The sequence below is a fragment of the Actinomycetota bacterium genome (genome assembly GCA_014360645.1).
Taxonomy (GTDB): domain Bacteria; phylum Actinomycetota; class Geothermincolia; order Geothermincolales; family RBG-13-55-18; genus Solincola_B.
Window position 1 is genome coordinate 1 of sequence record JACIXD010000009.1, and the last position, 115343, is coordinate 115343.

A 115343-nucleotide genomic window follows, 5' to 3' on the forward strand; every position below is an offset into this window, starting at 1 on the left:
ACCGCCTGCCCCTGGTGCGTGCGCGCCTTCCGGGACGCCGCGCAGGAATGCGGCGCCGACCTGCCCGTCTACGACCTCATCGACCTGGTGGCCCTGTCCGCAGGGATCAAGGTGCCGGCGGGGACTTGAGGAGGGATGGGAGATGAGCGAGACCGGGACCCTTACCTTCAAGACCATAAGCGAGGAGGCCTACCGCGCCCTCGAGGAGGCGGTGGGGCCGGAGAACGTCTCCCGGGAGCCCGGGGTGCTGGACGGCTACGCCTGGCAGCCCACCATCAACGACGACCCCGCCAAATGGGTGAAGCGCCCCGTGGCGGTGGTGCTTCCCGCCTCCACCGAGGAGGTGCAGGCGGTGGTGCGGGCCTGCAACCGGCACGGCCTCAGGTTCAAGGCCTTCTCCACCGGCTGGGGCGTCTATTCCGGCCCCACCTACGACAACGTGGTGCAGGTGGACCTGCGCCGCATGAACCGCATCCTGGAGATCGACGAGAAGAACATGTACGCCGTGGTGGAGCCCTACGTGTGCGGCGCCCAGCTCCAGGCCGAGGCCATGAAACTGGGCCTCAACGCCCATATCATCGGGGCGGGGCCCGCCTGCTCCCCCCTGGCCAGCGCCACCTCGGGATGGGGCGTGGGCTGGGACGGGGTCTACATGAGCTACGGCCACCGCAACCTGCTGGGCGCGGAGTGGGTGCTCCCCGACGGCGAGGTGCTGCACGTGGGGTCCATAGACTCCGGCCTGGGATGGTTCAATCCCGACGGCCCCGGTCCCTCTCTGCGGGGGATCATGCGCGGCTCCGCGGGCGCCCTTTCCGGTCTGGGTATCTTTACCAAGTGCGCCCTCAAGCTCTACAACTGGCCGGGGCCGCCGCAGATGAAGAGCGAGGGCGTCCTGCTCGACAACCAGACGGAACCGCCGGAGATCCTCAGGTTCCATCTCTGTTTCTTCCCCGACCGCGCCAGCCTGGACGACGCGGTCTATGCCATGGGCGAGGAAGAGCTCCCCTACCTCTTCACCCGCACCGCCGTCGCCGCCTATATCAACACCTTCGCCCCCCACCTCCTGCAGCGCATCGCGAAGACCGTTTCCCTGCGGGCGCTCATCGGCCGGACCCTGAAATGGAACTGCACCGTGGTGCTGGTGGGGGACTCGGAGGACGAGATCGCCTACAGGGACAGGGTGCTCAAGGAGATCGTCGCGAAGAACGGGGGGCTCTGCATGGAGGCCACGCAGGCCAGGGTCATCGGGCCCATGATGATCATGAACTTCCTACGGGTGAGCGCCATCCCCATGGTCTTCCGCGCCGGCGGCCTCTTCAGCACCGCCCTGGCCAGGAACGAGGCGTGGAAGACCCAGATGGACTGGGCGGAGACGGGAGAGGCCATCAAGCAGAAGTGGATCGACCGGGGCTGCATCCTGGACGACCTCGCGGACAACCCCTTCATGGCCCTCTACGAGAACAACTGCTGGGGACATTGTGAGGAGATCTTCCAGTACAACGCGCGGGACCCCAAGCACCTGGCGGCGCTGGAGCCCATGTTCGTGGAGTTCTCCGTGGCCGCCATGGAGATGTTCATGGAGCCCCTCTCCGTCACCGACGCCCGCCTGCGCGAGATCATCAGCCCCATGATGGGACACTACAACGCCTGGCAGAAAAAGATATCCCATACCCTCGACGCCAACCGCGCCGCGGATACCGGCATGTACTGCGACGAGGTGGATTTCGACCTGAGCAAGGTGGACCCGGAGGTTAGGGAAAGGCTGGAGCGCCTGGTCAGGGAGCTCACCTGGAAGGAGGACGGACCGCCCGGGAAGGCTTGACCGGGGCAGAACCGGAACCACGCCCGCACAGGGGGAGGCCCCGGCGTGCCACGCGCCGGGGCGAGCGTAAGCAGCGCGCACAATGAGAGGTGCACGTCTGGCTGGAAAGGGGTGGATGGAAGATGGAGAAATGGGACGTTGTGGTGGTGGGCGGAGGCCCGGGGGGCTCATACGCCGCCAAGACCGCGGCCGAGGCGGGCCTGAAGACCGTCTTCTTCGAACGCGGGCGCAGGCCGGGAGACAAGAACTCCTCCGGCTGCGGGCTGGGTCAGAGATGGTGGCGTGACTACCCCGAGCTCATGGAGGAGCTACAGAAACTCCCCTCGGTGCGCAAGGTGGAGATGGTGGTGATCAACCTCATCGACGAGCACGACCGCCTGCGTTACCGCTGCGGAACCACCGGGTCCGACCTCTGCGCCAACCGCTGGCCCCACGGCATGGACGGCATCAGCATCTACCGCAGGGACCTGGACCCCTTCCTCGCCGACCTGGCGGTGAAAGCGGGGGCAGAGCTGCGCACTTCCACCCTCGTCTCCGACGTGATCTTGGAGAACGGCCAGGTGCGCGGGGTGAAGACGGAGAGGGGGGAGCCCATACTGGCGGACGTGGTCATCGCCGCCGACGGGGCCATGTCCACCATGGCCAAGAAGGCGGGGATGCGCAAGCGCTGGGGCGGAGGCTGCACCCTGGTCCCCCAGCTCGACTTCGGCTGCAACGAGGACAAGATGGACGACATCATCGGCAACGCCGAGTGGTGCTGGTTCGGGCCCCTCTACGGCACCTACCAGGTGAACTTCCGGGACGGCTTCCATATCGGGGCGGGACAGTGGCTGCGCGACGACTGGGACGAGAAACCCCTGGAGATGATGAAAAAGGTGGTGAAGATACCCGGCTTCCAGGCCATGTGCCGCGCCATCGAGGCTAAGCCCCGGGAGTACCAGGCACACATGCTGCCCTGGCTGAAGAAGCCGCCCAAGACCTACATCGGGGGCATGATGCTTGTGGGAGACGCCGCCGGGTTCCCCTGCCCCCTGGAGGCGGAGGGCATCTGGCACGCCATCACCTCGGGAAAGATAGCCGCGGAGACCGCCGCCTGGGCCATCTCCAGTGGAGACGCCTCGGAAAAGGCCCTCGCCGAGTACGAGCGGCGCTGGAAGGCCTCCGACCTGGGCAAGGAGCACGAGTTCGGGCCCGAGTTCGTGGAGCTCTGGAACTCCTCCATCTTCGACCCCAAGCTCATGGCAAGGCAGATCCAGCTTCTACTGGAGTTCTCCATGCTCCACCCCTTCTCCATCGTCTTCGACTGGGGCGACGCCCATATGGACTGCTTCAACCACCACTTGGAACACCTCCTCGACCTGGCGCCGGAGTTCAGCGAGTTCGGAAAGACCTACATCGCGCCCCTCGCTCGGGGCATCTGGCCCAAGAACGTCAAGCGCATCCTCCTCTCGATAAAGCCCAGGATACCCGCCCTGCGCCGTCTCTCGGACGAGAACTTCTTCAAGGTGGTGGCCAGGCTGTCCAGGGGGCTGGCTCCCTACCTGGACCCCAGTATCCGGCAGGACGCGCCGGTTCCCAGGGAGGTCTTCGAAAAGGGGGTGAGGAGATGAGCCTCGAGGACATCGACTTCTTCGAGCTGGTCAAGCGGGTCGATACCGACAAGATGGGCGACTTCATCAAATACGACCGCGAGAAATGCAACGGGTGCGGGCTCTGCGCCATGGTGTGTTCCTTCGGCCTCTGGGCCGTGAAGCAGAACAAAGCCAAACTGGCCGTGCGCTACCAGGAGCTCTGCCTGGAATGCGGCGCCTGCGCCGAGATCTGCGAGCCGGGGGCCATCGATTTCTCCTACCCCGCCGGCGGCACCGGCGTGGTCATCGAGTACGGCTAGGCCGCAGGCCTGCACGACGGCAAGCGGCGGGGAGATGGCGGCATCTCGCCGGGTTGGAGCCGTGCTGTGACAGGCGTCGCGCGAGGACACGGGCGAGAGGGCAGGATGGGCGAAACGCGGAGTAAGATCGACGTCCACCGCCATGTGGTTTTCCCCCATTACGTGGCGGCCCTGAAAAAGATGGGGATCGAGAGCACGGGCGGAAGGCCCTTGCCCTCCTGGGACCCAGAGAGCGAGCTGGCGCTCATGGACAGGTACGGGATCGCCACCTCCCTGCTCTCCGTTTCCGCTCCCGGCGTCTTCTTCGGGGATGAGGGACATGCAAGGGACCTCGCCCGCGTCTGCAACGAGTCCCTCGCGCAACTGGTGAAGAAGGAGCCGCGCCGTTTCGGCGCCTTCGCCGTCCTCCCTCTTCCCGACGTCGAGGCATCCCTGGAGGAGCTTGCCCACTCCCTGGACATCCTGGGGCTGGACGGCGTATCCCTGCTCAGCAGCGTGGACGGGCGCTATATGGGGGACCCCGCATATGACGACCTTTTTGACGAGCTCGATCGCAGGGGCGCGGTGGTCTTCATGCACCCCCATGCCCCGGACGAGTGCGCGGCGCCCGGGGTGCGCCTTCCCGCATCCCTGTTGGAGTTCGTCTTCGAGACCACGCGGGCGGTGGCCTCGCTGCTCTTCAGCGGCACCCTGGAGCGATGCCCGCGGCTGCGCATCATCCTACCCCACGCCGGCGGCACGGTCCCCTACATCGCCTTGAGGCTCTGCCTAGGTCAGTTCTGGCCCGGACTGCAGGAGAACGTGCCGCGGGGAGTCCTTCACTACCTGCAACGTCTCTACTACGACACCGCCCTCTCGGCGGCGCCCTTCGCGCTGCGTTCCCTGCAGGAACTCGTGGACGTCTCGCACATCCTCTTCGGGAGCGATTACCCCTTCGCCCCCGAGCTCGCCACCGCGGCCACCATAAGTGGCCTTGAGACATACGACGGCTTCGACGCGGAGGCGCTCGAGGCGGTCTTCCGCCGCAACGCCGGGACCCTCTTCCCGCGCCTGCGGTGATGACGATACCGCCTCGCTATCACGGCCACGATGGAGGCGGGGGGGAACGTGCCATGGGGCGGCGCGGGCCGGGCCATCCCCCGTCGCGGGGGCGGGGGCTTGTTCCCGATACGCGGCCGGAAGGAGAACCGGACATGCACGGCAACTGGGGCAGACTGCTGGCGGTCGATCTCGACACGGGCGAGACCGCGGACTGGAGCGTGGACGAGAAGCTGTACCGGGATTTCTTGGGCGGATCCGGACTCGCCGCGCGCCTGTTCTTCGCCCTAGGCGGGCACGCGGCCGATCCCCTCTCCCCCGACAACCCCCTCTTTTTCATGACCGGACCCCTGTCCGGCGCCGGCCTGCCGGGCGGCTCCCGCCTGGCGGTATGCGCGCGCTCCCCCCTCACGGGGCTGTGGGGGGAATCCAGCATGGGAGGGCGCATCGCGCCGCAGCTGAAAGGCACGGGATACGACGGTATCGTATTCCGGGGCGCCTCCCGGCGACCGGTCTATCTCTTGCTGACCCATGAGGGGGCCGAGCTGCGCGACGCCTCCCGCCTCTGGGGCCTGGACACCTTCGAGACCGAGGCGGCCCTGAAGGAAGAGCTGGGAGACGGGAGGGTGGCGGTGGCGAGCATCGGCCCGGCGGGCGAGAACCTGGTCAGGTTCGCCGGCCTGGTCCACGACCGGGGTAGCCTGGCGGCCCGCTGCGGGCTGGGCGCGGTGATGGGCTCCAAGAAGCTCAAGGCCGTTGCTCTGCGGGGGAAGCTGAAGTGCCGCCCCGCCGACGGGGACGCCTGCAGAGAAGTGCGCCACCGGGCTCTCGCCAGCATCGCGAGGAGCCTCTTCGCCGAGGGCCTCCGCCTCTTCGGGACCGCGGGTGGGGTGGACCTCTCCACCGCCATCTGCGACCTCCCGGTCAAGAACTGGCGCAAGGCGCAGTGGAAGGAGGGGATGGAGAGGCTCTCCGGGGTAAGGATCGCCGACACCATCCTCAGCGCCAGGCATTCCTGCCACGCCTGCCCCATCGCCTGCAAGCGCCGGGTGGAGATCCGGGAGGGAGAATATGCCATGCGGGAAGTTCCGGGGCCTGAATACGAGGGCGTGGGATCCCTGGGCTTCCTGCTCGGTGTGAGCGACCTTCACGCCGTGGCCAAGGCCAACGCCCTCTGCAACTCCTACGGCATGGATGTCATCTCCACCGGGGGCACGCTGGCCTACGCCATAGAGGCCTTCCGAGCCGGGCTCATAGACGAGGGCGTCACGGGGGGGATATCTCTGAACTGGAACCGTCCGGAACAGCTCATCTCGCTCATCCACGCCACCGCCCGCCGCGAGGGGTTCGGTGACCGGCTTGCGGAGGGCTGCCGCGCCCTGAGCGAGAGGTACGGTGGACGCGAATACGCCATCCACGTCAAGGGCATGGAATGCCCCATGCATGACCCCCGCGCCCTGTGGTCCATGGCCTTGAGCTACGCCACTAGCATCCGGGGAGGCTGTCACAACCGGGACACCAACCTCGGCCTGGAGATGGGCATGGACGACCTGGAGGAGATCGGCTATCCCCGCACCGAGCCCTAACGCCGGGAGGGCAAGGCGATGATGACCATCCATTCCCAGGCCATCGCCTCCATATGCGACGCGGCGATACTGTGCGTCTTCGCCTGGAAGGGAGCGGGGTCATCCCTGGCCATGATCAGGGACATGATCAACGCCGTAACCGGGTACGGACTGGAGATAGAGGACCTCCTGGAGACGGGGAACCGCATCTGGTACATGAAGAGGTCTCTCTGCAACCTGTGCGGGGCGACTCGGGCGGACGACCGGGTACCACGCCGCATCATAGAGCCCCACCTGGAGGGCAGCAACTCCGGCTACCTGGGAGCCCTCAACCCCCTGATCAGGGCGAACAACCGGCTCCTGGGCATGGTCAGGAGCAAGAAGCTGCTGGAGTACATCAAGCTCTTCAACGCCCGGGTCTTGCTGCCGAACACCTACAGGACCGTGAGCGTGGCCGGCAGGCTTCTGCCCCCGCGACTGCGCCGCGGGCGCGGGGAGGAAGGGGGACATCCATCCACGGCGGGTGTTGACCTCGATTACATGCTCGAGGAGTTCTACCGCCTCCGGGGACTGGACGAGCGCGGGTTCCCGGGAGCCGGGGTGCTCGAAGCCCTGGGGCTGGAGGAGGTCGCGCGCGCCCTGCACCGCGGGGGGGAGCGCCTCTGACCGGGGCGCAGTCCGAAAGGGATCTCTTCTTTGCGCCACGGGCCTGGCGTCTTTACGCTAAGCCTTTGACCTGCCCGACATCTGCCCCAGAGATAAGGAACGGCGGGGACGCGCATCCCAGCCACTTGCGCGCCGTTTTCACGGACGATCCTCCACCAACCGAGCTTCGCATGGTAAACTTTGGAAGCTATCATCATACCGCCCCTCCCTTCCGCCATGGCACCGCGGGGAGAGCCGGCGGGAGAGGGTCCGTTACCCCAGCACGAGGAGTCACGTCGCAGCCCTATCCCGACACGACAAGCCCTGCCTACGATACCCCGATGAAGTGACACGCGGCGTCTCCGATGCTAATATACAAGCTGTACCTCTGGTCCCAAGTTCAAGGTATACGGGGGTGGGATCGCTGTTGCGGGATACATACAAGACGTGGTTGGGCTTTCCTATCTTTTGCCTGCCGGACATGGGAGAAACTTTGGGAGAACGGAGCGAAGGATGTCCTTGATGATTCCCGTTTCATGTTCCAACAGGCCGGGTTGCGCCGGTCGCGCTTCCAGGTTCGCCGCCGCCGCCGCGCTGCTGTCGCTGGCGCTGGTCACGGCGCAGTTTCCCGCCCGGGCTGAAAACGCCGGGGCCGCGGGGGCAGGATCTCCATCCACCGCTCTGGCGCCGCTACCGCCGGAGGCGTCCTACGGGGAGGCCCAGACCTGGTACCTGGCCGAGGGATACACCGGGGGCGAGTTCGATACCTGGGTGCTGGTGCAGAACCCGGGCGTCGAGGCCGCCCACGTCACCTTCGACTTCCAGCTCCCGCCGGGTTCGTCGGCGCCCTCCTTCTCCTTCGACCTTCCCGGACGCTCCCGCCAGTCCTTCCATCTGGACGGCTTCGAAGGCCTTTCGGACACCGACGTCTCCACCCGGGTGACCAGCAGCGTGCCGGTGATGGTGGAGAGGGCCATGTACTTCAGCTACAACGGCAAGACGGGCGGGCACGACTCCATCGGCGTGAAGTATCCTTCCAATATATGGTATTTCGCTGAGGGTTATACCGGGGGCGAGTTCGACACCTGGGTGCTGGTGCAGAACCCGGGCGACGCCAACGCCCACGTCACCCTGGAGTTCCAGCTCCCGCCGGGGTCCTCGGCTCCCCCCTTCGAGTTCGACCTCCCCGCGGGCACCCGGCGCTCCATCCACCTGGACGAGCTGCCGGGGCTCTCCGAGACCGACGTCTCCACCAAGGTGGTGGCCAACATCCCGGTGGTGGCGGAGCGCGCCGTTTACTTCGACTACTTCGGCAAGACGGGCGGGCACGACTCCATAGGGGTGGTCAGCCCGTCCGAGCGCTGGTTCCTGGCCGAAGGCTATACCGGGGGCGACTTCGACACCTGGGTGCTGGTGCAGAACCCGGGCGACGCCTCCGCCCATGTGAGGTTCGACTTCCAGCTCCCACCGGGTTCGTCGGCTCCTCCCTTCGAGTTCGACCTCCCCGCACGTTCCCGCCAGTCCTTCCACCTCGACGACTTCGACGGGCTTTCCGCGACCGACGTCTCCACCATGGTCACCTCCAACCTGCCCGTGGTCGCCGAGCGCGCCATGTATTTCAACTACTTCGGCAAGACTGACGGCCACGACTCCGTCGGCGTCGATTTCCCCTCCGACACCTGGTATCTGGCCGAGGGATACACCGGGGGAGACTTCGACACCTGGGTGCTGGTGCAGAACCCGGGCGAGAAGACCAAGCACGTCATCCTGGACTTCCAGCTGCCGCCAGGTTCCTCCGCGCCCTCCATCGAGTTCGACCTCCCCGGCGGCACCCGGCAGTCAATCCACCTGGACGACCTGCCGGGGCTCTCCGACACCGACGTCTCCACCAAGGTCAGCGCGGACGGGCTGGTGGTGGCGGAGCGGGCCATGTATTTCAACTACGGCGGCAAGGACGGCGGGCACTGCTCCGCGGGGGCCCTCTACGAGCCCCCCATCATCCCAGACACAACCAAGGTCCTGGGCGACGCCGAGCTGGGCCGTCTCGCCGGCGCCGCCAAGAGCGGCGACGGCAAGGAGCTGGTGCTGACCTTCAGCGCCAACGTGGGTGCGCTGCAGGGAATCGAGCCGGGGGACGTCATCGTCGGCGGCATCACCGCCAACACCCCCTACGGCATCCTTCAGAAGGTGACCAAGGTGAATCGTGCCGGCGGCCAGGTGATACTCAACACCGTCTCGGCCTCCTTGGAGGAGGCGGTGTGGAGAGGACACCTCTACCAGCCCCTCGACCTGAGCGCGGCGCGCCTGGTGTCCACCAGGATCCTGGCCGAGGGGGTAGAGTTCGTGCCCGGCGGCGCGGGAGAAGGGGGCGATTTCCGTGACGCCGCCCACATGGAGCTCCCCTTCACCTACAACTTCAACAACGTGAAGCTGGGAACGGATCCCGACTACCTCCTCCTCAACGGCAAGGTGGGGCTGACCTTCAAGGCCGATTTCAACGTGGACATAGACGTGGGCTGGCCGTCCCTGGACGAACTCCTCGGCGGCGGCGTCCTGCCCGACGTGGAACTGAAGAGCGCGGACTTCGGCGTCACCGTCGAGGAGACGGCGGACATCCGGGGCTCCGCTTCCGTGACCAAGAACATCTCGTACGAGAAGGACATCGTGGAGCACGAGTTTACCCCCATCAACGTCCAGATAGGGCCCGTGCCGGTGATACTGGTGCCCTACGTCAACGTGCACGTGGGAGTGGACGGCACGGTCTCGGCGGGGATCTCCTTCGGCGCGATGCAGAAGGGGAGTGTCTATGCAGGGGTCGCCTACGACGGCTCGAAGTGGACGCCCAAGACGGGCAAGGACTTCAGCTTCGAATGGACCCCGCCCAGCGGGAACATCAATGCCGACGTCAAGGTCTACGCCGGGCCGCAGTTCGGCATCAAGCTCTACGGCATATGCGGACCCTACCTCAACCTAGAGCCCTTCGTGCGCCTGGTCATCAACACCGCCACCCCGCCCCTGTGGAAGGTCTTTGTGGGCATCGAGGTGGACATCGGGGTGAAGGCGGGGATCGATCTCGAGTTCGAGGCCGATCTGGGCTGGTTGGGCACCTACGAGTGGAAGTGGTCCCTCGAGCTCTTCGACGTGAAATGGGACGGAGCTCTCTCCTGGGAGATGCTGCTGGCCAACGCGGTGAAGATAGACTCGTTGTCGCCGGGCACGGGAGAAGCGGGAACGGAGGTGACCATCAAGGGCTCGGGGTTCGGAGACACGCGCGAGAACGACTCCTACGTGAAGTTCGGCTCCGTGGCGGCCACCGAGTACACCTCCTGGAATGCCGGCGAGATAAGATGTAGGGTGCCTGCCGGGGTATCAGGGACGGTGCAGGTCAAGGTGACCCATATCTTCCACCGGTGGGGTCCGGTCACCATCCAGGTGACCTCCAACGGCAAGGCCTTCACCGTCGGCGGCGGGGGCGGTGGAACGGGCCCCGGAACCTGGGATGCACAGTCATCGGGGACAACGGAGTATCTGAACGGGGTGGATGCACTGGACGCCAGCCACGTGTGGGCGGTGGGCTCCAACGGTACCATCCGCTTCTTTAACGGCTCGTCCTGGGGCGGGCAGAGCAGCGGCACCACCCAGCCCCTCTACGACGTCTCCGCCGCAGCCGCCAACCGCGTGTGGGCAGTGGGATACCAGGGCACCATACGTTACTTCAACGGCTCGTCGTGGTCGGGGCAGTCGAGCGGCACCTCCAACAACCTCAACAGCGTCTACGCCGCGGACGCCAGCCACGTCTGGGCGGTGGGCGCCAACGGTACCATCCGCTTCTTTAACGGCTCGTCCTGGGGCGGGCAGTCCAGCGGCACCTCGGAGGACCTGTACAGCGTCGAGGGGCTGGACGCCAGCCACGTGTGGGCGGTGGGCGCCAACGGCACCATGCTCTTCTACAACGGCAGCGGCTGGAGCAAGGTATCCGGGGCGCCCGACGATGACCTGGGCGATATCTGGGTCAAGGACGCGAGCAACATCTGGGTCCTGGGCGTCAACCTGTATTATTACAACGGCTCGGGCTGGGAGACGCATCATTCCGGCTGGACCGAAGGCCTCGTCAGCGTGGCCGGCCTGGCCCCCAACCGCGTGTGGACGGGAAGATGGTACGGAGTCATCCACTTCTGGAACGGCTCCGACTGGGTGGTCCAGGACGTGGCAGGCTCCAATGTGGACATCATGGACATCGACATCCTAGACCCCACCCACATGTGGGCGGTGGGCAAGGGCACCATCCTCTTCAACGACGGCACATGACGTGACGGAGGTCGTAGCTTCGATCTTCGATGCGAGTTTACTTGAGGAGGTCATAAGTTACCGGGATCGAAGATCTATACGACCCAATAAGTTACCGACCCTATAAGTTACCGGGATCGAAGATCGAAGATACGACCCCATTGTTTGGAAGGAGGTTTCCTCGTGAAGGTCAATAAACGCCCTTTACTCTTTGTGCTGGTCCTGGCCGCGGCTCTCTTGATCCCCCCCTTATCCTCCATCGGCCCCGCCCTGGCCCAGGGAGGCTGGAGCCTGGAGGCGACGGGGGGCTTGGGGAGCCCGGCGAACGTGGGCGCCGCTTCCTCGGCCGTCTACAACTCCAAGCTTTACGTGGGAACGGAGAACTCCGCCACGGGGTTGCAGATATTCAGTTACGATGGCGAGAACTGGACGCAGGAGGTGGGGGGAGGTCCGGGTCATGCGGCCGGCGGCTTCGGTGACCCCAACAACCTGAGCGCCGCCTCCATGATCGTCTACCGCGGGCAGCTCTACGTGGGGACGTTCAACGGCACCACCGGCTGCGAGATCTGGCGCCACGACGGCACCGCCTGGGAAGCGGTGGTAGGGGGCGGAGCGGCCGTTCCTTCCGGGTTCGGCAGCCCGGGTAACTTGAGCGCCAGCGCCATGGCCACCTACGGCCTCGACCTCTACGTGGGCACCTATTCCTGGGGCGGCTGCGAGGTGTGGGCCTTCGACGGCGCGAACTGGACCCAGACGGTGGGCGCCTCTCCCACCGCGCTCATAGGCCCGGGCTTCGGGACGGCGTGCGTGGTGATCGAATCCATGCAGGTCTTCGGAACCGGCCTCTATGCGGGCACCGGCAGCCCCGGCGGCTGCGAGGTGTGGGCCTTCGACGGTGCCGGGTGGACACCTCAGGTGAGCGCGGATCCTTCCGCTCCCCTGGGAGCGGGCTTCGGGGACGCCAACAACGCCGACGTCATGGACATGGCCGTCTACGAAGGCTCGCTCTACGCGGGGACGAGCAACTGGAACACCGGCTGCGAGGTGTGGGCCTTCGACGGCGCGAACTGGTCCCAGGCGGTGGGCGACCAACCCGGCCCGCACCCGCGATCCGGCTTCGGGTATGCCGGCAGCTTCATGGCCACGCAACTCGAGGTCTATGATTCCCGGTTGTATGTCGGGATACATAACGGCAGCGGATGCATGGTGGCCTATTACGACGGCTTCATCTGGATGCTCGAGGTGGGAGGAGGGGCGCCGGGCACCTACACGGCGAGAGGATTCGGAGATCCCAACAATATCTATATAGGGTGCGCCTCCATCTTCAACAACCGCCTCTTCCTCGGGACCTCCAACAACTCCACCGGCTGCGACCTCTTCGCCCTCAAGTCCTCCACCACCTGGTACCTGGCCGAGGGGGCGACGGCGGGGGGCTTCGAGACCTGGGTGCTGGTGCAGAACCCCAACGCGGTGGCGACCAATGTGACCCTTACCTTCCAGACGGAGAGTGGACCGGTGGCGGGGCCCACGGATGTCGTACCGGCCAACTCCCGCAGATCCTACCTCCTGAACAACTACGTCACCAGCTTCGACGTCTCCACCAAGGTTGCCGCGCACGTGGACGTAATCTGCGAACGCGCGGTGTACTGGACCCCGCCCGGGTCCTCCGTGCGCCGGGTGGGCCACGACTCCATAGGGGTGGTCAACCCCGCCTCCACCTGGTACCTGCCCGAGGGCGTCACCAGAGGAGGCTGGGAGACCTGGGTGCTCATCCAGAACCCCAACCCCAACCCGGTAAACGTGGACGTGGTCTTCCAGACCGGCACCGGCGAGGTGCAGGGGCCCCAGCAGACCCTTGCCGCCAACTCCCGTAAATCCTACAAGGTGGACGACTGGGTGGACACCTATGACGTCTCCACCCAGGTGACCTCGTACATGGGCGATGTGGTCTGCGAGCGCGCCGTCTATTACACCCCCGAGGGATACGCCACCCGGGAGGTGGGCCACGACTCCATCGGGGTGGTCAGCCCCTCCACCACCTGGTACCTGTCCGAGGGGGCCACGGCGGGGGGCTTCGAGACCTGGGTGCTGGTGCAGAACCCCAACCTCGACTTCGTGAACATCGACATGAAGTTCCAGACCGGCACGGGCCAGGTGCAGGGGCCGGTGGAATCCATCCCCGCCCGCTCCCGCAAGTCCTACAGGGTGGACGACTGGGTGGACACCTTCGACGTCTCCACCATGGTGACCTCGACGGGCGGGGCGGTGGTCTGCGAGCGGGCCATGTACGAATCCCCCGCCTCCCGCGGCGTCCGCCTGGTGGGCCACGACTCCATCGGGGCCACCGTGGGCGGCCGGGAATGGTACCTCCCCGAGGGGGCCACGGCCAGCGGCTTCGAGACCTGGGTGCTGGTGCAGAACCCCAACCCCCACCCCGTGGACATCGCCATCACCTTCCAGACCGGTTCGGGCGAGATGCCCGGCCCGGCGGAGACCATCCCCGCGCGTTCCCGCCGTTCCTACGAGGTGAGCAGGTGGGCGGTCACCAACGACGTCTCCACCAAGGTCACCTCCACCGCGGGTGGCTACATCATCTGCGAGCGGGCGGTGTATTGGCGGCCGTTCCCGGGAGCCGTCCGTTACCTGGGCACCGACTCCATCGGCTACGATCCTTGACGGGGTCGCAGCTTCGATCTTCGATGCCGGTTTACTTAAGCGTGCCATGAGTTACCGGGATCGAAGATCCAAGACCCCTCAAAGCTGATCCAGGTCATGGTCGATCTGCTTTCCGTCCCGGGAATATTTAGCTTGGCGAGAAGATGGGAATAATATGAGAAAACCCGTTTCCAAGAGGAGGTAAAGCATGAGCACCATGGACAACCTGAAGGAGGCCTTCGCCGGGGAGTCGCAGGCCAACCGCAAGTACCTGGCCTTCGCCGCCAAGGCGGACGAGGAGGGCTACGGCCAGGTGGCCCGGCTCTTCCGTGCCGCCGCCGACGCCGAGACGGTGCACGCCCACGCCCACCTGCGGGTGATGGGGGGCATCGGGTCCACGGCGGACAACCTCAAGCAGGCCATCGAGGGGGAGACGGCCGAGTTCAAGGCCATGTACCCGAAGATGATGGAGGAGGCCAAGGCGGAGGGGAACGACCCCGCCTACATCTCCTTCGCCAACGCCAACGCGGTGGAGGAGATCCACGCCGGCCTGTACCAGAAGGCCCTGGACAACCTGGGGAGCAACGAGGAGACCGTCTACTACGTCTGCCAGGTGTGCGGCAACACCGTGGAGGGCGAGGCCCCCGAGAAGTGCCCCATCTGCGGCGCCCCCAGGAAGATGTTCAAGCTCATCGACTGATCGACAGGGTTTACGAACGAAAGAGGCCCGGCTCGGCCGGGCCTCTTTTTTGCACGCTATCGCGAGCGGTACCGGAAACCGGGCGGCCAGAGGACGAAGAGCAAGGCCCAGGGCAGAAAGTCGGGGTCATAGGTGGAGAGGATGGCCCGGGTCACCGGCCTGAGCAGCGTGTGGGGCGCGTATTCCCTTATCTTGCGGAAGGCGAACTGCGGCCAGTAGAGCGGTGCCAGCCGCCTGAACTCGCGCAGGGCGGCGTCGCGGTCGGTGACCGCCAGGGCCGCGATCTTTCCCGATACCAGGGCGCCGTTGACCCCGAAGAGGAGCACCGGGCTGACCAGTCCCGCCAGGGTCCCGGCCAGGATCTTGTCCCCCTGCAGGAGGCAGCGGTTGCGCCAGCTCCCCAGGGGCCAGGCGGCCCAGGCGGCGACGCCGTCGTTCCAGCCCGCGAACTCGATGCCGTCGCCCACGGCCAGCTTGGATTTGAACTCCTCTTTCTCGCCGTCGGTCAGGGGTCGCTGCACGCTGAAGACCAGGGCCCCGGCGGCCTCGCCGCGCTGGAAGTAATATCCAAATTCCCGGGTGAAGGAGTCGAGGTAGATGATCACCGAGGGGCGGGACGGGTCTCCCCTTCCCGTGGCCATGTGGCAGAAAAAGGGACGGCAGGGCAGATCCATGGCCTCGAAGGCCTCCCGGTCCAGGCCGGTGGCGACGATGGATCCCGGCGGCAGCTCCTTTATCTCCCGCTTGGAGAGCCTGCTGCCCAGGAGGACCTCCACCCCTTCCGCGAGGGCCTGGCGGTAGAGCACGTTCTCCAGGGAACGCTCTCCCCTGCCCCGCTCCACCGTGAAGCCCTCCACCCCGCGCGGCAGCCCGAACTCGTACTTCTTGCCGTAGGCCCAGGCGCGGGTGAGGGTCCAGGGCTCCAGGGCCTCCTCCACCTCCACCCCCAGCTCCGCCTGCAGCGCGGGGACGTCCATGATGGTGGAGTCGGCGTAGGAGAGGTCGCCCCCCATGTATTCCCGGCCCTCGTGGATGCGCACCTCGCATCCCCGCCGGGCCAGGTTGATCCCCGCCACCAGGCCGGCCAGCCCGGCTCCCACGATCTCGACGCGCTTGCTCATCCGACCCTCCTTTGCCTTCGCGACCCCTACTGACAGTATACTGTTGATGCTCCCCATGCACTCGCACCCTTCGGGGAAGGGCTACCGCGGCGCTCGCACCCGGAGACCCAAGGCTCCGGCGCCAGCACATACGCTTGTACCTTTGGGGGAATCAGCACTGATGATGCTGTACAATCGGAGCGGAAGGGGAGGCCATGCGCGATTCGAGGATAGCGCGGCTGCTGCGCGAGCACGAGGAGCTGCGGGCGAGCGGGATCAACCTGGTGGTGTCGGAGAACCGCCTCTCCGCGCGCGTCCGCGCCGCCCTGGCCAGCGACCTCGCCGGGAGGTACCAGGACCGGGGATACGGGGGCTCTTCCTGCGCCCGCGCCGTGGTGGAGGAGACCGAGCGGCTGGCCCGCGAGGTCTTCCGGGCCTCCTGCGCCCTGGTCGGTTCCGTCTCCGGCAACCTCTGCGTCCTCGCCTGCCTCTCCGCTTTCACCGCCCCCGGCGATACCGTGGCCATGCTCCCCTTCCCCGCCGGCGGCTACCCCTTCGGCCTGGAGAAGTTCCACCGCCGCCGCGTCGCCATCCCTGCCGACGCGCGCAGCCTGGAGATAGACGTGGAGGCCGCGGTCCGGGCGGTGGTCCGCGGGGGCGCCGGGCTCGTCTTCCTCGGCGGCTCCATCATCCCCTTTCCCCACCCCGTGAGGGAAGTGCGCGCCGGCCTGGAGGAGGCCGGGCACGAGTGCCTGCTGGTCTACGACGGCTCCCACGTCCTCGGCCTCATCGCCTGCGGCGAGTTCCAGGATCCCTTGCGGGAGGGCGCGGACATCCTCATCGGCAGTACCCACAAGACCCTCTTCGGTCCCCAGGGAGGGCTGGCGCTCACCGATTCTCCCGAGACGGCGGCGCGACTGCGCGGGATGCTGGAGCTGGACCTGGAGGAGGGCATCGGCCTGGTGGACAATCCCCACCTCAACCGCATCGCCGCCCTCGGCCTGGCCCTGGAGGAGGTGCTGGAAGATATTACCTACGGAGCCAGGGTGGTGGATAACGCCCGCGCCCTGGCCGCCGCCCTGGACAGGCTGGGGATGCCGGTGCGCTTCCGCGAGCGCGGCTACACCGCCTCGCACCAGGTGCTGCTGGACCTGGAGCCGCCCGCGGCGGAGAGGCTCTGTCGCGACCTCGAGGTGGCGGGCATCTTCATCGACGCCTGGGGGAGGTTGGGCGCGGCCGAGGTCACCCGCCGCGGCATGGGGCCGGACGAGATGGAGGCCGTCGCCGGGCTCATCGCGGAGGTCCATGCGGGGAGGCCGGCGCCCGGCCTGAGCGGCAGGGTCGCGGAGCTGGCGCGGTCCTTCCCCCCGGTTTAGAATTGACCGCGGGCGAACAAGGACAGCGGTCGTAGGGCCGGATAGGAGGGCTGCGCGCCATGGGTTACCGACGGATGTCTCCGACGAAAAGGGTTTTTCTCTGCCTGCTGGTGACGCTCTTCGCCTGCGCGGCCTTCGCCCCCGGCGCCCCCGCGGACTGGGGCGGCGGTCATGCCGGGACCGCCCTGCAGGAGACCTCCACGCGCTGGTTCTTCGCCGAGGGCACCACCCGCCGAGGCTTCGACGAGTGGGTCTGTGTCCTCAACCCAGGAGACTTCCCCTGCGAACTCACCTTCCGCTTTCTCCTCCCCGGGGGAGAGGCGGAGCCTTTCAAGACCTCCCTGGAGCCCCGCAGCCGCTTCACCCTCAACGTCAACGAAGCGGCGGGACCCGACCTGGACGTCTCGGTGCTCCTGGAGGCGGGCGCCCCCGCGGCCGCGGAGCGCGCCATGTATTTCCGCTACGGCGCCGGAGGCTGGGCGGGAGGACACTGCGAGCACGGGGTAACCTCCCCCTCGACGGAATGGCTTTTCGCCGAGGGGACCTCGCGCGCCGGCTTCGATACCTGGATCTGCATATCCAACCCGCAGCACGAGGCCGTCAGGGTGGGGGTGGATTACCTCCTCGGGGTGGGCCAGGGAGAAAACCTCGCCGACTCCTTCACCCTTCCCCCGCGCAGCCGCTTCACCCTGCGCGTAAACGACGTCGTGCCCCCGGGATGCGACGTCTCCCTGCGGGTCGCGGCGGAGGCGCCGGTGGTGGCGGAGCGGCCGGTGTACTTCGACTACCGCGGCGGTCGGGACGGCGGGCACGACGCCCTGGGCTCGACGTGCCCTTCCAGAAAATGGTATTTTGCCGAGGGGACCACCCGCTCCGGTTTCGAGGAGTGGCTCTGCCTGCTCAACCCCGGCACGGAGGATGCCGCGGCCGAGGTCTCCTTCATGTCCGGCGGCGGCGAGCTGCGTCGCGTGGAGGTATGGGTGCCGGCGCAGCGCCGCCAGACGCTTTACGTAAACGATGCGGTGGGCCCGGAGGTGGACGTCTCGTGCCAGGTCGATTCATCTCACCCCCTGGTGGCGGAGCGCGCCATGTATTTCTCATACCAGGGGCGCCTGCGCGGCGGCCACATCTGCGCTGGCTCGACGGAGCCGTCCACGACCGCCCTGCTTGCGGAGGGCACCACCCGCACGGGGTTCGACGAATACCTTTGCGTGCTCAACCCCAACCACGCACGGGCGGAGTTGAAGGTCTCTCTCATGGACGCCTCCGGTCAGACCACCCGTCTCGCCCATGCCGTGGAAGCTCGCAGCCGCCTTACCCTCAACCTGCAAGACCTCGCCGGACCGGACAGGGACATCTCTATAGAGCTCTTCTCCAGCCTGCCGCTGGTGGCGGAGCGCGCCATGTACTTCTCATACCGCAGCGCGGCCCGGGTGACCATCGCGGCGGCGGGCGACGTCAACCTGGACCTGGACCAGCTACGCCAGGGATACGGTTACTCCTACCCCTGGACGGAGGTGGCGGGGCTGTTGCAGTCAGCGGACCTAGCCTTCTGTAACCTGGAGTGCGCCGTCTCCCACCGCGGCAGCCCGGTGCCGGGCAAGGGGTTCACCTTCCGTGGCAGCCCGGACGCCCTTCCCGCCATGCGCGAGGCGGGCATAGACGTGGTCTCCCACGCCAACAACCACGCCCGGGACTGGGGCACCGAGGCCTTCCTCGATTCTCTGCATTTCCTCGACGCCAGCGGCATAGCCCGCTGCGGCTCGGGGGCCGACTATCAGGCGGCCCACGCGCCCGCCTACCTGACCGCCGGCGGGCTGCGCGTGGCTTTCCTGGCCTACAGCGACATCAACTGGCCGGGATGGCCGGCGGGGGCGGGATATCCCGGCGTGGCCGATGCGGCGGACGCCGCCGGCATGGCCCGGGACATCGCGGCCGCGAGGGAGAGGGCGGACGTGGTGGCGGTCTCCTTCCACTGGGGCATCGAGCGCGAGTACACGCCCAACGCGCGCCAGCGCCAGCTGGCCCGCTTCGCCGTGGACTGCGGCGCCGACCTGGTGCTGGGGCACCACCCCCACGTGGCGCAGGGGTTCGAGGTCTACCGGGGGAGACTCATCTGCTATTCCCTGGGCAACTTCGTCTTCAACCCGGGCAGCCAGGAATGCAACTACACCATGCTCCCGGTCATCGCCATGGACAGCGGGGGCTTCGTTGAAGCGACCATCTACCCCGTGCTCATCTCCAGCGGCCGGCCCCAGGTGATGACGGGGACGGCGGCCACGGTCTGGCTGCAGCAGATCGCCGCCCTCGCCGCCGCCTGCGGCACCCCCGTCACCGTGCACGGCGACACCGCCACCATCCCCTGATGGGGTCAGCCCCGGACATGGGACATCTCGCGATCGGTTCTATCGGCCACAAAGGCATCTTGCCCAAGCAGAAACTAGAATCGTCGCTCACAACCGCTCTATCCTGGCAATTGGATCGGCACCGGACACGGGACGATCCTCCATGGATATTCTCTGAGGCGAGCCGCGAACCCGACCGGGAAAAGATCTTCGATTCCGTCGAGAATTCATATGGCATTCCCGGTTTCAGCCAAAGACCGGGCTATCCCGCCAGCCCGTAACCCCACAAGACCTACTCGCAGTCATCCTTGGAGGCAGTCCGCATTGCAGATCCGTGTCTTAACCCGCAATTCGAAGCAGGAAGATGTCCCATGTCCGGGGCTGATCCCACTAGAAGCGGCCGTGCTTGCCCTGGCCCTGTGTGAAGCGTCCCGCTCCCTGCACCGCCTCCCCGCTCTCCAGGGTCTTCATGCCCAGGCAGTATTCCAGCTCCAAGCCCTCCTCGAAGGGCCGCCCCATGCCGCGGTACAGCGCCTCGCGGTCGTTGCGCATGCATGTCTGCGGGAACTCCGCGAGCTGAGCCGCCAGTTCCTCCGCGGCTTCCCTCGCCTTTCCCTTTTCCACCAAGCGGTTGACCAGGCCTATCTCAAGAGCCTCCCGCGCCGATACAGGGCGGCCGGTGAGGATGAGATCGAGGGCTCGGCTCATCCCGATGAGGCGGGGCAGACGCTGTGTGCCGCCATCGATGAGGGGCACCCCGAAGCGGCGCTCGAAGATGCCCAGGACGGCATCCTCCTCCGCCACCCTGAGGTCGCACCAGACGGCCAGCTCCAGACCGCCCGCCACGCAGTACCCGGAGATGGCGGCGATCACCGGCTTGGAGAGGAGCATGCGGGTGGGGCCGAGGGGGCCGTCCTCGGACATGTCCTCGTGCAGCCGCAGCGCCTCCTGCAGCGGGTTCGACGCTAGAGCCTTCAGGTCTGCTCCGGCGCAGAAGGTGCCGTGGGCTCCCCAGAGCACCGCCACGCAGGCCTCAGCGTCCGCCTCGAAGGCGCGGAAGGCGTCGGCGAGCTGGCGCGAGGTCTCGTAATCGATGGCGTTCCTGACCTCGGGCCGGTTGATGATCACCGTGTAGACCTTGCCGGTCCTCTCTACCTCTACCTGCATTGCCCCTCCTCCGTTCAATGGTCCCAGCCCGTCATCCATAAACAACTCCGTTATACCACCGTATGCGGCAGCAGGGCCCCTGCGCAGAAGAGCATGCATATCAACGATACCTTCGCGAACAGCGAGAAGATAGTGTCGGGGCGCTTTTCGTAATGCCCTCCTACCTCTACCGTGGCCTCGTGCATATAGATCTCGTCCGGGGCAACGCCGAAGATATCCAGCTTGCTCACGAGGTCTATGCTGCCATCGCTGGCATGATGATATGCCGCCCATATCAGTTCGCTGCAGTACCAACTGTCCCCATCCAACTGCTTGGAGAGCCAGTTGATATCATAGGGCTGGCCGACCTTTTCGCGCGCGAATTCAACCGCCCTTCTCTTCGTGGCCTTATCGGCACCCTGTACGCGCACATAACATACCCATGTCATCTCCGGGAACATCCATGATTCAAGCCGCCTTTCGACCACGCCGGTTTCGGGATTGCCGGCCACGATGATTGTCTCATCCCCTGCATACATGGCCGCGTGCGTCCAGCTCATAAAGGGATTGAGGGAGGGGACGGGGCTCAACCTGCACCTTCCGAGGAGGATGTCGCCGGCCTCGAGCACTTCCGCGTCTCCGGGCGTCCCGGGCTCAGGGATCGCGAGGTTCCGACTTTCTCCCTCGGTCTGAGCCTCTGGGTTTCGCAGCCCGATGGCGGATAAACCATCGGTCCCGACATCCACTCCGTCACGCGGGATATACGAGAAACGCGGAGGTGCAAACGCCTCCATCATGAGCCATACGAAAGCGGAGGCGATGAGCATGCCGAGAAAATAATGCTTAAGCAGACTGAGCGCCCTTCCCTGGTTCTCCACGATTCCACCAACCTGGGAAACGGTCCATACGGTTCATCACCCGCCGACAGCTTCCTGGATTTCCGCTCATGATCTGGCGCGCCTACGTCTTCGGCCCCTCTCCCTTCGTTTCCCAGTGTACCCATATCAACGCCGTCCTGAACATCGCACCCCACCCTGCCGCTCACGAACCCCGACTCCGGCAACGACCCTCCCGTCTGAGCCTGCGGCTGATCGAGATTCAGGACATGTGAATTACCGCCGCCGTATGCACGCTCGCTCCAGTCTCGATGGCGCAAGGCCACGTCCTGCAATACCGCCGCGGGACCATGGTTTACAAACCCGGCCTTGCGCTAGAAGCATGAAGATATGTGCTGGGTACCTTGCGGATAGCGACGCAGACGGAGCTATGCCCGGGAAAGGGCCGTCAGAAAGGCCATGCGGACATCCTCCGTCTCGAAAGGAAAGCGCACCTGCCACAGAAGTGAATGGGGTTCGGACCAAACGGTTACGCGGCCTCCCCCGGCCCGAGTACAGGGGTTTAGTTGCTGACCCTGGCGCTGCCCCCACAGGGGACGGGGGCGGCCAGGCCGCCCCCGTTTCGAGCTCGCTCGCGCGAGCGGGTGCTCCGTGTGTCTTCAGGCGCTCGCCGGCGCCAGCTCCCGCAGGGCCTCGATCTCCCTTTTAACCAGCTCCTCCACGGGCACGTCGTTGAGATCCTCGACCCTCATCACCTTCTTGCAGAGCGCTGGGCCGAAGCCGATCTTGCTCAGGTTGATCCCCATCAGCGCCGCCCAGGCGGCCATGCCCTTGACCCACCCCAAGCGTCGCACCAACACCGTGGCCAGTATCGCTCCGCCTAGGGCGCCCCCGAAGACGGCGGCGTTGACGGCCCCGAACTCCTTGAGCGCCTCCGGCAGGCGGTCCAGCAGCTCCTTCTCTTCCACACCCTTCTCCAGGTCCTCGCCCTTGAGCACCCAGTCGATGATCCAGTAATACATGAGGGGAAGGAACATGGTCCCGTAGGCGAGCAGGATCATGGCCACGTCGGAAAAAGCCCACGGCACCACGTTCTTCCAGCTCCAGTTCTCGAAGGACTCGCGGTTCTTGGAGAAGAAGCGCTGGTAGCCCTTGTTGTCCCAGCCGTTGGCGAGGATGAAGAAGAAACCCAGATAGGAGAGGAAGGTGTGCATGGCTGCCTGGTAATACTTGCCTTTCATGAGCGAACGCCAGGTTAGGTAGAAGCCGAGGATACCCTGGGTGACGTTGGTGGTGGTGAAGACCCCCACCAGCCACTGCGGTATGGTCTCGTACTTCCCCACCTGCATGGTCTCCCAGCTCGGGTTGGACCACAGCAGCACCGATCCCGAGGGCACGAAGAGCAGAGAGAGGAAAAGCAGGTTCTTGAGGAAGTACTGGTTGTTGAAGGCGTCCTCGTTCTCCTTGAACCACGCCTTCACCGCCTTCTGCAGGCCCTTGAGGTTCTGGAGGTCCATCTTACCGGGCTTGAAGCCGCTCTCCTTGAGCTGCTTTACCAGCTCCTGGAAAGCACGGCCGTTGCTCTCGCTCAGGCCGGCCGGGATCGCCTCCATCTCGCTCCCGGCTTCCTCCGCCACCAGCAGACCGCTCTCCGCCTTCCACCCGAGCTTCCACCTCCGGGCCTCGTTCTCGGCCCTCAGCCTGCGCAGCTGCCGGAACGCCGCCAGCGCGAAGCTGGAGCCGATACCGTAGGACCAGAACACGTCCACCTGGACCATCCCGACTCACCTCCCGTCACCGACACGGCATCTTCACCGTCGCCACTCCCGGCCGCCCGCGGCGGCCGTCCCTTTCCTTTAACCCTCCCGCGCATGCAAGGTGGGAGGGGTGCAAGCCTCTTTGCCCCCGTGCCTCCCTTCCTGAACTCCGCCAGCCGCGCACCAAGTCCCTCGCCTGGCCGGCGCTCCCCTATCTCGCGCCGTCTCCCTCTCCGGACAATCCCCCCAGCAACAGGGAGATGATGGTCTCCTTCCAGATCTCGAGGGCGCGGTCGGGGTCATCGGAGAGCACCACCCTCTTGCAGGCCTCGAAGAGGGCGGCGTTCACGGCCAGGGCGGTCTCCTTCACGTGCATCCCCTCGCGCAGGTAGCCCTTCTCGACGCCGTTCTTCAGGTACAGCTCCGTGTAGCTCCCGAAGAGGTCGAAGACCTCCCGTATCCTCTTCCTCAGCTCGGGATCGCTTATCCCGAAGGCCTCGTAGAAGAGGATGCGCGAGAACTCGGGGCGTGCCTTGAAGAGCCCGAAGAGCCGGTCGCCGATCTCCTCCAGCTGCCGCCTGTACTCCTCTCGGTCCCGGGGCTGGAAGGGATCGACGTCCTGAACGAGCTCCGCGGCCATGGAGATTATCTCCTCTAACACCCGGTTGAAGATGTCCAGCTTGTTCTTGAAATAGCGGTAGAAAGTCCCGTGTCCTATGTTGAGTTCCGCCGCGATGTCCTCGATCTTGGCGCCGTGATACCCCTTCCGCGAGAAGACCTTGATCGCCGCCCCGAGGATCTCGTCTCGCCGCCGTTCCGCAAGCGTCTGTTCCATCCCGCGCCCTAAGGATCTTGAGTAAACACAACCCGGTCGCATCCCAGAATGCTGAATGACGCGTCATTCCGTTTATACCCGATGGTAACCTCTTCCCAGTCCCCTGTCAATCCTCGTGCCAGGCCGGCGTTTCGCGCTTCATAAAGCAAGATGACAACCATTGGAGGGGCAAATACTAACCGGGCGAGGGATGCCTCGCACATATTTGTTGCCCACAATCTGCTTACTATGTTCCCCGGGCGAGCTCGGGGACGACCCGGGCATGTCCCGGGGCGAGAGCGGACGTCGGACAAGGCTGGGCTGCCGACACCGAACGGGCGCTTGTGTTCGACATTTCCGGTCGCCGGGTAGAACGCGGTCACCGAGCGACCAGATGAACACGACGCCCGAGCGGAGTTCCTGTCCCCGGCCAGGGCCGCGGCACGTACGGTCGGCGCGGTCAGCTCGTCGGCGGCGTGGGTTATCGGGAGGGCTGTGTCACGACGTCGCGGGGTTCGGGAGAGAGCCCGGTGTTCCCACGTCGCAAACTTCACAAGATAAAGAAAGGTCAGGTCAAGGGAGCTCAAGGAGGAGTGCGGGGTTGAGAACGAGGATGAGGCGCATAGGGGTGCTAACGGGAGGCGGTGACTGCCCGGGCCTGAACGCGGTGATACGCGCCGTTACCAAGGCCGCCATCCATCATTACGGACTGGAGGTTGTGGGGATCAGAGACGGCTTCGGGGGGCTCATCAACGGCAACGCCTGCCGGCTGGACGAAGGAGGGGTCTCCGGCATCCTGCACCGGGGAGGCACCATCCTGGGTACCACCAACCGCGATAATCCCTTCCACTACCTGCTGCGCGAGAACGGCGATGAGCGTTACGTGGACCTCTCATATGTGGTCCTGGAGAACATCGACATGCTCGGCCTCGACGCCCTGGTGGTCATCGGCGGCGACGGCAGTATGCGCATCGCTAAGGAGCTCTACAACCGCGGCGCCCCCATCGTGGGCATCCCCAAGACCATCGACAACGACCTCATGGCCACGGATATAACCTTCGGTTTCGACACCGCCCTGCACACCGCCACCGAGGCCATCGACAAGCTGCACACCACGGCGGAGTCTCACCACCGCGCCATGATCGTGGAGGTGATGGGCCGCAATTCGGGATGGATAGCTCTGGAAGCGGGCATCGCCGGGGGCGGGGACGTCATCCTCATCCCGGAGATACCCTTCACCATCGACGGTATATGCGCCAAGCTGTTGCAGCGGCACGACGCGGGCAAGAGCTTCAGCATCATCGTGGTTGCGGAGGGAGCTCCCCACCCGCAGCTGGGGGTGATCGAGAAGAGCTGCGGCAACGGGCGCAAGGTGCTGGGCGGGATCGGCGACCTGGTGGGCGTGGAGATAGAGAGCTATACCGGCATCGAGACGCGGGTTACCGTCCTTGGTCACCTCCAGCGGGGAGGTGCTCCATCTCCCTTCGACCGCATCCTCGCGACCCGTTTCGGGGTTAAGGCGGTGGAGATGGCGGTGAACGGCGAATTCGGGAAGATGGCCTGCCTGCGCACCCCGGAGATCAAAGCCGTGCCCCTGGAGGAGGCGGTGGCCGAGCAGCGCAAGGTCCCTCCCGACGGCGAGCTGGTGCGTTACGCGCGCTCGGTCGGCACCTCCTTCGGAGACTGACCAACAATGGGGTCAGCCCCGGACATGAGACATTTCCCGGATTTCCCCTGAGGTTCGCTAAGGGTTCGGCCTGAAACAACTCCGGAAAGTTGACGGTGCGGCTTCGGTTCTCGAAACGGGAACCCTAGAGTTTAGACATCGAAGATCGACGGCAGGCTCCCTCTGGTAGAGGACTGAAGGTAAAAGCGTACCGCCAGGTACCCCTTTTGGTGGCTTGAGAGATGGGTCTGGCATCTTGCGCGCCGCGAAGGTGTCCCATGTCCGGGGCTGACCCCATATTATTAAAATAAGTGGCGGGAGAAGAAGTCAGCCTGCATGCACGAGACCTTGTCGAACCACTCTCCCGTGTACACGTCGAAGTGCCCCACCGGCAGGTGCACGAGGGTGACCTCCCGCATGCGCGACGCCGCCCTCTCCACTGCCCGCGGGTTGATGAGGCTGTCTTTTTCTCCCAGGATGACCAGGGCGGGGCAGGTAACCCTGCGCGTCCGCCTGACAGGGCGGTAGAGGAGCAGTTCCAGCACCGCGCGCGCCGGGCATTCGTTCCTCCATGCCGTGCCCTCGGGCACGATGGACATGTAACCGGGCTCGGACTCGGGGGTGTTCATGATCCCGAAGGTGCCTGGATCGGAGACGATGGGCACGCGGTAGGGCTCCCGGAAGGTGAGCGCCCGCCCCAGGTCCCTGAGCCCGGCCACCGTGGCCTGCCAGGCGTGCCTGAACCCCGTGTACAGGGCGGATGAGACCCCGTCCACGAAGGGCACCTGGGCCGAGATCGCCGCCACCCCCTCGTCGCGGGAAGCGGTGACTATGACGTGCCCGCCGCTGTACGAGGAACCCCAGAGACCCACGCGCGACCCGTCCACCTCCTCGAGGGACCTCACGTAGGAGAGCGCCGCCCTCCAGTCCCTCAGATGCCGCCAGGGATTTACCAGGTTGCGGGGTCTTCCCTCGCTGGCGCCGAAGTTGCGGTAGTCGAAAAGGAAGACGGCCAAACCGCGCCGCGCGAACACCTCCGCATACGCAGGGAGACCGAAATCGCGCTGCGCACCGAAACCGTGCGCCATCACCACCACCGGAGGCCTCGCCGCCCCTTCCGGTCGGTACAGCCATCCCGCGCACTTTTTCATGCGGGAGCGGAACTCGTGGTCCTCGCGAGTAAAACCTTCTCCCCTCATGACCTTCCTCGCCATCTCCATACCCCCTCGGTTCAAGACTGAAAAGCCGCTAATTCGCCGTGTGTCCCCTATTATAGCCCCTGGCCCGGATGGCCTAGCCAGATGTTTTACTCGCTTTTCCAAAGGTCGGCCGTGGCGGCTGTTTCCCGTCCAGACCCGCATCTCCGGCCATGAAGAAGCCACTCCAACATGAGGTCGGGTCGAGGGTCAGCCGTTCATGGCGCGCGGACGCGACACCACCGAGGATGAAAATCGCCCTTCGCCACCATGACGCTATACATGGTGCATTGAAAGCTATTTTCAGAGCAGAAGCCACTCCAACATGAGGTCGGGTCGAGGGTCAGCCGTTCATGTCGCGCGGACGCGACACCACCGAGGATGAAAATCGCCCTTCGGCACCATGACGCTATACATGGTGTATTGGAAGCTATTTTCAGGGCAGTCCCCGGTATGCCCGGATATCGCGCCCTCCCGGTGGGGACACACCCGTTCAGCCGCGTCCTCGCCCGCCTTCGGGACTGCCGGCGACCTCCGGCGGCATGTGGCAAGACCTCGGATCCATGGCGAAACCCGCGTACGAGATCGGTACGGGCAGAAAGCTCTCGACCCTAATACCTGTCCTCCGTTTCTGGTAAAATGATCCCGGATTCCCGATCTTATGGGGGGTCCCCGGCACAGAGGCGCGGCGGCGACGGGAGGGACCGTGAGGCTGTTTTCCGACCGCTACCTGCGGCAGCTGATGGAGGCGTATATAGGGGAGCCGGAAGGCCTCCCGCCCGTCGATCCGGAAGCCCAGTGCGCCTTCATCGAGGAGTACTTCGAGGCGGGAGCCCCCGAGTTCAGGGCGGTGTTCCTCGCCTGCAGCGCGGCCTTGCGCGCCCTCGCCCTCCTCCTCAAAGGTCGGCCCTTCTCCCGCCTGACGCCTCCCGAGAGAGAGCAACTGCTGAACCGCCTCATGTCTTCGCGCAACCCCCTGCTGCGGGGCACGGCGGTGCTGCCGGGCCTCCCGCTGCTCATGTCCTATTACCGGCGTCCCGAGGTGGCGGTGCCCCTGGGATTCGACGCCCGGGCACTGAAGGAGGAATCCGCCCTTCGGGTGGTGAGGCGGGACCGCAACCTCCCGCCGAAGGAGGAGAGATGACGCTGCCGGGGGTGATGGCGGAAGGCGCGCATCGGCCCCGGGCGGAGCGTTCCGGACCGCCGGTCGCAGCGACGCCTTTCTTGTCATACTCACGGACCCCCGCTAATGGAGGGAGCAGGCGATGATCCTCACCCCCACGGACGTCAAGGGCGACGTCACCCGCTCCGTGGACGTGGCCGTGATCGGCTCGGGAGCGGGCGGCGGCCCCGTGGCCAAGGAGCTGGCGGAGGCGGGCTACGGTGTGGTGGTCCTGGAAGAGGGAGGATACTTCACCCGCGAGGATTTCAACCTCGACCCCGCCGATTCCTACATGAAGATGTACCGCGATGCGGGACAGACGGTGACCCTGGGCCTTCCCTTCATCCTGCTCCCTATGGGTAAGACGGTGGGGGGAACCACCACCGTCAACTCCGGCACCGCCCTGCGCATGCACCGCCCGGTGCTCAAGAAGTGGCACCTCACCCACGGGCTCACGGACATCGGCGAGGAGGAGCTCAACCTCATCTACGCCCACCTGGAGGAGTACCTCTTCGTGAAGCGCGCCGATCCCGAGGTGGCAGGAAAGGTGGCCACCACCTTCCTCTCCGGGGCGGAGAAGCTGGGCCTGTCTTGCGGGTGGCTGCCCCGCAACGCCAAGGAATGCGAGGGCTTCGGGGCTTGCGCCTTCGGCTGCCCATCGGGCTCCAAACAGAGCGTGGACGTGTCCTTCATCCCCGATGCCGTGAGGGCGGGGGTAGACGTCTACACCCGCTGCCGCGCCGAGGAGCTGAGGGTGAGCGGGGGGCGGGTGACCGGGGTACGGGGCGTCTTCCTCGATCCCGCCACCGGGCGCCCCAACGGCAGGCGCATCGACCTCGAGGCGCGGGTCACGGTGCTGGCCGCGGGCGCGGTATTCACGCCCTATTTCCTGCTCCGACAGGGCCTGGCGAACTCCAGCGGGCAGGTGGGAAGGAACCTCCAGATACACCCTGCCACCCAGACCATCGCCCTCTTCGACCAGCCCTTGGGCCCGCCCAAGGGCATCCCGCAGTGCTGTTTCGTGGACGAGTTCAAGGGCGAGGGCATCATGCTGGAGGGAGGGACGGTGCCGCCTGAGGTCCACGCCCTGGCCCTGCCCTTCGCCGGGCGCCGCAATGCCGCCCTCATGACCTCTTACCCGAACATGGGGATCTTCGGGGGCATGGTCTCCGAGAGCGACTCCCACGGCCGAGTGCTGGACCTGCGGCGACCCGGATACCGACCCGCCATCCTCTACAACCTCCGGGGTCGGGACGTGGCCAAGGCCAGGGCGGCTACGGTGCTCATGGCGGAGATATGGTTCGCCGCTGGCGCCCGAAAGGTGTACACGCCCTTCGCCGGGCATTACGAGCTCACGGGCCCGCGTGACCTCAGGCGCCTGGAGCGCTCGCGCGTGCGCGCCGGGGACATCCTGGGCATGAGCGCCTACCATCCCCTGGGCACCTGCCGCATGGGCAGCGACCCGGAATGGTCGGTGGTCAGGCACACCTGCGAGAGCTGGGACCTGGAAAACCTGTACATATGCGACGGGAGCGTCCTCCCCTCCTCTCCGGGGGTGAACCCGCAGCTGACCATCATGGCCATGGCCTTGCGGTGCGCCGGTTTCATCGACGAGCGCCTTTCACCATGACGGGATGCAAATGGTGACCGGGGATCAGGGGGATGGCCGTCTCCGTCCCACGACGGGTCAGCCAGCACAGAGGAGGTCCTAACATGGCCATGGCCTGGGAGGAAGCGGAGGCTCGGAGGGTCGGGGAAGCTTTCGACCGCCTGGTGGGGAAGGCGCCGCGACGCAACATCCGTGACCTAAACCACCTGGATGAAAAAACCAGAGAGCGCGTCTACGCCCTGCTCATCCCCGGTCGCCTGTTCGAGATGTTTGCCATCGACCCTCAAACCTTCACCAACCGCCTGGGAGAGAGGGTGGTGAGCGTGAACGCTCCGCAGGGCGCCACCTTCGCGGTCATCGAGGTCAGGGAGCACCCCCATGACCAGGATGCCATCTTCTTCCTGGAGATCGAGGACACCGCCTTCTTCAAGATCGACATCAACTTCCTGGTCATCAACGACCCCCGCTCCCCGCGCTTCGACACCGACGTGGACACCGCGGGGCGTCGCACCAAGTTCGCCACCGTCAGGCGCAACATCCCGGAGGAGATAAGGGCCATGGAGGCGGGGTTGGCGCCGGGCCAGGTGCGGCGCGGCCTGCGCCTCTTCCGCCACTTCGCGCCCCTGGCCCTCGGGTTCATCGAAGCCATGGGGCAGGACATGGTCATCGCAGAGCCCCTGGCCTATAACAACGCCATCATCTTCGAGAGCTACGGCTTCAACTACATCCGTGGACGCCGCAAGATGGAGGAGATAAACGCCGGCTTCCAGCCCGGAGGGGAGCTCTTCGAGAGACTGGACGGCAGCACCCCCTTCCGGCGTCCGGGGATGGAGAAAACGGTGCGCGGGCGCGCCTGGGCCATTCACGACGGCATCCTGGGCGAACCCTGGCGGGGTATCGAGATGTACCGCACCATGCAGCCCGCCGGCATCTGCACCTTTCCCGGCTGGCGCTACTGACCTTCCGGAAACCAAGGTCAGTCCGTGGTGCTCCCCTCCAAGATCTTCTCCGGCACTATCCTCAGCCTCACCTCGACATCCCCGATGCTGTCGCGCATCTCCGCCAGGAGTCTCTTGAAAGGCGGTGGTTCCCCCTCACCTAAGAGCACCAGGCTGATATTTTTCCCGTCCACGTCCACCGAGTAGATCTCGAAGTCGGTTCCCTCGAGCCATTTCTCCACTCGATCACGCGACCGCTGCTGCAGGATCTGCTCCATGACCACGCGGTAGCTTGCAAACCCGAGCGCGACGATGAGGACCACCGAAGCGACGCATATCACCACCACCCCCAAACGCCTCGCCCTCTTTCCCTCGTGGGAAAGCGCGGACCCTCCGTACCCCATGACAGCGAAAAGGGCGAGGGCCGCTACCACGATGGCCAGGAGATTTGTGAGGAACAGGACAAAGGCCCCAAGGGCCATGGTGAAGGCCCTCGCGGAAAGGCAGATCCCCACCACCGCAAGGGGAGGCACCAGGGAAACCGCGATAGCGACTCCCGGAAGCGCGTCGGACACGTCCTCGCGCGAGGTAGCAAAGGCCCCGGCCGCGCCCGATGCGAGGGCAATTATGAGATCGATGAGGGTGGGGGAGGTGCGCGATAATATCTGGGAATTCCTGGTGACCTCCACTGCCTGCAGGAACCCCTATCCTCGACATCTTCTACCCCCTGACCTTTCGTAAACCGCCTCCGGATCAGGGGGCGGTCTGACCGCTGACGTGATCGGCGCTCCTTGAACAAGACCGTGGTCGCGAGTATCTCTCAGCTTCTCCTATCATCCGGCTCCCCGTCAACGCACCTTCCAGGAGCGCCATGCCCTCGATCGGATGTTGACAGTATAGGTCGGTTGATGACGGCCGGCAACCGCGCATGCTGATTGAGCATATCATGAACGTCCGCACCCCATCCTCGCATTCATCGTTCCACCCGACCGGGAACCCCATCGGTATGAAATGGCATGTGCGCAGGTCGAGCCCCTGGCAGTTTATAAGGGCAACTCCACTCGTCCGGTATCACCTTCGGACCCTGCGCCGTATTCCCCTCCCGGAAGGCTTGTTGCTCTCACTCGTTCAGCTGGACATTACCCTCCACGAGGCGCTCTGCTCCGGACAGCGGGAACAGGAGAAAACAGATGGGAGCTCCTCCTCCGCGACCCGGTCGAGCCCTTGATGAACTCACGGCAGTTGTGGCTCTCAGCGACCAGAACAGTAAAAGACAGGCAGGCCTCGAGCCCGGACGTCAAACCCGGATGCCATCGGTCCCATCCAGGAGAGCAGCGGGCACCGGCGCAATGCATGCCAGGAGAAAGGTCTCACGGGGGCACTTGATTCAAGTACTTTTTGGGAAGCGGTAACCCCTGACCCCCTCGGTTATGATCCCCCTTAGGTTGGCGTCGGTGAGGTCCACGTCGGTCATGTTGGCCCCGGTGAAATCGGAGTTCTCGAGATTGGTCCCCAGCATCATCACCGCCTCCATGTCGCAGCCGCTGAAGTCCACCCCCACCGCCAGGGCCTTGTTGAGCACCGCTCCCGCCATCTTCGCGCCCCTGAGCCTCGCCTCCGAGAGATGGCATCCCCGCATGTCCGCGCCCTCCAGCACCGCTTCCTCGAGGTTGGCCCCGTGCAGGTAGGCGCCCACCATGAAGGCCTTGCGCAGTATGGCTCCGGAGAGGTCGGCCCCCCCGAGGTTGGTGCGCATGAAATGCACGTAGGTGAGATCCAGGCCGCGCAGGTCCGCCCCGTAGAGATCGGGCATCTCGTAGATGTTGTCGCGCCGCCAGGCGTTCCAGGCCTTGACTCCCTCTCTCAGGATCTTCAGATGCTCCTCGTTGGCCATGAATCGTCCCTCCCTGCTCTACTGTTTCCCGCCGTATTATCGCACCGTAAGGTCCTGCGGTGAAGCGCCAGGGCAAGGGTACAGACCGGAGTGGGGAAATGGACACCGACGCGGTGCCGCGGAGGCAGCGCGGAAGGGAGACCGGACGACGCCCGCGGCAAGATCCCGTACACACCGGTCTACCGAGGTTTCCCGGCACGGCGTAAAGGCCCTCCCACCCTCCCCCACACAGTCGCCGCGGGAGGGCAACGGCTCGGTGGTCCTCATGCACTTCGGTAAGGCCGCGGGTGCGGATCTCGTTACCCGTTTCTTTTCCGTCCCCTTTGCCTCGAGGAGAGAGCTTCATGGAGCGCAAGATCCAGACCTCGGAGTATGAGCTCCGGTGCTTCCGTGAGGGGTACACCGCAGAGGAGCTCAAGCGGGATGCTCTATGAGTGGAACCGGCCGTAAAATCACCTGAGGCCCCGCGGGCACACGGGCAACTCAACCCTAAGGCAACCCCAAGGAGTCCATGGTCCGCCGGATGGAGAAAAGCGAGGACAGGGCTTCATATCAGCCATGTAGCGAATCGGCACGGGCCCTTGCCTCTCAGCGCGCTTTGGGTTAACTTTAGTGAAAGTGAACGCATGAAGGGACGTTCGGAAAGGCTGGCTCGGCATATCAGGCTCGGCACCCATGCTGTCTCGCGGTCCCCGTGACCGTACCCGTGAGGACTCCGCCCTCCGGGGCCACCGCGGGATGCCGGTGCCCGACGCCTCTGCGCCGGTGCGATGCGTCCGAGAGCAAAGGGGGGAAGATGAGCGAGGACCTGGAGAGGATAAAGGAGGCGCGCAAGGCCTGGGAGGAGGGGCCGCTGGCCAAGACCCTTAAGAAGTTCCCCTACCTCAACGCGGAGAGCGCCCGCTTCTATGGGCCCGACGACCTTGAGGGCTTCGACTTCCTGGAGAAGGTGGGCTTCCCCGGCACCTACCCCTACACCGCCGGGACCTTTCCCGTCGAGCCCATGGCCGGGCTGGCGAGGCTGGCCTCCATGGCCGGCAAGGGGGAGATACCCGGGGCTGGCGGCCAGACCCGCGCCGCCATCTACTCCGGCTACGGCACTCCCGAGGACACCCGCGACTATTACAGGGGCCTGCTGGAGCAGGGGGGAAGAGGCGGCCCCAACCTCGCCTTCGACCTCCCCACGCAGTGCGGGTACGACTCCGACGACCCCCTGGCGGAGGGCGAGGTGGGCAAGGTGGGGGTGTGCGTGGACACCCTGGCGGATCTCGAGATCATCTACGAGCCCTACCGCGGGGACCTCGACCTCGACAACATCGCCTCCAACTTCACCATCAACGCCCCCGCCAACATCATCATCGCCATGTACGCCGCCTTGGCGGAGAAGCGCGGCATCCCCCTGGAAAAGCTGCGCGCCACGCCTCAGAACGACATCCTCAAGGAATACATCGCCCGCGGCACCTACATCTTCCCGCCCAAACACGCCCTGCGCATGTTCCGCGACAGCCTGGTGTTCCTCACCCGCAACATGCCCAACGTCAATATCACCTCCATAGGCGGATATCACATCCGGGAGGCGGGGGCCACCCGCGAGCAGGACCTGGCCTTCAGCATGGCCAACGCCATCGCCTATCTGCAGGTAGGCGTGGACGCAGGCTTGCACGTGGACGAGTTCGCCCCCCGCTTCACCTTCAATGCCTTCGGCGGGAGCATGGAGCTGCTCAAGGAGGTGGCCTTCCAGCGCGCGGCGCGCCGTATGTACGCGCGCATCCTCAAGGAGAGGTTCGGGGCCAGGGACCCCCGCAGCATGCGCATACGCCAGGCCATCGGCGCGCACATCGGGCCCTCTTCCACCACCCTGCAGCGCCCCCTCAACAACCTCACCCGCGCAGTCATCGGCGCGGTGGCCAGCGTGCTCTCCGGCGGCCGTCCCCTCCCCTTCCCGCCCTACGACGAGCCCCTGGGGCTGGGCTGGAGCATGGAGGCCCTGCAGCTGGCCCAGGACGCGGGAAGGATCATCGCCTGTGAGGCGCGGCTGCTGGAATACACCGACCCCTTCGCCGGCTCCTACTGCATGGAGTCTCTCACCGACGACATCGAGAACGCCGCCTGGGAGGAACTGGAAAAGATCGAGAAGATGGGCGGGGCGGTGGCGGCCATCGAGAACGGCTACATGCAGCGCGAGGTCTCGCGCAGCGCCTACGAGCGCCAGCGTGCCGTGGAGAGAGGAGAGCGCCTGGTGGTGGGGGTGAACTGCTTCACGGGAGAGCACGAGCTGGAGGTCACCACCAACCGCCTGGTGGCCAACCCCTACGACCCCGAGAAGCGAGAGTGGGCTGAGGAGAAGCAGAAGGCGCGCCTGGCGGAGATCAAGCGGCAGCGCGACGGCCGCGAGGTGGCCCGCCTGTTGAAGGAGCTGGAGTCTCTCGCACGAAAGGAAGAGGAGAACCTCCTGCCCCACCTGGTGGAATGCGTAAAGGCATACGTCACCGAGGGGGAGATCTGCGGGGTGCTGCGCCAGGTCTTCGGGGAATACAAGGCGGTCTCTCCCTTCTGATAGGGAGCGGGGAGGTAGCGCGAGGGGTGAATGCCATGGCCGGTAGCCTCCGCGCCGGCGGGCGCCGGGAGCAGGAGGAGGGCTGCGTGTTCCGCTACCGCCTCTCGGAGGCGCCGCGGCGCGAGCCGCTGCACGCCGACCGCCTGGCGGAATTGATCCGGCAGCAGCTCTGCAACCTCCTGGACATCGCCGTGCCGCAGAAAAACGGGGAGGACGTCGCCGTGGACTCCTTCCGCTTCTTGGCGGAGAGCAAGCCGCGTGCGCTGTTTCCTCGGGAAGCGGCGGAGAATACCCGCCACGCGCGTGACGCTGCGGAGGAAGAGCCCGGGTCAGGTGCGTCACGCCGCGAGGTCCCGCGAGACGGTTCCCCGGAAACGGCATCCATCGTGGAGAAGTGCGAAGGCGGCGTCCGGGAAAAGACTGCCTTCGTGGAGGGGCGTGAAGGCGCCTCCCGAGGCGAGGACTCGCCAAACGGGCGCGGCGGGCGAGAGGCGCCGGGAAGACCCGCCTACCGCAGCCTCGCTAACGCCGCCCTCTACGAGCCACGCGTGGAGTTCATCGCCAGGCAGCTCGCCAGCCTTCTCTCCGTGGTGGAGCTGGAGTGGGAGGGAAAGACGGCGAAGGTGGACGGCTTCCGCCTCCGCGACCTCGACGACTGGACGGGACCGCACGCCTCGGCGACGGCCGACCTCTTCCAGCATGCCGCCACGCGCTGTCAGTTCGACTGCGTGTTCTGCTACAACCGGGGCGGGCCCCCTTCTCTCGCGTCGGACGCAGCTGACGCAGAGGAGGAGTGGCGGGAGCTCTCGGACAGGCTCGCGCGTTACGAGCCCCGGTCGGGCACGGGCCTCTTCCCCACCTTCGGAGGTCCCCGCGAGGTGCTGGCCCACCCCCACGCCCTGCGGCTGCTGCGGGAGGTCCGCGAGCGCACCGACGAACCTATCCGGCTCTCTACCAACGGTGGGGCCCTGGACCGCAGGTGCATCGCCGCCCTGGCGGAGTTGCGCCCGCTCTTCCTGGACCTCTCGCTCCACAGCTCCTCCCCTTCCCGCCGCGCCATGCTCATGAGGGACCCCCATCCCGAGAAGGCGGTGGCGGCGCTTCCCGCGCTGTCGGAAGCGGGGATACCTTACGCGGTCACCATCGTGGCGTGGCCCCTCCCTTCCCTGGAGGAGATGCTGAGTGACCTGCGCGCCACGGTGCTCTACGCCGCGGCTTCGGGGGCGCGCATGGTGCAGGTCAACCTGCCGGGTTTCTCGCGCTTCTTCTCGCCCACCCCGCCCTTCGACACCGCGAAGGTGTGGCCGGAGATCGTGCGTGAGGTGGGGAAGTTGCGCGAACTTTCTGACTGCCCGGTCTTCCTCAGCCCCGCCATGTACGAGGAAAACCTTACCAGGCGGGACAAGAACCGCGCCGAGGTCGTCGGGGTGGTGCGCGGCTCTCCCGCCGCGCGCGCGGGGCTGGCGGCGGGAGACCTGTTGACTGCGGTGAACGGCACGGGGGCGAGGAACAGGCCCCAGGCCAGGGACCTCCTCGCCCTGGTTCAGGCCGCGGACGCCGGGGAGTTCACGCTCACGGTGCGGCGCGGCGGCGGGGACATCGAGCTCACCGGCGACACCCGCGACTTCTCCTACCCCTACGACCCCCAGACGGCCGCGCACCTGGGGGCGGTGTTCATGGGATCAGGGTTCAGGGCGAGCCATCTGGACGAGGTCCAGGCGGCCGTCCACGCGCGGGGGGCGCGGCGGCCGCTGCTGCTCACCTCGGCGCTGGTGAGGCCGACCCTGGAGCAGCTCCTCCGGGAGCGTCCCCTCTCGCTCCCCGGCGGATGCAAGCTCGCCCTGGGGGTGCCGGAGAACCGTTATTTCGGAGGCAACATCATCCTGGGCGACCTCCTGGTGGTGGACGATTTCGTGGCCTTCATCCGGGAGTACGCGGCGCGCGGCGGGGAGGGGCCGGACCTGGTCCTCATCCCCTCCTCTCCCTTCCGGCTCGGCGGCTGGGGGAGGGACCTCACCGGGAGGCCTTACCTCGATATCGAGAGGAGGACGGGGATAGCGGTGGAGCTCTTGCGCTGCGAGACGATATGGGAATGAGCGGCATGCGGACGCGGCTCCCACGTTCCCGCGGCGGTCGCGTCGCAGGTGAGCCGACCGCTTTCCTGTGGACGGATATGGAAACGAGTCCCGCACGACCGCCACTTCCCGAGGGGCGAGACGGGACAGCGGCCTAGGAGGGAGGATCTTCATGGAGAGCAAGGAAAAGGCAAAGGTAAGGGTGCTCATCGCCAAGCCGGGGCTGGACGGCCACGACCAGGGGGCCAAGGTCATCGCCTACGGCCTCAAGGACGCGGGTTTCGAGGTCATCTACACGGGGCTCCGCCGCACCCCCGAGGACATCGCCAACGCCGCCCTGGACGAGGACGTGGACGTCATCGGCCTCTCCATCCTCTCCGGAGCGCACCTGAGCATCGTCAGGAGACTCATGTCCCTGCTGGAGGAGAAGGGGATCGGGGACAAGCTGGTGTTGGTGGGAGGGATCATCCCTCAGGAAGACATACCCAGGCTCAAGGAGATGGGGGTCGCGGAGGTCTTCGTCTCCGGTACCTATATCTCTCAGGTAGCCGACTTCATCCGGGATAAGCTTGGTCTGGCTGCCGAAGCCGCCGGTTAGGCTCGCCCTCGGCCGCGGGTGGCGGCAAGCGGTGACATGCCCGGCGGCATATCGCGGCCTTTTCCCTCCCGCGTCGCCGGAGGCAGCGCGGCCTTCGCTCCCCTTCAGTCCCCGTAGGCGCGCACCAGCTCGTTGATGTCCTCCAGGCTCTCCAGCCCCTTGAGCATCTCCAGGGTCCTGGCGGCCACCCCGGGGCCGATGATGCTCCCCACGCATTCCAGATACTTGTCGTGTATCTGCGCCTCGCTCATGGGGTTCCCCGGCTCGCCCAGCGGCTTCTCCGCCTTCCCCACCGCCGTGCGCCCTCCCCGGAAGTGCACCGCCACCTCGGCGGCGAAGGGGCTGGTGATATCGCCTTCCAGGTCCTGCCAGTCAAAGCGGGAGATGGTCCGCACCACCGGCGCGGAGGTCACCACCTCGTCCCTGAACTGCCCGACCCCCACCTTGCCCTCCAGGAGGGCGGCGGTGACGCAGAACTCGAGGCTGAACTTGCCCTCCAGGCCGGACTTGGGCTCGTGGTAGGTGAGCACCGAGCGCAGCCACCCCGGTACCCTGCATTCCACCTTCTCGATCTCTTCCGCCTCGATGCCCCCCGTATCCAACGCTTCCTGACGGGCCATCAGGGCTGCGTCTATGGCGCCCTGGGGACCGCGGCAGCAGGGATAGGGCTTGTAGGAAAGCCCCGGCTCCAGGAGCTCGTAGGGCTCGCCGAGGGTGTCGAGCAGCTCCTGCGCCCTGTCGGGGTCGTCGGAGAAGGCGCGCGCGAACCCGTTCTCCCCGTAGAGCGCGTCGGGGTTGGCGGTGAAGCCCCGGCTCGCGAGCTGCGCGGCGATGATGCCGTTCATGGCCGCCATCCCGGCATGCAGGGGCTTGGTCATGGTCCCGAAGTTGGCACGGATGCCGTTGGACAGCGAGCAGGAGATACCCAGGGCATGGGTGGTCTGCTCCTCGTCCAGCCCCATGAGCCGGGCGCAGGAAGCCGCAGCTCCCAGGGCTCCCATGGTGCTGGTGCGGTGCCATCCCAGCATGTAGGAATTGCCGCCGAGCGCCGCCCCCACCTTGGCCGCCACCTCCAGCCCCGCCACGTAGGCGGTGATGCAGTCCCTTCCCGGAGACGAGAGCAGCTCGCCGAGGGCGACGATGGCCGGCACCAAGGCCACGGAGGGATGCCCCATCATGCGGAAGCTCACGTCGTCATAGTCCAGGGCATGAGCTGCGGTGCCGTTGGCGAGCGCAGCCCAGGGCGCGGCGGTGCGCCTGAAGCCGTGGAAGACGGTGGCCTGCTCCTTGCCTCCCAGTGACTCCACCCACTCGGCGGTGATGCGGGAGCAGTCGTCCTCCAGTCCCGCCACCGTCACCCCCAGGCAGTCTATGATGGGAATCTTGGCCGCCTCCACCACCTGCGGTGAAAAGCCCTCGTAACGCAGGCCGCATACGAATTTCGCCACCTCCGCGAGCTCGTTCATCTTTCCCCCTCCTCATTCACTCATTCCCCCGTGGCCGTGCCGCACGGCGCGGAGCACCCGCGATCGCGAGTACAGGCGGAGACGGCGGGCTGGGGGATGGTGCGGGTATGCTCCTGCCGCCGTCCACGGCGCCGCCGCGTTCTCGTCCTCGCCGCCGTTCATGCCCGCCGGAGGCGCCGTCTTCAGAGATCGCCCGAAGCTAAGCCCCCCATGCCGACACCGGGCCGTTCCCCGCGCTCCCCGGGAAAACGCGCAACACGGCGGCGCCATGCGTCCGGCGTGGTGCGATAGGACTCCCCTGGATCTCCCGCTTCTCCGCCGCCGCCCGCCCCCGGGCCGCGGCGGCCTCGACAGCCGTTCCCGAACAAGCAAGATACTAGCAGAGCCGGAAGGGGGTGTAAAGGCTGGCCTTGCGCGCAGATATCCAGTATTGATGCGGTATTTCACAGGTATTGCCCCGAGCGCACATAATTTATATCTTTAAGATTGGTGTACGTCTTTACTTTACACTTGGTGAACGATATTGCATAATGCATCGCAAGGGCTTCGTGATGGTGACGGAAAGCGGCCGACCGCAAGGTCCGGTCCGCGATGCGAGAGAAGGGAAAAAGCGGCGCGACACGCCCAGGTCCACCGCTCCTTCCGGAAGAGCGCGCGTCCGGGCTGCGGAAGGAGGGGGGAGCGAGCGGCGGGGGGCACGGTCTGCCGGGAGCCGGTAACCGGGTCCCGGGTCTCGAAGGTTCCGGCGGCAAACAGGGGAGCAACCGGCCCCGGGCATGGCTAAGGGCCGCTGCGAGGCGGCGTCAACGGCCACCGGAATCCCCTGGCTTCCCATCCGGCGGAACTCCCGGTGAGCGGGAGGACGGGAAAGGTTCCCGACAAAGGCGGGCCGGCCGCGGGCACAGGAGCAGCCCCGGCCAGGGGCCCTCGTCCCGCTCCGGGGTGACGGGATGTGCCACCCCGATCCCCCGACACCATCAACAGCCAGATCATGGAAGGCGAATACGGCGACGGCCGGTTCCCGAGGCGCGAGGAGCGGGAAATGAGTCCCGGCCCTCTCGCGTCCCGGCAGCCGGCCCCGAAAAAAGGGGGTGTATCGAGATGAACGTCGGCAACTGGGCGACGAAACGGGCGCTGTTCCCCCTCACCGGGGACAAGACGGCCTTCATCTACGGGGAGCGCAGCCTCACCTACAAAGAGTTCAACCGCCGGGTAAACCAGGTGGCCGACGGCCTGCTGGCGGCGGGGCTGAAGCGGCAGGAGCGGGTGGCGGGGATGTTCTTCAACTGCCCCGAGTTCATGGAGATCTACTTCGCGTGCGCCAAGCTGGGGCTCATCTTCATCCCCCTCAACTTCCGCCTCACCCCTGCCGAGCTCAAGGACATCTTCGAGGACACCGATACCCGCGCCCTCTTCTTCCACTCCGAGTTCACGGGGACCATGGGTGAGCTGCTCGATCTCTACAAGAGCCCCATGCCGGTGGTGGCCGCGGTGGGCGACGCGGTGCCCGACTTCGCCCAGCCATACGAGGAATGGCTGCAGGGCCGCAGCGAGGACGAGCCCTTCGTCCCCGAGCCTCCCGACATGGAGGACCCGCAGCTCATCATGTACACCTCAGGCACCACCGGGAGGGCCAAGGGAGCCGTGTTGCCCCATCGCAAGACCTTCTGGAACACCTTCAACGACGCCCTGGAGCTCCTCTTCGACCTGAGCGCCGTCTCCTTGGTGTCCATCCCCCTCTTCCACTCCGGGGGGCTCAACATCATCACCATGCCCACTTTCTACACCGGCGGCACCATCATCCTGCAGAAGTTCTGGAATCCCGAGGAGGCGCTGCGCATCATCTCCGAGCACCGGGTCACCCATTTCGGCGCCGTGCCCACCATGCTGCAGATGATGCTGGAAGTGCCCGACTTCGACCGCTACGACCTCCGCTCCCTCAAGGGAGTGGGCATCGGCGGCGCGCCGGCGTCCAGGGAACTTCTGGACCGCATCGTGGAGAAGATGAAAGTGCCCCTCCTCATCCAGGTATTCGGGTGCACCGAGACCTCCATCGTGCTCTCCTGTTCCAACATGGAGAAGGTGGGCAGCGCGGGCATCCCCATGTTCCACTCCGAGGTCAAGGTGCTCAAGGAGGACGGGAGCGAGGTGATGCCGGGCTCGGGCGAGGTGGGGGAGATCTGCTCCCGGGGCCCGTACGTCATGCTGGGATACTGGAACATGCCCGAGGAGACGGCGGAGGCCATGAAGGACGGCTGGTTCCACTACGGCGACCTGGCCACGGTGGACGAGGACGGCTACATCTACGTGGTGGACCGCAAGAAGGACATGATCATCAGCGGCGGCGAGAACATCTACCCCGCCGAGGTGGAGAAGGTGCTCATGGAGCACCCCAAGATAAAGGACGTGGCGGTCATCGGCATGGCGGACGAGAAGTGGGGCGAGGTGGGCCACGCCCTGGTCCTGCCGGAGAACCCCGAGGACCCCGTGACCCTGCAGGAGATAGAGTCCTTCTGCGAGGGAAAGCTGGCGCGCTACAAGATCCCCAAGAAGGTCACCCTGGTGGAGGCCATACCTAGGACGCTCACGGGGAAGATACTCAAGAAGGAGCTGCGCAAGCTGTACGCGGTTTGAGCCCGGCCTATCCTCGCCCGCCAGCGGCGCGGACCAGCGGACCGTGCGGGAGGCCGCGGGAGCCTGAGCGTCCGCCCGGCAGGACATGGCAGGGCATGGAAAAAAGGGACAGGAGTAGTTTTAGAATATCTAACGGGCGCTGCCGGCTCGACGGAGGCCGAGCGACCATCGGGACGGCCGTTGACGCCGCGTGCCCGGCGGAGAGACGATGAAGGGGTCATGTACGGGCGGTCGGCTTGACGGATCGAAGGTTCACGGGCAAGGAGGGCGGCATGAACGAGGAAGCGGAGCTCCTGGTCGAGCGGAAGGGAGAGCTGGCGGTGCTCACCATCAACCGCCCTCAACGCCGCAACGCCCTCTCCTCCACCCTGCTGGTCTCGCTGGCCGGCGCGCTGGAGGAACTCGCGGGCGAGGGAGAGGTGCGCTGTGCCATCCTGCGGGGCGCGGGCGACAGGGCTTTCTCCGCGGGCATGGACCTCTCGGCCTTGCCGGAGGGCATCCCGGAGGACGTGCAGCGACAGATCGAGAGCAAGGGGCCGCTGCAGTTCGGCCTCGACGCCATCGAGGACTGCCCCTTCCCGGTCATCGCCATGATCCGGGGATACTGCGTGGGCGCGGGATGCGAGACGAGCATGGCCTGCGACCTGCGGGTGGGGGCGGAGGGATGCCGCATGGGCATGCCCCCCGCGAAACTGGGCATCGTCTATCCTCCCGAGGGCCTGCACCGGTTCATCCGCAACCTCGGCATGCCCGTCACCAGGCGGGTCTTCTTCACCGCCCGGCTCTTCGAGGGACCGGAGGCCCTGGCCATGGGGATGCTGGACTACCTGGTGCCGGAGGAAGAGCTGGAGGGTTTCACGGAGGGGCTGGCGCGGGAGATCGCCGCCAACGCCCCCCTCTCGGTGTCCGGACACAAGCGGGTGCTGCGCATCATGGACAGGCGGGCCGTCCTCTCCGAGGAGGAGAGAAACGAGGTCAACGCGATCATGGGCCGCGCCCTGGCGAGCGAGGACGCGCGCGAGGGGCTCGCCGCCTTCCGCGAGAAGCGCGACCCCGTTTTCAGGGGTAAGTAGCGGGAAGCGGTGGTCCCCGCGCCGGGAAAGAAGGCGCCCGCCTCCGTGAACGTTTGCCTTCCATGTATACGAAATCTTTTTCAAAACCCCTTGCATTTTGCGTTCACCTTTTCTAAAATAAGATTCAACATATCCGGCAATCATACAGGCATTACATAGCAATACAAAGACCAGGTTACTATGTAGATAGTGAAAAAAGTAAAGTCTGGAAGGCAGATAAGCACCAACACCTGAAGAACGAACGCGATCCGCAAGCCTCGCATCCTCCTCGCAGCCGGGCTCGTACCAGGGAAGACCGCAAGGACCGCGACACACTCCCGGAAGGACCAGACTTTTCACATATCTGCCGTGCCGGCAGGGCATCCCTGCCCGCATGCCACCGCAAGGTACGGGGCGGCGGGCGGTAAAGAAGCCGGGCGCGGCGGCCGGATCGAGTGCCGGCAAACATGGGTGGTGAGAAGAGGTGACCGTTCGTAGCCGGGATCGCGCGGAGCTTCCGCCGGCCGGAGGGAAGAGAGTAAAGGGGGTTGGTCGCGAGGGGGATGTCGTTCAGATGCTTCTGGTCACCGAGTCGTGGTGTAACTGGAGACAAGATCCCGGAGACTGCGGAACAAGTACGAGAAGGGGGTAGGTGATGTCAGCGGTAGAGACGAGGACCATCGAGGAGATCGAGAAGAGCGGGCAATGGTGGTGGTGGGCCGAGCACAAGCGTTCCAAGAGGCTCGACTACCTGCGCAAGGCGGTGTGGAAGAAGGGGGCCAAGGGCTCGGGCTACAACCCCGGGGTGAAGGTGGACCTGGAGAGGGCCGTTCTCTTCACCGAGGCCTTCAAGGCCAACGAGGCGGACAGCCTGCGCATGCGCTACGCCAAGGCCCTGGCCAACGTATTCGACAACATTACCATCTTCATCCAGGACAACGCCCAGATCATGGGTTACCTGGGGTCACGCCCTCACACCATAGTGTGGCACCCGGAGATCCTCTTCCTGCTCAACGAGGACCTCTACAACGACCGCACGGTGATCCCGGAGCCTGAGGCCGAGAACCTGGCCCTTATCCGGGAGCTATGCGACTACTGGAATCCCATCTGCACCGGGGCCAAGGTCTTCAACCTGGTGCCGCCGGAGGAGATCGTCAAGCTCCTCACCGGGGTCATCGGCTGGGGGCTCCCCATCTCCCGCATCGGGTACGCCACCAAGCAGTGGGACTACATGTTCAGGCTCGGACTGGAGGGCATCCTGGCCGAGATCGACGCCAGGATAGCCGAGGCCGAGGAGCACATATACAAAAAGGTGCCCGACCCGGACGAGCTCCCCTACTACGAGAAGCTGGACGTCTGGAAGTCCATGAAGGTGGTGCTGGAGGCGGTGATCCGCTGGGCACGCCGCTACAGCCGCCTGGCGAGGATCGTCGCCGAGAACTTCGAGACCGACCCCAAGCGCAAGGAGGAGCTGCTGCGCATAGCCGAGGTGTGCGAGAAGGTGCCCGCGCGCCCGCCAGAGCACCTGCACGAGTCGCTGCAGTTCGACCATTTCATCCAGATCGCCTGCCGCTACGAGGCCTGCGAGGGCGCCTGGCCAGCCCGACCCGACTACTGGCACGGCCCCTTCTACGAGAAGGACGTGAACCAGGATAAGATCCTCACCCGCGAGGAGGCCTTGGACCTCACGGGCGAATTCCTCATCCGCTGTTACGAGGTGGGGTGGTTCTGGCTCATGCTGGCGCGCGACACCCTGCAGGGGATCACCGGCACCTGGGTATGGACCATCGGGGGCGTGAACGAGGACGGCACCGACGCCTGCAACGACATGACTGACTGCCTGCTGGAGGCGGCCCGTCTGGTAAGGGTTGCCAACCCCACCTTCGCCTTCCGCTACCACCCCAACGTCAGGATGTCCACCCTGCGGCAGGTCTTCGAGTGCATCCGCCAGGGACTGGGTTATCCGTCCATGCGCAACGACCCCGTGCTCATCACCAACGCCATGCACTGGCACAAGCACCCGCTGCGGGAGGCGCGCCGCTGGGTGCACCAGGCCTGCATGTCGCCCTGCCCGGACACCAAGCTGGGTTGCCAGCCCTTCCGCATGGCCAACGCCACCATCATCGCCGCCAAAGCCGTCGAGTACGCGCTCTTCGACGGCTATGACAACACCCTCCAGATGCAGTTCGGCCCCCATACCGGGGACGCCTCCAAGTTCGAGTCCTTCGAGGAGCTCTATCAGGCCTGGTACACCCAGATCAAGTGGATGATGGACACCTTGGTAAAACTTACCAACGGCGGCCGTTACATGGCGCAGTACCTCGACCCCAGGCCGCTGCTCTCCGGGCTCTACGAGCGCTGCGTGGAGCTGGGCGTGGACTCCTCGCACCCCAGCGAGCGCGGCAACTCCTGGATCACCTTCTTCGCCTGGATGGAGACCGGAGACAGCCTGGCTGCGGTCAAGAAGCTGGTCTTCGACGAGAAGAAATACACCATGGCCCAGCTCGTCGAGGCCCTGCGCGCCAACTGGGAGGGCTACGAGGAGATGCGCATGGACTTCGTGCGCGCGCCCAAGTGGGGTAACGACGACGACTACGTGGACCAGATCCACGTGCGCTGCCACCAGGACGTGGCCAAACACTCTTGGGAGATCAAGGATCCCACCGGCAACCCCTGGCCTCCCCTGCCGGAGAACATCGCCGCCTACGTGACCAACGCCACCAAGGTGTGGGCGCTGCCCAACGGGCGCCGGCTGGGGGACACCCTCTACGACGGCGGCTGCTCTCCAGGGGCGGGACTGGACAAGAAGGGGCCCACGGCGGTGCTGCGCTCGGTGGCCAAGATCGACCACATCGGGGACGTGCGCGCCACCCTGCTCAACCAGAGGCTGTCGCCCCAGCAGCTCGCGGGCGAGAAGGGGTTCCAGATCTGGTACTCCTACATCAAGACCTGGGCGGAGCTGGGCATCGACCACGTGCAGTTCAACATGGTGGACAACGAGACCCTCAAGGCGGCCCAGAAGGAGCCGGAGAAGTACCCCGAGCTCATCGTGCGCATAGCCGGTTACAGCGCCCACTTCGTGGACCTGAACAAGAAGACCCAGGATACCATCATCGCCCGCAGCGTGCAGGAGCTGGGCACCTGATGGCGCGGGGGCGGTTCCGTTCCGGCCCGGCGAGCTCGAGAAGGGGGTAGAGCGATGACCGATTGGGAACAGATGCGCCAGCAGTGGATCCAGGGCGCCATAACCAAGGGGCGCAGGGAGATGCCGGAGAAGGCCTGTGCCATGTGCAGGAACTTCCGGCAGAACTCGGCCTCCGCGGCGGGGGACGGCTTTTGCACGGCCATAAAGGACGGGGAGAAGAACAAGGTGGTCTTCGACAACACCGACGCGGCGGGATGTCCCCACTTCGCCGAGATCGAACGCATACGTACAGACACCAGCGAGTTCATGTGGGACCCCGAGTTCCGGCCCCAGAGGCAACTGCGAGAGAAATAAGGCGGCGCGGGAGGATCGAGGGCGCAGATGATCACCTGCGGATACTGCGGATGCCGGGGATGCCTGGGGGAGTTCGCCTACGTGGCCCAGGCCGGCGGCACTGGTCCCGCCACCCTGAGGCGATGCCCCTCCTGCGGCGAACTGGTAATCGTGGAGGGGGTGGAGGCGCGGCATCCGCCTCCATCCCCCACCGGCCTGCGCGCCGCGGCGGCGCGATCCGGAACCCGCTCGGAGAAGAACGGCAAGGAGGTATGAGGAATGGTCAAATGCGAGAACTGCGGCTACGAAGGCGTCAAGTCCGAGTTCCGCTACCTTTACAACACCACCCTGGACGCCGAGACCGCCTACCGGGAGTGCCCGAAATGCTACGGGTGGGTGGTGGTCAACGAACTCCAGGAGGAACGGGCCGAGAAGTCCCTGGAGAACGCCCAGGCCTGAAGGTGAGAAGCACGGTGCGACGCATCCGGCTTGACGGCGGTCGGCAGGTGGATCGCAGCAGCTTGATGGGGGTGCTTTTCCCGCCGAGGGTCGCGGGCATGCCCCGGGTGTGCGGGTCCGAGCGCCCCGCCCGCGGTCTGCATCCCGCCGCGCCGGGAGGCGGAAAGGGGAGGTACGGAGATGGGAGCTGAGGGTATAGGACCTGAAGCCTTGGTCACCAACATCCAGCGCTATTCCATCAACGACGGTCCGGGCATCCGCACCACCGTCTTCCTCAAGGGTTGCCGTCTGAACTGCGCCTGGTGCCATAACCCGGAGTGCATCAACTTCGGCCCCGAGATCTACTGGAAGCAGTCGCTGTGCACGCAGTGCGGGAGGTGCTTCTCCGTCTGCGAGAGAGGAGCTGTGCAGCCTCCCATCTACCTGGAAGCCGAGGGCGAGAACGCTCACTATCACAAGATCGACCACTCGCGCTGCGACCTCTGCATGGCCTGCGTCGAGGCCTGCATCTACGGCGCCCTTACCAGGGTCGGGGAGCCAAGGAGCGTGGAGGAGGTCCTGGAAGAGGTGGAGAGGGACATGCCCTTTTACCTCAATTCCGGGGGTGGGATGACGGTGACCGGCGGCGAGCCCACCGCCTTCCCGGAATTCACCCTGGCGCTGCTGAAGGGGGCCAAGGAGCGTGGCATACACACTTGCCTCGACACCAGCGGGTTCTGCGAATGGGAGGTGCTGGACGCGCTGCGTCCGTACGTGGACATCTTCCTCTACGACATCAAGTGCCTGAGCAGCAAGCAGCACCTCCTGCGCACGGGGGTGAGCAACTCCCCCATCCTCGCTAACCTCACTCGGCTGGCGGAGGCGGGCGAGAGCATCATCGTGCGCATCCCGGTCATACCGGGATTCAACGATTCCGTGGAACACATGGAGAAGGTGGCGGAGTTCCTGGCGGGGCTGGGGCCGTCCCTGATCCGAGTGGACCTGCTCCCCTTCCACAACTGGTGCCAGGACAAGTACCGCTGGCTGGGCCGCGAATGGCCTTATCGGGACGTCGAGAGCCTCGCCGTGAGCGAGGTGGACGACCTCTTGGACGTCATGGAAGAAAAAGGCATTGTCGTCACCATCGGAGGATGAGCCCCCTGCGGGCCGGTAAGGAGGTAATAGGATGAGCTGTGGAGACTGCAAGTGGTTCTTCCCCCTGGAGGAAGATCCCAGCCGCGGGGACTGCGTGCAGCGCGAGTCGGACGGCAAGAGCGAATACTACACCGCCAAACCGCACAGCGCCGACGACGCCGCGTGCGAGAAATACGAGGCCAGGTAGCGCCGGGCAGCCGGGCAAATCGGTCCCGTGAGACGGGTATGAACGGCTGCCCGAAAGAAGGGGCGGCCCCCGCCGCGAGAACCCTCCCGCACGGCGGGGGCCCTTCCCGCCCCCGCGCGAGCTCGGGACCGCGACCGGAGCGGGCATCCGGGGGGTTACGGCGCGGAGGTAAGGGCGGCGGGAGGACGCCGGAGAAGAGGTGAGAAGCGAGCTGTTTTGTCCCATGTCCGGGGCTGACCCCAAACGGAGGTGGTGTGGATGGTGATCGTGTGCGACCGCTGCGGCTACGAGGGGGAGGGTGAGGAGTTCCGCCTCATCGGGAACGTGATGTGCTGCGGCCCCCTCATCTTCCGCGAGTGCCCCGGCTGCGGCAACCCCGTCATCTGCGACCGCCAGGAGATGCGCGAGGAGGTGGAGAACGCGGCGCGCGACATCTCGCGCAGGATAGAGGCGGCGATACACTGCGGGGACACGGCGCAGGCGCGGGAGCTGCTGAAGGACCTCTCCTTCCTCAACCAGTGCCTCAACCTCGACGCCATCAACGATTACGTGCGGGAGAAGAAGCGCGAGGTCAACCGCCTGGAGAGGGCCGCGTCCTCCCTCTGAAGGCGGCCAGGCCGCGGTGCACTCAGCCTCCGGCCACGTCCCCGGAGGCCACGCGCAGCAGCTCGCCCCCGGCCTCCAGCAGGAGGTTGCCCTCCTCGTCCACCCCGCGCAGGAGGCCGCGTACCTCCTCCTCCCTCCTCCCCGAGCTCCCCGCCAGGGCGTAGGGCGGGTTCACCGTCACCTCGCGCCCCAGGAAGGCCAGGTGCGCGCGGTATTCCTCCATACAGGCATCCCATGCCGCACCCCACCGGTCCCGCAGGCCGCTCAGCGCGGCGCGCAGCAGCTCCATGCGGTCCCAAGTCCTCCCCTCCTCGATGAGCAGGGAGGTGGGGGGTAAGCGGGCTTCGATATCCAGTTCGCCGGGGAGATAGCCCACGTTCAGGCCGAGGCCCACGATGACCAGCTCCCCCGTCTCCCGGGCGAAGGATTCCGAGAGCACGCCCCCCACCTTCCTCTCGCCGTAGACGAGGTCATTGGGCCACTTGAGGTCGGGCCCCCTTCCCCCGAGCTCTACCACGGCGGCGCGCACGGCTAGGGCGACCCTCACTGAGGCGCGGAAGCCGCTCGATTCCCTCAAGGCCACGCTGAACATGAGGCTCTTGCCGGGGAGGTCGAGCCACTGGCGGCCCATCCTTCCCCGTCCCCCCGTCTGGTGACGCGCGACCACCACCAGCCCCTCGGGAACGCCCCCCTCCAGCAGCCTTCTCGCCTCCAGGTTGGTGGAGTCCAGGGTGTCGTATTCCCTTATCTCCCAGGAGGGCAGCTCTCTCTCCCGCTCACCGAAGCCCGACCTCAACGCACCACCCCTTCCGCCGTCCGCTCACGGGGCCTGAACGCCGCACGCGTCCCAAAACCGCGGGCCGATTCCCTCCTCCCGCTCCGGACCCGCTCTTCCCTCGACCCCGCCGCCTCCACGGCACCTCCGTAAAATAGTTCACTCTTACTAAAGTTTTATCGTCATTTCCGCCTTGACACCGGGGCCCTTTTCCATTACAAATATAGCAAACTCCAGTAGGGGGAAAGGCCGATGACAACAAGGATGAGCATGCGCATATCGGGAAAAGCCGTCCCGGAAACGGGGGCCATGGCGGTCGCCGCGCTGCTCTTCGCGGCCCTCACGGGGATCGGAGCCATCATCAGGATCCCTCTTTCCCCCGTGCCGGTGACCATGCAGGTCCTTTTCGTGCTCCTCTCCGGTCTCGTCCTGGGACCGGTATGGGGACCGGTCTCCCAGGCCATGTACCTGACCATGGGAGCCTGCGGCGCCCCCTTCTTCGCCGCTCCCCCGCATGCCGGGCCGGCGGTCCTCTTCGGGCCCACCGCAGGATACCTATGGGGTTTCCTCCTCGCCTCGGCGGCCGCGGGATGGATAGCCGGCCGGGATGGTCAGGCGGACGGACGGGACATGCGGCGCGCTCTTATCCTGGCCCTCGCCTGCGCCGCCGGGATCGCGGCCGTCTACCTGGCGGGAACCTCCTGGCTGGGGGCATGGCTGGGAGCGAGCGGCAAGAGCCCTCTGCTTGCCTACCGCCTAGGGGTCAGGCCGTTCATTCTCATCGATATAATGAAAGCGGTGACGGCGGCCGCCCTGGCGTGGACCTTTCCGCGCCGCTGGTTCGGCCTGGAGTAACCGAACGCGCGCGCACCGCCCGCTCGATCATTGCCGGAACCAAGGCCATATGAGGCATCGGGCTCAAGAGACCCCGCAGGCAGGGACAAAGGGGTGAAGATGGAAGAGAGAAAACACCGGGTCGGGATCACCGACACCACCTTGAGGGACGCGCACCAGTCCCTGTGGGCCACGCGCATGCGCCTCACCGATATCCTTCCCATCGCCGAGCGCATCGACGAGGTGGGGTACTATTCCGTGGAGGTGTGGGGAGGGGCCACCTTCGACGTTTGCATGCGCTACCTCAACGAGGACCCCTGGGACCGCCTCTACCGCATCCGGGAGAAGTTCAAGCGCACCAAGATACAGATGCTCCTGCGCGGGCAGAACATCGTGGCCTACCGCAACTTCGCCGACGACGTGCTGGAGGAGTTCATCAAGCACGCGGTGGCGGGAGGGATGGACATCATCCGCATCTTCGACGCCCTCAACGACACCCGCAACATGCAGAAGGCCATCGAGTTCACCAAGCGCGAGGGAGCCCACGCCCAGGGGACCATCTGTTACACCATCAGCCCCGTGCACGACATCGAGCACTTCGTGCAGACGGCCAAAGAACTGGTGGAGATGGGCTCCGACTCCATCTGCATCAAAGACATGTCGGGGATCCTCGCCCCCTACGTGGCCTTCGAGCTGGTGAGCAGGCTCAAGGAAGCGGTGGAGGTCCCCATCCAGCTCCACTCCCATGCCTCCACGGGCATGGCCTCGCTCTCCTACATCAAAGCCATCGAGGCGGGAGCGGACGTGGTGGACTGCGCCGCCGCCCCTCTCTCCCTCTACACCAGCCAGCCGGCGGTGGAGTCCATGATCGCCTCGTTGAAGGGCACTCCCTACGAGCCGGACCTGGACTTCGAGGCCATCCGCGACGTATCGGAATATTTCGAGGTGGTGTCCAAGAACCGCAAGCTCATGGGTGTGGAGCAGCCGCTCATCGACGTCACCGTCATCTCCCACCAGATCCCCGGGGGCATGGCCACCAACCTCATCGCCCAGCTCGAGCAGCAGAACGCCCTCGACCGCCTGGAGGAGGTGCTGGAGGAGATCCCCGTGGTGAGGAAGGACATGGGCTATCCCCCCCTGGTCACACCTACCAGCCAGCTGGTGGGAACCCAGGCGGTCTTCAACGTGCTGCTGGGAGAGCGCTACAAGATCATCCCGCGCGAGATCGAGAACTACGTCAAGGGTTATTACGGACGCCCCGCCGGGCCCATCGGCGAGGAGCTCAAGCGCAAGGCCCTCAAAGGCGAGGAGCCCATCACCTGCCGCCCCGCAGACCTCCTGGAGCCGGAGCTGCCCAAGGCCAAGCGGGAGCTGGACCCGGAGCTGGTGGAGAAGGAGGAGGATTACATCTCCTACGCCATCTTCCCGGACGTGGCCCTGAAGTTCTTCCAGTGGAGGAAGAACCCGGTGATCGAGGAAGAGGCGCCGCAGAAGGCCATGGAGCGGCGAGAGCGCATGTTCCTGGACGGCACCTCCCTGGAGGACCTCGCCGACCGCCTGGCGACGGTGGTTAGCGAGGGGGTGAGCCAGGCGCTGCAGAACCTCTCCGTGACCGTAAGCCTGGGAGGGAGCCCCGTCCACGCGGAGACGGCCGGCGCGGCCGCCCCCGCCGCCCGCCGCGCGGCCACCGCCGTGGAGCGCGAGGAGCTGGGCCTGGTGATGGTGCGCTCCCCCATGGTGGGCACCTTCTACTCCACCCCCTCGCCGGGCGCCGACCCCTACGTCAGGGAGGGCGACGAGGTGGAGGAAGGTCAGACCCTTTGCCTCATAGAGGTGATGAAGCTCTTCAACGAGATCCCCTCTCCCGTCGCGGGACGGGTGAAGCGCATCCTGGCCGAGCACGGCGCGGGGGTGGAATACGACCAGGTGATCATGGAGATCGAACCCCTGGGAGGATAGGCCTTGTTCAAGCGGGTACTCATCGCGAACCGGGGCGAGATCGCCCTACGCGTGCTGCGGGCTTGCCGCCTGCTGGGGCTGGAGACCGTGGGAATATATTCCAAGGCGGACGCGGACGCCCTGCACCTGCGTTACGTGGACCAGAAGGTATGCGTGGGTCCTGCCGCCAGCGGGGAATCCTACCTCAACATCAGGAACATCATCGGGGCCGCGGAGATCAGCGGAGCGGACGCCGTGCATCCGGGCTACGGGTTCCTGGCGGAGAACGAGGAGTTCGCCCGCGCCTGCGAGGAAAACGACATCAAGCTCATCGGTCCCGACCCCGAGGCCATGTCCCTCATGGGGAACAAGGCGCGCGCGCGAGAGGCCATGCAGAAGGCGGGGGTCCCGGTGCTGCCCGGGGTGTCCTCCTCCGACCTCGACGAGTCCGCGGCCCTCAAGGTGGCGGATGAGCTCGGGTTCCCGGTGCTCATCAAGGCCTCCCTGGGAGGCGGGGGCAAGGGCATGCGCGTCGTCCACGACCGCCAGGAGCTGGTCCGCGCCCTCCCCCTGGTCAAGGCCGAGGCGCGGCACGCCTTCGGCTCCGAGGAGATCTACCTGGAGAAGTTCCTGCGCAGGGCGCGGCACGTGGAGATACAGGTGCTGGGGGACGAGCACGGCAACGTCATCCACCTGGGCGAGAGGGAGTGTTCCATCCAGAGACGCAACCAGAAGCTGTTGGAGGAGGCGCCCTCCCCGGCGGTGTCGCCCGAGCTGCGCGCCAGGATGGGGGAGGCGGCGGTGCGGGGCTCGGCCGCCATCGGCTACAACTCCGCCGGCACCTTCGAGATGCTCCTGGACGAGGAGGGCGACTTCTATTTCATGGAGTTCAACGCCCGCGTCCAGGTAGAGCACCCCGTGACGGAGATGGTCACCGGCATCGACATCGTAGTGGAGCAGATCAGGAACGCCATGGGCGAGCCCATGTCCCTGCGCCAGGAGGACGTGGAGCTGCGGGGCCACGCCATCGAGTGCCGCATCAACGCCGAGGACCACCACCGTGACTTCCTGCCCACTCCCGGCTACATCGAGAGGTGGACGGTGCCCGGGGGACCCCACGTGCGCGTGGACACCCACTGCTACCAGGGCTACCACGTATCCCCAAACTACGATTCCCTCCTCGCCAAGCTCATCGTGCACGGGCGTGACCGCGCCGAGGCCCTGCGCCTCATGGAGCAGGCCCTGCGCGAGTTCGAGGTCGAGGGCGTATCCACCCTCATCCCCTTCCACCTGCGCCTGCTGGCGAACCCCGATTTCATCGCCGGCAGGTACCACACCCGCTGGGTGGAACAGGACATGTTCTGATGTTGCCTCCCATTCCCCGCTTGATATAGCCTTGACTACGGACCAAGCGAGTGCCCGCGCGGGGAAAGGAGCGAGCCAGGTGGATTCCAGCAGCAGGGCAGATTACCTGCTAATCGCGGGCGCGGCGGTACTATGGGGATCGGTGGGGGTGTTCCTGCGCTGGGTGGATCTTCCAGGCAGGGAGTATTTCGTGGTCTTCATGCGCTCCGTCATCAGCCTCTGCTTCCTCACCGCGGTGATCCTGGCGAGCGGGAAGCGGGAGCAGCTCCATCCCGGCAGGCATCCCCTCCTCCTCCTCGCCAGCGGCGCCCTCCTCACCTTCCACTGGGTGATCTTCCTGAAGGCGCTGAACAACCTGTCCATCGGCGACGCGGAGTTCATCACCTACCTGGCCCCCGTGTTCGTGGCCATCCTGGCCCCCCTGCTGTTGAGGGAAAGGCTGGAGGCCACCACCGTGCTGGCCCTGGCCCTCGCCGTGGGGGGGATGTTCCTCGTCGCCCTCACGGGCCAGGAGGAAGGCGCCGCCCTCAGCGGCCCCGGCATCGCCTACGCCCTCACCGCGGCGGCGAGCTACGCCTTCCTCCTCATCATCCTGAAGAAGCTGCGCCGGGACACCCCCTCTCTCACCATCACCTTCTACCAAACGGGGGTGAACGCCCTGCTCCTCCTGCCCTTCTGCGCCTTCCGGGATTTCCAGGTCACCGCGGGCGGCTGGGTCTCCCTCATGGTGCTGGGGACGGTGCACACGGCGTTCGCCGGGCTGGTCTACGTGCACGCGGTCAAGAGGGTGAAGGCACAGCACGTGGGGATCATCGCCTATCTCGAGCCTCTGAGCGCGGTGCTCTTCGGGCTCGCCTTCCTGGGTGAACGGCCGGGGTGGCAGGACCTGGCGGGGGGCGCGCTGATCATCGCCGCCGGCGCACTGGTCATGCACCGCGCCTGGTCCGGTAACGGCCCCGCCCCCGAGGGCCCTCAGGCATAGATGGCCAGGTTCAGGTCTCCGTCCGGGAGCGCCTCCCACTGGTGCCGGGATGACTCGAGCCCCGCGAGCAGCTCGTAAAGGCCCTTGGCCATGCCCACCAGCATGTAGGGCATGCACGCGTTGCGGATGGAAAGCTCCAGCTTCCCCCTGCCGCCCTCCACGCGCGCCACATAACCCAGGCCGCGCAGGGCGGTGAGGGCGGGAAGGGAGGGCGCGATGCGCGACACCGCCTCCCTGTCCACCCGGGACTTCACGTAGCGCCGCTGGGCCTCGATGGACGTCTCGAAGACCCGCGGCCCGAACTCCTCCTCCAGGTCCCCGAAAACGGCGTCGATGGCCTGCGAGCCCAGGACGGCCACCCGGCGCGAGGTATCGGCGGCGATGATCGTCCCCTTCCGGAGATCCCAGCGGTAGCGCGCCACGTCCTCGGGTACCCCGCATTCCGGACAGCGCTCGTAGGCGAGGTCGCCGGGCTTGAAGTCATACCTCCTGCGCCGCAGCTTGCCGCTCAGCTCGAGCTCGTGGGCTCCGGGCCGTACCTCCACCAGGTATTCGTCCTCGCCCGTCTCCCTGCTCTCCACGCGCATGTCCATGCCCTCGAAGGCCTCCACCGTGCCCAGCACGTCGGCCATCCACAGGGGGAGCGAGTAGGGGTGGCGCACCACGAAGCTGCGCCAGGGGTACTCGTAACCCCTCTCCCAGCCCTCGCCGAGGACGATGTCTCCGTAACCGAAGACCTTCCCCATGTTGACCACCCTCTGGCTCAACTCCCTGCGCAGCCTGTGCAGGGCTTTCGCCATCACCTTCGTGAACGGCGAACCGCCGCGAATGGGGTCGGCGTCGCCTATGAGGAGGGTGTTCCTCACCTCGAAAGGGAAGCTCCTCTCGATGAAGCGCCTGGTCTCCCTCCTGCGGCTCTCGATGACCATGGGCTCCACGGGCTTCCCGAGCATCTCCCGCATGCCCGCGAAGATGTTGTCGATGACGTTGGATTCGAAGAAGACCATGCGGTTGCGGGGGGAGTCCGCAAGGGTGATCACGCCGTTGTCTCCCCAGCGCAGTTCGCGCCCGATCAGCGTGGGCACCCCGCACCGCGCACAGAGCTCGATCTCCTCCACGCTCTCCTCCCTATCCCTTGCCTCAAACTCCCCTCATGGTTCCCCCGGCCTGCGGAGCCCGGGGTGAGGAGCGGCGGCGTCAATCCACCCTCACCTCGATGGAGAGGTCGCCGTCGTCGGCGAAATGGTATTCATATCTCGAGCTCTCCCTGTTGAGGGCCAGCTCGTAGATGGCCTGGGCCATGCCCACCATGAGCAGCGGCAGGCAGGCGTTCTCGATGGTGAGGGAGAGATGCTTTTCGTCCGCCTCGAAGCGGGTGACGTTTCCCATGCCCCGGAGCGCCGAGAGGCGGTTGAAGGTGGTCCTGCCCCTCCTCCAGTCACGCCGGCGCGCTCTTTCCTTCACGAACCTCCTCTCCGCCTCGATCACCGCGGCGGGGACCTCCTCCCCCAGCTCGGCCTGCAGGTCTTCCAGCACCACCTCCAGGGCCGAAGGCCCGTAGATGGCCATCCTCCACCCGTAATCGGGGTCGTTGATGATGCCCTGCTCGGGTTTCCACTCGTAGCGCGCCAGCTCGGCCGGCAGGCCGCATCCCTCGCAGCGCTCAAAGACGATCTCCCCAGGCTTGAAGGAATAGCGCCTTCGCTTCAACCTCTCCTTCAGCTCCAGGGGATGCCCGGCGGGATAGGTCACGAAGAGATAGGTGTCTTCGTCGAGCCGCTCGTAGCGCACCCACTGGTCTATCCCTTCGACGGCCTCGTTGGATCCCAGGGCGTCCGCGGCCCAGAAGGGTACGGAATAGGGATTGCGCACCACGTTCGACCGCCAGGGGAAGGGATCTCCCATCTCCCAGGTGTCTCCGGGCCGGGAGTCCCCGTAGCCGTATATCCTGCCGATCTCTATGATCTCCCGGGTGATCGTCCTGGTGATCTCTCGCAGGACCTTCTCGCCGGCGGGGTCTCTTCCGGTTATCCCCTCCTTGTAGGCGTCCCGGGCGCTCGCGATCATCTCCCTCACCTCCGGGGGCAGGGAGCGCTGGATGTACTTCTTCACCTCGCGCCTGCGGCTCTCGATGACGATGTGCTCGATGGGCAGCCCGATGAGCTCCTCGATGCCGCGGAAGAGGTTGTCTATGACCCGCGACTCGTACAGGATCATGCGGTTGGCGGGAGACCTCTTGAGGGTGATGACCCCGTTGTTCCCCCATTCCAGCTCCCGGGAGATCATGAGGGGCACTCCGCACCGCGCACAACGCTCCACGTCCGCCATGGCTACCTCCATCGATCGCGATCTCTGCACTTGATATTTTCGCCTTGCGGCGCGGCGGACTTGAGCGCGGGGAAGGATCGGGCCCCGGGACCCTTGTCCCACCCCGTGCCGGCGTGGCCCCGAGATGAGCGCCGCGGAAAGCGCAGGTACGCGGTCCTGGAAGATGGGGTTGGAAGGAGAAAGATATAGTGCGATATCCAGAATCTCCGTGCGGCGAGATCTCCCCGGGGAGATGGTGGTTTGCGGTCATCTGGGCGGACCGACGCCCGCCGCGCGGTGGGAAGAAGGAGGGGTCAGGCCTCAGGCCGGCGGCGTGAGTTCGCCGGAGTCGCCTGCCGCCGCGAGGAGAGGAGGAAGCGCTTTTCCGGACCCGGAGAGAGGGTTCGCTTGGGCACTCCTTTCTGCCTGCGCCGCGGGCAGCGCGGAAGGCCCTCCGCTCCCAAGCCTATGCTATCCGAACCGCGATGGAGAGGTCGCCGTCGTCCGCGAGCTCCCACTCGCAGGTGGAGCTCTCCACGCGGTAGGCCATCTCCACCAGGGCCTGAACCGTCCCCACCATGGGGAGGTGCAGACACGCGTTCTGGACCAGCATCTCCAGGCCGTGCCGGTCTCCCTCGAAGCGCGCGAGGTACCCCAGGCCGCGCACGGCGATCATCTGCTGGAAGGTGAGACCGTCGAGGTTCCAGTTCTCCGTGTTCCAGGCGGAACGGATATAGCGCCGCGTGGCCTCGATCACCGTCTCGGGTATGGCCTCCCCCAACTCGTACTCCAGGTCGTCGAAAACCGCGTCGGCGGAAAAGGGGCCGAAGATGGCCGTCCTCCTCCCCGTATCGGGGTCGGTGATGGTGCCGGCCTCGACGTCCCACCTCTGCCTGGCCACCGCCAGGGGGATTCCGCACTGCGGGCAGCGCTTATAATCCACATCGCCCGGCTTGAAGTCATAGCGCCTGCGCTTAAGGCGTTCCCTCAGCTCCAGCGCGTGTTCTCCCGGAAAGACCTCCGTGCGGTAGGTGTCCTCGCCCGTCTTCTCGTACCTCACCTGCATCTCGATGCCCTCGAAGGCCTCCACCGATCCCAGGTTGTCCGCGGCGAGGAAGAGGATGGAGTAGGGGTTCCGCACCTTCTGCACCCGCCAGGGGAAATCCGCCCCCTCCTCCCAGAGCTCGCTCATCATCTGCTCGCCGTAACCGTAGTTCTTCGCGATGTCCATGATGTTCCGGGTGATGACCCTCATGGTGGCCAGGAGGGTCTCCCGCTCCTCGGGGGTCATGCGCGCCATGCGCTCCTCCAAGCCCGAATCCGATCCGTCGATGATCCCGCGCACCTCCGGGGGAAAGGCCCTCTCGATGTAGCGCCGGGTCTCGCGGCTCCTGCTCTCTATGACCATGCGCTCGACGGGCACGCCGATGAGCTCCTCGATGCCCCTGATGACGCGGTCGATGGTCTCGGACTCGAAAAAGACCATGCGGTTGCGGGGGGAGTCCGCAAGGGTGATCACGCCGTTGTCTCCCCAGCGCAGTTCGCGCCCGATCAGCGTGGGCACCCCGCACCGCGCACAGAGCTCGATCTCCTCCACGCTCTCCTCCCTATCCCTTGCCTCAAACTCCCCTCATGGTTCCCCCGGCCTGCGGAGCCCGGGGTGAGGAGCGGCGGCGTCAATCCACCCTCACCTCGATGGAGAGGTCGCCGTCGTCGGCGAAATGGTATTCATATCTCGAGCTCTCCCTGTTGAGGGCCAGCTCGTAGATGGCCTGGGCCATGCCCACCATGAGCAGCGGCAGGCAGGCGTTCTCGATGGTGAGGGAGAGATGCTTTTCGTCCGCCTCGAAGCGGGTGACGTTTCCCATGCCCCGGAGCGCCGAGAGGCGGTTGAAGGTGGTCCTGCCCCTCCTCCAGTCACGCCGGCGCGCTCTTTCCTTCACGAACCTCCTCTCCGCCTCGATCACCGCGGCGGGGACCTCCTCCCCCAGCTCGGCCTGCAGGTCTTCCAGCACCACCTCCAGGGCCGAAGGCCCGTAGATGGCCATCCTCCACCCGTAATCGGGGTCGTTGATGATGCCCTGCTCGGGTTTCCACTCGTAGCGCGCCAGCTCGGCCGGCAGGCCGCATCCCTCGCAGCGCTCAAAGACGATCTCCCCAGGCTTGAAGGAATAGCGCCTTCGCTTCAACCTCTCCTTCAGCTCCAGGGGATGCCCGGCGGGATAGGTCACGAAGAGATAGGTGTCTTCGTCGAGCCGCTCGTAGCGCACCCACTGGTCTATCCCTTCGACGGCCTCGTTGGATCCCAGGGCGTCCGCGGCCCAGAAGGGTACGGAATAGGGATTGCGCACCACGTTCGACCGCCAGGGGAAGGGATCTCCCATCTCCCAGGTGTCTCCGGGCCGGGAGTCCCCGTAGCCGTATATCCTGCCGATCTCTATGATCTCCCGGGTGATCGTCCTGGTGATCTCTCGCAGGACCTTCTCGCCGGCGGGGTCTCTTCCGGTTATCCCCTCCTTGTAGGCGTCCCGGGCGCTCGCGATCATCTCCCTCACCTCCGGGGGCAGGGAGCGCTGGATGTACTTCTTCACCTCGCGCCTGCGGCTCTCGATGACGATGTGCTCGATGGGCAGCCCGATGAGCTCCTCGATGCCGCGGAAGAGGTTGTCTATGACCCGCGACTCGTACAGGATCATGCGGTTGGCGGGAGACCTCTTGAGGGTGATGACCCCGTTGTTCCCCCATTCCAGCTCCCGGGAGATCATGAGGGGCACTCCGCACCGCGCACAACGCTCCACGTCCGCCATGGCTACCTCCATCGATCGCGATCTCTGCACTTGATATTTTCGCCTTGCGGCGCGGCGGACTTGAGCGCGGGGAAGGATCGGGCCCCGGGACCCTTGTCCCACCCCGTGCCGGCGTGGCCCCGAGATGAGCGCCGCGGAAAGCGCAGGTACGCGGTCCTGGAAGATGGGGTTGGAAGGAGAAAGATATAGTGCGATATCCAGAATCTCCGTGCGGCGAGATCTCCCCGGGGAGATGGTGGTTTGCGGTCATCTGGGCGGACCGACGCCCGCCGCGCGGTGGGAAGAAGGAGGGGTCAGGCCTCAGGCCGGCGGCGTGAGTTCGCCGGAGTCGCCTGCCGCCGCGAGGAGAGGAGGAAGCGCTTTTCCGGACCCGGAGAGAGGGTTCGCTTGGGCACTCCTTTCTGCCTGCGCCGCGGGCAGCGCGGAAGGCCCTCCGCTCCCAAGCCTATGCTATCCGAACCGCGATGGAGAGGTCGCCGTCGTCCGCGAGCTCCCACTCGCAGGTGGAGCTCTCCACGCGGTAGGCCATCTCCACCAGGGCCTGAACCGTCCCCACCATGGGGAGGTGCAGACACGCGTTCTGGACCAGCATCTCCAGGCCGTGCCGGTCTCCCTCGAAGCGCGCGAGGTACCCCAGGCCGCGCACGGCGATCATCTGCTGGAAGGTGAGACCGTCGAGGTTCCAGTTCTCCGTGTTCCAGGCGGAACGGATATAGCGCCGCGTGGCCTCGATCACCGTCTCGGGTATGGCCTCCCCCAACTCGTACTCCAGGTCGTCGAAAACCGCGTCGGCGGAAAAGGGGCCGAAGATGGCCGTCCTCCTCCCCGTATCGGGGTCGGTGATGGTGCCGGCCTCGACGTCCCACCTCTGCCTGGCCACCGCCAGGGGGATTCCGCACTGCGGGCAGCGCTTATAATCCACATCGCCCGGCTTGAAGTCATAGCGCCTGCGCTTAAGGCGTTCCCTCAGCTCCAGCGCGTGTTCTCCCGGAAAGACCTCCGTGCGGTAGGTGTCCTCGCCCGTCTTCTCGTACCTCACCTGCATCTCGATGCCCTCGAAGGCCTCCACCGATCCCAGGTTGTCCGCGGCGAGGAAGAGGATGGAGTAGGGGTTCCGCACCTTCTGCACCCGCCAGGGGAAATCCGCCCCCTCCTCCCAGAGCTCGCTCATCATCTGCTCGCCGTAACCGTAGTTCTTCGCGATGTCCATGATGTTCCGGGTGATGACCCTCATGGTGGCCAGGAGGGTCTCCCGCTCCTCGGGGGTCATGCGCGCCATGCGCTCCTCCAAGCCCGAATCCGATCCGTCGATGATCCCGCGCACCTCCGGGGGAAAGGCCCTCTCGATGTAGCGCCGGGTCTCGCGGCTCCTGCTCTCTATGACCATGCGCTCGACGGGCACGCCAATGAGCTCCTCGATGCCCCTGATGACGCGGTCGATGGTCTCGGACTCGAAAAAGACCATGCGGTTGCGGGGAGAAGCGGCAAGGGAGATGACGCCGTTGCTCTCCCAGTTGAGTTCCCTGCTCACCATGAGGGGAACCACGCATTCGGCACAGGTCTCTATCATGCGCCATCCCTCCTCCGGTCGCCTCTTTGTCCCGGTCGGAAGGCAGGCCTCGACATCCTCTCCACTCCTATTATTCTTATTCTCGGAAAGGACGAGGCCGTCCTTCAGCGACACCCGGACCCGTGCCTGGCTCCGCGCGGAAACAATCGGCGTCCTCCCCCGCCTCCGCGCGCAGTGACGCCGGCGCTGCGGGGGCGCCCGCCCGGCCGTTTCCTTGTGGTAGAATAGCCCCCAGGAGGGGTTTGGCAGGGAGGGCGAGGCATCCGATGGCGTCCCCGGAAAACAGGTCAAGAACGCTGCGGCTTCGTCCATCTTCCTCTTCCTGCCATGACAGGGCGCGTTGCGGGGAGATGCCTCCTGCCGAAAGGGAAGACCCGGCGCGAGGTGGGGGGTACGGTAAAGTCGCCGAGACCTACCGTTCTCCCCTCCTTTCCGATAGCTCGGTGACACACGGCACCCGGGCCGGATGGGTCAGCGGGCGGGGACCATCCCGCCACGACAGGGGGGAGGGAAGATGAGCGACGAACGCCTGAGCGAGACGGGCAGCAGGCTGCTGCGCGAGGTCCCGGTCCTGATGAGCCTGCGCAGGCACGATCCACGAGGGGTGGACGAGATCCTGCGTATCGTGGAGAGCTGCGCGGAGTTCAACCGCCTGCACGCGGAGCCCGTGGCGCTGGAGCTCGACTCCCGCATGGAAAAAGACCCCGAATACTTCGACTGGGACCTAGCCCGCGCCGCATGCCGGTACCGTCTCTTCAGCCTGGTCATTCCCGCCGTTATGGGAGGCCTGGCGGGAAGGTACATGCTCACCGCGGGCTCATTGGCCTTCGAGGAGTTGTGCTCGACCTGCGCCGGGATCGGGAACATGATCGCCGCCTCCAGCCTGGGCGCCTCCCCCATGCTCACCCCCGGCGGCATGCCGCACTGGGACACGGTGCTGCACGAGATGCTGGAGGGGGAGAAGAGGGGCGAGCCGGTGCTCATGGCCTACGCCATTACCGAGCCCTCTGCCGGGACCGACGTGGAGGAGCCGCGTTTTCTCGCCCGGGCGAGGATCGGCATGGAGGCGAGGAAGGTCCGGGGCGGTTACCTGCTCAACGGCCGCAAGTGCTTCATCTCCGGGGGGAAGGAGGCGAAGTACCTCACCGTGTGCGCGGCCACGGACCGCGAGCGTCCCCTCGAGACCTGGACTGTCTTCCTGGTTCACCGGGACATGGAGGGTTTCTCGGTGCCCAGGGTGGAGCCCAAGATGGGCCAGCGCGCCTGTCACGCCGCGGAGATACTCTTCGAGGACGTCTTCGTCCCGGACACCCACGTCATGGGCTACGAGGGCGACGGTATGTCCACCGGCATCCTCACCATCATGGCCGCCTCCCGCGGACCGGTGGGCGCGGTGGGGACGGGCATAGCGCGCGGCGTCTGCCGGCACTTCCTCGCCTGGGCCAGGGAGCGGAGGAACGGCTCCAGGCCCCTTGACGAACAGCACATCCGCATGGCCGCGGCCGACATGGTGGCGGCGGTCCAGGAATCCCGGGGGCTGGTGCTCAACCACAGCCTGACCGGTGACGCCGTCTTCGGCAGGCTCCTGGTCAACCCGCTGATGAAGGCCATCTTCGCGCTCCCCAGGGAGGTGCGGATTTCCAGGCCTTACCAGGCCTACCTCCATTCCCGCCACGGCAAGGCCACGGCCGCGCGCCTGCTGCGCATGCTGGTGAGCGAGGACGAGATGACCAGGCTCCTCGCCCTGGCCTCGCTGGCGAAGTTCGCCTGCACCGACAACGCGGTGGCGGTGGCCTCGAGAGCCCTGGAACTCATGGGGGCGGACGGGAGCGAGGAGAGACGCTGGGTGGAGAAGTGCTACCGCGACGCCAAGGTTACCCAGATCTACGAGGGCACCAACCAGTTGAACCGGCTCACCTATCACGACATCGAGATCGGCGGCGACCTCAGGGTGGAGCTGCCGCGACCGCGGTGAGGGAGGTGACGTGATGAGGACCTGGGGTTCAGGTCGCCCGGGCACCGCCTCCGCCCTCCGCATCGCGAGCGCCGGAAAGCGACCCTTCCGCCGCTGGACAGCAGATGGGGTGCCGGCCAGAGCATGGGACGGATCGCCGGCAACGGCCCACGGGGCGCGCGGCCCCTCTTCCCTAGCGCCGGAGCCGGTATGCATGGAGACGCGCGGGTATTCGCCCCGCGCCCGCAAGGCGGAGGGCGAGAGGAGCACCGTGAGCCCGTACGCATGCTCGGGATCGCGCGGGCTTTCCAGCCGCCCACGGCGTCCGGACAAGGAGGTGTGAAATGTCGGTGCTCTTTACCCCCGGCAGGATAGGAGAGGTGGAGATCAGGAACCGCTTTGTGCACGCCGCCACCTACGAGAGCATGGCGGAAGAGGACGGCAGGGTGTCCGAGATGCTGCTGCGCCGCTACGCGCGCCTGGCCCGCGAGGAACTGGGGTTGATCATCCCCGGCATCATGATCGTGCATCCCCTGGGCGACGTGCCGGGTCGCGCCATCGGCATCCACGACGACGCCATGGTTCCCGGCCTGAAAAAGCTGGTCGACACGGTCCACGACGGGGGGGCGAAGATCTTTTTCCAGCTCCTGCACGCAGGCGCTCAGACCAACCGCCAGGCCATCGGGCGCCCTCCCCTGGCCCCGTCGCGCACCGGCATCAACCCCATGTACCTCAACCGCGCCAGGGCCATGAGCGAGGACGAGATACGAGAGGCGGTAAGGGCCTTCGGCGCAGCGGCGCGGCGGGCATCGGAGGCCGGGGCGGACGGAGTGCACGTCGCCGCCTCCGGAGGGTATCTGCTCAACGAGTTCCTCTCCCCCTACTTCAACCGCCGCCGCGACGAGTGGGGGGGCACGGACGAAAAGCGCTTCCGGCTCGTGCGTGAGGTGCTCCTGGAGGTAAGGAGGAACCTCATGCCGGGGATGGCCATGACCGTCAAACTCACCGCCAACGACTACACTCCTGGCGAGGGGATGACCGCTCCCCTGGCGGCCAGGTACGCGGCCTGGATGGCGGAACTGGGGATGGACGCATTGGAGATAGCCTCGGGCTGCACCACCTATTCGGGTTGGCATATCTGGCGCGGAGGGGTGCCGGTGAGGGAACTGGTGCGCGACCTGCCCGCCTGGCAGAAACCCGCAGCCTGGGTGGCCTTCCGGCGCATGGTGGGCAAGTTCGATTTCGAGGAGGGCTACAACCTGCGGGACGCGGAGGTGATCAGGGCGGCCATCGGCGACGTCCCTTTCATACTGGTGGGCGGGCTGCGTCGCCTGGCGCACATGGAAGAGGTGGTGGAGAGCGGTAAGGCGGACTTCGTGGCCCTCAGCCGACCATTGGTGAGGGAGCCTTCGCTGGTGAGGAAGTTCAGGGAGGGCTCCGCCGACGCCTCCTCCTGCATTTCATGCAACAGGTGCTTTGCGGAGATCGTGCACCGCAGGCCGCTGCGCTGCCGCGCCTGACCGTGGTCGGGAGCCGGGATGAGGAGACGAGGATCGGGAGACGGCGGATGACGGAGGACGGGGGCCCGGCACGTGAACGGGCATGTAGAAGCCCGGTCACACCGTGTGAACGGTCACGGGACGGCCGGATCGTACGGCTCATCCTTAGCGCGGGTCGGCGTTGCTCGCCCGCCGCGGACAAGATCGCGCATCACGAGAAAGGGAGGTCGATTTCATGAGCTGCAAAGGTGATACATCCCTGGGCCTGTCCCTGCGCTGGGACGGAGGCGACGAGAGAAGGCTGCGCAAGAGCGCCTCGCCCCGCATAGACAGCGACCGCTGCATCAACTGCGGCGCCTGCCTCAACGCCTGCCCCACCGGCGCCATACGCGAGGCGCAGCGGCAGATATGCCGCCTGTGCCCGGACTGCGCCGAGGGAGGGATCATGTTCCCCCGCGACATGGAGGCCTTGACCGGCAGGTCCTGCAGCCTCGCCTGTCCCCTCGGGCACTTCCCGGAGGGATACCTCAACCTCCTCGCCCGGGGAGACTGGAAGGGAGCCTGGGGCCTAATCACCGCCGTCAACCCCCTTCCGGGGGTTCTGGGGAGGATCTGCGCGCGTCCCTGCGAGGAGGAATGCAAGCGCGGCATGCTCATCGACAGGCCCATGCCCATCCGCGCCGCCAAGCGCGCCGTGGCCGACTGGGCCTGGGAGAACGGCCTCGCGGAGGGCAGGAGATATCGCCGCAACCTGGACATACGCGTCGCCGTGGCGGGCGGCGGCCCAGCCGGCGTCACCGCCGCGGCAGACCTGGCATCCCTCGGATACCGCGTCACCATCTTCGAGCGCGCGCCCCGCCTGGGGGGTATGGTGCGCCTCGCCGTTCCTCCCTTCCGCCTCCCGGATGAGATCTGGGAACGCGAGTTCTCCCTCGCCGTGGGCGAGGGCATCGAGGTGCGTTACGGGACCGCGGTGGGGATCTCGCCCTCCTTGGAGGACCTGGAGAGAGAGGGCTTCAGGGCGGTGATCCTAGCCCTGGGGGCGCCGCGCGGCGTCAAGCTGCCCATCCCTGGCAGTAATTACCAGGGCGTGCACGACGCCCTCTCCTTCATGGCCGCCGTCAAGCAGGGACGCCCGCAGGAGGTGGGAGAGAACACCGTGGTCATCGGCGGAGGAAGCGTGGCCACCGACGCGGCCCGCACCGCCCTGCGCAAGGGCGCCCGCACGGTGCGCCTGGTATGCATCGAGCAGGAATGCGATATGCCCGCCCTCTCCTGGGAGATAGAGGAGGCGCGCCGCGAGGGGGTGGAGATCGTCGCCGGTTTCGCCCCCGTGCGCATCACCTCTTCCTGGATGCGGGCGGAGGAGGTGGAGCTGGCGAGGGTGTGCGGGATACGCTGCGACGCGCGCGGAAGACCGCTCCCTGAACTGGAGGAGGGGGTGGAGATGAAGCTCCGGGCCGATTGCGTGATCTTCGCCGTGGGCCAGGCGACGGACGCGACGCTGCTCTCGCGCATGGGCCTGGACCTGGATGAGGGCGGCGGACTGCGCGTGGAGCCGTCCACCGGGGCCACCTCCAGGCCTGGCGTCTTCGCGGCCGGCGACCTGGTGGGGGGTAGGGGCTCGGTGGTGGAGGCCATGGCCTCAGGCCGCCGCGCAGCGCGCGCGGTGAACGCCTGCCTGCAGGGCATCGTCACGGACACCTCGGAACGCGGCGTGGTGGGAGCTCCTTTGGAGGAAAAGGTCTTCCCGGTGCGCCTGGAGAAACTGGAGCCGCTGCGGCTTCCCCATCTGGACCCGGCGGCGGCGCTGGCCTCCTTCGCCGAGGTGGAGCTTCCTCCCGACGCCGGGGCGCTGGAGAGGGACGCGCGCCGCTGCATGCGTTGCGGCTACGTGGAGGTGGATCACGACCTGTGCATCGGCTGCGGCACCTGCCGCGCCTCCTGCCCGGCTGGAGACGTCATAACCATGAGCTCGCCGGTGACGGGAGGTGATCGCTGATGGAGCGCAGGGAATGGGAGGTCATCGTGGTGGGGGCCGGCCCCGGCGGGAGCACCGCTGCGGCCAGGCTGGCCCAGGCCGGGGTCGAGGTACTGATGGTGGACAAGGAGCGTTTCCCGCGCGAGAAGCCCTGCAGCGACATCTACGGCCCCTTCGGGGCGAGGACCTACGAGGAGCTGGGCGTCTACGAGCAGCTGCTGGAGGCCGGCTACCGTTATCCCGAGGTAGTGCTTTCCAGCCCGGACTATACCGCCATCAGCGGGCCCAACCAGAAGGGCCTGACCTGCCCGCGCCGCATCGGGGACAACATCCTCAAGGAGAACGCTGCGCGCCTGGGCGCCGAGGTGTGGGAGGAATGCTGGGTGCACGACCTGGTGGTGGAGGACGGCCAGGTGCGAGGGGTCAGGGCCAAGTACCAGGGAGAGTTCACCGAGCTGCGCTGCAACATAGTGATCGGCGCCGACGGCTCCCATTCCTGGGTGGCCAAGCGCCTGGGGCTCTTCCGCGACGACTACGACCAGGTGTACCTGGCGGGGCGCGCCTATTTCGCGGGGTGCAACCCGCCTCTGCGCGTGGTGGAGGTGCACTACGACCCGGAGTTCACCCCGGGATTCGTCTGCCTCTCGCCCCATCCCCATTACGGCGACGTGGTGAACATGGGCGTCGGCATCCAGATGTCCAAGTATGTGGACTCACCGCTGAACGCGGAGGAGATGGTGCGGAAGTTCGTGGCCGAGAGCCCTCACGGCGAGAAGATGCGCGGCGCCAGGCAGGTCTCGCCCTGGATGGGATGGCGCGTGCCCAGCGCGGGGCAGATCGGCGTGAACCACGCCGCCGGCGCCCTGCTGGTGGGAGACGCGGGGAGCTTCGTGGAGCCCTTCATCCTGGAGGGCGTGGCCTCGGCGGTGCGCTCCGCGAACTACGCCGCCAAGACCGCCCTGGAGGCCCTGGAGGACGGCGACTTCTCGGAGGCCTCGCTGGCCCGCTACGCGGAGAAGTGGGAGGCGAAGATGCTCCCCCAGCTCCAGGCGCTGCAGGGCATGGCGGTAACCGCGGCGGACCCCGAGGCCTTCAACCGCGCCTTCCATGGACTCAAGGACAACCCCGAGGCGATAAGCAAGGTCTTCGGGCTCTAGCCCCCGGGGCCGCGGGCGCAGGCCTCCGTGGGCGATCACCACCGGAAGGCGGTGCCCCATGCCCGACGAGCGGAGCGCCTCACCCAGGAAGGAAGTCCTATAAGGACGCTCCCGTTGCCGCTGAGAGGGGGTGTGCTCGACGGCGGGAGATTGCTTCGGTGGCTTGCCCATCACGTGTCGCCCTGCAGCGGGTCGAGGGCATGGATGTCATCTCCCGTCACCAAAGCCTTCCTCGCTAGGCCTGCCCCGGACGCGCTCCCCGCGGGGCCATAGCCTTTTTCGCGGTTGAGGCCACCCCGGTTGCTTGCAGGAGATGTGACGGCAGGCCTATCCTCCCTCGAACTCGGGCCGACGCTTTTCCAAAAACGCGGTGACGGCTTCCCGGAAGTCCCTCCCCGTCTGGGCCAGCAGCACCTGGTCGCCGTCCATGTGCATCACCGCCTCGTCCAGGGCCCCCACCAGGGCGTTCACGCTGCGCTTGATCATCTGCAAGGCCACGGGAGGGCGCGAGGCGTAGAGCTCCGCCCGTTCCATCGCCCTCGCCATCAGCCCGTCCGGCGACGCGACCTCGTCGAGAAAGCCCCAGTCGAGCAGGGTCGAAGCACCCAGCCTCTCCCCCGTCATCAGCCACCTCTTCGCCCTGGAGGGTCCCACCAGGTGCACGCAGAGAGGAAGGCTTACCCAGCTCAGGGGGATGGCCAGGCCGCTCTCGGGATAGCCGACCTCGCAGTCCTCCGCCCCGATGCGGAAGTCGAGCGCGGAGGCCAGGCAGGCCCCCCCGCCCAGCGCCATCCCGTTTACGGCCGCCAGGGTCACCTGGTCCATATCCCGCAGGGCGCGTATCATGCGGGGCCCCAACTCGAACCTTCTCCGCCTCTCCAGCAGGGGAAGGGAGAAGGAGGCCGCCTGGGCGGGGTCCTTGAGGTCCGCCCCCACGCTGAAATGCTTTCCGGAGCCGGTGAACACCACCACCCGCGTCTCCATGTCCTCTCGGAAAGCGAGGGCGGCATGCTCGATCTCGCGCATCAGCGTCGTGCTCAGCGCGTTCCCTCGCTCCGGACGGTCGAGGGTGACCACCGCGACCCGCCCCTCCCTGCGGATCTCGAGGTTCTCGTAGCGCATGTGGGATACCTCCTCGCAACTCTCGCAATGCAGCCGCCGCCGGGCTTGATCGCAGCCGTTACGCCGGCTCAGGATCGCCACAACGATTATATGCGTTCTTTATGTGTTCTTCCGCTGCCATATATGCTCCCCTTTCGGGTATATTTATGGCGTCGGGCTTCGGAGGGGCGTTCACGCCGCATCCCCGGGTCGCATGTGGAGCGTGCCCTTCGGGATGCCTGGAACGCCGTGGGATTGGAGGACAGTCGCCCCCGGTGACGGCGATTCTCCTCCCGCCCATCCGTCGCTTGCGGGGCCTCGGGCCGGAACGCGGCAGCAGGAGGCCGTCTCCCTGAATACGGCGTTGTCGCCCAGAGAACAGGCTGGGAGGTAAGATGGACTGGGATGAACTGGGTACCGAGGCGGTATCCGCCCTCTGCGAATACCTGCGCATAGACACCACCAACCCCCCGGGCAACGAATCCCGCGGGGCGGAATTCCTCGCCGGCATCCTGCGCGAGGAAGGCCTGGAGTACAGTCTGCTGGAGACCGCCCCCGGCAGGTCGTCGCTGCTGGCGCGCCTGCGGGGGACGAGAGAGGAAAGTCCCCTGCTGTTCCTCAACCACATCGACGTGGTCCCCGCCGATCCCGAGAGCTGGTCATTCCATCCCTTCTCCGGGGAGATCGCCGACGGCTTCGTGTGGGGCCGCGGGGCCTTGGACATGAAGGGCATGGGGATCATGGAGCTTTTCGCCTTCATCGCCGCCGCGCGCGAAAACCTGCCCCTGAAAAGGGATCTGGTCTTCCTCGCCGTCGCCGACGAGGAGGCCGGCGGCTATTCCGGCGCCCGGGCGCTTCTGGAGGCCTACCCGGAGGAGCTCGCGGCCGGCGTGGTCATAAACGAGGGAGGATACGCCACCATGGACCTGGTGCCGGGAAGACCTTTCTTCCTGGTGGCCAGCGCGGAGAAGTACGGCTTCTGGCTTCATCTTCTGCGCCGCGGGGTGGGCGGGCACGGCTCCATGCCCACCGGCCGGGGCGCCTTGGAGCGCATGGTCCCCGCCCTGGCGCGCCTGCTGGAGGACAGGCGCCCCCTGCGCGTGAACCCCACCATGCTGGCCTTCTTCGAGCGCCTCGCGGAGCACTGGGAGATCCTGGCACCCTTCCGGGAAGACGGCGACCCCGCCACCCTTGCCCGCCTCATCGAGGAGAACAACCTCACGGCGCTGCCCGCCCTCAACGCGGTGCTGCGCGACACCGTGAGCCTGAACATGCTCAACGCGGGAGTGAAGATAAACGTCATCCCCGACCGGGCGGAGGCCTTTCTCGACTGCAGGCTGCTGCCGGAGACGGAGGGAGAGGAGTTCCTCTCCCATATAAGGGAAGCCCTCGCCGACCCCGAGATGGAGGTGGACGTGTTCATGGACATGGAAAGGGCGCCGGCGTCGCCCCACTCCGGCCTCTTCTTCGACGCCATCGCGGAGGCAGTGGCGCGCAACTACCCCGACGCGGCGGTCAGCCCCTTTATGCTCTCCGGCCTCTCCGATTCGCGCTTCTTCCGCGCCCGGGGCGTTCCCTGCTACGGCATCATCCCCGCGCGCGTGGGACTCGCGGACCTGGCGCGCATCCACGGCGTCGACGAGCGAATCGCAGTCCAGGACGTCAGGGAGGGGGTGAGGTTCCTCTTCGACCTGGCCGCCTCCCTTTGCACACAGGGGTGAGATGGAACGGCATCCATGCGGACGTCCCGCAAAAGAGCTCCTCTTCGCGCTACCCGTGAACGTAACCTATCTCGGTGCGCTTAAGCCCGTGCTTTCTCGCGTAGGCTCGGGCGAGCCCTGTAACTCGGCGGCATCTCCGACCAGGACCTCTCCCCGCAGGAGGGCGTCGAGCACGAGGCCGCGCCCTATCTTGCAGCGCACCTCATCCGGGGTCAAGCTGATCATGTCCACGAAAGCGGGTTTCCCCCGCCGGAGCAACTCCTATCTCTCCCAGAAGTCCCGGGGAAGACTTTCGGATACGACCTTCAGATCTTGATCGCTCCACCTCGTCGGGTTACCCGCGACCATGGACCCGAAAAAGATCACCGTAGGCGATTTGGTCGCGGACAGGATGCGGTTCAGGTATTCCTCAATATCTCGCGGCAGGCTTTTACCGGCTTTCGCGCACGATCTATGGCTCCTCCGCCTTGTTCGAGGTGTGGAACTCATACTGCTTTCCATAGGGAACGCCGTTGGGATATCTGGCAGGCATTTAATGACGGTCCAGCTCCAAGGCCGCCTCCATCAGCTCCCCCATTATGACGCGCCGGAACCCGTTAGTTTTCTATCGCATCATCCTATGGATCATATTTTCAGGGACACGGAGCAGAGCGGTCGGCTTCATGACGCCTCCCTCATGCGGGAGGCCCATAGCTTTAGCGCGGCGCCCGGCATGTTTTGATGGGAAGGTAATTCGGCATCCTCGAAACCTCTCGCGGCAACAGGTACGGCCTTGCGCATTCGGTCCGCTTATGCCTTGCGAGGATACGGTGATCGCGATGACGCACTCATCGGCGACGGACGCTACCGCCGTCGCCCCGCTGGTGCGAAAAGAGCGCCTGGTCGTTTTGAGCTCGACCGCCTTCGCCCCGCTCTTATCCACCTTTTGTTCGGGTCCGAAGCCCGCTTGCCTTCCATCCGCCGCCGGACGAGGGCCGGAACGAAAAAGCGGACCCGCCGGGCGCAGGGGATGGGGGGTGCCGATCCCGGCGAATCGCGCTTTTTCACTGTCTGTTCGAGGCGCCGTCTTACTGGTCGCGGCCTTGCGTCCCGGTTTCTCGCCCCGGGATGCCTCCCGGATGGCTACCCGGAGATCATCCCCGCCACGAACAACACCACTCCGCTCAGGAAGGGAAAGAACAACACCGCCGTGGGGGCGGCATTACGCCACCCGAAGACAAGCGCCATTACCGTGAGCGCCATCAGGGCGAAGCCACCCGCATAGTAAGCCCACGCGGGAGAGCGCAGTCCGGGCACCCTCTGGAAAAGGAAACGGGCAGCCACGAGCATGCCGGAGAAAGCCGCGATGGCCGCGCAGATCGCAAGCATGGCCAGTCCGTACGCGGTCTGATAACCCAACCAGCCGTTGAAGAGATGCACAAAACAGACGATGACCGCGGCGACGCTCGAGACCAGCGTAAGGTAATCCCCCGCGGGTTCCGACTCGACATAGCGCACTATCTCGGGGGTGATCACCCTTTTTCAGCTCATCCACCCTTGACCATCAGTCTCTCCAACATCCTTCATACCCCCTTGTATCGCTTCCGATTCCTGTCCTGGCTCCGGCGATCCGGACGGCAGCATTTTCGATCCATGCCGCTCTCGACCGCTATACGCACGAGAACTCCCCCTGCAGCCTCCCGTACCTCTTCTCGAACTCGTCGATGAACCTCCTCGCTTCCTTCAAGCTCTCCGCCCACACGGAGAGCTCTTTCCACCCCTTCTTGGTGAGGTGGTACACCTTCCGCGCCGGGCCTCTGCCCTCCGGCTTCGCGTACTTGAACCCCACCAGCTTCCTCGCCTCCATCTGTAGGAGTTCCCGGTAGATGACCGGCAAGGGAAAGCGTTTACCCACCGCTCCCAGCTCCACCAGCTTGCCCAGGATCGCGTATCCGTGCATGGGCTCCTCGCCCAACAGGAGCAGGATGCTGGGGGTAAGGAAACGCCTGGGTATGGGATTCTGGCCGTCCGGCAGTGGAGCGCCGCCGCGAGGCTCTTCGTCGCTGCACCTGGTCTTGCCCATCTTCCCGCTCCTTTCGGAAAGGTCCCGCTCTTAGTGTAACGTTATAATAATATAAACATTATGTCAATATTAATTTTATGGATAATATTAATTATTTGTGACCGATCAGGGGAGAGCGGGGATCGGGAGCCTAGGACTGAACCCCGGATTTACCGCTCCGGGAGAACCGGGGTCAGCCCTCGAACCCTGGTCTCCCCGCCCCGTTCCGGGGGAAAACGCGGGGCTGGAGAGGCCGCCCCTTACCGCATGGAGGCCGGTTCAAGATCAAAAACCGGCCTCGTCACTGCAGGGCGACCATCTCGTGCAGCGTGGTGCCGGCCTCCTCGAAATGGCGTCCCTCGTGCTGCACGCGCAGGGTGAAGTCGGACTCGAAGCGGAACCAGCCCGGGCGCATGAAGCGGTTGATGAGCTTTCGCACCGCCGCGTTGAGGATGAGGGGGTGGCCCATCTCCCGCAACAGGTCGTTGCAGTCGATGATCCTCTTCACCTCCAGGCGCAGGTACACCTGGCCGGGGATCTCCAGCTCCAGCCAGGCCGGGTAGGTGCGGTTGGCCTTGGGGTCGAAGACCGCCTCCCCCTCCCTGAGGGTCATCTCGCCCGAGCTCACGATGACCCTGTCCCGGTAGGCCAGCATGAGGGGCTTGGAGGCCACGTTGCCGAAGCGTTTCCGGGTGCGCACGTAGGCGTAGAGGAGGGTGAAGTCTTCGGTGTAGAGGCGCCCCCAGTACCACCAAGAGATGATGCGCCGCGCGTCGGCGGTGATCACGTTGTGGTCGTGGTAGCCGATGCCCTTCGCCTCCAGGGTCCGGCCCTCGAACCTCACCTTGCCCTCCACCCGCGCGCGGGGTATGGGGACCACCCAGCCGAAGTAGCCGAGGTCGCCGTAGCGAGTGCGGCCCCGGCCGGGCTTCCATCCCGGCACCTCGCTCTTGAAGACGAGGTCCAGCTCCATGCCCTCCTCGGAGATGTAGAGGTAGTGCGTGGGGAGGTCCCCCTCCTCCGGCCACTCCACCCAGCAGTGGTTCCTCCCCACCCAGGCGTCGCACCTGTCCTCCGCCGCGCGCAGCTCGGAGGCGGGGAACTTCTTCACCACCGAGAGCTTCTCCCCCGAGGGCTTGTAGACGTGGATCTCGATTCCCGGTTTTCGCGTCATCAACTCGGAGGCCTGGATGAACCCCACCACCACGTGCCCGTCGTCGAGGCGGGCATCGAAGTACCACCACTCGCCGTAGAACCTGCTCCGCGCCGCCTCGCGGTTGACGCCGTTCTCCCGGGCGGTGAGGGGGACGATCTCCCCGTCCTTCTCCCCCGGGCCCAGCCACTCGTCGATAACCGGCTCGATCCTCATGGCACCCACCATCCTCTCCCCCGTTAACCTGACACCACGTCAGCATTATAGCACTCCAAGCCGGGATGAAGGCGGCGCCGGTGAGGGCGAATCGGAGTCCATTCCCGACGTGCGGGTCAGGGGAGCCTTACGGGGAGAGGGTTAAGCCTTTCGAGGGGAAGTGCGAAGGGTAGTTCATGTCGGGTGCGCCGTGCGCGACCGCCTCGCAGCCGCCCGCGTACGCGAGGTCCGGCGCCGGCCGGCGCGGCCGGGCACGGGTGGACCGGCGACGGGAATGCGCATCAACGCGGTTGAAGACCAGGAGGCGGGGGCTTTACCGAGGTCGCCGTTGACGTAAGAGGGGCATGTATTCGCGCGTGCTTCCCGAGGGCCTGATGAGAGACCGGCCGCCCCTTACCGCCCCTGCCCGAACACCCCCCGGGATCTCTCGGGCGCCCGGTCGAGCGCCGGGGATCAGGCGGGTTTCACCGCCCTCACCCTTACGCTGCGCACCGCCTCCAGCAGGCGATCGAGTTCCTGCCGCGGCAGGTCCAGCCCGGCCATTACCGCCTGGGCGGTGGGATCGTTGGCCATGCAGTCGATGGGGAAGACGGATTCCTCCGCCACCTCGACCTCCTCGAAGCCGGCTTCCCTGATCATCCCCAGGTATTCCTCTCTCCGCGCCGCTCCGGAGATGCACCCCACGTAGGCGGCGGCCGATTCCCTCACCGCCGGCGGCAGCTCTCCGTCGAGGACGATATCGGAGACCATGAGGCGGCCGCCCGGCCTGAGGACGCGGAAGGCCTCCTGGAAGACCCTGGGTTTGTCGGGAGAGAGGTTGATCACGCAGTTGGAGATGATCACGTCCACGCTGGCGTCGGCCACGGGCAGGTTCTCGATCTCACCCAGCCGGAACTCCACGTTGGCGTAACCGCCCCGGCGCGCGTTCTCCCGCGCCCTCTCGAGCATCTCCGGAGTCATGTCCACGCCGATGACCCTGCCGCCCTCGCCCACCCTGCCTGCGGCCAGGAAGCAGTCCAGGCCCGCGCCGGAGCCCAGGTCGAGCACCGTCTCCCCCTCCCGGAGCGAGGCCAGGGCGACGGGGTTGCCGCACCCCAGGCCGAGGTCCGCGCCCTCGGGAACGGAGCGCAGCTCCTCCCTGCCGTACCCTATCCGCTCGCTGATGTCCTCCGCGGCGCCCGACCCGCAGCACCCCGTCTGCGCCGGTCCGCAGCATCCTTCCTGCACCGGGGCGCAGCAGGCATCCCCGCCCCTGGAGATGGCGCCGTATCCCTCGCGCACCAGCTTCCTCAACTCCTTATCCTCCATGGATCTTCCTCCTCCTTACAGCCGTCTCTCCTCCCGCGGACTCAACACCGGTCCGGCGGGGGCTCCTCCCCTTCTCGCCCCCGCCCCCCACTCTTCCCCGTGGCCGTCACCCTACAGCACCTCCGCCATCAGCGGGCCCAGCCTCTCTTTGACCATGTCCACCAGCTCGTCCGCCCTGATGAGGCTCATGCAGCAGACCTCCCCGCCCCTGCTCCAGCTCACCAGCACCAGCTTGTCCCCGGGCCTGATCCCCGCGCGCTCCCTGAACTCCTTGGGCAGCACCATCTGGCCGCGCTCGTCCACGCTTATCAGGGACTCGACCCTGCATAAGCTCTCCTTCCCGCCGCCGGCACAGCATTCAGAGCTTCTCGCCCTCGCCGCCATCCCTTCACCTCCCGGGTCAGAATTAACTGATATATCTGGTATATCTGATTATATTGAAATAATAGCCAGGTCCTCCAGCAAACGCAAGGGCGGCGGCGGATCATGGCCTTCGTCCCGTTCCGCCTGAAAGTGCGTGAGCGGGCTCTTCGGTATCAACGGCGGTGGGGGCTTCCCGCGGGAAAGGGGCGTCGTCCCGCCATGCCGACGGCTTCCCGGCCGTCCGTTCCCCACCGTCACTTCCTACTTTTTCCGGGGGGCGGAATACCAGAGAGGGCCTCCCGCCACCCACTCCTCCACGCCGGCCTTCCTGATCTTGCGCAGGTTCTTGAGGTGGGCGTCCCCGTGCACCGGCACCAGGAAGTCCAGCTTGGAGCACTCCGCGAACCCGGCACACTCCCAGCAGCCCCGGTATGCCTTCTTCACCGCGCACTGGGCGATGTGGCAGAACTGCGAGCGGGAGCCCGTCTTGCATCCTTTGCAGCGCAGCTTGACCAGGGAACCCAGGAAATCGTAGGCGCACCTGTACGCGTCCGCGTCCATGAAGGGAATGACCTCGGCCACCTTTTCGAACCTCGCCTTGCGCAATTCCCTGCGCAGGTCGCGCGCCAGGTCGGGGATGGTCCCGGTACGGAACGCGCATTCCTCGCAATAGAGACCGCAGTAGGCGGCCATCTGCTCATGCCTTTCGGCCATGGTTCCTCTACTCTCGCGCTTTCTCGCGCCTCCGTCGTACAACCACCGCGTCTGGCCCGCCGCAGAACCCCTTTTTCGCCTCGCCGTCATCCCGGCATCACCCCGCCGGGGAGCGATAAAGAGCGCCCTCGCATCCGTCTCCCCGCCGTCATTCGCCACGCGGCGTGAAGGGCCGGGACGGCGCCATGCTTGAACCCCTTCCCATCTTCCCTCCCTTCCTCTTTTTCCCGGCGTGCCCCTCAGGCGTATTCGCTCAGCACGCGCCGGAAATAGGCGTGCCTCTCGTCATCCGCTTTTTTCCAGAGCGGCCTTGCCTTTTTTGCCCAGGCCCCGAAATCCACCGGGTGCTCGGGGTATGACTCGTAGAGCTTCCTCAGGGCCCCCGCCGCCGCCGCCATCCTCGCCATACGGGCCACCGACTCGAGCCGGAGCCTGCCCGCGGCGATGCCTCTCGCCAGGGCGGGAAGATCCCGCAGGGTCTGCGCCGGGTCCGACTTGAGCTCGTACTCGAGGTTGAGCGCCCGGGTGCCCTCCTCGCTGAAGACGCCGGGGACGGAATAGAGAAAGTCTATCTCCCTCGGAGTAAGGGATACCAGCGCCGGCATCAGCGCGGTGAGGAAGGCGAATTTCGCCCCCTGGTCACGGAAATAACGCACGTTGTAGGGCCACAGCGCTTCCCGGGTCAGGTCGTCGCGGCTCAGGGCCTCCGAGGCCACCTCGGACGCGATGGCGCAGGCCGTGAAGGCGGAGGTGACCCCCTCTCCGCTGAAGGGCTTGTTCATGAAGGCGGCGTCCCCCACCACCATGACCCCGTTGTCCACCAGGGAGAAGGGGGGGCGGCGGTAGGGGACCCGTCCCGTGGTCGAGCTCTTCGCCACGCCCTTGAAGGGCAGGGTGGCGGCGAAGGCCTGGTGGCGCTTTTTCGCCCCCTCCAGGCTCGCGGGCATGCCCACCCCCACGATCATCTCCTCGTCGTAGCTGGGGGCGTACCATCCCTGGAAGTGCAGGTAGGAGTTGATGCCCGGGCGGCGGTCTCCCTCCAGCTCGCCCCAGGATTCCATGTACACCACCAGGGTATCGATATCGTCGATGGGGTCGTTCTCGAACCATGGCGTGGCGGGCAGGCCGGCACGCACGGCTCCGCCGATCCCCGAAGCGTCCACCACCAACCTGCACGCCACCTCGTATTCACCCTCCGGACCCCGCGCCAGGACGCCGGCGGGAACGCCCCCCTCCCTCATCACGCCGACGAACTCCGTGCGCTCCCGAAACTCCGCTCCCGCCTCCCGGGCGTAGGAGATGAGGCGACGCATGAAGCGCGGCTTGTCCATGTCCAAGGTGACCAGTCGGGCCGTCACCCCTCCTTGCATGCACGGAGGCCACATGGTGACGGTTTCCAGGCGGTGCAGGAGCTCTTCCCCCTCGGGGAGGGGGATGTCGAACCTCTCGAAAGCCGCCTCCTCCATGTGGAAGGGCCCGATGGCGGTGCCCAGGTTCTCCAGCCCGTCCTTTTCCAGCACCAGGCAGCGGTACCCCGCCTGCGCCAGCCTCCATGCCAGGTAGGTCCCGGAAGTGCCCGCCCCCACGATGACCGCGTCCGCCTCTTTCCGCGCCACGTCCGTCCTCCTTCCTCCTTCGCCTTCCTTCCCTCCATCATACCAGCCCGCGGGGTCAGGCCCCGAACCTCGGTATCGTACCATTAATTTCCATGATTCAAGACTCAGGACCCGACCCTTTATAATCGATCCAGGCTGTCGCGCACGCGGTAAAGGGGGACCCATGTCCATCGATGCGGCCTGCGAAGAGCTGGAGGCTGCCCTCGGACCCGAGAACGTATCCCGCGAGCCCGCCGTGCTGGAAGGCTACGCCTGGCAGGCCTTCGACTTGGACGACGTCAGCGACGCCGGTTTCTACATCTCGCTGGACCCGGTGGGGACCATCCGCGAGGCCATCGCGCGGAGCCCCGAGATGGCCGCCTTCCTCGCCGCGAGGCTGAAGGAGTTGGGCATGGACGATGAAGGCCGGAAGGAATGAGCGAAGATGGCTGTCGACCGTGATCTGCTGGCGCCGTGCGGGCTCTACTGCGGCGTGTGCGCGGTACGCATCGCCCACCGCGACGGCAACCGGAAATTCAAGGAAAGGCTGGTGTCGGTCTACGGGGTGAGCTCGCCGGAGGACATCCGCTGCGGGGGGTGCCTCTCCGATGACCTCTTCTTCTACTGCCGAGTATGCCCCATCAGGGACTGCTGCGCCCGCAAGGGGATCGAGGGATGCCACCGCTGCGACGACTTCCCCTGCGACCTCATCGAGAACTTCCCCCTCCCCGTGGGCAAGAAGGTCATCATGCGCGCCATCCCCACCTGGAGGGAGCTGGGGACCGAGGCCTGGGTGGAGGAGGAGGAAAAGCGTTACCGCTGCCCGCGCTGCGGCGCCCCCCTCTTCCGCGGCGCAAGGCGCTGCCGCACCTGCTCCTCCGAGGTGGACGTGGACTGAAGGAACGAGCCGGCGGGGGTCATCCCCGAGGTCTTACCTCCACCTCGAGGTCGCCCTCGGGCGAGAGCTCCCATTCCACGCTGCTCTCGGTGCTCCACGCCATCTCGTAGATGCCCTGCGCCAGGCCCACCACCATAAGATGGACGGCGGCGTTGTCCAGGCGCATGCGCAGGCCGTCCGAACCCATCCTGAACTCCTTCAGGTTGCCCAGGCCGCGCACGGCGAGCTGCCTGCGAAAGGCCTCGACGTCGCCTATCTCCCGCGTGGAGTACAGGCCGGATCTGGTGAAGCGGCGCTGGGCCTCCACCACCGTGCGGGGGATGGTCTCCCCGAGCTCCCTCTCCAGTTCCCCGAAGATGGCGTCGATCACCGTGGGGGCGAAGAAGGCCATACGTCTTCCCGTCGTCCTGCAGGTGATGGTCCCCTGTTCGAGGTCCCACCTGAAACCGGACAGCTCCCGGGGCACCCCGCAGGAGGAACAGGTCTCGAAGTCTATGTCCCCCTCGCCGTGGGTGTAGGGTCTCATGATCAGGCGATTCCTGTATTCCTGCGCATGGACGGACCGGAAGATCCGCAGTTCGTAGACATCGTCCTCCAGCTTTCGCGATTCGAAGGAGAGTTCGTAGCCGGTGATCGCCTCCATGGCGGCGGCCGGGTCGCACAGCCCGAACACCGCGGAATACGGCTTCTCCACGCGCACCAGGGCGTAATCGTCATCGTCCTGCTGGTAGCGGTAGTCCAAGAGCTCGAACTTCCCGTAACCCAGGGCATGACCTATGGCCACGAAGGCCCCGAAGATGTCGCCCAGTTTCAGCTCTCCCCTCTGCAGCATCTCCGTTAAGCCCGGCGGCACCATGCGTGACATGTAGGCTCGCCCCGCGCGCCGGCGCGTGGTGAGTACAATCCTCCCTATGGATACGCCGATCAGGTCCTCTATGCCCTCGAAGAGCGGGTCCAGGTTCTCGCTCTCGATGAATATGACCACGTGACGCTGGTCTCTCTTCTGAGCGATGAGGCCACATCTCAACCACAGGTGTTCGGAACTCACGTATTCGGGGACCCCGCATTCCCCGCAGATATTGATGTGCATGGCTATTCCTCCCCGCTGTGACTACCGCCTTTTCTCCAACGCCCCCTTATAACGTATCTTCTAAATATATCGGATCCAGGAGGACTTTTTGAAGCGGGATTTCCATAAAAGCCGTGAGCCATCCCGAGAAGCTCAAGGACGGCGGCTTTCCTCGCCGCCGTGCCCCGGGGAAGCCGGTCATGCACGAGGAAGGCCGGTAAGATGGGCGATGACGGCGGTCGACGGCGATCCACTGGCGCCCTGCGGGCAGGCGGAACTCCCTGTATAGTAGGGGTTGCAGGTGCCATGACGCCGGCGGGTTCGGCGAAGGGGAAAGGAGGCATCGCCATGGACATCGAGGATTGCCGGGAAGCGGGGCGGGAACTCTACGAGCGGCTGCATCTGGCCACCTACCCGGTGGCCATCAGGTATGTGAGGGACGAGGCGGAGTTCGGGGAGGGCATGGCGCGCCCGTCGGCCTCGGGCCAGAAGTGGAGCCTGTGCCAGGCCTTCACCTACGCGCGACGCTGGGGGATCACCTCCTGCATGGGCCAAGCGGACAACTTCTGTGTACCGTCCACGGTCTGGCACCGCTGGGTGGATATACCCTGGGAGGAGTTCATCCAGAGCCAGATCCGCCAGGGCTGGCACCGCGACGAGGAGGCGGAGCGGAGGCGCTGCGAATACGGGCTCAGGATGCTGGGGGAGGAGAACCTGGCCAGGGCGGCGCAGTACGCAGGTATCATCGCCTCTCCTCTGCCCTTCACCACGGTGGTCCCGGACAGCGTGCTGGTGTACGGCAACGCGGAGAGCGTCACCCACATCATTCATGCCCTGGCCTACGGCGGGGAGCACTTCCCCACCTCGTACTTCGAGGGCTTCGGCGAGTCCTGCATGAAGGGCGGGCTGGTGCCCTTCCTCACCGGGGTGCCGCAGGTGGTCATCCCCGGCATGGGCGACCGCGCCTTCTCCGGGACCTACGACTACGAGATCGCCATCGGGTTTCCGGGCACCCTCCTCGGCGAGGTGGCAGAGAGCCTGTTCAAGGCCGGGGGGCGCCTGAACATGGGGCAGCCGGTGCGCACCCTGCTCCCCACCGGGATCACCGAGAGCATCACCCCCGGATTCCAGTACCTGCGCGATAAGATAGACGAGCGCGGATGACGGGCGCCCGCCGGGGACGCTTGAATCGCGGCTCTGCGCGTCGCCGGGCACGGGAGGCGGGCTCGATCCAGATTCCGGGCTTGGATCAAATCCAGATTCCGGACCTGACCCCATGGACTCAATCCAATTTCCGGGCCTGACCCCTTGGATCGAGGAGGGCTTTGATATACTTAGGGGACCAAAACCACGGGGGAGCGATGGTCACCGGGAGGGAGCGTCATGGATGATCTCAGGCCCGCCAAGCCGTTCAATGAAAAGGCATGCACGCGCTGCGGCCTCTGTTTCAGCGAGTGTCCGGTGATGGGCCTGACGGAGAAGACGGCCCGGGAGGAGATCGCGAGGCTCATCGCCGGTGAGCCCACCCGGCAAGTGCTGCGCAAGTGCGCCAGCTGCTTCGCCTGCGACCACCTGTGCCCCGAGGGCTGCAACCCCACCGAGCTGGTGCTCCAGCGCTGGCACGAGCTTTACGTGCGCGACGGGCTGCCCCTGCGGGCCAGGTACTATTCGCCCCACGAAAAGCTCAACTTCCGCACCCACGTGGTGGCCAGGATGCCCGCGGAGGAGCGTGAGCTGCTGCGGAGATGGGCGGACCACTCCCCAGCCGAGGAGATCCTCTACCCCGGCTGCAACATCATCACCGCCCCCTTCCTCACCAGGACGAAGGCCCTGGATGGCCTGGAGATCCGCGGCACCCTGGACTACTGCTGCGGCGAGACCTACTACCGCATGGGCCTCTTCGACGAGGTGCAGAAGGTGGCCCGGCGCCTGGAGAGGTACTTCAAGACCCTGGGCGTGAAGCGGGTGAACATCCTGTGCACCGCCGGGTGCAACATGTTCATGAACGTGCTGCCCGCCTACGGGGTGGACTTCGGCTTCGAGGTCAGGCCTTACCTCCCGGTGATACTGGAGAAGCTCGAATCCGGGGAGCTGGAGATAAAAAAGAGGCTTTCCGGCACCGCCACCATCCAGGAATCCTGCTACGGCAAGCAGCTGGGAGAGGAGTACATGGACGTGCCCCGCCGCATCTTGGAGCTGGTCGGCCTGGAGGTAGTGGAGGAGGAGAAGCGGCGCGGCCGCGCCCTCTGCTGCGGCATCGCCGGCGGCTTCCCTCCCGCCTCCGGCTACCACATCATGGACATCACCCTGGCCACGGTGAAGAGCCTGCTGCAGGCCCGCGCCACCGGGGCGGACTACACCGTGAGCTACTGCGCCGGGTGCCTCCAGATGCTCTCCACCGGCCGGGTGCTCTTCCCGCTGGGTGGACCAGTATACCACATCCTGGAATTGCTCTCCGAGGCGCTGGGGGAGGAGCCGCAGCACCCCATGGGGTGGAGGGCGCGCGCCTTCCTGGCCGGGGTGATGCGCCATCAGGTACCCCTCACCCTCTCGCGCAAGAGGTACCGCATCCCGGAGATACCCGAGGTGCCACCGGGGGCGGCGGAATAGGGGGGCGGGGGGATGGACACGGGGAGCACGCCCTTCCGCTTCTTCCGCGACTTCCTCTGCGACGGCTGCGGCGACTGCTTCGCCGCCTGCCCCTACCTCGAGCTCCCCCGCGAGGAGGCCCGGCGGGAGATCGCCGACCTCATCGAGCGGGGCGAGTCGCGCGCCCTGGAGGTCTGCAACACCTGCCACACCTGCGACTCCGTCTGCCCCAACGGCGCCGACCCCTACGAGCTGGTGCTGGAGCGCTGGTGGGAGAGGAGGCAGGAGGGGCTGCCCGCCGCCGCCCGCCTGGTCACTCCGTCAGAGCCCTGCAACATCTGGTCCTCCCTCAAGGCCATCATGCCCGCGGACGAGCTGGCCCTGCTGGACGCCTGGGACGACTTCACCCCCTGCGAGGAGATCTGCCTCACCGGCTTCTATACCAGCGTGGTCCCCTACCTGCTGCGGGCGAAGGTGCTCGAGGGGCTTCCCAAGGTCGTGGGCTCCGAGGCCCTCTTCGGCTGCGCCGGGGACATCTACAAGACGGGGCGCTTCGACCTGGTGGAGCAGATCGCCCGCCGCCTGGAGCGCGTCTTCGGGGAGATGGGGGTGAAGCGGGTGGTGGCCTCCATGAGCGCCGAGGGCATGGTGCTCAAGCACATCCTGCCCGAGAGGTTCGGCGCCCGCTTCGACTTCGAAGTGACCACCCTGGACGACTGGCTGCTGGAGAGGCTGCTAGCCGGGGAGATCAAGGTCCGGCATCCCCTGGGCATGAGGGTTACGGTACACGACAACTGCCTCTCCAAGCTGGAGGGGGGGAGGCTGCAGGAGGTGGTGCGGGAGGTCGTGCGACGCGCCGGCTGCAGCGTGGTGGAGGCGGCGCACCACGGCGAGCGCTCCATGTGCTGCGGCTTCGGAGCCGCCGCCGCCCGCTTCCGGGTCATGGACATCATGTCCTCCGGCCGCCGCCGCCTCAAGGAGATCGAGGCCACGGGGGCGGACGCGGCGGTGATCTACTGCCCCGCCTGCCTCTTCATCCTCTCGGTGATCAAGGAGATGGAGGGGTCGAGGATGCCCTTCTACCATCCCGTGGAGCTGGTGGAGCTGGCGGCGGGCGGGAGCCCGGACCACCGCCACCGGGAGCGGGCCTGGGACATGATGGCGGTGATCTCCAACCACCTGGTGAAGTACGCCTTGTTCCCGAGCCACCGGAAGAGCTTTCAGCCCGCTGCCATATCTCCGCAGGTCGAGCCGCTGCCCGAGCTGCCGCGGGGAGACCGCCTGCGACTGAGGGCGCTCGCCGCCCTCTACCGCAGCCCCGCGGTGCAGAACCCCGTGACGCGGCGCCTCGTCTCCCTGGGGTTCAAGGCGGCGGTAGGAGCATACGGCGCGGCGCAAAGGAGACGTCTGGGGCTCTCGTTGTAAAAAAGGAGGGGGCGGCGATGTGCGGTGATACGGGCGGGTTTGACTTCTTCCGCTACGAGGACTGCGACCTCTGCGGCGACTGCCTGGCGCGCTGCCGCTACCTGGACCTCTCGCGGGCGGAGGCGGTTGAGGAGATGAAAAGGCTCGTCGCGGGCGAGCCCACCCGCGTGGTGCACCGCAGATGCATCAGCTGCTATGCCTGCGACGCCTTCTGCCCCCGCGGCTGCCGTCCCTACGAGCTCATCATCGCGAGATGGCACGAGCGCTACCGCAAGCGCGGGCTGCCGGTGCGTGCCTCCTACCTCATGCCCGCCTCGGAGCCCAACTTCCGCACCGATATGGTAAGGACCATGCAGCCCTGGGAGCGGGAGCTGCTGCGAGAGTGGAGGGAAACGCCGCCCGAGGGGGAGCTCGTCCTCTACCCCGGCTGCAACGCCCTCACCCTCCCCCATCTCCTGCACGGCCCCCACATGGAGGGGATCACGGTATCGGGTGCCTTCGACCTCTGCTGCGGCGAGATGTATTTCCGCATGGGCCTCTTCGACGTGGTGGCGCGCACGGCGGAGAGGCTCACCGCCCACTACCGGGGCCGGGACATCGGCACCATGCTCTTCGTCTGCCCCGCCGGGCTCAACCTCTTCCGCAACGTCCTGCCGGGGCAGTTCGGGGCGGAGTTCTCCTTCCGGACCAGGTATCTCGGGGAGTTCCTGCTGGAGAAGGTGGAGGCGGGCGAGCTGGAGATCAGGCGGCGCCTCGGCCGCTCCATCGCCGTGCACGACTCCTGCCACGGCCGCATCCTCGGGGAGGAGGTCACGGGATCCGCGCGGCGGCTCTACGGGCTCATAGGCCTGGAGATGCGGGAGATGGTGGAGGACCCGGCCGAGGGCCTGTGCTGCGGCATGGCCGCGGGCTGCAACCGCTATAACCCCCTGGACATGTACCTGGCGGCGGTCAGGGAGCTGCGCGCCGCGGCCGGGACGGGCGCCGACGAGCTGGCCACCTACTGCGGGGGCTGCCAGCTCACCCTGTCCATGCTGCGCTGGCTCTACCCAACCCGCCAGCCGGTTCGCCACCTGCTGGAGTACCTCAAGGAGGCCCTGGGCGAGGAACCCTACCACCCCGCCCCCCGGCGCACCCTGCGCATGTTGGGCAACGTGGCGGTGAAGGCCTTCCCCCAACTCCTCTCCCCCCGCACCTACCGCATCGAGGCACGGTGATCCACGGTTCATGAGGGACGCGGACGAAGGGGCAAGACCCCTTGCAGTCAGAGCAGGCGAGAGTCGACGCCTCCGGCTCCGTGGAACCGAACCGCGGTAAGTTGAAGCGCCGCGCGCGGCGGAAGATAATGATTGCGGCATGCAGCGGCGACCGCGCCGCCGGGCTTCGAAGAGGAGGGAGATGCCATGGACTTCGCGCTGACCGATGAGCAAAAGGCCCTACAGAAGACGGTGCACGAGTTCGCGGAGAACGAGATCAGGCCCGTGGCCCGCGAATACGACGAGAGGGGCGAGTTCGCCTGGGACATCGTGCGCAAAGCCGCCAGGCTGGAGCTGACCTACTCCGGCGTCCCCGAGGAATACGGCGGCCCGGGGCTGAGCATGCTGGACAACGTCATCGTCATCGAGGAGCTGGGGTGGGGGTGCGTGGGCATCGCCTCGGCCATCGCCCTCAACCAGATCGCCATCCTGCCCATCCTGCTGGGGGGAAACGAGGAGCAGAAAAGGGCCTACCTGGCGCGGCTCACCGACCCCGACAACCCCCGGCTGTGCGCCTTCGGCCTCACCGAGCCCGAGGCGGGCTCCGACGCCGCTTCCCTCAAGACCAGGGCGGTGCGCGACGGGGACGAATACGTCCTCAACGGCCAGAAATGCTTCATAACCAACGGCGGGGTGGCCGATTTCTACACCATCTTCGCCACCGTGGACCCCGAGAAGAGGTACCAGGGCATCACCGCCTTCCTCGTGGACGCAGACACGCCGGGCTTTTCCATCGGCAAGATAGAGCACAAGATGGGTATGCGCGCTTCCCAGACCGCGGAGCTCATCCTGGAAGACGTGAGAGTGCCGGCCTCCAACGTGCTGCGCGGGGAAGGGCAGGGCTTCTACGTGGCCATGGAGACCCTGGACACCTCCCGCCCCGGGGTGGGAGCCATCGGGGTGGGACTGGCGCGGGCGGCCTTCGAGGAAGCCCTCGCCTATTCCAGGCAGCGCGTGCAGTTCGGAAAGCCCATCTGCCGCCAGCAGGCCATCGCCTTCATGCTCGCGGACATGGCCACCAAGGTGGACTACGCGCGCCTGCTCTGCTACCGCGCGGCCTGGATGCTTGACCGGGGCATGAACGCCATCAAGGAGTCCTCCATGGCCAAGTACGTGGGCACGGACGTGGCCATGGAGGTGTGCACAGACGCGGTGCAGATCCACGGCGGCTACGGGTACATGAAGGACTATCTGGTGGAGAAGCTCTTCCGGGACGCCAAGATCCTGCAGATCGTGGAGGGGACCAACCAGATACAGCGCCTGGTGCTCTCCGCCCAGCTCATCAGCTGAGACGGCGATGCCGGGGGCGGAGAAAGGTTCCCGGGAGCGCGGACCGGGAGGAGCGGAGGAAAGAGGCGCCGCCCCGGGACCCGCAAGCGCTTCCATGGCAGCTGATGGTAATGGACGCGCCGGGGCAGGGGTCCTCTCCGCCTTCGGGTACCGCGATTTCTCCCTCTTGTGGTCGGGCGCCCTGCTCTCGAACATCGGCACCTGGGTGCACATGAGCGCCCTCTTCTGGTACGTGAAGGAGCTCACGGGCTCTGATGCCTGGGTGGGGCTGGTGACGGTGGCCAACTTCATCCCCGTCTTCTTTCTCGTGCTCTTCGCCGGCTCCCTGGCGGACGTCCTCAACCGCAAGGCCCTCATCATCGCCACCCAGGCGGCCATGATGCTGGGCGCCCTGGCCCTGGGGGTCCTCGCCTCCTCCGGGAGAGCGGACCTGCCGGAGATCCTCGCCATCACCGCCTTTATGGGCACCGCCTTCACCTTCAACTTCCCCGCCTGGCGGGCCATCATCGCCGACCTCGTGCAGCCCCGCGACCTCCTCAACGCCGTGGCCCTGGACGCCGCGGAGTTCAACATGGCGCGCTTCATCGGTCCCTGGCTGGGCGGCATCATCGTCTCCGCCTGGACGGTCAGCGCCGCCTTCTACGTCAACGCCGCCAGCTTCCTCGCGGTCATCGCCGCCCTCCTGCTCATCAGGACCAGGACCCCCCGCAACCCGAGACCCCCGCGGGGTACCCTGGCTCACGTGCGCGAGATACTCGTCTATGTGTGGCGCCACCGCTGGGCCTTCAACCTGCTGCTGGTCCTCGCCGTGGCCTCCGTCTTCGGGCTCCCCTTCATCGTGCTCCTGCCGGGCATGGCCAGAGACGTGCTGAAAAAGGGCGCCAGGGGTTACGGCCTGCTGCTGGGTCTGGTGGGGCTGGGTGCCGCCGTGGCCGCGCCCTTCGTCACCTGGATGAACCGCCGCTTTCGCGAGAGCGAGATCATAAAGATAACCGCCCTGGGCGCGGGCGTCTCCCTGGCGGCCTTCTCGCTCTCCCGCGCCTTCTGGCTATCGCTGGTCCTCGGCTTTTTGCTGGGGGGCGCTTTCCTCATGCTCTCGGCGGCGGTGAACACCGTCCTGCAGGCGCGCGTGGAGCGGGACATGCGCGGGCGCATCATGAGCCTCTACATCTTCGTCTTCCAGGGCATGATGCCGGTGGGCGGGATGCTCATGGGTTTTCTGGCCGACCGCTTTTCCGCCCCCGCGGTGCTCTTCGCCTGCGGCCTGGTCTGCCTCATCACCTCGGCGGCGCTCTTCGCGTTCCCCTCCTTCCTCGGGGAGGCGTTCACCGGATGAAGCCACGACAATCGGGGCCAGGCTGCGAAGAGAGGTGTCGGCCCCCAGATAATAGGTGTCCCATCCCTCCATCTCGAAGAGGTCGGAGACCATGCGCAGCCCGATCTCGCGCAGCTCCCCCGCCACCCAGGCCGCGATCAGCGCCTCTCCTCTCCTCTCCCCTCCGAACACGCGCGGATAGAGCTGCGACATGATGAGCTGGGCGGCGGCGGCGCAGTAATGCTCCTGGGCCACGCTCACACGGTTCAACTGCCAAAGCCTGCCGAGCTCCCACTGGCTGGGCTGGAAGACATGGAGGTAGATATTCTTTGCCGGCGCGCCCTCAGGCGTATCTGTACGCCACGCCGGTACCCCCGGGAGGATAAGTGAAGTCCACGGCCCCCGCCTCGCAGGCGATGAAGCAGCTGCCGCATTCCACGCAGACACCGCGGTAGCCCTCCGCCAGCTCCGCCCTGCCGCCGCGCATCCTCCACAGGTCCATGGGGCATATGGCCACGCAGTTGCCGCACCCCGTGCACCTTTCGGCGTCCAGGAAGATGAAGTCGCGTCCGGAGGGTATCACATCCGCGAGTGCGAAACGGTCCACGGCCAGCTCGTCCCCGCCGCGCTCCGGCTTCCCTCCTCTCCGCATTCTTCCGCTCATCCCCTCTCCTCCCCCGCGTCGGAACCTCCTTCCGCGCCGCGCAGGATGAAGCCCAGTCCTTTGAGGGCGGTGAGGTATCCGCGCACCCTCTCCCCCTCCACCTCCAACAACATGGGGAGGTAGATCCTGGCGACCTCCAGGAGGAGGGGCAGGTTCTCCGCCAGCACCGGCAGGGCGCGGGCCACGCATTCCGCCTTCGGCTCCTGCGCGGACATGAAAAGGTTCACCGTCAGGTCCACCGCCAGCTCGGTGAGCTCGCGCGAAAGCCCGGGGTCTCCCATCATCTCGAAGAGCCGCCGCAGCTCGCTGCCGCCTACGAACTCCTTTCCCACCGGGCTCTCCTCCAGGCGTTCCAGGTAGCGGGCCAGGGACGCCGCGGAAACGTCGCCCTCTTCCTCGCATTCCAGGGCCACCTGCGCCGCGAGCCTCCCCGAGTACATGGCCTGCCAGACCCCCTCCGCGTAGAGAGGCTCGGGCAGGCCGGCGGCGTCTCCCACCAGCATGAGCCCGCCGGTATAGATGTCGGTGGGCATGCGGTCCATCCAGGGGAGGAGGTGGGCCTGCCACTCCCGGGGCCGGGCGTCCAGGGAGCGCAGCAGGCGCCGCGTCGGCGGTGCCTGAAGGGAGTCCAGGAGCTCGCGCGCCGGCTTGATGTGGCTTCGGTTGAGGCGCGATACCAGGCTGTTGGTCACCCCGGGGCCGCCCAGGTGCAGTCCGTCGGCGTAGGCCACGAGGTAGTTACCCCCGATGCCGGGGCCGAAATAGGCCTGGAAACCCGCCTCGTGGATGACGTCGTCCATGCGCTCACGGGACGCCGCGTAATCCACCGCGCAGGCGCTTATCACCTGGTCGGGGCGCCACTTCTCCCTCAGGCCCGAGAGGCGCGCCGTGGCGGAGAGCACCCCGTCGGCGCCGATCACCACGGGGGCGGCGTACTCCTCTCCCCCCTCCAGGACCACCCCGGCCACCCTCCCCGACTCCCGCCGCAAGCCCGTGGCCAGCGACTGGAGCATGAGGGTTGCCCCGGCCGCCCGCGCCCTCTCCGCCAGCCACTGGTCGAACTCCCGGCGCAGCATGCCCGCGGTGAAGAAATCCCGGGCCTCGGGGTAGCCCATGCGCCGGGACGGTCCCGAGGAGATGGAAAACCTTTCCTCCATCTCCGGGGGCGGCGAGAGGAAATGGGCCACGCACAGCCGGTTGTAGCGTATGGAGGGGAGGTCCAGTTCGGCGATGAAGGGGAAGTCGCGCCAGGCCTTGGTGGAGAGGGCGAAGCCCGAGGCGTTCTTCTCGCCGGGGTACCGCGATCGCTCCAGCAGCAGCACTTTCATGCCCGCTTCGGCCGCCGTCATGGCGGCGACGCTTCCCCCCGGCCCCGCTCCCACCACGATGATGTCGTACCGCTGCATGCCGCTACCCCCGGCTTTCTCCTGCGTCCATGATAACACCTCCGGGGAAGGGGGAACACGCGGCCGTTACCCGCGGCTCTGCCTCACGCCGGGGCCCACGAAAGCCCTCCCGGCGTCGGGAGAGAACGCGCAGTCCTGACCGCGCCTCTCGCGAAATGCGCACCGGGAGCGTACTCTCTGCGGCGGCGGGCCTATCAATGGGTGGCCACGTGGCCGAAGCCGGGTATGGCGAAGGGCGTCGGCAGGAGAGGCCTTTCCCGCTCCGTGAGCCTGATGAGGCGGTTGACGCGTTCCACGCCCAGCGCACGTATCTGCCATTCCAGCAGGGAGACATGGGGGCGCACGAAACGTTTCCACGCCTCCTTGAGGTAGAAGCTGCGGCGGAAGCGCCGTAGGAAACGGTCGAACTCCCGCTGTGCGCCCTCGGGGTCGTACACGGCCATTGCCGCCACTTTCCCCGATACCAGGGCTCCGCTGATCCCGAAGCCCATGAAGGGGTCGATGGCCCCGGACATGGTGCCGCACATGATCAGGTCCCCGCGGAAGAGCCTGTAGTTATCGGGCGTGGCCAGGGGCACGGCTCCCACCTGGTAATCCCAGTCGGCATGCTCCACGCCCTGGTTGCGCAGCGCAAAGTCCCGGTATCGGCGCAAAGCCTTCTCGTCCACCCTGCGCCCGAAGGAGAAGAGGAGGTCGAAGTAGTAGCCGTTCACCGCCGAAAGATATCCGTACTCGGTAACACATTCGTCGAACCACAACCAGGCGTAATCGCTGAAACCGATCTCCCCCCTGGACAGCCACATGGACACGGTGACGAAAGGGATTTCCAGCATCTTGTAGGCCCCAGGGATGAGGCCGCAAGCGATGATGGTGCCCGGCTTGAGCCCCGGGACCTCTTCCGCTCTCAGGGGAGAGGAGAACTCGAACTCCACGCCCGCTTCCAGGCATTTCCTGTAGAGCAGGGTATCCAGGCTCCCCGGGCGATCGCCCCTCTCCACGCCGTAAACGGAATAGACCGGGAATTGGATCTCGGTATCATGGAAGAAAGCCGGGCACTTGAGGACCCGGTGGAAGACAGGGGTTACGTCTATCCCGATATACTCCGAGGTCCTGGCGGGATCGATGGGCGTCACGTGGGTGGAGGGATTGTATATCCTCGCCCCGCCGTAGGATCCCTCCGCCTCCCTTACCCGTACCCGGTAGCCCTCCCTGGCCAGGTTGACGGCGGCCACCATGCCGCTCATCCCGGCCCCAACGATCAGCGCTTCCCTCGCGGCCATCCCAACCTCCTCCGGTCCGGACGGCCCCTCCCAGGACGCCGGCCGCGATCCCCCTGCGGCTTTCACATATTATGTCATCTCGCGCGCGTCGCGTCACCCCGCGCCCTTTTCCTCCCGGACCATCTCCCCCGCCTTCAAGGATGAGGATATCGCGCGGAGTGGAACAACCGGCCGGGGCATCGGCCGGATGACACGAAAAACCGGGGGACGCGCCCCGGATTAATTGCCATATTTTACTATATGAGCGCGGGGAGACGCATGCACCGGCCCGCTCTTTTCCCGTGCACGGCTGCGCCGCATGGTCCCGTGCCCCGACTTCGGCGCAGAGAGCCGCCCCGATTGTCGCTGCCCGGCCCTATAATGCGGAAAGAAGAACGGCGGATCTTCTCTCGCGTCGCCTTAGCTGGCTACGCCGTAAAGGGCTGACCTTACGGGAGCGTGAAGTGGAACTCAACCGCCTGACGGAAGAACTGCGGCGTCTCTGCTCCGGCCGTCCGCTGGAGGAGAAATGGCTGCTCGCGCCCTCGCACCGTGCGGGGCGGCAATGGCTCGACGCCGTGACCCGCTCCGGCACCGCGGTCTTGAACGTGCGGGTGATGACCGTCGTGGGCATGGCGCTGGAGCTGGCCGCCCCGGAGCTCGAGAGGCGGGGATTGACCTACGCCGCGGGCATGCGCCTGGAGCTGGCCTTAGAGGGCCTGATCTCGCGGCGTGGGGTGGAGGGGGGCTATCTGGCGGGGCTGGCCGCCAGCCCGGGATTGTCCGGAGTGATGGCCGCCTCCTTCCGAGACCTGCGCATGGCCGGCGTGAAGGCCGGCGACCTCACCCCGTCATGCTTCGAGGTCGCCGCGAAGGGAGAGGAGCTGGCCTCGCTCCTGGCGGCCTACGAGCAGAGGCTGGCCTCCCTCGCCCTCGCCGACCTCCCAGACGCGCTGCGATTCGCCGCCACGCGCCTGAGGGAGGACCCCCATGCCCTCCCCCCGGGATGCCTGGTGGCGCTCCCCGCGTACATGCGCGAGGGGATGCCGGCCCTGGAGCGCGCCCTCTGGGAGGCGGTCCCGGAGGATAGGAAGGTCCTGCTGGACTACGACCGTCCCTGCGTGGCGCGCGATAGGGATCTCACGGACGCCGCCCTCCTGGCCTGGGTCGACCGCCCCGCGGAGGCGCCCGCGCCAGCCGGTGACGGCAGCGTGGAGTTCTTCCGCGCCACAGGAGAGGCAAACGAGGTGCGCGAGGTGTTGAGGCGCTGCGCCGCTTCCGGCATACCCTTCGATGAGGTGGAGATCCTGCACACCGATTACCAGACCTACGTGCCCCTCATCTATGAGATCTGCCATGCCCTGTGGGAAGACGGCGAGGACATGCCCGTTACCTTCGCCGAGGGCATACCCGTGCGCTACTCCAGGCCCGGGCGCGCGCTGGCGGGATGGCTGTCATGGGTCCTGGAGGGATTCCCACAGGAAGCGCTGGCGCGCATGCTCGAGGACGGGCTGCTGGAAACGGAAGACGGGGACGGGGTCCGGAATTTCTCGGTCCTTGCCGCTGTGCTGCGTTCCCTGCCCATCGGCCTGGGCCGCGAACGATACGGCGAGGTGATACGGGGAGAGCTCGACCGCGATCCCTCCCCACGGGAAAGAAACGGCCGCTTCGAGGACGGAGATGAGGAAGCCGGGGAGAGGGAGGGGAGCATTCCGGGGAGGAGTTCCGCGCTGCGATCCCTCTCCTCCCTCCTCGACGCCCTGCTATCCCCCGTCCCCCGCGACCCGGGAGCGGCCGCGGAGCTGCTCGCCGCGGCGGAGGATTTCCTCTCCCGCCGCGTGCGCTGCACGGGCGAGCTCGATGAATACGCGCGCAGGAAACTGCTCAAGGGGGTGCGCGAGCTCTCCGCCGGCCTGAGGGATTGCGGCACCGGCGCTCCGGACATCGTCGGCCGGCTCAGGGAGCTGGCCGACTCCTCGCGCGTGGAGGGGAAAAGCCCGCAGCCGGGTTGCCTGCACGTCGCTTCCCTGCGGGGCGGAGGCCACAGCGGTCGTTCCCATGTCTTCATCCTCGGGCTGGACGACGGCCGTTTCCCCGGCGCCGGTCTCCAGGACCCTCTGTTGCTGGATTCCGAACGGGAGGCCATCTCCGACGAGCTCCCGACGGCTGCGGGGCGCATGGCCGCTGCCATGGAGGACCTCGCCCGGGTCATGGCCGGGCTGCGGGCGAGGGTGACCATGGGGTACTGCTGCCGCGACCTGGAGGAGGACCGGGAGATGTTTCCCAGCCAGGCCGTCCTCTCCGCCTACCGCATCGTCTCAGGGAACAGGGAGGCGGTACAGGACGACCTCCTAGGTGCACTGCGGGAGCCGGCCTCCTTCGCGCCCCTCCGGCCCGGGATGTGCATCACCGAGACGGAATGGTGGATAGTTCGCCTGTGCGGAGACGCTCCCCCGCCCAATGCCGAGGAGGCCGTCTTCGCCGCCTACCCCCATCTGGGGCGCGGGAGGACCGCCCGCCTGGCCCGCGAGGGCGAGGAGTTCACGGACTACGACGGCTTCGTGCCCGAGGCGGGAGCCGAGCTCGACCCTGCCCGTCCGGACAGTCCCGCGCTCTCCGCCAGTCAGCTGGAGACCCTCGGGCGGTGCCCCCTCGAGTACTTCTTCGCCTACGTGCTGGGGATAAGGCCGCCGGAGGAATTCGTCTTAGACCCGTCGCGCTGGCTGGAGGCCAACGAGAAAGGAGCCGTCCTGCACGAGGTGTTCGGGGATTTTCACCGGCACCTGCGGGAGGAGGGGCGGTCGCCCTCCCTTGAGCGCGACTGGGACTTCTTGAGCGGGATGCTGCTGGACAGACTCTCCCTCTGGGAACGCCGCAAGCCTCCACCCAACCAGGAGGTGGCGCGCGTGGAGCGCGAGGAAATGCTGCGCACCGCCCGCATCTTCCTCATGGAGGATGAGATATACTGCCGGGAAAACCGGCCGCTCTACTTCGAGGCGGCGGCGGGCATGGCGAGCTCCGGCGCCGGGAACCCCATCGACCGCCCCGAGGCGGTGCGAGTGGAGCTGCCCGGCGGCGAGTGCATCCGGGTGAGTGGCCGCATGGACCGCGTGGACGAGCTGGGAGAGCCGGGCAGCGCCCTCTTCTCGGTGCTGGACTACAAGACCGGCTCCGCCTGGGGTTTCGATATCGCCAAACCCTTCATGGGCGGGAGGCGACTGCAGCACTACCTCTACATGGCCATGGCGAAGGAGCTCCTGGGGCGCGTCCACCCGAGGGCAAAGGTGGCCTCCTTCCAGTATTTCTTCCCCTCCTCCCGCGAACACGGCGAGCGCGTCGTCTGGGATGCGGAGTCCCTGCACGACGGCCCGCTGGTGCTGGCCTGCCTGCGCGAGATGTTGGCGGGGGGATGCTTCCCTTTCACGGACGACAAGAACGACGTACGGTTCAGCGATTACCTTCCCGCCTTCGGAGACGTGGAGGCGCTGGAGAAGAGGTGCAGGGAGAGGCTGGCAGGAACTGGAAACTCCTCCCTGGATCCCTTCCGGAGGCTCAGGGGTCATGCATGAGCAGGAGGTGACCATGACGGGCCGGCACGGCGGCGGCGAGGCACCCCCGCGTCCTCCCGACCGGGAGCAGCGCGAACTCATCCTGCGCGAGCTCGACCGCAACATCATCGTGGAGGCGGCGGCGGGCACCGGAAAGACCACCAGCATGACGGGACGGATGCTCGTCCTGCTGGAAAGCGGAAGGTGCCGCGACATACGCTGCATGGCCGCGGTGACCTTCACCCGCAAGGCGGCGGCGGAGCTGCGGGGACGTTTCCAAGTGGAGCTGGAGCGCAGGGTCAGGGAGGCGGAGGGCGAGGAGGGGAAACGCCTCAAGGCCGCCCTCGACCGCGTGGAGCAGTGTTTCATCGGGACCATCCATTCCTTCTGCGCGCGCCTGCTGCGGGAGCGACCGGTGGAGGCGGGGGTGAGCCTCGACTTCGAGGAGCTCGACGAGGAAGCGGACGTACGCCTTCGCGAGGAGGCCTGGCACATCTTCGTGGCCGAGCTCGCGGCCGGGGATCGGGGAGGGCTCCTCGAGAGACTCGCCCGCCTGGGGTTGAACGTCTCCGACCTCGGATCCTCCTTCGCGGATTTCTGCCTCTATCCCGACGTGGAGGAATGGCCCACACCCCGGAAATCCTCTGAACCGGACCTCGGTGAGGCGCGAGAGAAGCTCTTCCGCTATGTAGAACGTTTGCGGGCGCTGGAGCCCCGGCTGCCACGGGAGGTCGGGAAAGACACCCTCATCCCCCGGATGAGGCGCCTGCTCCGCGTCGTCTCTCACCTTGACGACCCCGAGAGGTCGGATCGCCTCGTGGAGGCCCTGGAGTTGTTCGACTACAAACCCAACCAGGTGCAGAGGGTCTGGACGGCAACCGGGCACTTCACCAGGGAAGAGGCCATAGCCGAGAAAAATAGGTGGATCGATCTCCGCGACCAGGTGGCGCTTCCTGCGCTGCGCGCCTGGCGGGAATACCGCTACCCCACCGTCCTGGAGGTCTTCCGGAAGGCGCGCAGGGTCTATGACCACCTGCGGCGGGAGCGCGGATTCCTCAACTTCCAAGACCTGTTGATGAAGGCGGCGGCGCTGCTGCGGGACCATCCCGAGGCGCGCCGCTATTTCCAGTCCCGCTTCACCCACCTCCTGGTGGACGAGTTCCAGGATACCGACCCCATCCAGGCGGAGGTCATCTTCTTCCTCGCCGCGGAGGACCCGGAGGAGAGGGACTGGCGCGCTTGCGTGCCCAGGCCGGGGTCGCTGTTCCTGGTGGGCGACCCCAAGCAGTCCATATACCGTTTCCGGCGCGCCGATATAGCCACCTACGCGCAGGCCAAGCGGATCCTCGTGGAGCGGGGGGGCCTGGCGGTGAACCTGCAGACCAACTTCCGTTCCACCCCTTCCGTCATCGACTGGGTCAACGAGGTCTTCCGGCCGGGCGAGCCGTCCGAGGATGAAAAGGGGCGGGCCATGCTGCGCTTTCCGGCCGTGGAGACCCTCCAGTCCCCGCTCTATGTCCCCCTCCTCCCCTTCAGGCGGGAGGTTGCGTGCGAGCTGGGCGGCATCTTCCGCCTCCCCATCCCGGAGGAATGCGAAAAGAATGAGACCGTCAGGGCATATGAGCCCGACCTGCTGGCCAGGGTGATAAGGGATTTCCTGGACCGGGGAGCCACCGTCGCGCGCGCGGGCAGCGAACCCCAAGAGGAAGACGACCCCCGCGTGCGCCCCGACGATCTCATGATCGTGACGCGGCAGAAACGCAACCTGGGCGCCATGGCCCAAGCCCTGCAGAGATACGACATCCCCCACCGGGTCACGGGCGGACAGGCACTTAACGAGGTCGAGGAGCTGCGCCTCCTCTACCTGTGCCTCAGGGCGGCCACACGGCCCGAGGACCCCGTGGCCCTGGTGGCAGCGCTGCGCAGCGAGCTCTTCGGTGTAAGCGACGCCCGGCTCTACGACTTCCGCCGGGCGGGAGGACGCTTCTCTTTCCGGAGCGAGGTGCCCGCCGGGCTGGACGGGGCGGACGGAGAACTCTTCACAGACGCCTTTTCCCGCCTCAGGCGGTACGCGCGCTGGCTCCACCTCCTCCCCCCCGCTTCCGCCTGCGAGAGGATCGCGGGGGACCTGGGGCTGTTCGCGCTGGCGGCCTCCCGCCCGGGCGGGAACGCGCAGGCGGGGAGCCTGGCCAAGAGCCTGGAACTGCTCCGCGCCGCGCAGCGGGAGGGGTGGAGCGTCGCGCATGCCGTGGAATATATCGGCAGGCTTGCCTCGCGCGAGGAAGCCCACGACGGAGCGGAGGCCCTTCCCGACAGCCGGCCGGCGGTGAGGATCATGAACCTGCACAAGGTCAAAGGTCTGGAGGCCCCGGTGGTCTTCCTCGCCGACCCCTGCGGGGAATCCGACCACCCGACCACGGTGCATATAGACCGCTGCGGGGAGAGGATCAGAGGTTACCTGGCCATACACCAAAAGACGTCCGAATATTCCCAAAAACTGCTCGCCCACCCCCCCGGATGGGAGGAACTGGCGGAAAGGGAAAAGGCCTTCGGGCGCGCCGAGGAGCTGCGCCTGCGCTACGTCGCCGCCACCCGCTGCGGCTCCGCCGCCGTCATCAGCCAGCGCAAGAACAAGAACGCCGGAAACCCCTGGTGTTATTTCGATACCTTCATCCCCGCCGCGCGGGACATCGCCGACCCCGGGCCCAAAGAAGCCCCGGTCAAGCCTGCGGCGGCCGTCTCTCCGGAGGAACGCGCGGCAGGGGTGGCGGAGACATCTACCCGCCTCGGCGCATCCCTTTCGCCGACCTATCGGGTACTGGCGGCCAAGGAATACGCTCTTTCCCGGCCCGGCGGAGCGGGAATGCCTCCCCCGGCGTCGGCCGCGGCGGCGGCAGGACCCGCGAGGGCAGGTGAGGGCGGGGACCCGCCCGAACCGGAGGGAGATGAGGGAGACGTGCCCCCGGGAAGGAGGAAGAGCGGAGACCCGGGCGGGAGCACCGACGCGGGCTCCGGATCCCCCGAAAGCAGCACAAGTCCCGGGGACAACCTGGAGATCTTATCTGACGCCGAGGGAGGAACGCAGTGGGGCGAGGTGATCCACCTGCTCCTGCGGGCGGCCATGGCGGAGCCGGGCGCGGACCTGGAGAGGCTGGCGTCCGCCTCCCTCGAAGAGAGGGAGCTGGACCCAGCGCTCGCGCCCCAGGCCGCCGCCCTGGCGCGCTCGGTCATGGCCTCGGATGTCTGGCGCCGCGCCCTGGACTCCGAGAAGCGGTTGATGGAGGTACCTTTTCAGATACCCTGGGAGGATGGGGGACTACCGGCCGTGCTGCGCGGGGTGATCGACCTCGCCTTCCGTGAGGCGGACGGCTGGGTGCTGGTGGATTACAAGACCGACCGCCTGCGGCGGGACGAAGTGCGGAGAGCCGGCGAGAAATACGCTCCCCAGCTTTCCCTTTACGCCAGAGCCTGGGAGGCGGCCTGCGGCGAGCCGGTCAGCGAGGCCCTGATCTATTTCACCTCCACCGGCACCCTGGCGAGGGTAGGGGTCGCTCCCGCCCCGTGAGCGGCGGGGAAGATGGTAAGATAACTGGTATGAACGGTAACGGAAAGATGCGCGCAAACCCCCCGCTGATCCGCCCCGCCACGCCCGGGGACGCCGAGGCGGCGGCACGGCTCATCTACCTGGCGGGAAAGAGTCACCTGGAGACCTCCATCTACGACCTCATGTTCCCGGGGGACATAGAGGAGAAACTGGGTTTGCTGGCCGCCCTTTTCAAGGCGGACCCTCCCTCCTTCTACCATTATTCCCACTACCTGGTATGCGAGGTAGAGGGCGAGGTCGCTGGCTGCCTGTGCGGCTACAACGAGGCCCGCAACGGTGACGCGCTGGTACGCGAGGCGCTGGCGGAGGTGGGCATCGACCGCGCGGAGGGAAAGGCGATGAACGCCCGCATGCAGCCTTTCTACCGCGTCTACCCCGGTCACTACCCGGATTCCTGGGTGATCGAGCACGTGGCGGTGTTCCCGGAATTCCGCCGCCGCGGCCTGGTCACGGCCCTCCTCGAGGAGATACTGCGCAGGGGGCGCGAGCGGGGCTACACGTGCGCGGAGCTGAATATGCTCATAGGCAACGAGCCGGCGCGGGGAGCTTACGAAAAGGCGGGCTTCGTGGCGGTGGAGGAAAAGACCGACGACGAGTTCATGCGCATCTTCAACAGCCCGGGCATGTTGAGGATGTACCGCGAGCTGTGAGAGAAGCCGGGGCGTACTTCCCGCACTGCCCGACCCCGGATGGGTATGTCGGGGATGTGCGTCGCGGCAGGCGGGTCAGGCCGAGGACGTACCGCGAGCTGCGATGGAAGCAAGAACTTCCTTCCACACCGCCCATACCAGGCGAGCGTATCGAAGGCGCGAGTCCCGACAGGCGGGTCAGGCCGGGGATGAACCGGGATACCTGAGAAAGGGGGGACCGGGGGTGAGAAAGAGATGGTCGATGTCCGTGCTGGCGTCCGTCTCCCTGCTGCTGTTGTCCGCGGCCCTTTTCGCCGGCTGCGGGGGCTCCGGGGAGGGGAAGAACGGCGCGGCCGTAGATCAAGGCGAAACGGCGCGGGCGTCCTACGAGGACGGGTTCTCGCGCGGGCAGGCCGAGGGTCTTGAGAAGGGCCTCGAGGACGGAAAGGCGGGGAAATACGAACCGCAGGCCCCGGAGTTGGCGGGAGCGGACGAGGATTTCCTCCGCGGCTACATCCAGGGGTGGTCGGAGGGCTACGAGGAAGGCTATGCGGAGGGGAAGAAGCAGGCCGGCCTCGAGGACGATGAGCTCGCCGAGGTAGAGGCGGCCATGATCGCCTTCGTGAAGCAGAACTCGGCCCCCGGCCTGGAGTTCAGGATCGACAACATCGTCATCCAGGGAGACACGGCGGTGGGGAGGGCGGTCTGCACCAGCGAGCGCCTGGAGAGCCCCTACGTGGTGATGGAGAAGGGGGCCTCGGGGTGGCGGGGCGTGGACTTCGGCACCGGCATCGAGCCCCCCGCCTGGTACCCGTACTGAGAGCCCTGTTGACTCCACGCAAGAGCATGCGCGATTCCGCAGGAGCATGCGCGATTCCGGTAGAGATATGAGAGCGCATTTTTCGCGTGCCTCGGGGATGATCGCGGGCGACGAACCTCGTTACGGAAAAACGCTGTGTCTCTCCCTTCTTCCCGGTAACGACATCCGACCTCACGCCCATGCTTGGAACCCCGTTACCTGAAAGGTGCCGTGCTGCAGCCAGCATAATGCGTACCCGCCGCTCCCGCTTCCAGACAATCCTCCTCGGGCCTGGCGAGCCGACTTGCGAGCGTGCGGCGCCTTCCGTCACCCCGCGCAGCCGATGGATCGCGACGCACGCGGCGCTAATGCGCACGGCATCATGTTCCCACCCCCCGGAGCCGATATACAGAGAGGCGATGGTCTGCCGGGTCCGAGCCGGCCCCGGAAGGAAGCCTTCCCAGAGATACCCGGAGGTGGACGGCGGCGCCTCCCGGTCGGCATTGGAGGCCGGCGCCAAAAGCCGGCGGCACGGGGCCGGAGGCCCAGGGAAGGTCGGCGCTCATGGGCGGAGAAGAGACGGACGAGAGGCACGGCAGGGGGGAAGAACCCCCGGAGGGTGGACTTTCGGGTCAAAAAGACGCCTCCCAAAGCGGTGATGAGCGGCGGGCGGGGGCCGACGCCATCGAGAGGTACGCCAGGTCGCTCATCGAATACACCTTCGACCTCATCCTGCTCCTGGACCGCTCGGGCGAAATAGTCTTCGCCAGCCCCTCGGCGAGGCGTCTGCTGGGATACGACCCCGAGTCGGTGGCGGGGAGGAACGTCTTCGCGTTCCTCCACCCCGATGACCAGGCATGGGCGGCGGAGTTCTACCGCACGGGCGTTGACCGCCGCGGCTACTCCCCCTATCTCATGGTGAGGGTCCGCCACCACGACGGCTCCTGGCGCTGGTTCGAGGCCGTGGGCAACAACCTCCTCGAGGACCCCCTGGTGAGGGGCATCGTGGTGAGCGCGCGCGACATCACCGAGCACCGCCGCCTTGAAGAGGACCTGCGGAGGAGCGAGGCCTACTTCCGCTACATCACCGAAAACACCCATGACATCATCTCCGTGCTGGACCGCGAGGGCAGGCTGCGCTACGTGAGCCCATCCATAAAGCGGATCTCGGGATACGAGCCGGAGGAGCTTCTCGGGAGATCCCCCTTCGAGCTGCTCCACCCGGAGGACACCGACCGCGTCGTCGCCGTCTTCTCCCAGGGGATCGAGAACGACCTTCCCTCCGCGACGGCGGAATACCGCTGGCTGCGAAAAGACGGCTCCTGGCAGGTCTTCGAGGCCTTCGGCATCAACGCCCTCGACAACCCGGCCATCGAGGGGATCGTCGTGCATGCCCGGGACATCACGGAGAGGAAGCGCTGGGAGGAGGCCCTGCGAGAATCCGAGGAGAAATACCGCCTCATCTACGACTTCACGGGGGAGGCCATCTTCACCTACGACACGGACATGAGGCTCATCGGCGTCAACCGCAAGGCATGCGAACTCATAGGGTACGGCGAGCACGAGCTCCTGGGAAAGAACGTGCTGGAGCTGAACATCCTCCACCCCGACGACCACGCGCGCGCCATCGACGATATACGGCGCCTTTCCGCGGGAGAAACCGTGCGGGACGAACTGCGCTTCGTCAGAAGGGACGGCGGCGTGGCCATAGGAAGCGTGACCGGAGCACCGCTTTACGACAGGGAAGGCAGGGTCATCGCCTTCACCAACGTGGCCCATGACGTAACGGAACGCAAGCGCGAGGAGTGGCGCCTGGACGAACTGAGGCGCTGCCTCCTCGAGCTGGGCGCGGACCCCATGGAAAACATCGCCAGGATAGTGGCGGTGGCCGGCAGGGTGATGGGGGAGGGCGCGCTGCGTTACTGCCGCCTCGACAAGGGCGGCCTCACCGTGCTCTACCCCTCGGGGGAAAAGATCGAGCGGATCTCGGACCGGGAGGCGGCCGCCGCTTACACGTGCTACGAGGACATGCTCACGGATGCCGTGGAACCTCGCGTGATCGAAGACCTGGAGGGAACGGCGTACGCCCGGGACCCGGACGCGGCGCGGGAGGGGTTCCGTTCCTTCCTGGGCTACCCCGCGCGCCTGCGCGAGAAGACCGTGGGCATGCTCTGTCTTTTCGGTCGGGAGGCCGGGAGCTTCGCCCCCCCGGACATGCACCTCATGGGGATGCTGGCCCGCGCCCTGGCCATCGAGGAGGAGCGCCTGGTGCACGTGGAGAGCATCAGGCGCTTCGTGGATATAGCCTCCCACGAGCTGCGCACACCCCTCTCCATCATCAAGGGCTACGCGGATGCCTTCCTGCACGGGGACCTCGCGGGGATCGACGGGGAAAGCCTGGAGAAGATACGCATCATCAACGGCAGGGCGGACAAGATGGCCAAGACCATAGACGACCTCCTCGACCTCTCGCGCATCGAGCGGGGGCTCTTCGCGGTGGAGAAGAGGGAGGCCGCGGTGCCGCCGCTTCTCGAGCATGCGGTGGGCCAGATGTGCGAGAAGGGCGCCGGTCAAGATTTCGAGGTCCGCATCGGCGAGGGGGTGCGGGCGCACGCGCTGGACGCGGAGAAGATCACCGACGCACTGATCATCCTCCTGGACAACGCGGTCAAGTATTCCCCGCCCTCCTCCCCCGTCCTGCTGGAAGCCAGGCGCGAGGGGGGAGGACTGCTCATCTCCGTATACGACCGCGGGCCGGGGATTCCCGAGAAGGACCGTGAGGTCATCTTCGAGCGCTTCCATCAACTGGAAGATGCCGCTCATCACGCCTCGAGCGGCCTGGGCTTGGGCCTGTTCATCGCCAGGGAGATCGCGCGCGGGCACGGGGGCAGCATCTGGTGCGAGGCGAGGGAGGGCGGCGGCTCCGTCTTCAGGATGCTCATCCCTTAACGCCCGCCGATAACGCGGGACCGCCGCGTCCCTCCCTCAAGCCCCTTGCCCGAGGACGAGAACGGGACAGTCCCTACGTGTGCATCAAGGACCGCGAAAGGCCGGACAGTCGGGCGGGCAGGCCCGTGCCCCCTCCCGCCGTCCGCCCTACCTGCCGGTGTAGGCCTCGGAGAAGAGCCATGCCGCGGCCGGCGAAACTACCCCGGGAGAGACATGCCCTCCGCGTATGGGCTCCCTTCTCTCCCCTTCCCTTCCCAGGTCGAAGTACATGGCCCTCTCGACGACCACGGGCAGGCTGGACATCATGTCCAGTGCCACCTGGGAGGGATTGCCGTCCGCGGCCAGCGCCGCATTCACGTCGACGGTCATCCTGGCGCGCGGGCCCACACGGTAGGTGGCGGAACGCGTGCCCTCCCCGGGTCCCAACAGGTACCTGGCCTCCACGGTGGCGGCCTCGGGGTTGGGGTTCAGGACCAGCACATATTCGTGGATGCCGGGGAAGGCCGAACCCTCGGCGAACATCCACCTCCGCGACGGCTCCACCGTCCCCGTGGAGACATGCCCGTCGTCCCAGGCGCCGTTATAGCGGAAGTACACGGCCCTCTCGCAGGCGACGGGGCTGTCCGACCTCACGCTCACCGATACGTCCGAGGCCGACGCGAAGAGGTCGTTAACCCTCAGGGTGCGGCGTGCCCTGGGGGGCAAGGCAAGTTCCCTGGTGACCTCCTCCCCCCGCGGCGTGTGGCAGCAGACCCTCGCGGTGGCCGCCTCCGTTCCCGGGTTCGCCACCAGGATCCAGGTGTCAAAATCGCCGGCAACCCTCCCTTCGGCGAAATACCATTCCCTGGAAAGAGCGCTCACCCCGGGCTTGCTGTGCCCCCCGTCGGCGACAAAGGCGCCTCCCGGCGAGCGGTAGAGGAAATACATGGAACGCTCCGCCACCACCGGCAGGTCCGTCTCCACCCTAGCCGCCACCTCGCCCTGGATATAGGCGTTCACATGGTAGGTGCGGCGCGCTCCGGCCGGTATCTCCAGGTCCACCGCCATCCCATCGCCTCCCTGCGGCAGCAGCTCCAGCCTCCCGCGCGCGGTCCCCTCCCCGAAGTTGGCGATGCAGATATATTCATGGAAGGGTTGGGAATCCGAGGCGTAGCCCTCGGCGAAATACCACATGCTCCTGGCCTGCGGTGAGCCGAAGGCGTCCGAGCCCCCGTCCATCCAACCATGGTAGCGGAAGTACATGGGCCTCTCCGCCAGCAGCGGCGTCCCGTCCACGGAGCGCACCTCCACCGCGAGGTTCTTGTTCCTCAGGTTCGGGTTGGCGTTGAGGTCCAGGGTGAGGCGGGAGGACGCCGCCACCTCGCGGTATATCTTCAGGTACTCGCCCGCCTCGTCGCGGAAGACCACCTCCGCCCAGGTGGAGGAGGAGCCCGGGTTGGCTATGCTCAGAAAGGGAAAGAAGTTGTACGAAGCGTCCCCGGCGGCGAAGACATCCCGCCTGTCGTGGGGGAAGCAGGGCTCTCCCAGGTCGGTGTTGTCGCCGTCGCCGTTCCTGTCCCCCGGCACCTTCCCGCACACCTCCGCTGCCGTGAGGCGCGGGTCGCCGGCCCACGCGGGCTGCCCCCAAACGGCGCCGTTGGTGTTTCCCGGCATACGGTTCTTGCGGTAGGTAACTCCCTCCACCCCCAGGCGATAATGGGAGCCCTGGAGCAGCTCGTATCCGCTCCCCTCCGCATAGGAGGCGGAGAGATCGGGAACGGTGAGCTCCCCGATGGGCCTGCCGTGGTCGCGGAAGAGCGACTCCAGGTAGGAGGGGGTCGACCCCACGTTGGCGCTGGCGGTATAGGAGCGCGCCCCCGGCCCCGGCTGCAGGAAGGTGTAGGAGTACTCGTTCACCCGCGCGAGGACCTCCTCCCGTGACAGAAGCGCGGCCCCTCCGGCCATGTCCGCCGCCTCCGGGCCGGCGGCGAAGCAGGTGTGGCGCATGATCACCATGGCATCGGGCGCCAGCCTGATCTCGTCACGCCAGTGACTGCGGTGATCCCCGAACTCCCGCGCCTCGTCCGTTCCCTCCACGGTGTCGGTGCGGGACGCCCACGCCTTGTCCTGGGGAAGGCAGAATCCCCAGCGCTCGCGGTTCCCGTGTCCGTAATAGACCACCAGGTTGTATCGGCGGTCAGACACGAAGCGGTGCAGGCGGTAGTGGGGGCAGGGGGTGAGGGAGCCGTCTTCCTCGTAGGCGTCCAGGACGTAAACCTCGAAATCGTATTTCCTCAGCGCCTCCACCGTGGCCTGGAGGTCGGGAACAGAGGCCGCCCGCAGGCTCTCCCCGGGCGCGAAGGCCATCACCAGGAGGGCTTTGGGCGTGGGGACCGCGGCCGCATTGGAAGCCGCGGGCGAAAAGGGTACCGCCGCCAGGAGAAGAACGAGGAGCGCGACCGGCATGGACGGGCCACGCAGCCCTCTCGACACCCCCGCAGGTCTCCTCAATTCATCGGTCTCCTTTCCGGTCTCCCTGCACGCGGTCCGCGGACGGGGCCCAAAGGCCTTTCCGCAGCATCCCGACCTCGCCCGGGGACCGCGCTTCCGCCGCGCTCAGCATATCGGACGAAGAGGTCGGCCGTCCTTTTTACATGTCTGCTCCCGCGGATCACCGGCGATCGCGGCTCTGCCCCCGCCCCATGCACGACCGGTTCTGCCGCCGCCTACCGTAGATGCCGCCGCTCCCCCACCTGGGGCGAGGGGGATGACCTAGAGGCCACGGCCGTATCGCGGCCATGATATATCAACGGGACTCCCCGTGTACATGGCCATGACCGGGAACGGCGCCGCCCGCGTCTTTAGCCCTCGAACACGGCCTTCCCGCATGCGCTGCCTCTTCCGCGGTCCCCGGATAATCGGGAGCCGCGCGCGGACCCGCTGCATCCGGCGCCGCCGGCGATGTGAAATCTCTGTTACAATCGCGAGATCGGGCTTATCTGCCCAGCCCTCCCTGCCGATACAGATAAATGCTTCATGTATAGATATTGCAAGGGGGAGAGGATGCAAAAGAAGGACGCAAAAGGTTTCTTCATCGACTCCAGGCTCAGGGGATCAGGGCTTTTGAAGACCCTCCTGCGAGGATTCCGCCACCGCCAGGAAGGGGAAGAGGAGCGAAAGACCCCCTATGAGTACGGACGTCCCGGCCCCCGGGAGACCGCCTCGAGGGGGCGCGACTCCGGAGAGGGCATGAAAAAAGCGGCCAGCCTCTGAACGACGCGAGCATCCACGGGCGGATAGGGACAGCCCGGCTCAGAAAGCCGGAGTGACGGAATAGAGGCAGAGGATGCCGTGTTGGCGGTTGACCTCGCTCCTGGTCTCCTCACCGTTGAGCACCCGCAGCAGCAGGGCCCGGGTCCCGGCGGCGACCTCCTCCAGCGAGCTCCCCTCCAGGACCGCGCCGGCGTTCACGTCCATGTCGTCCTCCATGGCCCGGAAGAGACGGCTGTTGCTGGCCACCTTGATCACCGGCACGATGGGGAAGCCGAGGGGATTGCCGCGCCCGGTGGTGAAGAGCATGGCATGGCACCCGCAGGCCGCGAGCCCGGCCATGGACTCTACGTCGTAGCCCGGGCCGTCCATGATCACCAGCCCCTTCTCCCTCGGGATGTCGCCGTAATCCACCACCTCGTTCACGGTGGTGCCCCCTCCCTTGAGGATGCAACCCAGGGACTTCTCGCGGATGGAGCTCATACCGCCGTCCATGTTCCCGGGGGCTATGACCTGGGAGGCCAGCGGTCCCAGGATCTCGCGAGCCCTGCGCTCGGCTTCCGCGATCAGCGAGGTCACGCGCCCCGCGATCTCCCCGTTGCGGGAACGGCGCGCCAGGATATGGGCGGTGCCGATCATCTCCGTGGTCTCGGTGAGGATGACCGTGCCCCCTTCGCCCACCAGCCAGTCCGCCACCAGACCCACGGCGGGGTTGGCGGTGACGCCGGAGAAGGCATCGGAGCCCCCGCATTCCAGCCCCAGCACCACGCGGTCAAGGGATGCCTCCTCCCTCTCCGCCCTCTCCGCCTCGCGGAGCAGGGCACGGGCTGCCTCCGCCCCGCGTGCCGCCGCTCTGCGGGACCCCCCGACATCCTGAATGTTCAGGAACTCCACGCGCCTGCCGGAATGGGAGATGCGCTCTGCCAGGTACTCGGCCTTGATCACCTCGCACCCCAGCCCTACCACCAAGGTCCCGAACACGTTGGGGTTGACCGCCAGGTTGACCAGGGTCCTGAAATGCCTGCCCAGGTCCTCGCCTCCCCTGCCGCAGCCATGCCCGTGAAAGAGCGGCGTCGCCCCGGGCACCTCGCGGGCTATGGCCTCCACCACCCCGTTGGCGCAGGCCACGGAGGGGATGACCGCCACGTGGTTCCTGGCACCCACGCCGTCGTCCGGCCTGGCAAAACCCATGAAGCTCTCCTTCACGGCCATCGCCCACCTCCGTTCTCCGTCGCCGCGGGCACCCCTTGGGTTCCCCTCATTCGTCCACCGCCAGGTTATGGGTATGCACCCAGCCCCCTTTCTCTATCCCCCGACTGGCCCGGCCGATCACCTCACCGTACTTGACGATGTCCTCGCCGGGCGCCAGATCGCGCAGGGCTACCTTGTGACTGAAGGGGATGTCGTCGGCCGCCGCAAGTTCGCGCCCGTCCGCAAGGCGTACCGTCCCGCCCCGGGCGATATCCTCCAGAGCCACCGCCACGTTGTCCGCCGCGTTGATGACCAGGGCATTGGGCTTCAAGGCCGTCCTCCTTCCCGGACATGGACGCCGCTCCCCCGCTCGAAGACCCCACGGAGCTCACAGGCGGGCAGCGGCACTCCCGTCGTCTTCCCCGTCGAGCCCAATTTTTTCTTTCTCACGGGCACATGCGCGGCCGCCGAGCCTTTCCTCCAGGCAGGTCCGCCACGCCACGCCATCTCTTCCTCTCACGCCCATATCACCGCCTATTATAGACCGGGGTGGTGCCGCACGGATGGAGCCTCGGTCCTCATGCCTCTCCAGAACGGCACCGGGTAAAAGTCCGGCGCGGACCCCAGGGGTCCGCGCCTCAGCCTTTTCCCCATATGGGTACGATCAGGAGGAAGCTATGGGGATCTTCTTCCTTCCCTCGACGGACTTGCCCGCGCCTTTGATGCGGATCTCCAGGACGCCGTCCTTGAGGCTGGCCGAGATGTCCTCCTCCTTCACCTCGCCGGGAAGCGGCACGCTACGGGTGAAGGATCCGGCCACCCGCTCCCGGCGGTAATAGTTCTTGTCCTCGACCTTCTCCTCGCGCTCGTGTCGCCCGCTGATGGTCAGGGTGGAGTCATGCAGGTCGATGCTCACGTCGTCGGCCTTGAACTCCGGCAGCTCCATCTTGACCACCATGTCGTCCTTCTCGGAATAGACGTCCATGCTCGGCCAGTCATGAAAGGTGGGGAAGAGCGTGAAATCATCTATGTCGCTCCAGAACCACCCCCTCGGCGTCCAGTCCCGAAACGCTACGGGGAAGAACGGTCTCCACCTGATGATAGACATCTCACCCACCTCCTTTCAGGTTTTTCGCGTCTTTCCGACGCTCAAACCGGGAGGGTGCTCAACGCGTATCCCCTATCACCGCCCCGAGGGCCATACTCGACTTCGAGTCCCCTTTCGGATGCCGTGAGCGCCCTGCCGGCCTCCGCGTCGGTACCCTCTTCCAGCCTCGCGTAATCGAACAGACAGACCTGACACATGTCGAATTCAATGGAACCGGCGCTCCCGCAGAAGATGCATCTCTCGCGTTCCGCCAAGGGCACCACCTCCTCCAGCATGTCCAAGTCCCACTAATCTCATTTCTTATGTTAGATTTATTACTATCATATGTCAAGTCTTCTAGTCATAATTGACAGATTATTTCCAAGGGGATATAAATAAATCATGGGTGATGAGGTAAAGATCCCCGGCCAAGGAGATTCGGAACCCCTCTACACCATAGGGGTGGTCTCCCGGCTGCTTTCCTGCGAGCAGAGCACGCTGCGGCGTTATGAGAGCGCCGGCCTGGTCACCCCCAGCCGGACGGAGGGGAATACCCGGCTGTATTCGAACGAGAACATCGAGACCTTGAGGACGGTACACCGTCTCATCGACGGCGAGAAGCTGAACGCCAGGGGCGCGCGCATGGTCATGAGCATGCAGCAGGAGATAGACGAGCTCAAGGCCAGGATCGCCGAGCTGGAGGCGCGCCTGCGCGAGCTCGAGGGCGAGTCATCGTAGCGCGCAGCGAGGCCCTCCCGGGGTCAGGAGTGCACCAGCATCAGCTATCCTTAAAGCACCATGAAAGGAAGGTGCCCCGTTCCCCATCGCCCGCACCAGATAAGGGGGAACGTATCAGCTTCCTTTGCACAGACCCTAAAGGGAAGCGAGGATGAACCGCCGCCTTTCTCCGCGTTCACTATTACGCCCTTGCGGGCTTCGGGCTCGTCCCCGTCGCGGCGTGCTGCTCTGGAGCGCCCGTGTCCCGTCCCCATGCCGCCCTCAAGTACCTGGGATCCGCCCGGTCTTGAAGCCCTTCCCGGGCTGGGGCAGCAGATGCCGCGACCCGGAAGGCCGCCTGCCACCGGCGCTCGCTACGGCACGCCCCGGCAAGCCGTTGGATTGTCCGTCCGACCTACTTCTTGCCGCTTTCCTCTTTTTTCTCGAAGGCGTTCTGCGCGTCGCAATTGGGGCATTTTTTCGGCTTGCAGCGCGAGTCCCTGACGTATCCGCATTTGTTGCACACCCATTCCGCCATGCTCCACCTCCTTGAGTACGAGGAATCCGCCTGTAACCTACCTCGCATGCCTTGTCTTCGACCGGATCCCAGGCCGGGGGAAACCCTGAGCGGCACCTTTCCCTCCGCTCCGAACCCGGTGCATCACCTACGCGGGGACACTACCGCTCGACCCGCGCCCGCCCCTCGAGTCGTCCGGGTGACCGGTTAATATTCTGCCCGCACCGCGAGGAGACATAACCTGAACCGGCGTTCAGGGCCGCACGGCCCTCGAGATCCTCCCCCTCGCGGCATGGCACGGCTCCCAGCCGCCGTCCCGGTGGCATCAGCGCAGCTTTTCGTAGCGCTCCCTGAACCTGCCCAGGAGCTCGGACAGCTCATCGAGATTGGACATCCACATGTCCAGGACCTCCCTGCCCTCAGGCGTCAGGTTATAGACCTTGCGTGCCGGGCCGGAGCCGGAATCGTCGAGGGAGCTCTCGGCCAATCCCGACCTCTCCATCACCCGCAGAAGCCGGTAGAGCATGGAGGGATCCATCCCGCCCGGTCCGATGCCGAATTCCTTCAACCTGCCCATGAGCTCGTAACCGTGCATGGACTGCTCCGCCAGCAGCAAGAGCACCGCCGGTCTCAGGAACCGCCGTGTGGGGTCCCAGCTCAGACCCGGGACCTCCAGGGGCATGCCGCCATGGGCATGGCCTGGCCGCATCATCGCAAAACGGCGAGGGCCTCGCACGGGAATCCCTCCTTCCCAGTCGCGTTCCCTGAACACCTTTCCACCTCCTCATGATATTGGCATCTGGTCTATAGTTATATTAAGCATATATTGTATTTAAGTCAATAATGGTATTGGCTTCAGCCTTCGATGACACCCACAGCGTTTGTCCTTTGAGCGTGATCCCCCGGCCTCAATCCTCCGGCAGGAGCAGCTCGGTTACGGTTACGGGCTCGTAGCCCGAGGCGCGTAGGTCGCGTATGAGGGAGGGAAGTGCGCCGGCCTTCTGGGAGGCGTTTACGGTATGCATGACCACGATGGACCCGGGGCGTGCCCTGGACATGATATGCGAGCAGAGGACGCCGGCGGATATGCCCGTGTAATCCCGGGGATCGATATCCCAGTACACGCTGACGTACTCCAGGGAATTCAGCTGTGCCAGGGCGGCGGCGTTCCTCGACCCGTAGGGGAAGCGGAAGTAAGGTCGCGCCGCGTACCCGGTGACACTCGCGATGGCCGCTTCCGAGGAGACGACCTCGGAATACCTGGACTCGGCAGAGAGCCCGGTGAAATCGCGGTGGCTGTAGGAGTGGCTGGCGACCTCGTGCCCCTCTTCGGCCATGCGCCTGACCATATCGGGATATGCCTCGACGTATGAACCCAACACGAAGAAAGTGCAGTGCACGTTCTGGGCCTTGAGAGCATCCAGGATGGCGGCGGTCGCCGCGCGATCCCCCTCGGCGTCGAAGGTGAGGGCGATGCGCCGGCACGCGGTGTTGCCGTTGAATATCTCTCCCGTGCCCAGCGAGCGCGCCAGCTCGTCGCGGTTTACGCTGCGCCACTCCGGGTTGGCGTTGCGGTAGCGGAAGTACATGGGGCGCTCGGCCACCAGGGGCACGCCGTTGCGCGAGCGCACGGCGATGGAGAAGTCGCCGCGGGAGTCGTCGGACCTCCCCAGGCCCAGGCCCGGCTCGTGCACGGGGATGGTGAAGCGGGAGTGCGGGCCCAGGTCGAGGTCCTTTTTCTCCTCCACCGTCCCGTCCCCGCGGTAGTAGGAGATGTCGTAGCGGGCGGCCTCGCCGCCCGGGTTCTGCAGGCAGAGCCAGGTGTCGAAGCCCTCGCGGGAGCAGCCCTCGGCGAAGTACCAGTCCGTGCGGGGGGCCTCGGCCCCCATGACGTCGTGGCCCCCGGTTATGGCGTTGCGGTAGCGGAAGTACATGGGGCGCTCGGCCACCAGGGGCACGCCGTTGCGCGAGCGCACGGCGATGGAGAAGTCGCCGCGGGAGTCGTCGGACCTCCCCAGGCCCAGGCCCGGCTCGTGCACGGGGATGGTGAAGCGGGAGTGCGGGCCCAGGTCGAGGTCCTTTTTCTCCTCCACCGTCCCGTCCCCGCGGTAGTAGGAGATGTCGTAGCGGGCGGCCTCGCCGCCCGGGTTCTGCAGGCAGAGCCAGGTGTCGAAGCCCTCGCGGGAGCAGCCCTCGGCGAAGTACCAGTCCGTGCGGGGGGCCTCGGCCCCCATGACGTCGTGGCCCCCGGTTATGGCGTTGCGGTAGCGGAAGTACATGGGGCGCTCGGCCACGATGCCGGCAGTGGACTCGACGGCCAGCGACACGTCGCTTTCGGGCGGGACCACGCCGCGTACGTTCACGGTCACGCGGCTGCGGGGAGGCAGCGCCTCGTCCCGCTCCAGCACCTGCCCGTCACCGAGCATATACCTGCAGGTGGCAATGGCCGTTTCGGGGTTGGGGTTGAAGAGGCATACCCACTCCTCGAACCCCATGCGCGTGCATCCCTCGGCGAAGTACCAGGTCTTCCCCGCTTTCCCGCCGCCCGTGACGTCGTGCCCGCCGCTCCATGTGCCGTATGCCGCCTTGCCCGTGGCGAGAAAGGCGGCGTTGCAGAAGGCCAGCAGGCACAGGAGAAGGAGAGGCCGGAAGGCAAATACTTGCGCGCGGCCGTGCGTTGCGTGCGAATCCTTCATCTGACGACACTCTAGCAGAACGGGCGGAAAAAGCGAAGCCGGAGGCTTCAGGGTCCGACTGGATCTCCTCGATCTCCACCTGCATGGCCTCCTCCGACGCGGGCATGGCCGCCGCTATTGGCTTCCTGAACTCTACGGGGTCCACGCAGGCCTCCGGCGCCAGGACACCCTTCTCGTCTATGGACCCGTCCAGGAGCATGGAGGCGAAGACTGCCGGGAGGTCCCGGTCCGGTCGTCCATACCTGACCTCCACCCGGGAAGAGGCGGGGCCCGATGTCCACCTCGGCATGTCCCGGCTCGAAGAGGCGAACCTGCCCAAAAACGGTCCCTACTGCTGCTCGTAGAGCTTCTCGAAGACCTGTCCCTTGTAGGTGGAGCGCTCCAGCTCGCCCGGTTCCGCCCAGATTATCTCCGGGGTGAACTTGGCCTTGACGTGGAAGGCCTCCTGCATTTCCTTCTCCAGCTCCGGGAGCTTGTCGGCGGGATAGTCCTCGCCGCGCTCGATCTTTATCTTCAGCGGCGGCACCACCCGCGGCGGTTTCTCGGTGAGCACGATGCGGAACTGGCCGGTCACCCTGGGCACGAAGCCGCCCACCACGCCCTCCACCACGGCGGGATAGACGATGACCCCCTTGACCTTGAGCATGTCGTCGGTGCGGCCCACCACCTTGTAGCGGATGCCGGTCCTGCCGCAGGGGCAGGGAGAGGTGAAGACCTGGTGTATGTCTCCCAGGCTGGTGCGCAGCCAGGACATGCCGTCCCCCTCCATGGCGGTGAAGATGGCCTCTCCCTCTGCCCCGTCCTCCAGGGGTATGGGCTCCTTCGTCTCCGGATCCACCAGCTCGTAGAGGGCGAGGTCGTCGGCGGTCCAGTGCATGCCCTGGTACTCGGGGTGGTCGCAGGAGACCCCGAAGCCCGCCCCGGCATCGAAGAGCCTGGCCTCGTAGGCCTCCTCCAGCCGCTTGCGCACCTCCGGTATCCCCGCTCCCGGCTCACCGCCACAGAAAAGGGTATGCAAGCCCAGGTCCTTGGGGTCCCTGCCCTGCTCCTTGCATTTCTCGATGAGGTAGTCCGCCAGGGAGGGGGTGCCGGAATAGACGGTGCCCCGGAAGAGGGTCTGCATGAGCAGGATGCGGTCGGTGCCCGCCTCCGCCCCCACCGGGATGGCCATGGCCCCCAGGCGATGGCAGCCCATCATGGTGGGGATGCCGGCGATGACCATGGAGAGGGCGAAGCAGAAGAGGATGCGGTCCCGCGAGCGCACGCCGGCCCTCCACAAGCCGCGCACCATGGCCTCGCCCCATACATCTACCATATCGTGCCAGGTCATCGGATAGGGGGTGGGGACGCCGGTGGTGCCGGTGGTGGTGGCCATGATGTTGAGGTCGTCCACCCGCACCGGCATGATCTGGTCGAGGACCGCCAGGATGTCGCCCCCGTACTCGAAGACCATGGCCCGTAGGCCCTCCTTGTCGAAGAGGGGGACGGCCTTCGCAAAGTCCTCGAGGTTCGCGATCTTCTCCGGCGCCACTCCCCATTCGTCGAACTTCCTCCGGTAAAAGGGAGCGTTGTCGTACAGCCGCCGCAGAAACACCCTCAGCTTGGCGAGCTGGATCTCCCGCATCTCGGGGGTGTTCAGGATTGGCTCCATCTCCATATTCCAGTAAGGGCGCTCTTCTTCCATGTCCTTCCCCTTTTCCCATCCGACCTCATGACCTTCGGAGTTCTGCATCCATCTGCTATTTACCCCGAAAGGCGCGGTTTCACACTCAGCCCGGGTCCTCCTGCCTCCGACCGCGGCCACCGGCCCCGCCGCGCACGACCTCCATTTGGAGCGGTTACCGCCGGTGTTTTCTGGAATATGGTATATTATGCCATGTTCTCCTGTTCGAGTTTGCTCGCGCCTGCACCCTCCCGCCTCTGGGACCGCGCCGTCCCGCCCCCGTCGAACCTGTCCGCCCGCTTTCGGACTTTCGACTTCAGGTAGGGGCAGGGCGGGATTATAATGGGCTTCGGTGAGGCCTGCGGGGAGGGAGAACCGCCGCGCTTCGGCGCTATGTCACGGCCTCCACCCGGAAAGGAGAGGGGTAACCATGGGAAAGAGAGTCTTGCGCACCAAACTCTGCGACATGCTGGGCATCGAGTATCCCATCCTCAGCGCGGGCATGGGACCCAACCTGCTGGGCGAGGAGACCGGCGCCCCGGTGGACCTGGTGGTGGCCGTCTCCGAGGCGGGGGGCATGGGCGTGTTGGGTGCGAGCGGGTATTCGGTGGACGAGATGCGCGACGCCATCCGCGAGATAAAGTCGCGCACCGACAAGCCCTTCGGGGTGGACCTGCTCCTGCCCAAGAACATCACCGACCTCCCGGACACCGGTGCCCCGGGAGAGGTTCCCCTGGACGAGCTGCTCAAGAACCTCCCCCAGTCCCACCAGGACTTCATCGCCAAGGTGAAGAAGGACCTCAACCTGCCGGATGTGGAGATCATGGTGAAGATGAACTCCACCACCATGATGCCCCACGAAGCCATAAAGGTGTGCCTGGAGGAGCGGGTGCCCCTCTTCGCCGCCGGCCTGGGCAACCCCGGCTTCATGGTCGAGGATGCCCACGCCGTGGGGACCAAGGTGCTGGCCATCACCGGCAACATCAAGAACGCCAGGCGCATGGCCGACGCGGGGATCGACCTCCTGGTGGCTCAGGGCCACGAGGCGGGCGGGCACACCGGCCGCATCGGCACCATGGCCCTGGTGCCCGGCTGCATCGACGCCGCCTATCCGGTCCCTGTGCTCGCCGCGGGGGGCATCGGGGACGGTCGCGGCCTGGCGGCGGCGCTGGCCATGGGCTGTGTGGGCGTCTGGGTAGGCACGCGTTTTCTGGCCACCGAGGAGGGCGGCGCCCCCGCGGTCATCAAGCAGCACATCGTGGAGGCTAGCGACGAGGACACCCGCGTGAGCACCATGTTCACCGGCAAGACGCTGCGTTCCATCAAGAGCCGCTTCATGGACCTCTGGGACGAGTCGGGCCTGCAGCCCCTGCCTTTCCCCCTGCAGATGCTCATCGCCTCGGCCCTGCTGGCCGCCTTCATCAAGGGCAACCGCGACGAGTACATCGGCGGTT

General features: G+C 66.3%; 88 protein-coding genes and 1 pseudogene (1 of these 89 running past the window's edge). 52 read left to right on the top strand and 37 right to left on the bottom strand.

Annotation, left to right across the window (positions count from 1 at the left end):
• Positions 1–142: 142 nt before the first annotated feature.
• From H5T74_09060 to H5T74_09100, 9 genes are all read left to right on the top strand, one after another.
• Complete coding sequence (locus H5T74_09060; GenBank protein MBC7230520.1) at positions 143–1822, top strand: FAD-binding oxidoreductase; 1680 nt, start codon at positions 143–145, stop codon at positions 1820–1822.
• A 122-nt stretch (positions 1823–1944) separates the two neighbouring features.
• Positions 1945–3432: an NAD(P)/FAD-dependent oxidoreductase gene (locus tag H5T74_09065; GenBank protein MBC7230521.1), complete on the top strand. Its 1488-nt coding sequence runs from the start codon at positions 1945–1947 to the stop codon at positions 3430–3432.
• Positions 3429–3713 (top strand): 4Fe-4S binding protein, encoded by a 285-nt coding sequence (locus H5T74_09070; protein MBC7230522.1) that lies wholly within the window; start codon positions 3429–3431, stop codon positions 3711–3713. The genes H5T74_09065 and H5T74_09070 overlap by 4 nt, the downstream gene beginning before the upstream one ends.
• 105 nt (positions 3714–3818) lie before the next feature.
• Positions 3819–4772: an amidohydrolase gene (locus H5T74_09075; GenBank protein MBC7230523.1), complete on the top strand. Its 954-nt coding sequence runs from the start codon at positions 3819–3821 to the stop codon at positions 4770–4772.
• Between the two features lie 134 nt (positions 4773–4906).
• Positions 4907–6337 (top strand): aldehyde ferredoxin oxidoreductase family protein, encoded by a 1431-nt coding sequence (locus tag H5T74_09080; protein MBC7230524.1) that lies wholly within the window; start codon positions 4907–4909, stop codon positions 6335–6337.
• Between the two features lie 18 nt (positions 6338–6355).
• Positions 6356–6982, top strand: a complete 627-nt coding sequence (locus tag H5T74_09085; protein ID MBC7230525.1) for a hypothetical protein — start codon at positions 6356–6358, stop codon at positions 6980–6982.
• A gap of 492 nt (positions 6983–7474) precedes the next feature.
• Positions 7475–11269 (top strand): IPT/TIG domain-containing protein, encoded by a 3795-nt coding sequence (locus tag H5T74_09090; protein ID MBC7230526.1) that lies wholly within the window; start codon positions 7475–7477, stop codon positions 11267–11269.
• 162 nt (positions 11270–11431) lie between these two features.
• Positions 11432–13924, top strand: a complete 2493-nt coding sequence (locus H5T74_09095; protein ID MBC7230527.1) for a hypothetical protein — start codon at positions 11432–11434, stop codon at positions 13922–13924.
• Between the two features lie 187 nt (positions 13925–14111).
• Positions 14112–14603 carry a rubrerythrin family protein gene (locus tag H5T74_09100; GenBank protein ID MBC7230528.1) on the top strand — a complete coding sequence of 164 codons (492 nt, stop codon included), beginning with the start codon at positions 14112–14114 and terminating at the stop codon, positions 14601–14603.
• A gap of 56 nt (positions 14604–14659) precedes the next feature.
• On the opposite strand, the gene H5T74_09105 is transcribed toward H5T74_09100, so the two are convergent.
• Complete coding sequence (locus tag H5T74_09105) at positions 14660–15724, bottom strand: NAD(P)-binding protein (GenBank protein MBC7230529.1); 1065 nt, start codon at positions 15722–15724, stop codon at positions 14660–14662.
• Between the two features lie 194 nt (positions 15725–15918).
• Here H5T74_09105 and H5T74_09110 point away from each other — a divergent pair, with 194 nt between their 5' ends.
• Both H5T74_09110 and H5T74_09115 read left to right on the top strand, forming a co-directional pair.
• Positions 15919–17079, top strand: a complete 1161-nt coding sequence (locus H5T74_09110; protein ID MBC7230530.1) for a hypothetical protein — start codon at positions 15919–15921, stop codon at positions 17077–17079.
• Between the two features lie 59 nt (positions 17080–17138).
• Positions 17139–19445 carry a CapA family protein gene (locus tag H5T74_09115; protein MBC7230531.1) on the top strand — a complete coding sequence of 769 codons (2307 nt, stop codon included), beginning with the start codon at positions 17139–17141 and terminating at the stop codon, positions 19443–19445.
• A 369-nt stretch (positions 19446–19814) separates the two neighbouring features.
• Here H5T74_09115 and H5T74_09120 read toward each other — a convergent pair whose 3' ends face one another.
• The 4 genes from H5T74_09120 to H5T74_09135 form a co-directional block, all read right to left on the bottom strand.
• Positions 19815–20591, bottom strand: a complete 777-nt coding sequence (locus H5T74_09120) for a crotonase/enoyl-CoA hydratase family protein (protein ID MBC7230532.1) — start codon at positions 20589–20591, stop codon at positions 19815–19817.
• Between the two features lie 50 nt (positions 20592–20641).
• Positions 20642–21448, bottom strand: coding sequence for a hypothetical protein (locus H5T74_09125; GenBank protein ID MBC7230533.1), 807 nt, complete (start codon positions 21446–21448; stop codon positions 20642–20644).
• A 617-nt stretch (positions 21449–22065) separates the two neighbouring features.
• Positions 22066–23184: a hypothetical protein gene (locus tag H5T74_09130; GenBank protein MBC7230534.1), complete on the bottom strand. Its 1119-nt coding sequence runs from the start codon at positions 23182–23184 to the stop codon at positions 22066–22068.
• A 190-nt stretch (positions 23185–23374) separates the two neighbouring features.
• Positions 23375–23998: a TetR/AcrR family transcriptional regulator gene (locus tag H5T74_09135; protein ID MBC7230535.1), complete on the bottom strand. Its 624-nt coding sequence runs from the start codon at positions 23996–23998 to the stop codon at positions 23375–23377.
• A 592-nt stretch (positions 23999–24590) separates the two neighbouring features.
• Between H5T74_09135 and H5T74_09140 the strand changes: the two genes are divergently transcribed.
• Positions 24591–25664, top strand: coding sequence for a 6-phosphofructokinase (locus tag H5T74_09140; GenBank protein ID MBC7230536.1), 1074 nt, complete (start codon positions 24591–24593; stop codon positions 25662–25664).
• A gap of 281 nt (positions 25665–25945) precedes the next feature.
• On the opposite strand, the gene H5T74_09145 is transcribed toward H5T74_09140, so the two are convergent.
• A complete protein-coding gene (locus H5T74_09145) occupies positions 25946–26857 on the bottom strand; it encodes an alpha/beta fold hydrolase (protein MBC7230537.1) in 912 nt (303 codons plus the stop codon).
• A gap of 688 nt (positions 26858–27545) precedes the next feature.
• On the opposite strand from H5T74_09145, the gene H5T74_09150 reads away from it, so the two are divergent.
• From H5T74_09150 to H5T74_09160, 3 genes are all read left to right on the top strand, one after another.
• Positions 27546–27983, top strand: coding sequence for a hypothetical protein (locus tag H5T74_09150; protein MBC7230538.1), 438 nt, complete (start codon positions 27546–27548; stop codon positions 27981–27983).
• A 121-nt stretch (positions 27984–28104) separates the two neighbouring features.
• Complete coding sequence (locus tag H5T74_09155) at positions 28105–29631, top strand: GMC family oxidoreductase (GenBank protein ID MBC7230539.1); 1527 nt, start codon at positions 28105–28107, stop codon at positions 29629–29631.
• Between the two features lie 140 nt (positions 29632–29771).
• Positions 29772–30569 carry a hypothetical protein gene (locus H5T74_09160; GenBank protein ID MBC7230540.1) on the top strand — a complete coding sequence of 266 codons (798 nt, stop codon included), beginning with the start codon at positions 29772–29774 and terminating at the stop codon, positions 30567–30569.
• Positions 30570–30586: 17 nt separating this feature from the next.
• Here the strand turns inward: H5T74_09160 and H5T74_09165 are convergent, their stop codons facing one another.
• Both H5T74_09165 and H5T74_09170 read right to left on the bottom strand, forming a co-directional pair.
• Positions 30587–31237, bottom strand: a complete 651-nt coding sequence (locus tag H5T74_09165; protein ID MBC7230541.1) for a DUF389 domain-containing protein — start codon at positions 31235–31237, stop codon at positions 30587–30589.
• Positions 31238–31935: 698 nt separating this feature from the next.
• A complete protein-coding gene (locus H5T74_09170) occupies positions 31936–32442 on the bottom strand; it encodes a pentapeptide repeat-containing protein (protein MBC7230542.1) in 507 nt (168 codons plus the stop codon).
• 796 nt (positions 32443–33238) lie between these two features.
• On the opposite strand from H5T74_09170, the gene H5T74_09175 reads away from it, so the two are divergent.
• The 3 genes from H5T74_09175 (at position 33239) to H5T74_09185 (ending at position 37672) form a co-directional block, all read left to right on the top strand.
• On the top strand, positions 33239–34999 hold the full coding sequence (locus H5T74_09175) for a methylmalonyl-CoA mutase (GenBank protein ID MBC7230543.1): 1761 nt from the start codon (positions 33239–33241) through the stop codon (positions 34997–34999).
• A gap of 35 nt (positions 35000–35034) precedes the next feature.
• Positions 35035–37095: a radical SAM protein gene (locus H5T74_09180; GenBank protein ID MBC7230544.1), complete on the top strand. Its 2061-nt coding sequence runs from the start codon at positions 35035–35037 to the stop codon at positions 37093–37095.
• Positions 37096–37246: 151 nt separating this feature from the next.
• Positions 37247–37672 carry a cobalamin B12-binding domain-containing protein gene (locus H5T74_09185; protein ID MBC7230545.1) on the top strand — a complete coding sequence of 142 codons (426 nt, stop codon included), beginning with the start codon at positions 37247–37249 and terminating at the stop codon, positions 37670–37672.
• Between the two features lie 104 nt (positions 37673–37776).
• Here the strand turns inward: H5T74_09185 and H5T74_09190 are convergent, their stop codons facing one another.
• Positions 37777–39138, bottom strand: coding sequence for an MmgE/PrpD family protein (locus H5T74_09190; protein MBC7230546.1), 1362 nt, complete (start codon positions 39136–39138; stop codon positions 37777–37779).
• A gap of 1101 nt (positions 39139–40239) precedes the next feature.
• Here H5T74_09190 and H5T74_09195 point away from each other — a divergent pair.
• The 9 genes from H5T74_09195 to H5T74_09235 all read left to right on the top strand — a co-directional run bounded on the left by H5T74_09195 (position 40240) and on the right by H5T74_09235 (position 48688).
• Positions 40240–41772, top strand: coding sequence for a long-chain fatty acid--CoA ligase (locus tag H5T74_09195; GenBank protein ID MBC7230547.1), 1533 nt, complete (start codon positions 40240–40242; stop codon positions 41770–41772).
• A gap of 272 nt (positions 41773–42044) precedes the next feature.
• Positions 42045–42845, top strand: coding sequence for an enoyl-CoA hydratase/isomerase family protein (locus tag H5T74_09200; GenBank protein ID MBC7230548.1), 801 nt, complete (start codon positions 42045–42047; stop codon positions 42843–42845).
• 634 nt (positions 42846–43479) lie between these two features.
• Positions 43480–45969 carry a formate acetyltransferase gene (locus H5T74_09205; GenBank protein ID MBC7230549.1) on the top strand — a complete coding sequence of 830 codons (2490 nt, stop codon included), beginning with the start codon at positions 43480–43482 and terminating at the stop codon, positions 45967–45969.
• Positions 45970–46023: 54 nt separating this feature from the next.
• Complete coding sequence (locus tag H5T74_09210) at positions 46024–46323, top strand: hypothetical protein (protein ID MBC7230550.1); 300 nt, start codon at positions 46024–46026, stop codon at positions 46321–46323.
• A 27-nt stretch (positions 46324–46350) separates the two neighbouring features.
• Positions 46351–46578 (top strand): hypothetical protein, encoded by a 228-nt coding sequence (locus H5T74_09215; GenBank protein ID MBC7230551.1) that lies wholly within the window; start codon positions 46351–46353, stop codon positions 46576–46578.
• Between the two features lie 3 nt (positions 46579–46581).
• Positions 46582–46761: a hypothetical protein gene (locus H5T74_09220; protein MBC7230552.1), complete on the top strand. Its 180-nt coding sequence runs from the start codon at positions 46582–46584 to the stop codon at positions 46759–46761.
• Between the two features lie 180 nt (positions 46762–46941).
• Positions 46942–47895 carry a glycyl-radical enzyme activating protein gene (locus H5T74_09225; GenBank protein MBC7230553.1) on the top strand — a complete coding sequence of 318 codons (954 nt, stop codon included), beginning with the start codon at positions 46942–46944 and terminating at the stop codon, positions 47893–47895.
• A 31-nt stretch (positions 47896–47926) separates the two neighbouring features.
• The gene (locus tag H5T74_09230) at positions 47927–48082 is read left to right on the top strand and encodes a benzylsuccinate synthase gamma subunit family protein (GenBank protein ID MBC7230554.1); all 156 of its coding nucleotides are present in this window, start codon (positions 47927–47929) and stop codon (positions 48080–48082) included.
• A 258-nt stretch (positions 48083–48340) separates the two neighbouring features.
• Positions 48341–48688 (top strand): hypothetical protein, encoded by a 348-nt coding sequence (locus tag H5T74_09235; GenBank protein MBC7230555.1) that lies wholly within the window; start codon positions 48341–48343, stop codon positions 48686–48688.
• Between the two features lie 22 nt (positions 48689–48710).
• On the opposite strand, the gene H5T74_09240 is transcribed toward H5T74_09235, so the two are convergent.
• Positions 48711–49484, bottom strand: coding sequence for a biotin--[acetyl-CoA-carboxylase] ligase (locus tag H5T74_09240; GenBank protein ID MBC7230556.1), 774 nt, complete (start codon positions 49482–49484; stop codon positions 48711–48713).
• A 249-nt stretch (positions 49485–49733) separates the two neighbouring features.
• On the opposite strand from H5T74_09240, the gene H5T74_09245 reads away from it, so the two are divergent.
• The 4 genes from H5T74_09245 to H5T74_09260 all read left to right on the top strand — a co-directional run bounded on the left by H5T74_09245 (position 49734) and on the right by H5T74_09260 (position 54582).
• Positions 49734–50318: a biotin transporter BioY gene (locus H5T74_09245; GenBank protein ID MBC7230557.1), complete on the top strand. Its 585-nt coding sequence runs from the start codon at positions 49734–49736 to the stop codon at positions 50316–50318.
• A 99-nt stretch (positions 50319–50417) separates the two neighbouring features.
• Complete coding sequence (locus H5T74_09250) at positions 50418–52256, top strand: pyruvate/oxaloacetate carboxyltransferase (protein ID MBC7230558.1); 1839 nt, start codon at positions 50418–50420, stop codon at positions 52254–52256.
• Between the two features lie 3 nt (positions 52257–52259).
• Complete coding sequence (gene accC / locus H5T74_09255; protein ID MBC7230559.1) at positions 52260–53600, top strand: acetyl-CoA carboxylase biotin carboxylase subunit; 1341 nt, start codon at positions 52260–52262, stop codon at positions 53598–53600.
• Positions 53601–53679: 79 nt separating this feature from the next.
• Positions 53680–54582, top strand: coding sequence for a DMT family transporter (locus H5T74_09260; protein ID MBC7230560.1), 903 nt, complete (start codon positions 53680–53682; stop codon positions 54580–54582).
• Here the strand turns inward: H5T74_09260 and H5T74_09265 are convergent.
• The 5 genes from H5T74_09265 to H5T74_09285 form a co-directional block, all read right to left on the bottom strand.
• A complete protein-coding gene (locus tag H5T74_09265; GenBank protein ID MBC7230561.1) occupies positions 54573–55700 on the bottom strand; it encodes a hypothetical protein in 1128 nt (375 codons plus the stop codon). The two genes, H5T74_09260 and H5T74_09265, sit on opposite strands and share 10 nt — an antisense overlap.
• Positions 55701–55779: 79 nt before the next feature.
• Positions 55780–56922, bottom strand: coding sequence for a hypothetical protein (locus tag H5T74_09270; GenBank protein ID MBC7230562.1), 1143 nt, complete (start codon positions 56920–56922; stop codon positions 55780–55782).
• 433 nt (positions 56923–57355) lie between these two features.
• A complete protein-coding gene (locus tag H5T74_09275) occupies positions 57356–58486 on the bottom strand; it encodes a hypothetical protein (GenBank protein ID MBC7230563.1) in 1131 nt (376 codons plus the stop codon).
• Between the two features lie 79 nt (positions 58487–58565).
• Positions 58566–59708 (bottom strand): hypothetical protein, encoded by a 1143-nt coding sequence (locus H5T74_09280; GenBank protein ID MBC7230564.1) that lies wholly within the window; start codon positions 59706–59708, stop codon positions 58566–58568.
• Positions 59709–60141: 433 nt separating this feature from the next.
• Positions 60142–61266 (bottom strand): hypothetical protein, encoded by a 1125-nt coding sequence (locus H5T74_09285; protein MBC7230565.1) that lies wholly within the window; start codon positions 61264–61266, stop codon positions 60142–60144.
• Between the two features lie 514 nt (positions 61267–61780).
• Between H5T74_09285 and H5T74_09290 the strand changes: the two genes are divergently transcribed.
• The 4 genes from H5T74_09290 (at position 61781) to H5T74_09305 (ending at position 67857) form a co-directional block, all read left to right on the top strand.
• Positions 61781–63241, top strand: a complete 1461-nt coding sequence (locus tag H5T74_09290) for an acyl-CoA/acyl-ACP dehydrogenase (GenBank protein ID MBC7230566.1) — start codon at positions 61781–61783, stop codon at positions 63239–63241.
• A gap of 323 nt (positions 63242–63564) precedes the next feature.
• Entirely contained in the window at positions 63565–64740 is a 1176-nt protein-coding gene (locus H5T74_09295) for an NADH:flavin oxidoreductase (GenBank protein ID MBC7230567.1), read from the top strand.
• Between the two features lie 214 nt (positions 64741–64954).
• Positions 64955–66721 (top strand): FAD-dependent oxidoreductase, encoded by a 1767-nt coding sequence (locus H5T74_09300; protein MBC7230568.1) that lies wholly within the window; start codon positions 64955–64957, stop codon positions 66719–66721.
• Positions 66721–67857, top strand: a complete 1137-nt coding sequence (locus H5T74_09305) for an NAD(P)/FAD-dependent oxidoreductase (GenBank protein ID MBC7230569.1) — start codon at positions 66721–66723, stop codon at positions 67855–67857. The genes H5T74_09300 and H5T74_09305 overlap by 1 nt, the downstream gene beginning before the upstream one ends.
• Before the next feature lie 327 nt (positions 67858–68184).
• Here H5T74_09305 and H5T74_09310 read toward each other — a convergent pair whose 3' ends face one another.
• The gene (locus H5T74_09310) at positions 68185–68979 is read right to left on the bottom strand and encodes an enoyl-CoA hydratase/isomerase family protein (GenBank protein ID MBC7230570.1); all 795 of its coding nucleotides are present in this window, start codon (positions 68977–68979) and stop codon (positions 68185–68187) included.
• 374 nt (positions 68980–69353) lie between these two features.
• On the opposite strand from H5T74_09310, the gene H5T74_09315 reads away from it, so the two are divergent.
• Positions 69354–70679: a M20/M25/M40 family metallo-hydrolase gene (locus H5T74_09315; protein ID MBC7230571.1), complete on the top strand. Its 1326-nt coding sequence runs from the start codon at positions 69354–69356 to the stop codon at positions 70677–70679.
• 1122 nt (positions 70680–71801) lie between these two features.
• Here H5T74_09315 and H5T74_09320 read toward each other — a convergent pair.
• The 7 genes from H5T74_09320 to H5T74_09350 form a co-directional block, all read right to left on the bottom strand.
• Positions 71802–72194: a hypothetical protein gene (locus H5T74_09320; protein MBC7230572.1), complete on the bottom strand. Its 393-nt coding sequence runs from the start codon at positions 72192–72194 to the stop codon at positions 71802–71804.
• 133 nt (positions 72195–72327) lie between these two features.
• Entirely contained in the window at positions 72328–72741 is a 414-nt protein-coding gene (locus H5T74_09325; GenBank protein MBC7230573.1) for a helix-turn-helix transcriptional regulator, read from the bottom strand.
• 280 nt (positions 72742–73021) lie between these two features.
• The gene (locus H5T74_09330; protein ID MBC7230574.1) at positions 73022–74089 is read right to left on the bottom strand and encodes a hypothetical protein; all 1068 of its coding nucleotides are present in this window, start codon (positions 74087–74089) and stop codon (positions 73022–73024) included.
• A 453-nt stretch (positions 74090–74542) separates the two neighbouring features.
• Positions 74543–75397, bottom strand: coding sequence for an arsenite methyltransferase (locus H5T74_09335; GenBank protein ID MBC7230575.1), 855 nt, complete (start codon positions 75395–75397; stop codon positions 74543–74545).
• Between the two features lie 111 nt (positions 75398–75508).
• On the bottom strand, positions 75509–75781 hold the full coding sequence (locus tag H5T74_09340) for an AbrB/MazE/SpoVT family DNA-binding domain-containing protein (protein ID MBC7230576.1): 273 nt from the start codon (positions 75779–75781) through the stop codon (positions 75509–75511).
• A 240-nt stretch (positions 75782–76021) separates the two neighbouring features.
• Entirely contained in the window at positions 76022–76474 is a 453-nt protein-coding gene (locus H5T74_09345) for a DUF3795 domain-containing protein (protein ID MBC7230577.1), read from the bottom strand.
• Between the two features lie 239 nt (positions 76475–76713).
• Positions 76714–78090: an NAD(P)/FAD-dependent oxidoreductase gene (locus H5T74_09350; GenBank protein MBC7230578.1), complete on the bottom strand. Its 1377-nt coding sequence runs from the start codon at positions 78088–78090 to the stop codon at positions 76714–76716.
• Positions 78091–78253: 163 nt separating this feature from the next.
• Between H5T74_09350 and H5T74_09355 the strand changes: the two genes are divergently transcribed.
• Both H5T74_09355 and H5T74_09360 read left to right on the top strand, forming a co-directional pair.
• A complete protein-coding gene (locus H5T74_09355; GenBank protein MBC7230579.1) occupies positions 78254–78508 on the top strand; it encodes a hypothetical protein in 255 nt (84 codons plus the stop codon).
• A gap of 6 nt (positions 78509–78514) precedes the next feature.
• Positions 78515–78967, top strand: coding sequence for a DUF3795 domain-containing protein (locus H5T74_09360; GenBank protein MBC7230580.1), 453 nt, complete (start codon positions 78515–78517; stop codon positions 78965–78967).
• A gap of 19 nt (positions 78968–78986) precedes the next feature.
• On the opposite strand, the gene H5T74_09365 is transcribed toward H5T74_09360, so the two are convergent.
• Positions 78987–80057 carry a hypothetical protein gene (locus H5T74_09365; GenBank protein ID MBC7230581.1) on the bottom strand — a complete coding sequence of 357 codons (1071 nt, stop codon included), beginning with the start codon at positions 80055–80057 and terminating at the stop codon, positions 78987–78989.
• 327 nt (positions 80058–80384) lie between these two features.
• On the opposite strand from H5T74_09365, the gene H5T74_09370 reads away from it, so the two are divergent.
• From H5T74_09370 to H5T74_09395, 6 genes are all read left to right on the top strand, one after another.
• Positions 80385–81200 carry a DUF169 domain-containing protein gene (locus H5T74_09370; protein MBC7230582.1) on the top strand — a complete coding sequence of 272 codons (816 nt, stop codon included), beginning with the start codon at positions 80385–80387 and terminating at the stop codon, positions 81198–81200.
• 219 nt (positions 81201–81419) lie between these two features.
• Entirely contained in the window at positions 81420–82646 is a 1227-nt protein-coding gene (locus H5T74_09375) for a (Fe-S)-binding protein (protein MBC7230583.1), read from the top strand.
• A gap of 12 nt (positions 82647–82658) precedes the next feature.
• Positions 82659–84050 carry a (Fe-S)-binding protein gene (locus H5T74_09380; GenBank protein MBC7230584.1) on the top strand — a complete coding sequence of 464 codons (1392 nt, stop codon included), beginning with the start codon at positions 82659–82661 and terminating at the stop codon, positions 84048–84050.
• A 17-nt stretch (positions 84051–84067) separates the two neighbouring features.
• Complete coding sequence (locus H5T74_09385) at positions 84068–85267, top strand: (Fe-S)-binding protein (protein ID MBC7230585.1); 1200 nt, start codon at positions 84068–84070, stop codon at positions 85265–85267.
• Positions 85268–85453: 186 nt separating this feature from the next.
• Positions 85454–86596 (top strand): acyl-CoA dehydrogenase family protein, encoded by a 1143-nt coding sequence (locus H5T74_09390; GenBank protein ID MBC7230586.1) that lies wholly within the window; start codon positions 85454–85456, stop codon positions 86594–86596.
• A 94-nt stretch (positions 86597–86690) separates the two neighbouring features.
• On the top strand, positions 86691–87932 hold the full coding sequence (locus H5T74_09395) for an MFS transporter (protein ID MBC7230587.1): 1242 nt from the start codon (positions 86691–86693) through the stop codon (positions 87930–87932).
• Here the strand turns inward: H5T74_09395 and H5T74_09400 are convergent.
• From H5T74_09400 to H5T74_09415, 4 genes and pseudogenes are all read right to left on the bottom strand, one after another.
• Positions 87933–88358, bottom strand: a pseudogene (locus H5T74_09400) (B12-binding domain-containing protein). It abuts the gene before it with no gap.
• Positions 88255–88575 carry a 4Fe-4S binding protein gene (locus tag H5T74_09405; protein ID MBC7230588.1) on the bottom strand — a complete coding sequence of 107 codons (321 nt, stop codon included), beginning with the start codon at positions 88573–88575 and terminating at the stop codon, positions 88255–88257. Before H5T74_09405 ends, H5T74_09400 begins: the two are co-directional and overlap by 104 nt.
• Positions 88572–89981, bottom strand: a complete 1410-nt coding sequence (locus H5T74_09410) for an NAD(P)/FAD-dependent oxidoreductase (GenBank protein MBC7230589.1) — start codon at positions 89979–89981, stop codon at positions 88572–88574. The genes H5T74_09405 and H5T74_09410 overlap by 4 nt, the downstream gene beginning before the upstream one ends.
• A 194-nt stretch (positions 89982–90175) precedes the next feature.
• Complete coding sequence (locus H5T74_09415) at positions 90176–91261, bottom strand: NAD(P)-binding protein (protein ID MBC7230590.1); 1086 nt, start codon at positions 91259–91261, stop codon at positions 90176–90178.
• A 443-nt stretch (positions 91262–91704) separates the two neighbouring features.
• Between H5T74_09415 and H5T74_09420 the strand changes: the two genes are divergently transcribed.
• The 5 genes from H5T74_09420 to H5T74_09440 all read left to right on the top strand — a co-directional run bounded on the left by H5T74_09420 (position 91705) and on the right by H5T74_09440 (position 102769).
• Positions 91705–94809: a PD-(D/E)XK nuclease family protein gene (locus tag H5T74_09420; protein ID MBC7230591.1), complete on the top strand. Its 3105-nt coding sequence runs from the start codon at positions 91705–91707 to the stop codon at positions 94807–94809.
• Between the two features lie 7 nt (positions 94810–94816).
• Positions 94817–98353: a UvrD-helicase domain-containing protein gene (locus tag H5T74_09425; protein ID MBC7230592.1), complete on the top strand. Its 3537-nt coding sequence runs from the start codon at positions 94817–94819 to the stop codon at positions 98351–98353.
• Positions 98354–98382: 29 nt separating this feature from the next.
• On the top strand, positions 98383–99042 hold the full coding sequence (locus tag H5T74_09430; GenBank protein ID MBC7230593.1) for a GNAT family N-acetyltransferase: 660 nt from the start codon (positions 98383–98385) through the stop codon (positions 99040–99042).
• A gap of 241 nt (positions 99043–99283) precedes the next feature.
• A complete protein-coding gene (locus H5T74_09435) occupies positions 99284–99841 on the top strand; it encodes a hypothetical protein (GenBank protein ID MBC7230594.1) in 558 nt (185 codons plus the stop codon).
• A gap of 543 nt (positions 99842–100384) precedes the next feature.
• Positions 100385–102769 (top strand): PAS domain S-box protein, encoded by a 2385-nt coding sequence (locus H5T74_09440; protein MBC7230595.1) that lies wholly within the window; start codon positions 100385–100387, stop codon positions 102767–102769.
• 147 nt (positions 102770–102916) lie between these two features.
• On the opposite strand, the gene H5T74_09445 is transcribed toward H5T74_09440, so the two are convergent.
• A complete protein-coding gene (locus H5T74_09445) occupies positions 102917–105259 on the bottom strand; it encodes a hypothetical protein (protein ID MBC7230596.1) in 2343 nt (780 codons plus the stop codon).
• Between the two features lie 552 nt (positions 105260–105811).
• Between H5T74_09445 and H5T74_09450 the strand changes: the two genes are divergently transcribed.
• The gene (locus H5T74_09450; protein MBC7230597.1) at positions 105812–106021 is read left to right on the top strand and encodes a hypothetical protein; all 210 of its coding nucleotides are present in this window, start codon (positions 105812–105814) and stop codon (positions 106019–106021) included.
• Between the two features lie 39 nt (positions 106022–106060).
• Here H5T74_09450 and H5T74_09455 read toward each other — a convergent pair whose 3' ends face one another.
• From H5T74_09455 to H5T74_09470, 4 genes are all read right to left on the bottom strand, one after another.
• On the bottom strand, positions 106061–107230 hold the full coding sequence (locus tag H5T74_09455; protein ID MBC7230598.1) for a UxaA family hydrolase: 1170 nt from the start codon (positions 107228–107230) through the stop codon (positions 106061–106063).
• 46 nt (positions 107231–107276) lie between these two features.
• Positions 107277–107540, bottom strand: a complete 264-nt coding sequence (locus H5T74_09460; GenBank protein ID MBC7230599.1) for a UxaA family hydrolase — start codon at positions 107538–107540, stop codon at positions 107277–107279.
• Positions 107541–107873: 333 nt separating this feature from the next.
• Positions 107874–108317: an Hsp20/alpha crystallin family protein gene (locus H5T74_09465; GenBank protein ID MBC7230600.1), complete on the bottom strand. Its 444-nt coding sequence runs from the start codon at positions 108315–108317 to the stop codon at positions 107874–107876.
• 41 nt (positions 108318–108358) lie between these two features.
• Complete coding sequence (locus H5T74_09470; protein ID MBC7230601.1) at positions 108359–108598, bottom strand: hypothetical protein; 240 nt, start codon at positions 108596–108598, stop codon at positions 108359–108361.
• Between the two features lie 100 nt (positions 108599–108698).
• Between H5T74_09470 and H5T74_09475 the strand changes: the two genes are divergently transcribed.
• A complete protein-coding gene (locus tag H5T74_09475) occupies positions 108699–109034 on the top strand; it encodes a MerR family transcriptional regulator (GenBank protein MBC7230602.1) in 336 nt (111 codons plus the stop codon).
• Between the two features lie 394 nt (positions 109035–109428).
• On the opposite strand, the gene H5T74_09480 is transcribed toward H5T74_09475, so the two are convergent.
• From H5T74_09480 to H5T74_09495, 4 genes are all read right to left on the bottom strand, one after another.
• Positions 109429–109551 carry a rubredoxin gene (locus tag H5T74_09480; protein MBC7230603.1) on the bottom strand — a complete coding sequence of 41 codons (123 nt, stop codon included), beginning with the start codon at positions 109549–109551 and terminating at the stop codon, positions 109429–109431.
• A gap of 304 nt (positions 109552–109855) precedes the next feature.
• A complete protein-coding gene (locus H5T74_09485; protein MBC7230604.1) occupies positions 109856–110302 on the bottom strand; it encodes a PadR family transcriptional regulator in 447 nt (148 codons plus the stop codon).
• A gap of 136 nt (positions 110303–110438) precedes the next feature.
• The gene (locus H5T74_09490; GenBank protein ID MBC7230605.1) at positions 110439–112226 is read right to left on the bottom strand and encodes a polysaccharide deacetylase family protein; all 1788 of its coding nucleotides are present in this window, start codon (positions 112224–112226) and stop codon (positions 110439–110441) included.
• Between the two features lie 328 nt (positions 112227–112554).
• Positions 112555–113910, bottom strand: coding sequence for a phenylacetate--CoA ligase family protein (locus H5T74_09495; GenBank protein ID MBC7230606.1), 1356 nt, complete (start codon positions 113908–113910; stop codon positions 112555–112557).
• A gap of 409 nt (positions 113911–114319) precedes the next feature.
• Here H5T74_09495 and H5T74_09500 point away from each other — a divergent pair, with 409 nt between their 5' ends.
• A protein-coding gene (locus tag H5T74_09500) for a nitronate monooxygenase (GenBank protein MBC7230607.1) crosses the window boundary here: on the top strand, positions 114320–115343 show its 5' portion. 125 nt of this gene lie beyond the right edge of the window; the window shows 1024 of its 1149 coding nt (coding positions 1–1024); its start codon is at positions 114320–114322; its stop codon lies beyond the right edge, outside the window.

What these genes read in the sequence shown, in the direction of transcription:
- H5T74_09080 (MBC7230524.1), top strand. Translation starts at nt 4,907, where the DNA reads ATGCACGGCAACTGGGGCAGACTGCTGGCGGTCGATCTCGACACGGGC.
- H5T74_09230 (MBC7230554.1), top strand. Translation starts at nt 47,927, where the DNA reads ATGAGCTGTGGAGACTGCAAGTGGTTCTTCCCCCTGGAGGAAGATCCC.
- H5T74_09220 (MBC7230552.1), top strand. Translation starts at nt 46,582, where the DNA reads ATGGTCAAATGCGAGAACTGCGGCTACGAAGGCGTCAAGTCCGAGTTC.
- H5T74_09090 (MBC7230526.1), top strand. Translation starts at nt 7,475, where the DNA reads ATGTCCTTGATGATTCCCGTTTCATGTTCCAACAGGCCGGGTTGCGCC.
- H5T74_09360 (MBC7230580.1), top strand. Translation starts at nt 78,515, where the DNA reads ATGGCTGTCGACCGTGATCTGCTGGCGCCGTGCGGGCTCTACTGCGGC.
- H5T74_09270 (MBC7230562.1), bottom strand. Translation starts at nt 56,922, where the DNA reads ATGGAGGTAGCCATGGCGGACGTGGAGCGTTGTGCGCGGTGCGGAGTG.
- H5T74_09380 (MBC7230584.1), top strand. Translation starts at nt 82,659, where the DNA reads ATGGACACGGGGAGCACGCCCTTCCGCTTCTTCCGCGACTTCCTCTGC.
- H5T74_09465 (MBC7230600.1), bottom strand. Translation starts at nt 108,317, where the DNA reads ATGTCTATCATCAGGTGGAGACCGTTCTTCCCCGTAGCGTTTCGGGAC.
- H5T74_09450 (MBC7230597.1), top strand. Translation starts at nt 105,812, where the DNA reads ATGCAAAAGAAGGACGCAAAAGGTTTCTTCATCGACTCCAGGCTCAGG.
- H5T74_09200 (MBC7230548.1), top strand. Translation starts at nt 42,045, where the DNA reads ATGAACGAGGAAGCGGAGCTCCTGGTCGAGCGGAAGGGAGAGCTGGCG.
- H5T74_09370 (MBC7230582.1), top strand. Translation starts at nt 80,385, where the DNA reads ATGGACATCGAGGATTGCCGGGAAGCGGGGCGGGAACTCTACGAGCGG.
- H5T74_09280 (MBC7230564.1), bottom strand. Translation starts at nt 59,708, where the DNA reads ATGGAGGTAGCCATGGCGGACGTGGAGCGTTGTGCGCGGTGCGGAGTG.
- H5T74_09300 (MBC7230568.1), top strand. Translation starts at nt 64,955, where the DNA reads ATGAGCTGCAAAGGTGATACATCCCTGGGCCTGTCCCTGCGCTGGGAC.
- H5T74_09480 (MBC7230603.1), bottom strand. Translation starts at nt 109,551, where the DNA reads ATGGCGGAATGGGTGTGCAACAAATGCGGATACGTCAGGGACTCGCGC.
- H5T74_09175 (MBC7230543.1), top strand. Translation starts at nt 33,239, where the DNA reads ATGAGCGAGGACCTGGAGAGGATAAAGGAGGCGCGCAAGGCCTGGGAG.
- H5T74_09170 (MBC7230542.1), bottom strand. Translation starts at nt 32,442, where the DNA reads ATGGCCAACGAGGAGCATCTGAAGATCCTGAGAGAGGGAGTCAAGGCC.
- H5T74_09115 (MBC7230531.1), top strand. Translation starts at nt 17,139, where the DNA reads ATGGGTTACCGACGGATGTCTCCGACGAAAAGGGTTTTTCTCTGCCTG.
- H5T74_09365 (MBC7230581.1), bottom strand. Translation starts at nt 80,057, where the DNA reads ATGCACATCAATATCTGCGGGGAATGCGGGGTCCCCGAATACGTGAGT.
- H5T74_09335 (MBC7230575.1), bottom strand. Translation starts at nt 75,397, where the DNA reads ATGGAGGATAAGGAGTTGAGGAAGCTGGTGCGCGAGGGATACGGCGCC.
- H5T74_09105 (MBC7230529.1), bottom strand. Translation starts at nt 15,724, where the DNA reads ATGAGCAAGCGCGTCGAGATCGTGGGAGCCGGGCTGGCCGGCCTGGTG.
- H5T74_09430 (MBC7230593.1), top strand. Translation starts at nt 98,383, where the DNA reads ATGAACGGTAACGGAAAGATGCGCGCAAACCCCCCGCTGATCCGCCCC.
- H5T74_09345 (MBC7230577.1), bottom strand. Translation starts at nt 76,474, where the DNA reads ATGGCCGAAAGGCATGAGCAGATGGCCGCCTACTGCGGTCTCTATTGC.
- H5T74_09245 (MBC7230557.1), top strand. Translation starts at nt 49,734, where the DNA reads ATGCGCATATCGGGAAAAGCCGTCCCGGAAACGGGGGCCATGGCGGTC.
- H5T74_09455 (MBC7230598.1), bottom strand. Translation starts at nt 107,230, where the DNA reads ATGGCCGTGAAGGAGAGCTTCATGGGTTTTGCCAGGCCGGACGACGGC.
- H5T74_09140 (MBC7230536.1), top strand. Translation starts at nt 24,591, where the DNA reads ATGAGGCGCATAGGGGTGCTAACGGGAGGCGGTGACTGCCCGGGCCTG.
- H5T74_09375 (MBC7230583.1), top strand. Translation starts at nt 81,420, where the DNA reads ATGGATGATCTCAGGCCCGCCAAGCCGTTCAATGAAAAGGCATGCACG.
- H5T74_09285 (MBC7230565.1), bottom strand. Translation starts at nt 61,266, where the DNA reads ATGATAGAGACCTGTGCCGAATGCGTGGTTCCCCTCATGGTGAGCAGG.
- H5T74_09120 (MBC7230532.1), bottom strand. Translation starts at nt 20,591, where the DNA reads ATGCAGGTAGAGGTAGAGAGGACCGGCAAGGTCTACACGGTGATCATC.
- H5T74_09290 (MBC7230566.1), top strand. Translation starts at nt 61,781, where the DNA reads ATGAGCGACGAACGCCTGAGCGAGACGGGCAGCAGGCTGCTGCGCGAG.
- H5T74_09395 (MBC7230587.1), top strand. Translation starts at nt 86,691, where the DNA reads ATGGCAGCTGATGGTAATGGACGCGCCGGGGCAGGGGTCCTCTCCGCC.
- H5T74_09070 (MBC7230522.1), top strand. Translation starts at nt 3,429, where the DNA reads ATGAGCCTCGAGGACATCGACTTCTTCGAGCTGGTCAAGCGGGTCGAT.
- H5T74_09110 (MBC7230530.1), top strand. Translation starts at nt 15,919, where the DNA reads ATGCGCGATTCGAGGATAGCGCGGCTGCTGCGCGAGCACGAGGAGCTG.
- H5T74_09325 (MBC7230573.1), bottom strand. Translation starts at nt 72,741, where the DNA reads ATGGGCAAGACCAGGTGCAGCGACGAAGAGCCTCGCGGCGGCGCTCCA.
- H5T74_09180 (MBC7230544.1), top strand. Translation starts at nt 35,035, where the DNA reads ATGGCCGGTAGCCTCCGCGCCGGCGGGCGCCGGGAGCAGGAGGAGGGC.
- H5T74_09075 (MBC7230523.1), top strand. Translation starts at nt 3,819, where the DNA reads ATGGGCGAAACGCGGAGTAAGATCGACGTCCACCGCCATGTGGTTTTC.
- H5T74_09340 (MBC7230576.1), bottom strand. Translation starts at nt 75,781, where the DNA reads ATGGCGGCGAGGGCGAGAAGCTCTGAATGCTGTGCCGGCGGCGGGAAG.
- H5T74_09060 (MBC7230520.1), top strand. Translation starts at nt 143, where the DNA reads ATGAGCGAGACCGGGACCCTTACCTTCAAGACCATAAGCGAGGAGGCC.
- H5T74_09225 (MBC7230553.1), top strand. Translation starts at nt 46,942, where the DNA reads ATGGGAGCTGAGGGTATAGGACCTGAAGCCTTGGTCACCAACATCCAG.
- H5T74_09495 (MBC7230606.1), bottom strand. Translation starts at nt 113,910, where the DNA reads ATGGAAGAAGAGCGCCCTTACTGGAATATGGAGATGGAGCCAATCCTG.
- H5T74_09135 (MBC7230535.1), bottom strand. Translation starts at nt 23,998, where the DNA reads ATGGAACAGACGCTTGCGGAACGGCGGCGAGACGAGATCCTCGGGGCG.
- H5T74_09210 (MBC7230550.1), top strand. Translation starts at nt 46,024, where the DNA reads ATGACCGATTGGGAACAGATGCGCCAGCAGTGGATCCAGGGCGCCATA.
- H5T74_09355 (MBC7230579.1), top strand. Translation starts at nt 78,254, where the DNA reads ATGTCCATCGATGCGGCCTGCGAAGAGCTGGAGGCTGCCCTCGGACCC.
- H5T74_09405 (MBC7230588.1), bottom strand. Translation starts at nt 88,575, where the DNA reads ATGAGCGGAAGAATGCGGAGAGGAGGGAAGCCGGAGCGCGGCGGGGAC.
- H5T74_09065 (MBC7230521.1), top strand. Translation starts at nt 1,945, where the DNA reads ATGGAGAAATGGGACGTTGTGGTGGTGGGCGGAGGCCCGGGGGGCTCA.
- H5T74_09145 (MBC7230537.1), bottom strand. Translation starts at nt 26,857, where the DNA reads ATGGCGAGGAAGGTCATGAGGGGAGAAGGTTTTACTCGCGAGGACCAC.
- H5T74_09390 (MBC7230586.1), top strand. Translation starts at nt 85,454, where the DNA reads ATGGACTTCGCGCTGACCGATGAGCAAAAGGCCCTACAGAAGACGGTG.
- H5T74_09295 (MBC7230567.1), top strand. Translation starts at nt 63,565, where the DNA reads ATGTCGGTGCTCTTTACCCCCGGCAGGATAGGAGAGGTGGAGATCAGG.
- H5T74_09435 (MBC7230594.1), top strand. Translation starts at nt 99,284, where the DNA reads ATGTCCGTGCTGGCGTCCGTCTCCCTGCTGCTGTTGTCCGCGGCCCTT.
- H5T74_09215 (MBC7230551.1), top strand. Translation starts at nt 46,351, where the DNA reads ATGATCACCTGCGGATACTGCGGATGCCGGGGATGCCTGGGGGAGTTC.
- H5T74_09155 (MBC7230539.1), top strand. Translation starts at nt 28,105, where the DNA reads ATGATCCTCACCCCCACGGACGTCAAGGGCGACGTCACCCGCTCCGTG.
- H5T74_09235 (MBC7230555.1), top strand. Translation starts at nt 48,341, where the DNA reads ATGGTGATCGTGTGCGACCGCTGCGGCTACGAGGGGGAGGGTGAGGAG.
- H5T74_09330 (MBC7230574.1), bottom strand. Translation starts at nt 74,089, where the DNA reads ATGAGGATCGAGCCGGTTATCGACGAGTGGCTGGGCCCGGGGGAGAAG.
- H5T74_09195 (MBC7230547.1), top strand. Translation starts at nt 40,240, where the DNA reads ATGAACGTCGGCAACTGGGCGACGAAACGGGCGCTGTTCCCCCTCACC.
- H5T74_09130 (MBC7230534.1), bottom strand. Translation starts at nt 23,184, where the DNA reads ATGGTCCAGGTGGACGTGTTCTGGTCCTACGGTATCGGCTCCAGCTTC.
- H5T74_09310 (MBC7230570.1), bottom strand. Translation starts at nt 68,979, where the DNA reads ATGCGCTACGAGAACCTCGAGATCCGCAGGGAGGGGCGGGTCGCGGTG.
- H5T74_09440 (MBC7230595.1), top strand. Translation starts at nt 100,385, where the DNA reads ATGGGCGGAGAAGAGACGGACGAGAGGCACGGCAGGGGGGAAGAACCC.
- H5T74_09385 (MBC7230585.1), top strand. Translation starts at nt 84,068, where the DNA reads ATGTGCGGTGATACGGGCGGGTTTGACTTCTTCCGCTACGAGGACTGC.
- H5T74_09305 (MBC7230569.1), top strand. Translation starts at nt 66,721, where the DNA reads ATGGAGCGCAGGGAATGGGAGGTCATCGTGGTGGGGGCCGGCCCCGGC.
- H5T74_09185 (MBC7230545.1), top strand. Translation starts at nt 37,247, where the DNA reads ATGGAGAGCAAGGAAAAGGCAAAGGTAAGGGTGCTCATCGCCAAGCCG.
- H5T74_09085 (MBC7230525.1), top strand. Translation starts at nt 6,356, where the DNA reads ATGATGACCATCCATTCCCAGGCCATCGCCTCCATATGCGACGCGGCG.
- H5T74_09315 (MBC7230571.1), top strand. Translation starts at nt 69,354, where the DNA reads ATGGACTGGGATGAACTGGGTACCGAGGCGGTATCCGCCCTCTGCGAA.
- H5T74_09190 (MBC7230546.1), bottom strand. Translation starts at nt 39,138, where the DNA reads ATGAACGAGCTCGCGGAGGTGGCGAAATTCGTATGCGGCCTGCGTTAC.
- H5T74_09205 (MBC7230549.1), top strand. Translation starts at nt 43,480, where the DNA reads ATGTCAGCGGTAGAGACGAGGACCATCGAGGAGATCGAGAAGAGCGGG.
- H5T74_09250 (MBC7230558.1), top strand. Translation starts at nt 50,418, where the DNA reads ATGGAAGAGAGAAAACACCGGGTCGGGATCACCGACACCACCTTGAGG.
- H5T74_09410 (MBC7230589.1), bottom strand. Translation starts at nt 89,981, where the DNA reads ATGCAGCGGTACGACATCATCGTGGTGGGAGCGGGGCCGGGGGGAAGC.
- H5T74_09490 (MBC7230605.1), bottom strand. Translation starts at nt 112,226, where the DNA reads ATGAAGGATTCGCACGCAACGCACGGCCGCGCGCAAGTATTTGCCTTC.
- H5T74_09475 (MBC7230602.1), top strand. Translation starts at nt 108,699, where the DNA reads ATGGGTGATGAGGTAAAGATCCCCGGCCAAGGAGATTCGGAACCCCTC.
- H5T74_09415 (MBC7230590.1), bottom strand. Translation starts at nt 91,261, where the DNA reads ATGGCCGCGAGGGAAGCGCTGATCGTTGGGGCCGGGATGAGCGGCATG.
- H5T74_09100 (MBC7230528.1), top strand. Translation starts at nt 14,112, where the DNA reads ATGAGCACCATGGACAACCTGAAGGAGGCCTTCGCCGGGGAGTCGCAG.